Below are 115,343 nucleotides of genomic sequence, written 5' to 3'. Positions count from 1 at the left end.
CATCGACTCCGGTCTGACCCTCTCCTGGCTGGTGGGCAACCTGAAGTCGCGCGGCCCCAAGTCCGTGGAGATCTGCACCATGGTCCGCAAACCGCTCGCCTTCGACGTCGACCTCGACGTCAAGTACATCGGCTTCGACCTGCCCAACGAGTTCATCATCGGCTACGGGCTCGACTACGCCGAGAAGTACCGCAACCTGCCGTTCATCGGCACCCTCGCCCCGCACGTCTACGAGAAGTAGCGTTCCAGCCGCCCTGCCGGGCCCGTGAGGTCCGGCACGGCGGCGTCGGCGGTGACCGCGGCGGGAACAACGGAACGGGTCGCCGTCGTTGCCTTCATGACGGCCCCGTTGCCCGGCCCGAGCGGTGTGCCCGCTCCGCGCGGCGAGGTGTACCGTCGAATATCCCGGCGTCATCGCAGGGAGCACGTGTCCGATAGGTCCTGCTTCGGAAAGTCCTCTGGGGCGGGCGGCCTGGTCAGGAGGGACGGACCCGACAGGGTTCCGCTCACATGAATCTGAAGCGTTTTTTCCGCGGCCCGTGGATCTGGATCCTGGCTGTCGCCCTCATGCTCGTCATCGGCTTCCGCGTGTTCGACGTGGGCGGTGGTCCGCAGCCCGAGGAAACCGATATCTCGACGGTCTACCAGCTCATCGAGCAGGACCAGGTGGACAATGCCGAGATCATCGACCGCGACCAGCGCATCCTGCTGACCGACACCAGCGATGACATCCACGAGGCCTACTGGGTCGAGGGCCAGGGCCTCCAGCTTGCCAACATGCTCCAGGAGTCCAGCGAGAACCCCGACGGGAACCTGGATTCCTACGAGGTCTCGGTCGCGACCACACCGATCTGGACCACGGCCCTGTTCAGCCTGCTGCCGCTGATCATCATCATCCTCATCTTCTGGTTCATCTTCAGCCAGATGCAGGGCGGCGGCTCGCGGGTGATGCAGTTCGGCAAGTCCAAGGCCAAGCTCATCACCAAGGACACCCCGAAGAACACCTTCGAGGACGTGGCCGGTGCGGACGAGGCCATCGAGGAGCTCCACGAGATCAAGGAGTTCCTGCAGAGCCCGGAGAAGTTCCAGGCCATGGGGGCCAAGATCCCCAAGGGTGTCCTGCTGATGGGGCCGCCCGGAACCGGTAAGACCCTGCTGGCCCGCGCCGTCGCCGGTGAGGCCGGGGTCCCGTTCTACTCCATCTCAGGTTCGGACTTCGTCGAGATGTTCGTCGGTGTGGGCGCCTCGCGGGTGCGCGACCTCTTCGAGCAGGCCAAGACCAACGCCCCCGCGATCATCTTCATCGACGAGATCGACGCCGTCGGCCGCCACCGCGGCGCCGGCATGGGCGGCGGGCACGACGAGCGCGAGCAGACCCTCAACCAGATGCTGGTCGAGATGGACGGCTTCGACGTCAAGGGCGGCGTGATCCTGATCGCTGCCACCAACCGCCCCGACATCCTCGACCCGGCCCTGCTGCGCCCGGGCCGCTTCGACCGTCAGATCGTCGTGGACCGCCCGGACATGGACGGCCGCAAGGAGATCCTCGCCGTCCACGCCAAGGGCAAGCCGATGGCCGACGACGTCGACTTCACCGTCATCGCCCGCCAGACCGCCGGGATGACCGGTGCGGACCTGTCCAACGTCATCAACGAGGGCGCGCTGCTGTCGGCCCGCGCGGACAGCAAGGTCATCACCCACGCGGTGCTGGAGGAGGCCATCGAGCGCGTGATGGCCGGTCCCGAGCGCAAGACCCGCGTGATGTCGGACCGCGAGAAGAAGGTCATCGCCTACCACGAGGGCGGTCACGCCCTGGTCGGCCACGCGCTGCCCAACTCCGACCCGGTTCACAAGATCACGATCCTGCCGCGCGGCCGCGCACTCGGTTACACGATGTCGGTGCCGACCGAGGACAAGTTCCTCACCTCGCGCTCGCAGATGATGGACCAGCTGGCCATGATGCTCGGCGGTCGCGCCGCCGAGGAACTCGTCTTCCACGAGCCCACCACGGGCGCGGGCAACGACATTGACAAGGCCACCAACCTGGCCCGCAACATGGTCACCGAGTACGGCATGAGCGAGCGCCTGGGCGCCCGCAAGTTCGGCTCCGGCAACACCGAGCCGTTCCTGGGTCGGGAGATGTCCCACGCCCGCGAGTACTCCGAGGAGATCGCCTCCATCATCGACGAGGAGGTGCGCCGCCTCATCGAGTCCGCGCACGACGAGGCCTACGAGGTCCTGGTTGAGTACCGCGACGTGCTCGACGAGCTGGTCGTGCAGCTGCTGGAGAAGGAGACGCTCACCAAGAGCCAGGTGCTGGAGATCTTCGCGCCGGTGCGCAAGCGCCCCTCGCGTGGCTCCTACACCGGCTACGGCAAGCGCATGCCCTCCAACCGGCCCCCGGTCCACTCCAAGAAGGAGCTGGCCGCGCTGAACGGCGTCGAGATCCAGGGCTCTTCCACCAACGGCCAGCTTCCGACGGGGCCGTCCACCAGCACAGAAGGAGACCAGGCGTGAGCGAGGACCTGCCCGCCAGACGCGTGGACCGGGAGCGCATCGCCCGCGCGGTTCGGGAGATCCTCATCGCGATCGGGGAGGACCCGGACCGCGACGGCCTGACCAAGACCCCCGAGCGGGTCGCCCGGGCCTATGAGGAGCAGTTCGCCGGGCTCGGCCAGAAGCCCGGTGACGTTCTCACCACGGTCTTCGAGGCCGACCACGAGGAAATGGTCCTGGTCAAGGACATCGAGCTGTACTCGACCTGCGAGCACCACCTCGTGCCGTTCTACGGGGTTGCGCACGTGGGCTACATCCCGGGCGCGCACGGTCGCATCACCGGGCTGAGCAAGCTCGCCCGGCTGGTGGACGTCTACGCTCGGCGCCCGCAGGTCCAGGAACGCCTCACCGGCCAGGTCTCGGACGCGATCATGGAGCACCTCGACCCGCGCGGCGTGATCGTGGTGGTCGAGGCCGAGCACCTGTGCATGACCATGCGCGGGGTGCGCAAGCCGGGGGCCAAGACGGTCACCTCCGCGGTGCGGGGCATCTTCCGCAGCAGCGACCGCACTCGGTCGGAGGCCATGAGCCTGATTTTGGACAAGCGCTGACTGGACCGGCGCTGCTCCGGAGGCACTGATCCGACAAGCGCTGATCCGGTGCCGCGACGGCGTCCGGACACACTCTGACAACACCCGCCGAGGGGCCGGGGGCCGTGTGCCCCCGGCCCCTCGGCGTACGCGTAGGGTGATGCGCATGGCGTCGAAACACACACTTCCGGGGCTGCCCGACCGCGGGCGGTGCCTGGTCATGGGGGTCGTGAACGTCACCCCCGACTCCTTCTCCGACGGCGGGTCCTGGTTCGACCCCGAGCGTGCGATCGAGCACGGCCTGCACCTCGTCGAGGAGGGCGCGGACCTCGTCGACGTGGGTGGTGAGTCCACCCGTCCCGGCGCCCAACGGGTCTCGGCCGCCGAGGAACTGCGCCGGGTCGAGCCGGTGGTGCGTGAGCTCGCCGCGCGCGGGATCGCGGTCAGCGTCGATACCATGCGGGCCGAGGTGGCCGCGAGCGCGGTCGAGGCCGGTGCGGTTCTGGTCAACGACGTCAGCGGCGGCCTGGCCGACCCGGAAATGGCCCGACTCGTCGCTTCTTCCGGTGTCGCCTACGTGTTGATGCACTGGCGTGGGCATAGTCATGACATGCAGAGCCGTGCCGTGTACACGGATGTTGTCCAGGAGGTCCTCGATGAGCTCCGCGACCGTATGGAGGCCATGATCAGCGCAGGTGTCGACCCCGGCCAGATCGTTCTGGACCCGGGGCTGGGATTCTCCAAGCGTCCGGAACAGGCGCACAACTGGGCGCTGCTCCAGCATCTCGACCGGTTCCACGAACTGGGCAGACCCGTCCTGGTGGCGGGTTCGCGCAAGCGCTTCCTGAGCCGGCTGCTCGGCGATGCCAAGGGCGAGGACCGGCCCTTCGTCGAGTGCGACGCGGCCACCGCTGCGGTGACCACGCTCTCCGCCGACCGGGGCGCCTGGGCGGTGCGGGTGCACGACGTCCGGCCCAACGCCGACGCGGTGCGGGTGGCCGCGGCCTGGGCCGACGGCGGTGCCGCGCTCGACGAGGGCCGGGACCGCACCGTGGACCGGAGCGGCCTGTGAAGTCCCGTCAGGAGGTCATGGAGCGCGTCGCCGAGGCCAACGCGCAGTTCTACAGCGCGATCGAGAACGGTGACATCGACCTGATGCGCACCGTGTGGGCGGAGGAGCACGAGGCCCCCGACCTGGTGTGCGTCAACCCCGGCTGGCCGCTGCTGCGCGGCCGCACCGAGATCATGCGCGCCTGGTCCCTGATCATGGCCAACGTGACCTACATCCAGTACGTACTCACCGAGACGCACATCGGGGTCGGCGGCGACATCGCCATGGTGACTTGCGAGGAGAACGTGCTGACGGCCGAGGACGGCAGCCCCGGGTTCGTGGCGGGCGGGCAGGTGGTCACCACCAACCTGTTTGTCGACACCGAGCAGGGGTGGCGGTTGTGGTCGCACCACGCCTCGCCGGTGCTCATGGAGGACGACGACGAGACGGAGGCCGAGGACTGATGCGGGACCGCATCGAGCTCCGCGGCCTGACCGCCCGGGGCTACCACGGGGTGTTCGACTTCGAGCGCCGCGAGGGCCAGGACTTCGTGATCGACGCCGTGCTCCACCTGGACACGGCGACCGCCGCGGCCAGCGACGACGTCGGCGACACCGTGCACTACGGCCTGCTCGCCGACAAACTGGTCGCGGTGGTCACGGGTGAGCCGGTGAACCTGATCGAGAAACTCGCCGAGCGGCTGGCCGGGGTGTGCCTGGCCGAACCGCTGGTGGAGGGCGTGGAGCTGACGGTGCACAAGCCGTCGGCCCCCATCGAGCACGAGTTCGCGGACGTGGCGGTCACCGTCACGCGGGGAAAGAGGGGCCAGTAGTGAGGTCGGAGGCCACCTGTGCGGTGCTCTCCCTGGGGTCCAACCTCGGGGACCGGATGGCGACCCTCCAGGGCGCCGTGGACCTGCTGGCGGCCGGTGCGGGCGTCACGCCCGTGGCGGTGTCGCCGGTCTACGAGACCGCCCCGGTGGGTGGGCCCGAACAGGGCGCCTTCCTCAACGCCGTCCTGGTCGTGGACGCCGAGGGCGAGCCGAAGGAGCTGCTGGAGCTGGCGCAGTCGGCGGAGCGCGCCTTCGAACGGGTCCGCGAGGTCCGGTGGGGGCCGCGCACCCTGGACGTGGACGTGATCGCCTTCGGTGGCCTGACCGACGACGACCCCGAGCTGACCCTGCCGCACCCGCGCGCCCACCTGCGCGCGTTCGTGCTGCGCCCCTGGCTGGACACGGACCCCGCCGCGGTCCTGCCCGGCCGGGCCCCGGTCGCCGTCCTGCTGGCCGGGGTGGAGGAAGCGGACACCGGCGGCGAACAGCGGCTGACACGCCGGGAGGACCTGCGGCTGCGGCTGCCGGGGGAGGCGGACCGTGTCGGGTGAGGGCGGGGGCACGCTCACCCCGACCGGGTGGCGTGTCCCGGTTCTGCTGGTACTCATCGGCGCCATGGCCGGGCTGCTGGTCACCAATGCGGTGAGCGGTCTGCCGATGATGCCGTGGTCGGCGATCCCGACCCTGCTGCTGCTCGCCTTCGCCGAGGCCTTCACGGCCGGGCGCACCGCGCGCCGTATCCGCCGGGCGCCGGGGACCGAACCGATCGAGCCGCTCAGCGCGGCCCGGCTGGTGGCCCTGGCCAAGGCGAGCGCGCTGTTCGCCTCGCTGGCCCTCGGGTACTTCGCGGGGACGGCGCTCGCGGTCACCGAACGGCTGGAGCTGCCCAGCCACCGCGAGGTCTTCCTCACCGCGCTGGGCACCGCCCTGGCCGCCGGACTGCTGCTGGCTGCCGCCCTCTACCTGGAGTACGCCTGCCGGGTGCCGGAGAACGACGAAGAGGACCGCGACGACACGCCGGGCCCCGCCTGAGCCGTGATCTTGCTACCAGTAGCGAGTTCGGCGTCTTGGGTTTTCGGTGGTACAGCGCTTCTGGTGGCAAGTCACCGGAGGGGGAGGGCGGCGGGAGCGGCCGAGCCGATTCGGGCTGGGCTTGCCCGCTGATGGTTGACTGAGGCAGTGGACACCAGTGAACCGACACCACCGCGAGTGGAAGAGATCCGGGAGCGGCCGGCCGAGGGCGAGCCGGAGCGGCCGGCGGACGGGCTCCAGGTGCAGCCCGGCCCCGTGGACGCTGCGGACGAGGCCTACATCGGCTCCATGGACGACGCCTTCGCCGCGCCCGCTGACGCGCCCTGGCAGCGGCTTCCGACCGCGTTGGCCTGGTACCGCCGACTAGTGACCGGTGCGGCCTGCCTGGCGGTGGGCGGCGGGGGCGTGCTGCTTCTGCTCCTGTGGGGCCAGCCACTGCTCGCCGGGGTCTGGGCGGGGCTGCTGCTGGTGGCCGTGGTCGTCCTGTGGTTCCTGGCCGGGCGCTTCCAGCGGTCCTGGGGGTACGCCGAGGCCTCCGCCGAGCTGTACCTCACCTATGGGGTGCTGGTCCGTCAGCTGGTGGTGGTCCCCTACGGCCGGATGCAGGTCGTGGACGTCACCGCCGACCTGCTCGAACAGGCTCTGGGGATCGCGACCGTGCGGGTGCGGACCGCCGCGAGCACTGCGGACACGCGCGTGGTGGGGCTTCCACTCGCCGATGCCGTCCAGCTGCGCGACCGGCTCGCGGCGCGCAGCGAGAGCTTCTCAACGGGGTTGTAAGTGCACGGACCGCCGCAGAATCCCGGGTCCCCGCCGTACGGGGCCCCGCAGCAGGGACCTCAACCGTCCGGACCTCCTCGGCCTCCCGGCCCGCCGCCTGGACCTCCCGGCCCGCCGCCGCCCGGCCAGCCGCCCGTTTGGGGGCCCGCGATGCTGCCACCGCCCCACGTCCGGGGCGGGCCGCCGCCGATGCCGCCGCCGATGCCGCCGCCGCGGCCCCAGCAGGACGCCGACGTCACCACCGGGGTCTTCCGCGCGCACTGGCTGATCATCCCGTTCCAGGTCATCGCGGTCACCCTGGTGTTCGTGGCGCTGGTCGGGCCGATCCTGACCCAGTTCGGCTTCGCCTGGGTGCTCGTACTGGCCGTCGCGGTGGTGTTCGGCTCCCTCGCCTACGCCCTGCCCGCCTGGTGGTACGGATCCTTCGGGCTGCGCGAGGATCACTTGGTCGTGCACAGCGGGCTGCTCATGCGCAGTTCCCGGGAGATCCCGCTGAGCCGTCTCCAGGCGGTGGACGTAGTGCAGCCCCTGCTGATGCAGGTGTTCGGGCTGGCGGAGCTGCGGATCGAGCTGGCCGGCGGTGACGGGAGTGCCATCCGGTTGCGCTGCCTGCGCCGGAAGGTGGCCGAACGGCTGCGGGTGGCGGTGCTGGCGCACGCCGCCGGACTGCCGGGCCGCTCACCCGAGGCGCCTGAGTGGCCCTTCTACCGACTCCCCTTCCTGCTGCTCCTGGGCGCGCTCACCTTCCGGGTGCCGGTGCTGCTGTCCTTCATCCTGCTGCTCCTGCTGGTCACGGCGTTCCTGGTGTTCCTCGAACCCGGGGTGCTGGGCGGGGCTGTCCCGCTCATCCTTGGGCTGCTGCGCTACTACTGGGGCCCGCTGGCCCGCTACACGGACTTCTATGCGTCGCTTTCCTCGGACGGGCTACGGCTGCGTTACGGGATGTTCCAGCGCCGCATGCAGACGGTCCCGCCCGGCCGGGTCCAGGCCGTGCGTGTGGTCGAGCCGCTGCTGTGGCGGGCCCTCGGCGTGACCAGGGTCGAGGCGACGGTGGCCGGGTACGCGGGGGCGCGCCAGGGCGACTCCACGTACTTGCTCCCGGTCGCACCGCTCGGGCGGGCGTACTCGCTGGTGAACGAGCTGTTCCCGGAGAGCGAGGCCGCGATGGTGCCGCTGGTGGTCAACCGCGGTCTGCTGTCGACCGCGGCGGGGACGGACGAGCGGCTGTTCGTGAGCGTGCGCGGACTGTTCTGCCGGGTGACGGAGATCGTCCCGGTCGAGCGGATGCAGACGCTGCGGCTGTCGGCGGGGCCGATCGCGCAGATCAGGGGGAGGGCAACCGTCGACGTGGACACACCCCCGGGGCCGGTCGCGGCCCGTGCCCCGGGCCGGGAGGCGGTGCAGGCACGCCGGCTCCTGGCCGCTCTAGTGGAGTACGGAAGGCGGGCCAGGGTGCCGTCGGCGGGCACGGAACGGTGGGCAACCCGGGCAACCATGCACGGAGAGTCGGTGACCAAGCGGTACGAGGGTGAGGAATCGGAGGGCCTGAAGGGTGACACCCCCGAGAGGTGAGTGTGGCGTGTGTCACATAATGATGCCCAGGGGGTTCCAGTTATGGGTTTCATGTCCGACATGTCTGCTCACTCATGGTGATACTTCCAGGTCAGGGCCGCAAAATTCTTCCGTGTTCTGGTCACGTGCAGCGACCGAGTGTGGCTAAATAGTGGTGAACACGTTGAGTGTTCACTGTCATACACATCGTCAACGTTATCGACCGGTTGGCACCCCTGCCCTCCGGTCCGACGGGAGAAACACATGCTGAAGAAGGCTCTCGCCGCCACGGCCATCGCCGCTGCCGCTGGCAGCGTCCTGTTCGCCGGCGCCCCGGCCATGGCCAACAGCAACGTCTTCACCTCCGGCAACGGCAGCATCCTCGGCGGCAACCAGATCGTCGCCGACCTGGACGTGCCGATCAACGTCTGCGGCAACGCCATCGCCGTCCTGGGTGTCGCTGGCGCTTCCTGCACCAACTCCGACGCCAAGGTGCTGAACTAGCGGCACTCTGACTTCCCGGCCCTGTCGGGCGGGGTGTCCAGTCGGAGACGTCCCGACTGATCCGACCCGGCCTGGGTCAGCGAGCTTTTCGCGCAAGGGGCGCCACTCTGTGACGACGGAGTGGCGCCCTTTTCTGTGTTTCGGGGGCGCAGCCTGTGTTTCGGGGGCGCAGCCTGTGTTTTGGGGCGCAGTCCGTGTTTCGGGGCGCAGTCCGTGCTCGGAGATCGGGTGCACGCCCGGAAACGGCATTGGTGCCTGACTACAACCCGGATGGGCGGTGACGCTGCGCGCACGCCGGGAGTGCCAAACTCCCCGCCTTTGTACGGAACACGCCCGTGGTGTTCTGACACCCAGTGTGAGCATGGTTGGATTTTCTGTGATCAATACAGTTCAGGGCATGTTCATGAGGCTTCTGCGTCGGTAATTTCTTTCTCGGCGCCCCCCGGCGCCACCGAAGAGTCACTGCGAATCCGGACGGTCCCCCCGCCCGGATATTGAAGGAGACAAAGTAGTGCTGAAGAAGACGCTCGCCGCCGGTGCCGTGGTCCTCGCCTCCGCCGGGGTCCTCCTCTCCGCCGCCCCGGCCGCGGCGCACGCTGGTGCCTGGACCTCCGGCAACGGCTCCAACGCCAGCGGGAACATCTCCTACATCAACGGCGTGCACAACACCAACGAAGGCTGCGGCAACTCCAACGCCGTCCTCGGCCAGTCCCTGGGCTCCTGCGTCAACTCCGGAGTGATCATCCAGAACTAGTTGCCGGGTCCCCTCTGACGAGAGGGGTGCGGTGGACACCCGCGGGGGTGGGCGACGGTGCCCACCCCCGTTCGCGTGTCCGACCTGTGCCCGAACCCTCCGCCGGGGGCGGGGCGGCTGGTCACCGGTCCGGGAGGGCTATCGTGTGCTCAGACGGTGCGGGGAGAAGCGGACGCACCGGACTATGAGGGGACACGGAACATGGAGACGACAGAGGCGCGTCCCGCGCGCCTGCGCGTCGGCGTCGTCGGGGCCGGCCGGGTCGGCTCAGCCCTCGGCAACGCCTTGGCGCGGGCCGGACACAAGGTCGTGGCCGCCTCGGCGGTCTCCGAAGCCTCGGTCGCCAGGGTCGAGGGACGCCTGCCCGGCGCGCGGATCCTCGAACCCGCCCAGGTGGCCGAAGCCAGTGACCTCGTTCTGCTGACGGTCCCCGACGACGCCCTCCCCGACCTGGTTGAGGGCCTGGCCGCCACCGGCACCGACCTGCGCGGCAAGATCATCATGCACGCCAGCGGCGCCCACGGCTATGGGATCCTCGCCCCCGCCACCATCGCCGGGGCCCTCCCTCTGGCCTTGCATCCGGCGATGACCTTCACCGGCCGGGACGAGGACATCGACAGGCTCGCCAACTGTGCCTTCGGTGTGACCGCGCCCGAACAGCTCCGCCCCATCGCCGAGGCCCTGGTGGTCGAGATGGGCGCCGAGCCGGTGTGGATCGCCGAGGACAAGCGCACCCTCTACCACGCGGCCCTCGCGGGCGGGGCCAACCACCTGGTCACCCTGGTCGCCGACAGCGCCTCCCTGCTCAGCGCGGCCGGGGTTCCCGAACCGGGTCGGATGCTCGCGCCCATGCTCAGCGCCGCCCTGGACAACGCCCTGCGCCTGGGCATCCACGGCCTCAGCGGGCCCGTTCTGCGCGGTGACGCCGGAACCGTGGCCGGACACGTGGAGCAGCTGCGCGAGACCGCGCCCGAGAGCGTGGCCAGCTACGTCGAGCTCGCCCGGCTCACCGCCGACCGCGCCATCAACGCGGGGATGCTCAAACCCGAGGACGCCGCACGCCTGCTGGACGTCCTGCGGCGCTGACCGCTCACCGCGACCAGCACGATTCTCACTGTCTTCACTGTCCCGCGGCACCGGCGGACGCACGGGTACCGGGCACCGGCCCGGACACGATGCGGCCCAGGCAGACCAGCAAGGAGAGAACCATGACCAAAACCGCTCCGCCCGGATCCTCGGGCAGGCCCGCCGGCGGTCCCGTCGTCGTCCGCACACCCGCGGAACTGCGCCGGGCCCTGGCCGACGCGGGCCGGGTGGGCCTGGTCCCCACCATGGGCGCCCTGCACGGCGGCCACCGCACCCTCATGCGGCTGGCCCGTGAACAGGCCGACACCGTGGTGGTCAGCATCTTCGTCAACCCGCTCCAGTTCGGTCCGAACGAGGACCTGGACCGCTACCCGCGCGACCTGCCCGGCGACACTGCGCTGTGCGGTGAGGAGGACGTGGACGTGGTCTTCGCCCCTGAGGTCGCCACCATGTACCCGCTCCCGCAGATGGTCACCGTCGACGCGGGCGCCATGGGCGAACGCCTGGAGGGCGCCTCCCGCCCCGGCCACTTCACCGGCGTGCTCACCGTGGTCTCCAAGCTGTTCAACCTGGTCCGCCCGGATTTCGCCGTCTTCGGTGCCAAGGACGCCCAGCAGATCGCCCTGGTCCGCCGCCTGGTCGCCGACCTGAACCTGCCCGTGGAGATCGTCGGCGCCCCCACCCTGCGCGACCCCGACGGCTTGGCCTCCTCCAGCCGCAACGTCTTCCTTGACACCGCCCAGCGCACCAGTGCCCTGGCTCTGTCCCGGGCCCTGCGCACGGGCGCCGAAGCCGCGCCCGCGGGCGCCGAGGCCGTCCGCGAAGCGGCTCGCGCCGTCCTGGACGAGGCCGCCGAGGCCACCCCGCCGGTCGAGCTCGACTACCTGGCGCTGGTCGACCCGGCCACCTTCGCCGACGCCCCCGCCGACCACCGGGGCGAGGCCGTCCTGGCCGTCGCCGCCCGGGTGGGCACCACCCGACTCATCGACAACGTGTCGGTCACCCTCGCGGAAAGAGACCCCAGATGAGCTCTGCCGGACAGACCCGGATCGAGGCCCCCGAACCCAGTTGGGCCGTGCGCGCCGACGTCGCGGTGGTCGGTTCGGGGATCGCGGGTTTGAGCACCGCCCTGCGCTACGTGCGGCGCACCGGGTCGGGCCGGGTCGTCCTGGTCACCAAGGACCGGCTCTCCACCGGCTCCACCGCCTACGCCCAGGGCGGTATCGCCGCGGCCATGGCGCCCGAGGACGGGCCGGTCGCCCACATGGTCGACACTCTCCTGGCCGGGGCCGGACTGTGCGACCCCCACGCGGTCAACGTCCTGGCCACGGAGGGCCCCGACGCCCTGCGCTGGCTGATCGGCCTGGGCGCGGAGTTCGACCGTGACGACGACGGCGAGCTCTCCCTGACTCGCGAGGGCGGCCACCGCGCCGATCGGGTGGCCCACGCGGGCGGTGACGCCACCGGCGCCGAGATCCAGCGCGCCCTGGTCCAGGCCGTCCTGGCCGAGGAACGCATCGAGGTCGTCGAGCACGCCATCGCCCTGGACGCTCTGCGCGACTCGGGTAGCGGCGCGGTGCACGGCGCCACCCTGCACGTCATGGGTGAGGGGAAGCGCGATGGCGTCGGCGCCGTCCTGGCCCCCGCGGTCGTGCTGGCCACCGGCGGCATGGGGCAGGTCTTCGCCGCCACCACCAACCCGCCCGTGTCCACCGGGGACGGGCTCGCCCTGGCCGCCCGGGCCGGGGCCCGCCTGCGCGACCTGGAGTTCATCCAGTTCCACCCCACGGTCCTGTGGCTGGGCCCGAACGCGCGCGGCCGCCAGCCGCTCATCTCCGAGGCCCTGCGCGGCGAGGGCGCCTACCTCGTGGACGCCGAGGGTCATCGGATCATGGAAGGGGTGCACGAGCTCAGCGACCTCGCCCCGCGCGACGTCGTGGCCCGCACCATCGCCCGAACCATGGCCGAGCAGGGCACCGATCACGTCTACCTGGAGACCCGCCACTTCGGCCGGGCCACCTGGGAGAAGCGGTTCCCGACTATCCTGGCCTCCTGCCGCGCCCACGGCATCGACCCGCTCGCCCGGACCATCCCGGTCGCCCCGGCCGCGCACTACGCCTCCGGCGGCGTGGAGGTCGACATCGACGGCCGCACCGGGGTCCCCGGCCTGTGGGCCGTCGGCGAGGTCGCCCGCACCGGCGTGCACGGGGCCAACCGCCTGGCCTCGAACTCCCTGCTGGAGGGGCTGGTCTACGCCGATCGGATCGCCACCCGGCTGGCCGATGCCCCGGCACGGGATTCGGGTGAGGCGCAGCCCCTGGGTATGACCACACCGTTGGTCGACCCGGCCACCTCCGGCACGGTCCGTACCCTGATGTCCCGCGACGCTGGGGTCCTGCGCACCGGCGAGGGCCTGGCCGAACTTGTGGCCCGGCTCGACGACCTGGCAGCCCCCGCCGAGCACGTCGCCCCCGACGTCGCCGCTTGGGAGGCCACCAACCTGCTCACCGTGGCCCGCCTCGTGGCCGCCGCCGCCCGGCACCGCACCGAGAGCCGGGGCTCCCACCAGCGCGCCGACGCACCCGAACCCCGACCCGAGCTGCGCGTGCGGCCCGTGGTCGTCCGACTGGAAGGGGACTCGATCGTGACCACCGACGAGACCTGGCAGCCCTCCCTCCCGCCCGCCCTCGTGGCCGAGCTCGACACCATCGCCTTCCCCCTCGCCCGGCCGGAGGCGCCAAGCGAAGGGCACGTCGAGGCGCGCGCCGAGTTCACCCTCCCGTGGACCGCCCCGCACCAGTCCCACGTGGACACCGTCCGCCGCGCCCTGGCCGAGGACCTCACCGCGGGCCCGCGCATCGACGTCACCACCGTGGCGACCATCCCCGCCGACCAGGTCCGTACCGCCCACGTGGTGGCCCGCGCAGACGGCACCGTCAGCGGCCTCCCGCTCGCCGAGCTCGTCTTCTGGCTGGTCGCCGAGGGCGCCCTGGAGGTCTCCCGGCAGGCGGCGGACGGTGACTCCGTCAAGCGCGGCGACGTCCTCATGACTGTCACCGCCCGAACCCGCGACCTGCTCACCGCAGAGCGCACCGCGCTGAACCTGCTCACCCACATGTCCGGCATCGCCACCGCCACCCGTACCTGGACGGACGTGGTGGTTGGGACCGGAGCGCGCATTCGGGACAGCCGAAAGACCACCCCGGGGCTGCGCGCCCTCGACAAGTACGCGGTGCGCTGCGGCGGCGGGGTCAACCACCGCTATAGCCTCAGCGACGCCGGACTGATCAAGGACAACCACGTGGTCGCCGCCGGGGGTGTGGGCGCGGCGGTCCGCGCCATCCGCGAGCGTTTCCCCGACCTTCCGCTGGAGGTCGAGGTGGACCGGATCGACCAGATCGAGGACGCGCTGGCCGCCGGGGCCGAGGAGATCCTGCTCGACAACTTCACCGTGGAGCAGCTGACCGAGGCGGTGGCCCTGGTCAACGGCCGGGCCCGGCTGGAGTCCAGCGGCGGACTCACCCTCGACGTCGCCGCCGACGTCGCCCGCACGGGTGTGGACTACCTGGCTGTCGGCGCGCTCACGCACTCCAGCCCGGCACTGGATATCGCGCTCGACCTGTTGTGATCGGCCCACTTGGTGGAAGATTCCTTTGGTACACACCAATTCGACCAGTGAGGCCCCCAGAATGCTGCTCGCGATCGACGTCGGTAACTCCGAGACGGTTCTTGGTCTGTTCGAGGCCGACGACCTTCTCGAACACTGGCGGGTGGGAACCGACACCAGGCGCACGGCGGACGAGTGGGCCGTGGTCCTGCGCGGGCTCATCGACGGTAGCTCCCTGAGCAATCTGACCGAGGTCGAAGGCATTGCGATGTGCTGCTCGGTTCCCTCCGTCCAGCACGAGATGCGGGACATGTTCCGCCGTCACTTCGGTGACTTGCCCGCGGTGATCGTCGAACCCGGTGTGAAGACGGGCGTGCCGATCCGGATGGACAACCCCAAGGAAGTGGGCAGCGACCGGATCATCAACGCGCTGGCCGCCAGCCACCTCTACGGGGGGCCGAGCGTGGTGGTGGACTTCGGCACCGCGACCACTTTCGACGCGGTCAGCGTCAAGGGCGAGTACGTGGGCGGGGCCATCGCCCCGGGCATCGACATCTCGGTGGATGCCCTCTCCCGGCGCGGGGCTCAGCTGCACATGGTGGAGATCGTCAAGCCGCGCGCGGCCATCGCCAAGAACACCACGGAGGCGCTGCGTTCGGGAATCGTCTTCGGTTTCGCCGGTCAGGTGGATGGAATCGTCGACCGCATGGTCGGCGAGCTCACTGACAACCCGGACGACGTCACCGTGGTGGCCACCGGCGGCCTGGCCTCGACGGTGGTGGGCGAGTGCGAGACGGTCGACGTCCACGAGCCCTGGCTCACCCTGATCGGCCTGCGCCTGGTCTTCGAACGCAACGCGGGCTGAGGCGGGGCGGTTCGAGGCGGCGAGGTCCGGGGCCCGGAGGTTCAGGGCCGAGTGCGGACCGGATCGCAACCGTGGGCGGCTGACATGAGTCTGACCTTCCCGAACCCCCTCCCGCACTCCCGAAGACCCCGGGTAAGGCCGAGGCACACGCATGCCCTACCCCCGTTGTGCACGGCTGATCCGGTCCGACAGCCGAGGGGCGGGCGAGGAGACTCGCCCGCCCCTCAACTCTTGTTGTGGCGCTGGACGCGCAACCGCGGGTAGACCTCGGCGAGGTGGTCGAAGTCGCGATCGCAGTGCACCAGCACGGCGTCGGTCCGCATGGCAACAGCCGCGATGAGGCAGTCGTAGAGCTTCCGGATGGTCTTCCCCTTGGACCGAGCCTCCCGGTAGATGCTGGCGGAGTGGTGGAAATCCAGCCGGTTGTCGAGGGACAGCTGGATGAGCCCGTTGGTCAACCGTTCCAGACGGAGTACTTCGCTGGTGTTGCGCGCGCCGCTCAACACTTCGGCGGCGACGGGTTCCGTTGTGGCCAGGTGGGCCCCGTCCTCGATGAGCTCCCGGACGAAGTCGTTGGTCTCGGAGCCGGTGCTGCGGAAGTACTCGACCCAGGCGGAGCTGTCGAGGAGGTAGATGTTCTTCACTCTTCGGAACCCTCGAATCCGGAGCGTCGCATCTCGTCCAGATCGCCCTCCCAACCGATGCCCTCCAGGTTGAGGAGGAACTCCTTGGTGAGGGGAGCGCCAACGGCACGGCGTAGGGCGATGTCCACGGCCTCCCGCTTGGTGCGTACCTGGAAGTGCTCCATGGCCGAGTTGACCAGTTCATCGTCAATGTCAATATTTGTGCGACTCATACACCAACGATACACAAGTGTTTCGCCGATCAAGGAGGCTTTTCCTCAATCCGTTTCCGCTCCTCAACGCAGCGGAGATGACAGGATCCGGTCGCCTTCAAGGGGTGATCCACCGGTTGGCCGGTTCCCCCGCCCCGGCGGCCGGAAGGCCGTGTAACGCGTGCCGTCGGGGGCGCGGGCGCCGGTAGGATCGTGGCCGTGAATGACACGCACGACGACTACGACGACCTGCCCGAACAGATGCGGGTCCGGCGGCAGAAGCTGGACCGTCTCCGGGAGGAGGGCATCGACCCCTTCCCCGTGAACTACCCGCGGACGACGTCGATCGGCCCCGTGCGTGAGAAACACCAGGGCCTGGAGCCCGACACCCACACCGGGGCGAAGGTCGCCATCGCCGGTCGCGTCATGCTCTACCGCTCCGGCGGCAAGCTGTGCTTCGCGACCCTGCGCGACGAGACCGGGGACGTGCAGATCATGCTGTCCCTGGACCAGGTCGGCAAGGAGAGCCTTGACGCCTGGAAGGCCGACGTCGACCTCGGCGACCACGTGGGTGTGGAGGGTGAGGTCATCACCTCCCGCCGCGGTGAGCTGTCCATCCTGGTGAGTGGCTGGACGCTGACGGCCAAGTGTCTGCGCCCGCTCCCGGACAAGCACAAGGGGCTGAGCGACCCCGAGGCCCGGGTGCGCCAGCGCTACGTGGACCTCATCGTCAACCCCGAGTCGCAGCAAATGGTGCGCAGCCGTTCGGCCGCCATCCGGGCGATCCGGGAAGGGCTGAACAACCGCGACTACATCGAGGTCGAGACCCCGATGCTGATGCGCGTGCACGGCGGCGCCACGGCGCGTCCGTTCGTCACGCACATCAACGCCTACGACATGGACCTGTACCTGCGCATCGCCCCCGAGCTGTCGCTCAAGCGGCTGGTCGTGGGTGGCCTGGAGAAGGTCTTCGAGGTCAACCGGAACTTCCGGAACGAGGGTGCGGACTCCACGCACAACCCCGAGTTCACGATGCTGGAGTTCTACCAGGCCTACGCCGACTACAACGACATGGCGGAGGTGACCCGCGAGCTCATCCAGGAGGCGGCCCGCGCGGTCTTCGGCTCCACCATGATCGAGCGCGACGGCCAGACCTTCGACCTGGGCGGGGAGTGGCCGCGGATCACGCTGTACGGCTCGGTCTCCGAGGCCCTGGGCGCCGAGGTCACCCCGCGCACCCCGATCGAGGACGTCCGCCGTCTGGCCGAGGCCAAGGGCGTCGAGTACAGCCACGAGTGGGGCCCGGGCAAGCTGGTCGAGCACATCTTCGAGGAGCTGGTGGAGCACACGCTCGTCCAGCCCACGTTCGTGTGCGACTTCCCGCTGGAGACGAGCCCGCTCACCCGCCAGCACCGAGAGGACCCGCTGCTCACAGAGAAGTGGGACCTGATCGGTTTCGGCATGGAGCTCGGCACGGGCTTCTCCGAGCTGGTGGACCCGGTCGAGCAGCGCCGCCGCCTGACCGAGCAGTCGCTGATGGCCGCGGAGGGCGACCCCGAGGCGATGCAGCTGGACGAGGACTTCCTACGCGCCCTGGAGTACGGCATGCCGCCCTCCGGTGGTGTGGGCGTCGGGATCGACCGCCTGCTGATGGCTTTCACCGGTAAGAACATTCGGGAAACTGTGCTTTTCCCGATCGTGAAGCCCTCCGGGGACTAGCCGCTCTCCCTTGGCTCCCACTTGACGGAAAAGGGGAGAGGGCGAATCTCGATAGAGGGATGACCGAAAGGCCACATTCGGGGCCGTCGCACCTGGCGTGCGGCGGCCCCGAGTCGTACCCGCCCGCCTGCGGGAATGTGGCGAAGGGCACGAGACCTGGCTCACTTACCGGTCATACGGAACAAAATCCCAGCCAGGAGTGGATGCACTCGGGGATAGAGAGCAGTTTTTCCCCTGGGAGCTCGGTTGCCGCGATCTCGCTTTTGTTGAAGATTGTTTACGCAGGTCAGCGCGGGCGGGGTATTTCCATGCTCGTGACTCTGTGACCCAGTGGCCTCACCTAATTACGCATGGTGATTTATGGGGCCTTGACGGTATCATCCACGGCGCCTAGCGTGCTGAGGGCGGGCCTTGGTCCGCGAGTTTGCCGAATTGATCGAGAACAACGGTGAGCAAGGGTTCGGGGCCAGACGAGGTCCCGGAATCCGCCGCGCACGCACCCACGGTGTGGTCTGTCCGTCCCAGGCCTCAGCGTCCGGGGTTCGTGTGTCCTTGTGCTCCCCTTCGACTCCCACCCCTGTGCCAGAGGGGTTTCGGGAGAGGGCAGGGGTGGCCGGGACTCACCCGCACCGACAGCCAGTCGGACGCGCTTGACCGTTCGGTGACGAGTTGATGTTCCGCACTCACATAGATGAGGGAGGACGGAGTGGAACAGGCCACACTCGTACGACGTACCGTTGAGGACCAGAACACCCTCTCGCCGCGAGAGCACCGAGAGAACGTGGTTCCCCTTCAGGCTCGGTCGCGTGAGAACACGCTCAACGGCGCCTACACGCCGGTTGAGCTGAGTCATGAGGAGCTGGAGCTGCTCGCCGAGATCGCCACCGGTGTCACCACCGAAGTGGCCGCTCGGCACCTCGAGCTCAGCGCCCGAACCCTGCGCCGACGCATTCGCAACATCTGCGACGTGCTCGGCGTGAACACACCCATCGAGGCGGTCGTGTGGGCCGCGAGGCGCCAGCTGATCTGATGCTCCGATGACCGAGCACCAGTAGGAGGCGCTTCCCGGTGATCGCCGGGAGACACCGCGGGCATGCCGGCCCAGGAAGCCGAGCGTCGCCGAGCACCGGATGAAGAGCGTTCCGGGGTGAGGCCGCATAGGCGTAGTCTGGTCCGGCTATGCCCGTTCGTCATGTCCGGGTCCGTCGCGCCAGGACGCGCGACGTCACCCACATCCGCCGCCTCGTCGACACCTACTCCGTCGACCGGAGAGTGCTCTCCAAGAGCACCGTCAACCTCTACGAGGACATCCAGGAGTTCTGGGTGGCCGAAGCGGAGACGCTGCCCGACGACACACCGGGCGAGCTCCCGCCGGAGGAGGGCAAGCTGAGCGTGGTCGGCTGCGGAGCCCTCCACGTCCTCTGGGAGGACCTCGCGGAGGTGCGCACCGTCGCAGTCGACCCCTCCCTACGCGGTTTCGGCGTCGGTCACCGAATCGTGACCGAGCTTTTGGACACCGCGCGCGAGTTGGGTGTGCGGCGTGTGTTCTGTCTGACATTCGAGACCGGTTTCTTCGCCAAACACGGCTTTGCCCCGATCCAGGGCACCCCGGTCTCCTTCCGCGTCTACGAGGAACTCCTGCGTTCCTATGACGAGGGAGTGGCCGAATTCCTCGACCTGGAGCGGGTCAAACCCAACACCCTGGGGAACACTCGCATGCTTGTACACCTCGACGAGAGTCAGTCGGGCGCGGCCGGCTAAAGGATTTGGACCCCGGATAGGACATCCTTCCCCTTCTGAACGGTTCGCGGCCTCCTCCGGCCGCTGTGGGCGCTTAAGTGCACCGGGTGGTATACGTGTGGAACAAGGCAGGTAATGTGTACCTGCGTCCGCTCGGATCTCCGGTTACCCGGTGAAGTGAGGGTGAGACGTTCAGCATCTCGGATTTGCCGGATGCCGCCAGTGCTCGACCGTCGCACTGCGGGGAGTCTTGCCGCGCGAGGGTGTAACAGCCGACCGGACATTGGTCGCCATCAGGCTTTGCCGGGACGTCTTGGGTACGTCCGGTGTCAAACCGGGGGCAAACGATGTCTATGATGTCTGGTATGCGTTTGCCCGGTCGTGCCGGAGCGCCATCCCCCGGGAGTGTCCCGAACCCTGAGTCGGGTATTTGCTGCAATAAGTAACAACCAGGAAGGGTAGGCCGCTTCGATGGGCGACTTTTTGTCATCGGTGCTTCCCCCCGGACTGATCGACGTATTGTCCGCGCTCATCCCGCCGGTGGTTGTCGGGTCCGTGTTCTGTGCCTTCGTCATCCAGCTGCTGCGCAAGGAGATGGCACCGCGCAGGATGGACGGAAGCCTGGTCAGCGACGATGAGACCGGTGAGTCCGCTGCGAGTGACAAGCGCTCGGCCGAGGTCCAGGAGGCCGGAGCGGCGAATGAGACGCCGATTGCCCGGGACGGGGAACGTAGCGAATCCGACGGTCGTTAGATACGGTGCCGGGCTGAAACCGGCACCGAGTGCCCCCGCCCGCGAGGGATACCCGTGTGTGCGGGCCAACTTGCCGCTTCGCGCTGCTCCGGTGACCCCGAATCCTCTCGATCCGGTCTCGGAGGATTTCTGACGCGCCGGGAATTGTCTTTCGCGTTCTCGCGAGATAGCTTTATATTCAGGTGTGGAGACACCGCTCTTCTGAAAGGTTTGATTCCATGGCACAGAAGGTCCAGGTTTTCCTGGTCGACGACCTCGACGGCGGCGAGGCCGAGGAGACGGTGACGTTCGGTCTCGATGGATCGACGTACGAAATCGACCTCAGCGCGGGTAATGCCGCCAAGCTCCGCGAGGCCCTTAGCCCGTTCGTCGAGGCCTCCCGTAAGGCCCCGGCGAAGCAGGTTCGCGGTGCCGCTCGGCGCGGAAGCCGGAATGCTCCCAGCCGTGAGCGCAGCGCGGAGATTCGCGCGTGGGCGAAGGCCGCTGGGAAGCCCGTCAATGAGCGTGGCCGTATCCCCGCCGCCATCGTCGCCGAATATGAGGCCATCAAGGGTTAGGTTTGCCACTGACCCGGGCGGCCGAAATGTTGTCAGGTCTTGATCGAAATTTCGCCCCAGGCCCTGCTGTTCGCTGTCCCTGACCCCCGCACCCCGAGGCCCGATTCGGCCCGGACGTCCTATGAGCGAGGGAGTCCGAGTCGCCGGAGAAACCGGATCACCGGTACCCGTCGGCGACGGACCCCGTCCCGTCGGGACCCGCGCCGCCGAGAGCCCGTGACACCGGGGTGCGGGGGAGTGCGAAGGGACGCGAACCCCGGCAGGGACGGATCTCGGCCCGGACCCTGGGAAGTGTGCGGCCCGACCCCGGCCCCTCCGCCGGTCGCCGGTGACGGCGACTGCCGCATGCGCCGCACGGTGACCTCCGCGACATCGTCGAGGAGGAGTCCGCAGGGTCGGTAATTTCCGCTTGAAGAACAACACGCCTTCGGCTTGTTCGCTTAGAGCCGATAATCCGGCATACGCACGTGCGGCCCGGGCACTCTCGTGATGGATGGGAGTGTCTGGGCCGTTCGCCTTCGGCGTACAGGGAAATCTGACGCGTCAATTGGTAGTTGGATGTTGGGTGAACGCCCTATCGTCGGGGAAAGTCTCTGGCACGGACGGCTGCGGTCGCCCGTACGGAGACGTCCACCCTGTCGGCAGCCGTCGGCAAGGTGGACGGGTGCGGCAGCGCTCCCCGGGGCGGTTAATCCCTGTGGGGCCTATATGCGGAAGAGTTGGGTCGGTAATGACCGTCCCCGCCTGACCGCTCTGTAGAGGAGCGACGAACATGTTCGAGAGGTTTACCGACCGCGCGCGGCGAGTGGTGGTTCTGGCTCAGGAAGAAGCCAGGATGCTCAACCACAACTACATCGGTACGGAGCACATCCTGCTCGGCCTCATCCACGAGGGTGAGGGTGTCGCCGCCAAGGCTCTGGAGAGTCTTGGTATCAGCCTCGAAGCGGTTCGGCAGCAGGTTGAGGAGATCATCGGTCAGGGCCAGCAGGCGCCGTCGGGGCACATTCCCTTCACCCCGCGCGCCAAGAAGGTCCTTGAGCTGTCGCTGCGCGAGGCGCTTCAGCTCGGCCACAACTACATCGGTACCGAGCACATACTGCTGGGCCTGATCCGCGAGGGCGAGGGCGTCGCCGCCCAGGTCCTCGTGAAGCTCGGCGCGGACCTCAACCGGGTCCGCCAGCAGGTCATCCAGCTGCTGCACGGGTACCAGGGCAAGGAGCCGCAGGCCACTGGCGCCTCCTCCGAGTCCACCCCCTCCACCTCGCTGGTGCTGGACCAGTTCGGCCGCAACCTGACGCAGGCCGCGCGTGAGTCCAAGCTCGACCCGGTCATCGGCCGGGACAAGGAAATCGAGCGCGTCATGCAGGTGCTCTCGCGGCGCACCAAGAACAACCCGGTGCTGATCGGTGAGCCCGGTGTCGGTAAGACCGCGGTCGTCGAGGGCCTGGCCCAGAAGATCGTCAAGGGTGAGATCCCGGAAACGCTCAAGGACAAGCAGCTCTACACGCTCGACCTGGGCGCCCTGGTCGCGGGCAGCCGCTACCGCGGTGACTTCGAGGAGCGCCTCAAGAAGGTGCTCAAGGAGATCCGCACCCGCGGTGACATCATTCTCTTCATCGACGAGCTGCACACGCTGGTCGGAGCGGGCGCGGCGGAAGGTGCCATAGACGCCGCCTCCATCCTGAAGCCCATGCTGGCCCGGGGTGAGCTCCAGACCATCGGTGCGACCACGCTCGACGAGTACCGCAAGTACCTGGAGAAGGACGCGGCACTCGAGCGCCGCTTCCAGCCGATCCAGGTGGACGAGCCGACGATCACGCACGCCATCGAGATCCTCAAGGGCCTGCGCGACCGTTACGAGGCCCACCACCGGGTCTCGATCACCGACAGCGCCCTCGTGGCCGCCGCGCAGCTGGCCGACCGCTACATCAGCGACCGGTTCCTGCCGGACAAGGCGATCGACCTCATCGACGAGGCCGGTTCCCGGATGCGCATCCGCCGGATGACCGCTCCGCCGGACCTGCGCGAGTTCGACGAGAAGATCGCCGGTGTGCGCCGCGACAAGGAATCGGCCATCGACGAGCAGGACTTCGAGAAGGCCGCGTCCCTGCGTGACGACGAGAAGCAGCTGCTCAACAAGAAGGCGCAGCGGGAGAAGGAGTGGAAGGCCGGCGACATGGACGTCGTGGCCGAGGTCGATGAGGAGCTCATCGCCGAGGTTCTGGCCGCCTCCACTGGTATCCCGGTCTTCAAGCTGACCGAGGAGGAGAGCTCGCGCCTGCTGCGCATGGAGGACGAGCTGCACCGCCGGGTCATCGGCCAGGAGGACGCCATCAAGGCGCTCTCCCAGGCGATCCGCCGTACCCGCGCCGGTCTGAAGGACCCCAAGCGCCCCGGTGGTTCGTTCATCTTCGCCGGTCCGTCCGGTGTGGGTAAGACCGAGCTGTCCAAGACCCTGGCCGAGTTCCTGTTCGGGGACGAGGACGCGCTGATCCAGCTCGACATGTCCGAGTTCATGGAGAAGCACACGGTCTCGCGGCTGTTCGGTTCGCCTCCCGGCTACGTCGGCTACGAAGAGGGCGGCCAGCTCACCGAGAAGGTGCGCCGCAAGCCGTTCTCCGTGGTCCTGTTCGACGAGATCGAGAAGGCCCACAACGACATCTTCAACTCTCTGCTCCAGGTGCTGGAGGAGGGTCGTCTCACCGACGCTCAGGGTCGCATCGTCGACTTCAAGAACACGGTCATCATCATGACGACCAACCTGGGTACGCGGGACATCTCCAAGGGCCAGGCCATGGGCTTCGCCAAGGAGGACGACGCCAACACCAACTACGAGCGGATGAAGGCGAAGGTCAGCGAGGAGCTCAAGACCAACTTCCGGCCGGAGTTCCTCAACCGTGTAGACGACATCATCGTCTTCCACCAGCTGACCGAGAAGGAGATCTTCCAGATCGTGGATCTGATGATCACGAGCCTGGACAGTCGCCTCAAGGAGCGGGACATGGGCATCGAGCTCCGTCCCAAGGCGAAGAAGATCCTGTCCGAGCGCGGGTTCGACCCGGTCCTGGGCGCGCGGCCGCTGCGTCGCACGATCCAGCGGGAGATCGAGGACCAGCTGTCCGAGAAGATCCTGTTCGGCGACCTCAAGGCGGGTCAGATCGTCGTGATCGACGCCGAGGGCGAGGGCACGGACGCCAAGTTCACCTTCAAGGGTGTGCCGAAGCCCGCCGCGGTTCCGGACACCCCCGAGGTGGAGTCCGCCACCAAGAGTGAGTAAGCGGTAGCACCGCCGGTCGGTTCCGCGCCGGCAGCTGTCTGAGGACGGGGGCATCCCTGGCGAGGGGTGCCCCCGTCGGCGTTCCCGGGGGGAGCACGGGCAGGGGGGAGACGCTAGGGTGCGGTCCGTGGCCTATCCAAACGATCCCCGCCAGGGCGGCGCTCAGCCGCCGCAGGGGCCTCCGCACGGACCTCCGCCCCCTCACGGCCCCCCGGGGGCGCACCAAGCGCCTCAGGGGCCTGCGCACGGCCAAGGGCCCGCGCCCGGCCCCGGCTACCTAGCGCCCGGTTACCCGCCGCAGGGCCCGCCGCCCGGTTACCCGCCGCAAGGGCCCCCTCCCGGATACCCGCCACAGGGGTACCCCGGCGGTTCTCCTCCGCCCAAACGCGGCGCCTCGCCGTGGCTGATCGTCGGCGGGATCGCGCTCGCACTGGTTTTGGCGGGCGGTGCGGTCTTCGGCGGAATGTGGCTGTACAACGGGGCGGGCGGCTCCGGCTCCGGCTCCGCCTCCGGAGGCGACGTGGCAGGGGGAGCGGAGAAGGGCATCGAGGGCGTGGAGACCTTCGAGGTCCTGGACTACTCACACGTGGAGATCGGGGAGAAAGTCGACTACGACCAGTTCCCGCCGGTGGGTGGTCAGCACTACCCCACATGGCAGAACTGCGGGGTCTACGACGCCCCCGTCACGCCTGAGCTGGCTGTTCACTCCCAGGAGCACGGCGCGGTCTGGATCACCTACGACCCGGACCTGCCCGGCTCCGACGTCCAGACGCTGACCGACCTCCACACGCCCGGTTCCTACGTGATCGTCAGCCCGATGGAGGGCCTGCCCTCGGCCGTGGTGGCCTCGGGTTGGGGCGTCCAGCTCCAGCTGGACGAGGCCGACGACCCGCGGTTGGGCGAGTTCCTGCGCGAGTACGAGCAGAGCCCGAACGTGCCCGAACCCGGTGCCGCGTGCAGCGGTGCGGTCGACCAGACCCAGGAAGAGGTCGAGGCCGCGCTCTCCGACGAGACCGACGCCCGGAGGAACTGAGCGCCGGCCCTACCCCGGCAGGGCATAGCGGCCGTCGTCCAGGGGGTCGACCAGGCCGTCGGAGACCAGGGCGTCCAGAGCCCGTTCGCGCTGGACGTGGTCGTCCCAGACCGCGTCCAGCGCGTCCTTGACCACCGGGCCGGGCGAGTCGCGCAGAACGGCGAGGAGCTTGCCGCGCACCTGCCGATCGGTGCCCGCGTAGGTCTGCCCGCGCCGGGGCGGCCCGTCGTAGGCGGGTTTGCCCGCGAGCTTCCAGGCGCACTGTCCGGCGATGGGGCAGTCCGCGCAGCGCGGGGAGCGTGCGGTGCAGACCAGGGCTCCCAGCTCCATCACGGCCACGGCCCAGCGGGCCGCCACCGAGGCCGTCGGTGGCAGTAGCGACTTGGCCAGGGCAGTTTCCGCCTTGGTCTGGGTTTTCGGCGGGTACTCGATCCCGGTTTCGGCTCGAGCCAGGACGCGGCGCACGTTGGTGTCCAGAACTGCGTGCCGCTGGCCGTAGGCGAAGCTCGCCACGGCGGCCGCGGTGTAAGCGCCGATCCCGGGGAGCGAGAGCAGGGTCGCATGGTCGTCCGGGACCTGGCCGTCGTGTTCCTCGGTGATGGCCACGGCGCAGGCGTGCAGACGCAGGGCCCGGCGCGGGTAGCCGAGCCGGTTCCACATGCGGACCGCCTCACCCGAGGGCTCCTTGGCCAGGTGCGCGGGGGTGGGCCAGCGCTCCATCCAGGCCTCCCAGGCGGGGAGTACCCGCACTACGGGGGTCTGCTGGAGCATGATCTCGCTGACCAGGACGGACCAGGGGGAGGCGTCCGGGGTACGCCAGGGAAGGTCTCGGGCGTTGGACTCGTACCACGCCAGAACCGCGGTGCTGTAAGGGTTATCGCTCATCTTTAACGGTAAATCGGCGGGTTGAGTAGGTGAGTGGCGTGCAAAACCGCAATACTACGGCCCATGGCGTCAAGTACCGGACAACCAGCACCTGTCAGCCGCGAGACCTACTGGAAACGACGGGCCTTCGTGCTGGCTGGCGTAATGCTGGTGTTCGCGCTGGTCGCGCTCGCTTTCCGGAACACCGGGGACGAAGCGGAACCGGCGGGCTCCTCCGAGGCGAGTGTCGATACCCCCGAAGCCTCCCCCAGTGTGCCAGCCGACGAGCCCTCCGACCCCGAAACCGGGGAAGACGACGAGGAACCGTCCGCCTCGCCCTCCCCGTCCCCTTCGGCGGACGAGGACAGCGAGGACGGCGAGGACGGCGAGGGCGGAGGGAGCGGCTCCGGCGGCGGCTCGGCCGAGGCCCCCGAACCCGAGCGCCCCGAGGACCCGTGCCGTCCCCAGGACGTGGTCGTCACCTTCGACTTCGCGGAGAGCGACCGCGAGGTGTACGGCGGTGGTACCAGCCCCGAGTTCAAGGTGACCGTGGTCAATACCGCCGACCAGACCTGCACCGTGGACGTGGGCCCCGAAGCGTTCGAGCTGCGGATCGAGTCCGGCAGCGACCGCGTCTACTCCACCGCGGACTGCGTGGAGGGCAACGCCCAGGAGGAACGCCAGCTCAAACGGGGCACCCCGCACGACTTCACGATCACCTGGGACCTGGACCGCTCCTTCACCGACTGCCGGGACAGCAGCGCCAGGGCCCAGCCCGGCTGGTACAAGGCCAACCTGCACGGCGACCACGTGGGCAGCGTCGACCAGCTCGTCTTCCAGCTCAAGGCCTGAGCCCGAGGCGTCAGCGCCAGTAAACCCCGCCCGGCCCCGGGCGGGGTTCGTCTGTTCACGGAACGGATGACCGAAGTCCCATGACATTTAGTCATTGAATGCTTACTATTCGTGGTGCATCTGATTCCGTCACCCTGGGAGTTTTCAGTGATACGCACCGCCACCGTTGTCGCGTGCACCGCCGTCGCGCTCGCACTGGCCACACCCGCGCACGCCGAGCCCGCCGGGTCGGACGTGTACGTCTTGCAGGTCTTCGGCGCCGTCGAGCGGCACGAGGACACCGCCATCAGCTGGCACCGCGCAACGACCTTGACGTGCGACCCGGCCGGGGGCGGCCACGCCAAGGCCGAGGAGGCCTGCGACCTCATCGCCCGGCATGGTGACATCGCCAGCGTGACCTCGGTCGGGGACGGCTTCTGCACGATGGAGTACCGGCCGGTCACCGTCCGGGTCTCCGGGGCCGAGGAGTACGAGGAGACCTTCGGCAACCAGTGCGTCATGAACAGCGCCAAGGGTGCGATCTTCGACTTCTAGGAACCTGTTTCGGAGTCCGCGGCCTTGCCGTCCCTGGCCTATTCTCCGGCGGCCGCGGACTCGTTCTTGCGGCTCCGGCGCGGACGGCGCCGCTCGACCCAGGTGAGGGCCTCGCTCAGCTCCTCCACCTCGTGGACGCGGATGCCCTTGACCGGGTCGCCGAAGTGCTTGGGAACGACCGCCTCGGTGAAGCCCAGGCGCTGCGCCTCGGCGACCCGGCGCCGCACACCGTTCACGCTGCGCACGTCACCGGCCAGGCCGACCTCGCCGATCGCGATGAACCCCGCGGGCAGCGGAACGTCGTTGTTGGAGCTGGCGGCGGCCATGGCCAGGGCCAGGTCCACGGAGGGCTCTCCCAGCTTCACCCCGCCCACGGTCGAGGCGTACACGTCCATGTTGGCCAGCTTCATGCCGGTGCGCTTCTCTAGCACTGCCAGGATCATGTTCACCCGTGAGGTGTCCAGACCCGAGGTGGCGCGGCGGGGCGCGGGCAGCGGGGTGGGCGCGACCAGGGCCTGCACCTCGGTGATCAGGGGGCGACGACCCTCCAGGGTGACGGTCACGCAGGTGCCCGGCACCGGGTCGGTGCGTTCGGTGAGGAAGAGGCCGCTGGGGTCGGGCAGGCCGAAGATGCCCTTCTCGGTGAGCTCGAAGACGCCGATCTCGTCGGTGGGTCCGTAGCGGTTCTTGACGGCGCGCAACAGGCGCAGCTGGGAGTGGCGTTCGCCCTCGAAGTGCAGGACGACGTCCACCAGGTGCTCCAGCAGGCGGGGTCCGGCGATCGAGCCGTCCTTGGTGACGTGGCCGACCAGCACGGTCGCGATGCCGCGCTCCTTGGCGATCTGGATGAGCGCCCCGGTGACCTGCCGGATCTGGGTGACACCGCCGGGGACGCCGGTGGTCTCGGGGGAGACCATGGTCTGCACCGAGTCCACGATCAGCAGCTGGGGCGCGACCGCGTCCACATGGCTGGCGAGGGTGGCCACCGAGGTCTCGGCGGCCAGGTAGAGCTGCTCGGAGAGGGCGTTGAGGCGTTCGGCGCGCAGGCGCACCTGCCCGGCCGACTCCTCGCCGGTCACGTAGAGGACGTTGGCCTTGGCGGCGCGCATCGCGGCGACCTCCAGGAGGAGGGTCGACTTGCCCACGCCGGGCTCACCGGCGAGCAGGACTACGCCTCCGGGGACGGCTCCGCCGCCCAGGACCCGGTCGAGTTCGTCCACGCCGGTGGGCACGGCCTCGGCGCTCTCCACGCTGATCTCGGTGATGGGGCGGGCCCGGGAGGTCACCGGGGCGGCCGCGACGACCGAGGGGGCGGGGGCTCCGGCCTCCTCGACGGTGCCCCAGGCCTGGCACTCGCCGCAGCGCCCCACCCATTTGAGGGTGGTCCATCCGCACTCGGCGCACCGGAACGTGGTCTTCGCTGCTTTGGCCATGGTCGACACGCTAACGGCTCCCGGTGACAGGTTCCGCTGTCACTGGAGGGGGCGCTGGGGACACGTGAAAGTTACCTACGGGTTAGGTGCTTCTTTTCGTAGGTCATGTTAGAGAGTGTGTGGGGAGAGTCACCCTCTTCCCAGGGTCCGAACACTCCGAAGCCCCCGCTCCTTGGAGAGAGGAAAACCCTCGTGTTCCGTACACACCGATCCCCCGCCGTCCCCCACGCCCCGGGAAGGGCCGACCGCGCCAGCGGCCTGCGCCGACTCGCCCGGATCACCGCCCCGCTGGCCCTCGCGGTCCTGGGCCTCTCGCTGGCCACCGCCCCCGCCGCCGCGGACGAGGCCGAGGCGGCCGCGTTCGAGCACTACGTCGCCATCGGTGACTCGTTTGTCGCCGGTCCCATGGTCAGCGCCCAGATGCCGCTGCTCGGCTGCATGCAGTCCTCGGTCAACTACCCCAAGCGCCTCGCCGAGCAGCTGGGGATCACCGAGATCACCGACGTCAGCTGTTCGGGCGCGCGGATGGCCCACCTCTACGAGGCCCAGTTCAGTGACGCCCCGCCGCAACTGGACGCGCTCCGGCCGGAGACCGACCTGGTCACGGTGGGCATCGCGGGCAACGACTTCGGCTTCTCTGAGGTTCTCATCGAGTGCGCCAAGCGGAGCTTGCGCAACCCGCTGGGCAGCCCGTGCGCCGACCACTACGGGGATGAGCTGGACCAGCGGATCGACGGGCTGCGGGACGAGGTCTCCGGGGTCTACACGGACATCGCCGAGCGCAGCCCGAACGCCACGGTCCTCAGCGTCGGCTATCTCCAGATCCTGCCGGAGAGCGGCGGCTGCTGGCCGAGCACGCCGATCGCCCGTGGCGACGTCCCGTTCCTTGACCAGGCGCAGACCGCGCTCAACGCGATGATCAAGGAGGAGTCGGAGGCCCAGGGCGCGGCCTTCGTGGACACCTTCGAGCGCGGCCACGACGTCTGCCAGGGGTCGGGCACCCGCTGGGTCGAGGGGCTGATCCCGGAGGACGGGGCGCCCGTGCACCCGAACAACCTCGGCATGGCGGCGACGACCGACTTCGTCCGCACTGCCCTGGGGGTCCCGCAGCCCTAGGGGTGTTCCGCGGATCATTCCGGGCTCGCGACCACCAGGCTGCCTCTCGCTGCGCCGATTTCACTCGGACAGCCAAACCCAGGCGGGCCCCCGCTGTGCGACACCGCGGAGCTTGCGTAGCAGGGCACAGTAGGGGCGAGGCCGCTCGCGTCGATCGGCGCAAGCGCCGAGCCTGCCGAAAGCATCCACGGAACAAGCCCTAGTCGAAGTGACCGCGCGGCTTGTAGCCGACGGTCACGGGTCTCGGCGGCGGACGGTGGGTTGATGGTTCACTGGCCGTTTTGTCCGCCGAGGTCAAGCAGGCTTTACCAACTTTCGGTATCGATAAGACTACGGAGAGTGACAATTCGTGGTGTCTGTGTGACCAATGGTGGTGTGTTGGCGGTCAGGAGATCCGCGTCACAGCGGCGCGGGCGGCCCCGACGGACCATGCAGGGAGAACCACGTCATGCGACTACCGCGACACCACGAGCAAACGCGGGCCTGCCGTTCCACCACGGATCCGGCGCGGCAGGCCGCACCCGCTCAGTCGCGCCGCCGTACGCCACGCGCACTCGCCGTCGCCGCACTCGCGGCCGCGGCGCTGGCCGCAGGGGGAGCCCCGGCCCTGGCCCAGCCGGCACCGAGTTTCCAGGCGGCACAGAGCGCCCCAAGCGCCGAGCGCGTCCACCAGGCCCTCTCCTCCAGCACCATCGAGAAGGCCATCGGCGCCGCGGAGGCCCAGAAGGGTAAGCCCTACGCCTGGGGCGGCACCGGCCCGAACTCCTTCGACTGCTCCGGGCTGGTGCAGCACTCCTTCAAGCAGGCCGGGGTGAGCCTGCCCCGCATCGCCCACGACCAGGTGAACTCCGGGACCCGGGTCAGCTACGCCAACGCCAAGAGGGGCGACATCCTCTACTGGGCCGACAGCGGCGGCTACGCCTACCACGTGGCCATCTACCTCGGCGGCGGCCGCATGATCGACGCCCCGCGCTCCGGAGGCAGCATCGCCGAGCGGGACGTGACCCGCTACAACCTCGCGGGCGCCGTCCGGCTCTGAGTCCGCCGACCACGTGACCGTGCACCGTCACGCGCCACATTCCTTTCGACGGCCGCTTCTCCCGGAGCACCCGGGGGAGCGGCCGTCCCCCTGTCGCAAGGGGCCCGCGGAGCTGTCCGGAGGGGGCATCCGCCACGCCGCGTTCACCCGGGCGGGCGCCCCGAAACGCCGCGGAGCGCATAGTCTGGGTCACGTGAGCCCTATCCAGGTCCCAGACGCGCCCGTGGTCCTCTCCTCGGCGTCGGTCTACCCGGAGAAGACCCCGGCCGCCTTCGAGATCGCCGCGAAGCTGGGGTACGACGGCGTTGAGGTCCTCGTCTCCTCCGACCCGGCCAGCCAGGACATCGAACTCCTCCGGCGCCTCTCGGACTACCACCAGATGCCCGTCACCGCCGTCCACTCGCCCTGCCTCGTGCTGACCCAGCGCGTGTGGGGCCGTGAGCCCTGGGGCAAGCTCGTCCGCTCCAAGGAGATGGCCGAGGCCCTGGGCGCCAAGACGGTCGTGGTGCACCCGGCCTTCCGCTGGCAGCGCGAGTACGCCCGCGACTTCGAGAACGGCGTCGCCCGCATGCAGGAGGAGACCGACGTGGTCTTCGCCGTCGAGAACATGTATCCGGTGCGGGTCCGCGACCGCGAGGTCGTCCCCTACGCGCCGAGCTGGAACCCGCTCGACCGCGACTACCCGGACGTCACCCTCGACCTCTCGCACACCGCCATGTCCGGCTCCGACGCGATGGACATGGCCAAGCGGCTGGGCAGCCGCCTCTCCCACGTGCACGTCACCGACGGTTTCGGCGGCCAGAACCTCGACGAACACCTCATCCCCGGCCGCGGCAGCCAGCCCGTCGCCGAGCTGCTCGAACACCTCGCGGGCAGTGGCTACGAGGGGCAACTGGTCCTGGAGGTGAGCACCCGCAAGGCCGCCGACCGCCAGGCGCGCATGCGCGAACTCGCCGAGGCGCTGGCATTCACCCGGCTGCACTTCGCGCAGGGACCGCCCACCTCCGAACCCCGGCTGGGCCGCCGTGAGCGCATCGCCCTGCTGCGCAGGCGCCCCCAGGCCCCGCCCCGGCGTTTCTCGGTGGACCCCAAAGGATCGGTCGACGACGAGGGTTCGGCCGACAAGGGCTGATGGTCCGGGCGCGGGCCCGGCTCCGCCGCCGACTGTCCGCCGAGTGAGACAACCGGTCCGTTCGGGAGCTCACGGGCGACTAGCGTGGAGGGGACTCGCAGAGAGGACCCCTTTTCATGATCGCGATCATCGGCGCAGGAAAGATGGGCGAGGCACTGCTCGCCGGACTACTGGCCAAGGGCCACGCTCCGGAGGACGTGCTCGTCACCGAGCCGCGTGCGGAACACGCGGCGGAGCTGCGCGGCCGCTACGGGGTCGAGACGGTCCCGGCGGCGGACGCCGCCAAGCGCGCGGACACTCTGCTGCTGGCTCTCAAGCCGCAGGACATGCTCGCCCTGCTGGACGACATCGCCCCGCACCTGACCCGGGGCCACCTGGTCATCTCGGTGGCCGCCGGACTGACCACGGTCGTCCTGGAGAGCCACCTGCCCTCCGGAGTGCCGGTCGTGCGCGCGATGCCCAACACCCCGGCGCTCATGGGCAAGGGGATGACCGCCGTCTCCGGCGGCGCGCACACCGAGGCCGCGCACCTGGACCGCGCAGAGGAACTCCTGGGCACGGTCGGCGAGGTGCTGCGGGTCGGCGAACAGCACATGGACACGGTCACCGCCATCTCCGGCAGCGGACCGGCCTACGTCTACTTCATCGCCGAGACCATGATCGAGGCCGGTGTCGCGATGGGTATGCCTCGTGTCACAGCGCAGCGGCTCGTCGGGCAGACGATCACCGGCGCCGCGGCCATGCTCGACGGTTCGGGGGAACACCCGGTGGTGCTGCGCGAAGCCGTCACCTCGCCGGGCGGGACCACTGCCGCTGCCCTGCGTGAGCTGGAGCGACACGGAGTGCGGACCGCCTTCACGGATGCCATCGAGGCGGCTCGGGACCGGAGCCGGGCGCTCTCCGAGAGCTGACCTGCGGGGCGTGTGACACATATCACGCATTCAATTCCCGTTCCGGTTAGTCAGGGGTCCCGGACGGAGCGTCGTACCTGGTGAATAAAGTCGGGATAAGAGGGTTGTGCCCCTCTTTCCCCCTCCCGCTGTGTACGTGTTCCCCTCTTTACTGATTCCGGGGCCCCATGACTAATCCTCAACCCCCTTCGGACCCGTCCAACTTCCCCGGCCAGCCCGGATCCGCGACGCCTCCTCCTGCTCCGAGCGGCCCGCAGAATCCCGTTGGGGGTTCTCCCGCGGGAGGCAACCCGGTCGCGCAGAACCCCTCCGGCGGCCAGCCGCCATTCGGTCCGCCCTCCGGTGGCCAGCGGCCACTCGGCCCACCCCCGGGAGGCCCGCCTCCTGGTGGTCCCGCTGGCGGCCCGCCTCCTGGTGGCCCTGCTGGTCCGCCCCCTGGTGGTCCAGGTGGCCCGCCTCCCGGCGGCCCGGGCGGCCCCGGCCAGTTCGGCCCGCCCCCTCCCGGCGGCACCCCGTCGGGCGGCAACCCGCCCTTCGGCCCGCCGCCCCCCGGCGGCATGCCGCCCGGTGGAATGCCCCCTGGTGGGATGCCTCCCGGCGGTCCCGGCGGCCCCGGCCAGTTCAGCGGCCCGCCGCCCCTGCCCCCGCTCGGCCTCTTCAAGTCCAAGGTGGGGCGGCGCGTCGCGCTGCTGAACCTGTCCGGTGTCGGCGCGGGCTTCTTCCACCTGCGCAGCTGGGTGTTCTTCGGGATCAACCTGGCCGTCACCATCGGCCTGCTGGTCACCGCCGCCATCATGGGCGCCGCCGACAACCTGCTCACCTGGGCCCCGGCCCTGCTGGCCTGGGTCCTGCTCACCGTCGTGATCGGCCTCTTCGCGGGCCGCCAGCACGAACGCCGCCTCCTGGTCCGGGGCGAACAGCCCGCGGTCAAGGGGAAGCCGGTCGTCCTGGCGGCCTGTCTCGTCGTGGTCATGATCCTCTCGCTCGTCGGCGTGTGGCAGACCGGCGAGTGGCGCCTGCGGGTCGCCGACGCCGCGCACGCCCGGGGCGACTGCGACACCGCGATCGACGTCTACGGCCAGGTCGAGAGCGGCTTCCAGCTCTCCATGTCGCCGTCGCTGATGAACAAGGCCCGTGCTGGCAGCGAGGCCTGCCAGATGCTGGCCCGTGCCCAGCGCGACGTGAAGAGCGAGAACTACGACCACGCGATCGAGTCCTACAGCAAGTACTTCGCGCACGACGCCTCCCGCTGGGAGGACACTGACGGCAGCGTCGCCCAGGTGAACTTCGACTACGCCGCCCAGCTCGCCGCCGAGGCGGAGGAGCTCTTCGCCGAGGCGGAGGACCTCTTCGAGGAGTTGGGGGGAAGCTTCGACGAATACATGTTCGAGTGGGTTCCCGCAGACCCGGACGAGCAGGAGCAACAGCAGGTCAACCAGGATGAGGCGAAGGCGGCCTTCGACGAGGCGATGGTGGCCTATGAGGGGGCGCTGGCGGCCTACGAATTCGTCGCGGAGGAGTTCTCCGACGCCCCCCTGGACGCGGACATGCCCACCGCCCTGGTCGATTTCTACAACGAGGCCACCGCTGACTACGCCGACGAGAACTGGTGCGTCGCCTCCTTCAAGATCGGGTTCTTCGCTGACGAGGACTTCAGCTGGGACGCCGCTCCCGAGCTCGGTGAGCGCATCGAAGAGGAACACCCGGACTCGATCCTCAACTGCGGCTGGGCTCATCTCGACGCCGGTGACGTCGAGGACGCCGAACAGACCGTCGAGTACCTCGAGGCCAGTTACCCCGACCACGAGGCCGATGACGTCGAGGACCTGACCAAGCACATCGGCGCCGGGTACATCGAGCAGGAGATGGACCGGCAGACCCTCTTCGGAGAAACCGAACTCGACCTGTCCCCCTTCAGCACGGGCAACGGAGACAAGGTCACCCTCAAGTTCACCAACAACTCGCCGGGGGAGATGCACTTCATGTATGTGGGCCCCGACGCGGTCCACGGTGAGGAGTTCGTCGACGCCTGCGAGGACTGCGAGGTCTACAGTTCGCCGCCCACGGGCAACTCCTGTTTCGACGATGGCGACGTCATGGAGATCAAGCTGGACCCGGGCAAGTACCGGCTGATGGTCACCTTCACCGATAGCCTCTTCGGTCAGCCCATCACCGGCAACGTGGACCTGAAGGCTGGCGAAACCTACGAGAACTGCTACTTCCGAGTGGAGAACTAGGGCGCCTGCTGCCGCGGCAGTGCTGTCCGTCTCCCACCCCGGCCTCGGAGGAACCACCCTCCGGGGCCGGGGCCTTTTCCGTTCACTGCGGACCCGGAGTTCTGTCCGGGGGCCGGCCTTGCGTACTGTGTGCTTCGGAGCACGCACACCTGAAACGGGGGTCACCACATGGGAGGGCGCACGTCCTGCTCGCTTCGGGTGGCATGGGACGACGGACTCACCGCCTACGACTTCGGGCCGCAGCACCCGATGGCGCCGATCCGAGTCGAGCTGACCATGGCGCTCAGCCGTGAACTCGGCGTCTTCGACAGGCCGGGGGTCGATCTCCTGGAGGTCGAGCCCGCCTCCGACGAACTCCTCTCCCTGGTGCACGACCCCGCCTACATCAAGGCGGTCAAACGGGCCGGCCGGACCCTGGAGCCCGACGACACCCACATGCTCGGGACCCTGGACAACCCCGTGTTCCGCGACATGCACGAGGCCTCCGCGCTGATCTCCGGCGCCTCGGTGGCCGCCGCGAAGGCCGTGTGGACCGGGCAGAGCGCGCACGCCGCCAACATCGCGGGCGGCCTCCACCACGCCATGCACGGCAACGCGTGGGGCTTTTGCGTCTACAACGACCCGGCGCTGGCCATCGCCTGGCTCCTGGAGCAGGGCGCCAAGCGCGTCGCCTACGTCGACATCGACGTCCACCACGGCGACGGCGTCCAGAACGCCTTCTACGACGACCCCCGGGTACTGACCATCAGCCTCCACGAGTCACCGGTGACCCTGTTCCCCGGTACCGGGCACGCCTCGGAGGTCGGCGGCCCGAAGGCGGAGGGGTACGCGGTCAACGTCGCCCTGCCCGCCGGGACCGGCGACACCGGCTGGCACCGCGCCTTCGACGCGGTCGTCCCACCGCTGCTGCACGAGTTCCAACCCGAGATCCTGGTGACCCAGCAGGGCTGTGACACCCACGCCCTCGACCCTCTGGCCAACCTCACACTCAGCGTGGACGGCCAGCGCCGGGCCTACGAGGAGCTGCACAAGCTGGCGCGCAAGACCGCGGGCGGCCGCTGGCTGCTGTTCGGAGGCGGTGGCTACGGCCTCGTCCACGTGGTGCCTCGGGCCTGGACCCACCTGCTGGCCGAGGCTGCGGGCGCGCCCATCGACCCGGACCGCGAGACCCCGCAGGGATGGCGCGACTTCGTGCGCCGGCGCACCGGCGAGCTGGCCCCGCTCTACATGACTGACGGCCGCGAGGTCTCTTTCACCCCGTTCGAGCAGGGCTACGACCCCGGCGACCCGGTCGACCGGGCCATTCACGCCACCCGAACCGCTGTCTTCCCGAGCCACGGGATCGACCCCACCCTCTGACCCCGACTCTTTCCTCTTCGCAGCACCCCGCTCTGATCACACCCCGGTGAAATCTCCTCGATTACCGAGTGGCGCGCGTTCAGCGGGTAGGAAGAGGATGAATACCGGGCGAACAGGAGCCGACGTCGTGGTGGTCGCGCGGCGTTTCGCATGCTCGCCGCGCAGAGGAGGAAGGGGAACGCAGGTGACGCCGCCGACACGCGCTGAACTCATCACCTATCTGGTTCGCACGGGAATCGCGGGGCACGTCGACACCCCACGGCAGAACAACCTGCGTCACTACCGGAGGCTCGTACAGAAGGACCCGTACCACCAGTTCGGGCTGACCTTCTCGCACGACTGGACCTTCTCCGAGGTCCTCTCCCTGATGAGCAAGCGCTGCGGTGTGGTGGGCGACGAGGAGTACGTCTGGGGGATCGACACGATCGACCCCGACCTGACCATCGACGCGCTGGAGGCCCTCGCCGACCGGCTGGCGCTGGCGGCCGAGCGCCGGGAGAGCGTCATGTTCGCCACCGGCCACCCCCGCAACCTCCTGGAGACCTACCAGGCCTGGAAGGACGCCCTGGTCCGCTGCGGCTGCACGGTGGTCACCGCGGCGGGCGGATATTCCTACGAGGTGACCACGGAACGGCCACCCAACCGCCGGATCGTGGTGTGGAAGGGCGACGTCGCCCTGGTGACGGACGGGCACCTGCCCCGGCACAGCCACCACCCCTTCGCCATGCGGGCCATCCTCGGCGAGCTCTCCGGGCGGGGCGAGCCATGGCCGCAGTTGGTCATCGCCGACCACGGGTACGCGGGTGCGGCGGGGGAGGCAGGGGTTCCCACGGTGGGCTTCGCCGACTGCAACGACCCCGCTCTGTTCCTCGCCGAACACGAGGGGAAACTACTGGTCACGGTGCCTTTGGACGACGGTTATCTGCCGGAGGACTACGCCCCGCTGCGCGACTACGTTCTGGCCAGAGCGGGCCTTCTTTGAGCAGGGTCGACCATTTATACCCACCGTTAAACCTCATCTGACCCTTAGTCAACGCATAGCCCGGAAGACAGCACAAACGACCTTCCGTAGAAGGGAACTCGGCTCTACTCTGAAAACGGACGTGTCAGCAGTGACAGCATGACACGCTGGCGTGTCGGTGGGACGAGTGCAGGTTTTCCGGGGTCGCTCGACCACCGCCCGGCACGCCAGGGCTGAAGGGTAGACAAATGCTCACGTCCGGGAATGAGGGCGTCGGAAGATGAACGGGAGCAAGCCGCCTCTCGAAGAGGTCAGGTTCCTGACCGTGGCGGAGGTCGCCACGATCATGCGTGTGTCCAAGATGACCGTTTACCGAATGGTGCACTCGGGAGTTCTCCCCGCGATTCGTGTGGGGCGTTCCTACCGGGTCCCCGAACGTGCCGTGCACGACTACCTCCGCGAGGCTTTCGTCGAGGCTGGTTGACGGCCAGGCCGGACCCGGGTGCGGGGGCGACACGCCCAGCGCCCGGTCCGCCGACAACCCGGGGGCGATGATTCCCCAGCATCGCCCCCACCGGGAAACTCTCACCTCGCCGAGCATCACTCCCTGACTTGCGTCGGGGCGCCGGAGGGTGCTCCAGGGTATCTACTACACTTTGTCGTTGTTGTAGTCCGCCCTGTTCACACCCGGTTCGCGAGGTCCCCTCGATGCCCAGTACCAGCACAGGTACGCGACGCCGCCGTGCCGTGCCGCGCCTGTCGGCCGCGCTGGCCGCCGTCCTCGCCCTGTCGGCATGCGCCGGGGGCACCGAGATCCAGACCGGCGGCGAGGAGGATCGGTTCATCTCCGGCGACGGCAGCGCCACCGTCTTTGAGACGGGGGAGCGCGATGCGGCCCCGGAGGTCACCGGGACCACCTTCGACGGTGACGCGCTCTCCCTGAGCGACTACGAGGGCGAGATCCTCGTACTCAACGTGTGGGCTAGCTGGTGCGGCCCCTGCCGCGCCGAGCAGCCCGTCCTTGACGAGGTGCACGCCGAGTACGGCGACCTCGGCGTGGACTTCCTCGGTGTGAACATCAAGGACAACGAGACCGCCGCGATCGCCTACACGAACAGCAAGGGCGTGCTCTACCCGAGCCTGTACGACCAGCCCGGCGAGATCCCGCAGGCGTTCCGTGACACGGTCCCGCCGCGCGCGATCCCCAGCACCCTGGTCATCGACCCCGACGGCAACATCGCCGCCCGCGTCATCGGCCCCACCACTTACGGGCAGCTCACCGGCCTCCTCGACCCGCTGGTGGTGGAGTTCGACTTCGGTGACCCCGAGGACCGTCCCCGCGTCTCCGAGGAAGAGGGCTACGGCGAGGGCGCTGAGGACCCGGAGGACGCCGAAGCGGACGCTGAGGCCGACGACCCCGACAGCGACGACGCCGACGCGGACGGGGACGACGGCTGATGGATCCGATCGGCACCACCGTCCTGACCGGTTCCCTCCTGCTCGCCGCACCCCTGGCCCTGGCCGCTGGCCTGGTCTCCTTCCTCTCCCCGTGCGTGCTCCCCCTGGTGCCCGGCTACCTGTCCTACGTGTCCGGCATGAGCGGCTCCCACGTGCGTGAGCGCCAGGCCGCCGCGGCTAAGGGCGAAGGCGGCGAGGGCGGCACCGCGACCAGCACGGTCGCCGACATCGACGCCGAGCTTGCCCAGCGCCGCTGGACCATGGTCACCGGCAGCATCCTGTTCATCGCCGGGTTCAGCCTCGTGTTCATCGCCGTGGGCGGGTTCATCGGCTGGCTCGGCGACATCCTCATGGACTACACCGACCCCATCACCCGGGTGCTCGGTGCGCTCACGATCGTCCTCGGCCTGGCCTTCATGGGTTTCATGCCGGGGTTCGGCCGCGAGTTCCGTTTCCACCGCCTGCCCCGCGCCGGACTGGCCGGGGCGCCCCTGCTCGGCGTTCTGTTCGGCCTGGGCTGGACCCCGTGCATCGGACCGACCCTGGCCGCCGTTCAGACCCTCGCCTTCATCGAGGGCGGTGCGGGCCGGGGGATGCTCCTGTCCCTCATCTACTGCATCGGACTGGGCCTGCCGTTCATCGTCGCCTCGCTGCTCTACCGGCGGGCGCTGAACGCGTTCGGGTGGCTCAAGCGCCACACCCGGACCGTCACGATGATCGGCGGCGTCATGCTCGTCCTCGTCGGCCTGGCCATGGTCACCGGCCTCTGGACGCAGATGACCATCGCCATGCAGGGCTGGGCCGCCAACTTCACGACGGTGATCTGACTTGACCACGAGCACGTCCGGGAACCCGGACCACACGACCGGGGGCCGGACCTCCGACGCCGAACCCGCAGCGGCGGACCCCAAGGGGCCGAGCTCCAAGGGGCCGAGCTCCAGGGGATTGGGCCCCGCGGGCTGGGGGCGCTGGATCTGGCGCACCCTCACCTCGATGCGCACCGCACTGATCCTGCTGTTCCTGCTGGCGGTCGGCGCCATCCCCGGCTCGATCCTGCCGCAGAACGTGGTCAGTGTCGACGAGGTGGCCACCTACTTCCGGGAGAACCCGGAACTGGCGCCCTGGCTGGACCGCTTCTACCTCTTCGACGTCTTCTCCTCGCCCTGGTACGCCGCGATCTACCTGCTGCTCTTCGTGTCCCTGGCCGGGTGCGTGATCCCGCGTGCCCTGGTGCACGCCAAGGCGGTGCGGGCGCGCCCCGTGGCCACCCCGCGCAACCTGGGCCGGATGCCCTACGTGGCCCGGTTCAGCACCGACGCCGCCCCCGAGACCGCGCTGGAGCAGGCCCGCAAGGTCCTCAAGGGGTACCGGGTCGAGAAGTACGGCGATTCGGTCTCCGCCGAGACCGGCTACCTGCGCGAGGTCGGGAACGTGCTGTTCCATCTCGCGCTCCTGGCCCTGCTGCTCGCCCTGGCCGCGGGCGCTTTCTTCGGCTACCGCGGCAACATGCTCATCGTCGAGGGCGACGGCTTCGCCAACACCCTGCCGTCCTACGACGCCATCTACCCCGGGCACTGGACCGACACCGACCAGTTCGCGCCCTTCACGATGCACCTGGACAGCTTCCAGGCCAACTTCATCAGCGAGGGCAACCTGCGCGGGCAGGCCGAGTCCTACGTCGCCGAGGTCACCTACAAGGAATCTCCCGAGGCCGAGGAACAGCAGCACACACTGGAGGTCAACCACCCGCTGAGCGTGGACGGCGTCCAGGTCTACCTGCTGGGCCACGGCTACGCCCCGGAGTTCCAGGTCCGCAACGCCGACGGAGACCTCGTCTTCGACCAGGCGGTACCGTTCCTGCACCGGGACACCATGAGCTACACCTCCGACGGCGTCCTCAAGGTCCCGGACACCGGCGGCGAGGAGCTCGGTTTCGTCGGGGTCTTCCTGCCCACCGCGATGGAGGACAACGAGGGCGAGCTGGTCTCGTCCTTCCCCGGCCCGGAGAACCCCATGGTGACCCTGGAGGCCTACCAGGGCGACCTGGGCATGGTCGACCCGCAGTCGGTCTACCAGCTGCGGACCGCCAACATGGAGCACCTCGGCGAGTCCCCCGTGATGGCCGTCGGCGACACCTGGGAACTGCCGGACGAGGCAGGTTCGGTCACCTTCACCGGCTACAAGCAGTACGCCACCCTCCAGTCCAATCGGGACGGCGCCCGCCTCCCGGCCCTGGGCGCGGCCACCGCGGCCGTCGCCGGTCTGCTCCTCACCCTGTTCGTGCGCCCCCGCCGGGTGTGGGTGCGCGCCACGAAGGGCGAGGACGGACGCACCCGCGTCGAACTGGCCGGACTCGGCAAGACCGAGGTGGCCGGGGACAACGCCGAGTTCCACGAGATCACCAAGCAGCTAGCCGGACGGCTCCGGAACGAGTCGGACGACGACCCCCACACACCATCCGACCCGTCAGAGTCGACGACAAAAGGGAGTGACCGGTGACGTACACACTCGCCGGACCGGTGGACGAGACGATGGCGTCGGCCAGTGACACGCTGATCATCGCGATGATCGTGACGTACGCGGCCGCACTGTTCCTCTTCGCCATCGAGGCCGCCTACGGACAACGCACCAAGCTCCGGGCCGGGAGGCTCATGCCCGTGGGCGCCGGGGCCGCTGAGAGCGCGGACGACGCCGGCATCGAGGTCAACGTCCGCACCACCGAGGGCGAGGCCCAGGCCTCACAGAGCGTGCTCGGCACGATCGCCCTGGCCGTGACCACGCTCGGCTTCCTGCTCGGTCTGGCCCAGATCATCACCCGAGGGCTGGCCGCCGGCCGTTGGCCCTGGGGCAACATGTTCGAGTTCATCGTGGCGATGTGCCTGGTGGCCGTCGGCGGTCTGCTCTACGCCGCCTGGCGTTACCAGGCCCGCTTCCTCGGCGCCTTCGTCCTGGTTCCGGTGCTGATCCTGCTGGGCATCGGCGTGCGCTGGCTGTACGTCGACCCGGGGCCGCTGATCCCGGCCCTGCACTCCTACTGGGTGCCCATCCACGTCACCGCCGTGATCATCGCGGGTGGCGCGTTCATGGTCTCCGGCGTCGCGGGCATCACCTACCTGGTGGCGCACCGGGCCGAGGCGAAGAGGGCCCTGGGCGAGAAGGTCGCCGGTATCGCCGGCCGCCTGCCCAGCTCCGAGCTGCTCGACCGCATCTCGCACCGCTTCATCCTCTTCGCCTTCCCCCTGTGGACCTTCGGCGTCATCGCTGGCGCCGTCTGGGCGGACGAGGCCTGGGGCCGGTTCTGGGGTTGGGACCCTAAGGAAGTCTGGTCCTTCATCTCCTGGGTTATCTACGCGGCCTACCTGCACGCCCGGGCCACCGGCGGCTGGCGCGGTCCCAAGGCGACGTGGATCAACGTGATCGGCTTCCTGACCGTCATGTTCAACTTCTTCGCGGTGAACTACATGTTCAGCGGGCTCCACAGCTACGCGTAGTCCCGTTTCCTCGTTCGACTTACTCGGCCGCGCTTCCCGTTTTGGGGGGCGCGGCCGAGTCACGCACGACCAGGGACGTCTCCAGGGACACCGTGCCCGCGGAACCGCCGGAGGCCACCGCCCGGAGCAGCAGGTCGACCGCCCCGCGCCCGGCCTCGGCCACCGGCATGCGCACCGTGGTCAGGGCCGGGGAGGCGTAGCGGGCCAGGTGGCTGTCGTCCACGCCGACCACGCTGAGGTCGCCCGGAACGCTTAGCCCGAGCTCGGCCAACCGGCGGATCAGTCCGAAGGCCACGAGGTCGTTGTGGGCCAGGACGGCGGTGGCCCCGCAGGCCGCGACCTCCTCGGCGGCGGCGCGCCCGCCCTCCTCGGTGGGCGGGTTGGGGCCGATCCGCTGGATCAGCACCCCGTGGTCGTCGGCGACGCGTGCGGCGGCGCGCTCGATCTCCCCGCTGGTCCAGGCACGGCCGGGACCGCTCACCAGCGCGACCTCGCGGTGCCCGAGGCCGAGCAGGTGCTCTAAGGCCCGGCGGGCGCCCGACCCGACGTCCATCAGCACCCCGGGCACGCCCGGCAGCCGCCGGTTGACCACGACCAGCGGAATCTCCTCGGCGAGCGCGGTGATGGCGGTGTTGGTCAGCCGGGGCGCGACCAGGACGGCGCCGTCCACCTGCTTGGCCATCGAGCGGACCAGTTCCTCCTCCACCCGGGACTGTTCGTCGGTGTCGGCGATGAACACGTGGTAGTCGCGGGCGCGGGCCTGGGCCTGGGCGGCCTTGAGCAGCGGGGGGAAGAAGGGGTTGGCGATGTCGGCGACGATCAGGCCGAGGTTGCCGGTCCGCCGGGTGGACAGGGCCCGGGCGGCCCGGTTGGGCCGGTAGCCGAGCTCCTCCGCGGCGGCCAGGATCCGGGCGCGGGTCTCGGGGTTGACCAGGTGAGCCGCGGTGAAGGCCCGCGAGACCGTGGAGACGTGGACCCCGCTCACCCGTGCCACGTCCCTGATGGTGACGGCCACCCGTGTTCTCCGTTCCGCTGGTGCATTGCTGTTGCAGCAACCGTTTGCTGTACAGAATCAGTTTCGCGTCTGCCGCTTTTGTCATCCTGTCCTATCGAAGGCCCGCTTTTCCAGGGTTTTCCGGCAGGAACTTCGCCGAGGAGGGTTGACGCTCTCGGGTGGATCAGAGAGATTCTTGCAAACGTTTGTCGTCGGATCCCCATGTCCCCCCGATCCCCGAGGAGCAACCCCCATGCGTAGGTCCATCCCGCGCCCGGCCCCTGTCCTGGCATTGGCCTTGGCCGCGTCGGTCCTGCTGGCCGCCACCTCCTTCACCCCCGCCGCGGCCGAACCCGATCCCGACCCCCGCGGCATCGGCCGCCAGACCCTGCCCGAGGGCGACGGCTGGGGCTCGGCCGGATACGGAACCACGGGCGGTTCCGAGGCCGCCCCGGAGGACGTCCACGTGGTCTCCACCTTCGAGGACTTCCGCGCGGCGGTCGGCGGCAAGGACGAGGACACGCCCAGGATCGTCTACGTCAAAGGCACCATCGACGCCAACACCACCGCGGACGGAACCCCGCTGACCTGCGCGGACTACGCTGTGGACGGGTACACGCTGGAGGAGTACCTCCAGACCTACGACCCCGAGGTCTGGGGCTGGGAGGACGTGGAGGGCCCGTTGGAGGACGCCCGGCTGGCCTCGGCCGCCGTGCAGGCCGAACAGATCAGGGTGGAGGTCGGCTCCAACACCACGGTCCTGGGCCTGGGCGACGACGCCGTCCTGACCGGCGTGAACCTGCGGGTGCGCGACGTCGACAACGTCATCCTGCGCAACCTCACCTTCTCCGACACCCACGACTGCTTCCCGGGCTGGGACCCCGGCGACGGCGACAGCGGCAACTGGAACTCCGAGTACGACCAGGTGGAGGTCTCCGGAGCGACCAACGTGTGGGTGGACCACAACACCTTCGACGACGGGGACAACCCTGGCACGGAGCTGCCCGAGTACTTCGGCCGCAAGTACGAGGTGCACGACGGTCTGCTGGACATCGTGCGGGAGGCCGACCTGGTCACGGTCTCCCGGAACCACTTCGAGGGGCGGGACAAGGCGCTGCTGCTCGGCAACAGCGACGGCCGGACCACCGACCGGGGCTACCTGCGGGTGACCTGGCGGCACAATCACTTCGACGGGCTGGGGGAGCGCATGCCCCGGGTGCGCTACGGCCAGGTGCACGTGCACAACAACTACTACACGGTCCGCGACCCGGAGCACTTCGGCTACAGCCTGGGCGTGGGAAGGGAGTCGCACCTGTACGCGGAGAACAACATCTTCGACCTGCACGACGGGATCGGCGCCGGTGAGTTGCTCTACAACTGGGGCGGCACGGACATCGTGGAGCAGGGCAACGTGCTGATGAGCGAGGGCAAGGGCCGACTGGCCCCGGTCGACCTAGTCGCCGAGCACAACGCGCTGTTCCCGGACCGGACGCTGGGCACCGAACTCACTTGGGTGCCGCAGTTCACCGCCGAGGTGGAGCCGGTGCACGCGGTGCGCGGGCTGCCGCGTGAGGTGGGCAGCGGGCGCCTGTAGGCGGCCGCCGGTACGGGATTCCGGCGGAGCGGCCGGAAACAGCGGTGGGGCCGTACCCCTGTGTCCCCGGGTACGGCCCCACCGTCATGTCTGTCTGCTGCCGACCACCGCGAACCGCAGTGCGGCCCCGGCCCGCGGGTCAGTCCTCCGGGTCAATCCGCCGGTTGATGTTCCGGAGGAAGTCGGGATCGTCGTCCGGGCCCAGCGGGTGCGGGCTGTCGGAAGGCTTGGCGAAGTCTGACGGGTCAAGGTCGTCGATGGACGCCGCGGCCTCAGCCGGAGAGGACGCGTTGCCCAGGACGGAGGCGGGCTTGCGAGGGCGGCCGAGGAAGAGCCACAGGATCGATCCCACTGGCATGAACAGCGCGATGACGACCAGCCACAGCACTTTCGGGAGGTTGCGGGCCTCCTGGGCAGGGGTGGTGAGCGCGTCGAAGAACGCGTACACCCATAGAACGACCGATACCAGTCCGATCAGGCCACTGAGCCACACCATGGTTCCAGCCTACTCTTGCTGTCGACTCCTCACGGCCGGGGACACCGGCCCAGGGGTGCGGGAGACCCCGCGGATCTTCGGGCCCGGGGCCGTAGAGGGCGTGCTGAACGTGTGTCAGGTAGTGCTCTCGCTCGGTTCCCCGAGCAGCAGGGCGCGTACCTCGGACTCCCGGAAACGGCGGTGTCCGCCGGGGGTCCGAATGCTGCTGATCCGCCCGGAGGCGGCCCAGCGCGTGACGGTCTTGGGATCAACCCGGAAGAGTGAGGCCACTTCCCCGGGGGTCAACAGGCGTTCGCTTGCTCGTTCCACCTTCACATTCCCCCTAATCGTGCCCGCCTGGACTGAGGGGGCGGCGGGCGTTTGATCCCCTAGTGTGCACGAGTTGGTCCGTTTCCTCCCTAGTTTTCGGAGAAATTGCGGTGTTCGGGGGATGAGTGGGAGATATGTGATCGGAACGTGATGTTCAGGCCCTGCTGTCGGGATTGGAAACATCCCATGACTATCTGAATCCGATGCCGATCGTGCCCTGCCTGGCCTGCGGAGGGACACACCCCGCCCTGGTGCGCACCCGCGCGGACACGCCCTTAACCTGGAGGTAAGGCTGCCTGATGCGGGACGCCACCCCTTCGATCGCTGTCACACGACTCGGCCGCCCACGTGCGTGAACGTGCGTGGATGGGTGCGCTGCCCAATCTAGTGCAGGTAAACGTCTGTTGTGAGGCTTTTTGATGCGTAGCTGGCTGACCTATACCGCCGCCCGACTGGCGCTCTTCGCGGGCGCCTTCGGAGTGGTCTACCTGTTCGGCGCGCGGTCGTGGATCGCGTTGATTCTCGCGTGGGTGATCAGCGGTCTCGCCTCCTACGTTCTCCTTTCCAAGTGGCGCGACCAGATGTCGGCCTCGGTGGTCGACTGGTCGAACAAGCGCGAGAAACAGGACAAGGCGGTGGGTAGCCGCCTGGTCGGCGGCGCCGCCCGGGAGGACGAGATCCAGGACGAGCTCCTGCGCGCGCAGGAGGCCGAGGCCGCGGCCGCCGCCGAGGCGGAGAAGAACGGCGAGAAGCCCGCCCGGGAGGCCGAGAAGGACGACAAAGAAGCCCCCGAGGCCGAGGGCACCAGGAAGTAGGAATGACGAACGGGGTGGCCCCGCCGGCGGCGGACACCACCCCGTCATGGCCCCGTCAAGATTGTGCTGCGCGGGCCTCAGGAGGTTGGGAACATGCCCAGCCGCGCGTGGTAGGCGTCGGCCAGGCGGTCGGTGTCGCTGCCGACGTAGAGGCCGTCGGAGGTCGCGTGCAGGGCCTCCACCCCGTGGCCGCGCGAACGGCCCGGGTTCCAGGGCAGGGCCCGGCCGGTCCGCGGGTCCACCGCGGCGATGCCCTCACGGGCGACCGAACCCGGACCCGGGTGGTGGGCGCCCTGCTCGTTGTCCATCCAGCGCTGGTGGCCGCCGACGTAGACGGCGGACGAGGTGACCTCGACCGAGTACAGCGAGTCCCCACCGGTCAGGTTGGTCCAGGTGGGCGCGGAGTCCGCGGCGTCGTTGTTCTCGAAGCGAGCCGTGGACTTGCACAGGCCGGGTTTCATCTGCGGACCGCCCGCGGTCACCACGGCGAAGTAGGAGCCGTCCGGGGAGAAGTCCATCTGCCGCATGTACGTCTGCATCGCCGAGTAGTCACAGGGCGCCTCGTAGGCCGAGGTCGACCAGGGCGTGAGCGCTCCGGCCGCGGTGTCGATCATGGCGATCTGGTAGCGGTCCTGGCCGTCGACCTTGGTGAAGGTGCCGTTGATGACCAACCGGCTCCCGTCCGGGCTCAGCGCGAGCTCCTGCACCTTCAGGCTGCCCCGGCGCTGCTCGGAGACGGTCGGGGTGAAGTCCGGGTCCAGCTGCCCGGTGGTGGCGTCGATCCGGGCCAGTCCCGCACGGCTCTGGCCGTTCACCCCGGGGAAGTTCCCGCCGAGGTAGACGGCGCTGCCGTCGCTGGCGAGCCGGTACACGTTCCCGTTGTCTACGGACGCGTCGAAGCCGGGCACGTTCTGCCCGGTGGCGGCGTCGATCCGGGCCAGGCCCCGGCTGATCTTCCCGTTGATCTGGCGGAAGTGGCCGCCGAGGATCAGCGAACCGTCCGGCCCCTCCGCCAACGAGGTGACGGTGCCGTCCACCCGGGGGGTGAAGTTCGACAGCAGCTCCCCGCTGCCGTGCCGGAAGGCGAACAGGTTACGCCGGTTGTGGGTGCGGTTCCCGTTGGCGTCGGACACGCGGTTGAACTCCCCGGCCACCACGACGGTGTCGCCGATGCGGAGGATGTCCTTGATCGCCCCGTCCAGGACATGGGGGGTCCACTGCACGGGCTGCTCGCTGACCACACCGTCGTGCGGGGCCGCGAAGGCCGGTGCTGCGGTCGCGACTCCCAGCGGAAGCAGGAGCAGAGAGCTCATCGTCAGGGCGACGAACGATCGGGCCGGTTTCACGGGTCTCTCCTCGGGCACGCGGCGGGGTGGTTTCGGAAGCTCCATTATTGCATGCAGTTGTCGTTTGATTACTTGAAGTAACTGAACGTCCCGCTGGTCGAGCCGGGTCCGCACCGATGCCCGACCCCCCTTAGGCTGTTGCCATGACCCGCGCGAAGCTCGACAAGAAGCCCCAGGACGTCGCCGCGATGTTCGATGGCATCGCAGAGAACTACGACCTCGTCAACGACGTCATCTCGCTCGGCCAGGACCGCGTCTGGCGACGTGCCGTGGTCGACGCGGTCGACGCGTACAGCGGTGAACTGGTGCTGGACCTCGCCGCGGGCACCGGCACATCCTCGGAGTCCTTCATCAAGAAGGGCGCGCGGGTGATCGCTTGCGACTTCTCGCTGGGCATGCTCCAGAACGGCGCGCGCCGCCGGGGCGGCGCCTCGCGCGGCGGGGTGACCTTCGTGGCCGGGGACGCGCTCTCGCTGCCCTTCGCGGACGAGACCTTCGACGCCGTCACCATCTCCTTCGGTCTGCGCAACGTCGCCGACGTGGACCAGGCGCTGCGGGAGCTGCTGCGGGTGACCAAGGTCGGCGGACGGCTGGTGATCTGCGAGTTCAGCCACATCCCGGTGGAGTTCGTGGACAAGCTCTACTCGACGTACCTGATGGCGGCGCTGCCGAAGATCGCCGGTGCGTTCTCCGGGCGCAGCGAGGCCTACGACTACCTGTCGGAGTCGATCATGGCCTGGCCGGACCAGGCCGAGCTGTCCAAGTATCTCCAGGGCGCCGGGTGGTCGCGGGTCGCGTGGCGCAACCTGACGCTGGGCACGGTGGCCCTGCACCGCGGCTTCCGCGAGAAGTAAAATCAGACATAGCGCCCATAAGTCGAAAGTCTTCACTTTTAACTAAAAAGCACTCAAACCCCGAGGAACGATCTGTTCCTCGGGGTTCTTCTTGTTACTCGTGAGTCACTTGTTGCTCATGAGTGTTGCCAGCTGGGCTTTTGGTGCCAAGTGACTGCTTTGGAGGGCGTCTGGAGGCTTATGGGTTCAATATCCGATTCACCGAAGAGGGCACCCCGGGGGTCGCCTCACGGTCCCGGAGGGTCTAGACTGCGGAAAAGAGGCTTGTGAAGTGCTTCACAAGCACGCGAGGCATATGCCACAAGACCCATGTCGGATATGTCGGAAGTCCCAAACCGCCCCATAACACCCCCCGTGAGCGGGTCGACCCCGCACTGACCCGCCACGGCGTACCGCGCGAGTAGTCGAGGACACATCCGTGAGCGAGACAGCCACCTCCTCTCCCAGAGGCCGGGAACGGATCGAGTACGACGCCGACGTCATCGTCGTCGGCGCTGGCCCTTCTGGCTCCACCACCGCCTACTACCTTGCCCAGGCCGGACTCGACGTCCTGCTCCTGGAGAAGACCTCCTTCCCGAGGGAGAAGGTCTGCGGCGACGGACTCACCCCGAGGGCGGTGAAACAGCTCACCGCCATGGGGATCACCTTCGAGGACGAGGGGTGGATCAAGAACCACGGCCTGCGCATCGTCGGCGCGGGCGTGCGCCTCGAACTCCCCTGGCCCGACCTCGCGGCCTATCCCGGTTTCGGGCTCGTCCGCACCCGCTTCGACTTCGACCAGATCCTGGTCAACCGGGCCGTGTCCGCCGGGGCCAAGCTCCTGGAGCGGACCAACGTCACCGGCCCCCTCATGGACGAGCGCAGCAACCGCATCGTCGGCGTCCAGGCCAAGAACGCCGACCGCGAACCCGTGACCTACCGGGCGCCGCTGGTCGTGGCCGCCGATGGCAACTCCTCCCGGCTCTCCGTGGCCATGGGCATCCGCAAGCGCGACGACCGCCCCATGGGCGTGGCCGTGCGCACCTACTTCGAGAGCCCCCGCCACGAGGACGACTACCTGGAGTCCTGGCTGGAGCTGTGGGACAAGAGCGGCGACAAGGACGTCCTCCTGCCCGGTTACGGCTGGGTCTTCGGTGTCGGCGACGGCACCAGCAACGTCGGCCTGGGCATCCTCAACTCCACCGCCTCCTTCCAGGACACGGACTACCGCAAGCTGCTGCGCCGGTGGACCGAGTCCATGCCCGAGGAGTGGGGCTTCACCGAGGCGAACCAGAAGGGCAAGATCCTCGGCGCGGCGCTGCCGATGGGCTTCAACCGGGTCCCGCACTACGCGCGCGGCCTGCTGCTGGTCGGCGACGCGGGCGGCATGGTCAACCCCTTCAACGGCGAGGGCATCGCCTACGCCATGGAGGCCGGGCAGATCGCCGCCGACGTGATCGTGCAGGCGCACGGACGCACCACCCAGCAGACCCGTGAGCGGGCGCTGCTGCGCTACCCGGACGTTCTCGCGGACACCTACGGCGGCTACTACACGCTCGGCCGCTACTTCGTGAAGGTCATCGGCCAGCCCGAGTTCATGAAGTACGCGACCAAGTACGGACTGCGCCAGCGCACGCTCATGAAGTTCGTGCTGAAGATGCTCGCCAACCTCACCGAGCCGAGCAACGGCGACGCCATGGACCGGGTCATCAACGGCCTCTCCAAGATGGCGCCCGCCGCGTAGCGGACAACTCATGCGGCCGGACTGGCGGCGTCCTCCGGTATTCACCCCGGGGTATTTCGCCGACGGCGGTCCGGCCGCACCACAAGGAATTTCGGGAAGAGCCGAGAGAAGCCACGTGAAAACGTTCACAAGACTGCCGGTCGCGCGCCCCGACCAGCCATTCAGCGGAGGAGGGTGAGCCGTGGAGCTGTACACACCGATATTCGTGCTCGGTGGGATCGGCGCCGCGTTCGTCGTGTTGTCGATGGTCGCCGGCGCGGTCATGGGCCCCAAGCGGTACAACCGGGCCAAGATGCAGGCCTACGAGTGCGGTATCGAACCCACCCCGCAGCCCGCGGGCGGCGGACGCTTCACCGTCAAGTACTACATGACGGCGATGATGTTCATCATCTTCGACATCGAGATCATCTTCCTCATCCCGTGGGCGGTGCACTTCGACGCCCTGGGCTGGTTCGGCGTCATCGCGATCATCCTCTTCCTGGTGAACGTCTCCATCGCCTACGCCTACGAGTGGCGCCGCGGAGGCCTCGAATGGGACTGACCGCCACCCCCCGAGCACAGACACACCAGACCCAGCCGCCCAGCCCGGAGGAGGTCCGCAGCTGATGGGAATCGAAGAGAAACTGCCAGCCGGAGTCGCGCTCACCACGGTCGAACAGGTTGTCGGGCTCGCCCGTAAGAGCTCGATGTGGCCCGCCACGTTCGGCCTGGCCTGCTGCGCCATCGAGATGATGTCCGTCGGCGGCCCCCACTACGACCTCGCCCGGTTCGGCATGGAGAAGTTCGGCGCCACCCCGCGCCAGGCCGACCTGATGGTGGTCGCCGGACGCGTGAGCCAGAAGATGGCCCCCGTCCTGCGCCAGATCTATGACCAGATGCCCGAGCCCAAGTGGGTCATCGCGATGGGCGTGTGCGCCTCCAGCGGCGGCATGTTCAACAACTACGCGATCGTCCAGGGCGTCGACCACATCGTGCCGGTCGACATCTACCTGCCCGGCTGTCCGCCGCGGCCGGAGATGTTCCTGGACGCCGTGCTCAAGCTCCACGACAAGGTGCAGAACACCAAGCTCGGCGCCCACCGGGAGCAGGAGATCACCGAGACCGAGGAGCGCATGCTCCGCCGTTCGCTGCCCCTGGTGACCAAGGACTGACATGAGCAACGAGAACGAGCGCGACGAGGCGGCGGAGAACCTTCCCGACCAGCTCGGCCGCGAGCGCTTGGCCGCACCGGTCAAGCGCACCGGCATGTTCGGCGCCGGCACATCGGGCGACACCTCCGGGTTCGGCGGCCTCAAGGTACGGGGGAGCGCTCCCGTGCACAGCCAGCGGCCCTTCACCGACCCCGACGACCCGCGCACCGCGGACTTCGACCGGGTCGCCGACGACCTGGAGACGGCCCTCACGGCGATCGGGAAGGAGGGCGAGGTCGAACGGGTGGAGATCGCCCACGGCGAGATCACCTTCCACGTGCGTCGCGAGGCCCTGCTGGAGCTGGCCCGCGTCCTGCGCGACGACCCGGCCCTGCGCTACGAGCTGTGCACGGGCGTGGTCGGGGTGCACTACCTCGAAGACGTCGGGCGCGAGCTGCACGCGGTCTACCACTTCCGGTCGATCACCCACAACAGCGAGATCCGCGTCTCCACGACCTGCCCCGACGCCGACCCGCACGTCCCCTCGATCGTGTCGGTCTACCCGACCAACGACTGGCACGAGCGCGAGGCCTGGGACTTCTTCGGGCTGATCTTCGACGGCCACCCTTCGCTGACCCGCATCCAGATGCCCGACGACTGGCACGGCCACCCCCAGCGCAAGGACTACCCGCTGGGCGGCATCCCGGTCGAGTACCGGGGCGCCACGGTGCCCCCGCCGGACGAGCGGCGGTCCTACCAGTGACCCGCCCAGTGATCCGCACGGCCACCACACCGGCCACACGAAGGCCACTCCAGAAGGGAGGCACGGCATGACCGTCACCGAGGACTACATCGACGCCTCCGGTGGGGACTGGGACGACGTTATCGAGAAGGCCCAGGGCACCAGCGCCGAGCGCCTCGTCGTCAACATGGGACCGCAGCACCCGTCCACGCACGGGGTGCTCCGGCTGATCCTCACGCTGGACGGCGAGACCTGTACCGAGGCCCGCGTGGGCATCGGCTACCTGCACACCGGTATCGAGAAGAACATGGAGTACCGGACGTGGACGCAGGGCACCACGTTCGTGACCCGCATGGACTACCTCACGCCGCTCTTCAACGAGACGGCGTACTGCCTGGCGGTCGAGAAGCTGCTCGACATCACCGACCGGGTGCCCGAGCGCGCCAGCGTCATCCGGGTGCTGCTCATGGAGCTCAACCGGATGGCCTCGCACTTCGTGGCCATGGCGACGTTCGGCATGGAGCTGGGCGCGACCACGGTGATGACCAACGGCTTCCGTGAGCGCGAGATGATCCTGGACATCTTCGAGCTTGTCACGGGCCTGAGGATGAACCACGCCTACGTCCGGCCCGGCGGGGTGGCGCAGGACCTGCCGCCCGGAGCCGTGGGCAAGATCCGGGAGCTGCTCAAGGAGATGCCCAAGCGCATCCAGATCATGCGCAAGCTCCTGGACGAGAACCCGCTCTACCTGGCCCGGACCAAAGACGTCGCCTACCTCAACCTGCCCGGCTGCATGGCGCTCGGCGTCACCGGGCCGCTGGTACGCGCCTCGGGCCTGGCCTGGGACCTGCGCAAGGCCAAGCCGTACTGCGGTTACGAGAACTACGAGTTCGACGTGCCGGTCTCCGACGGCGGTGACGTGTACGCCCGTTACCGGGTGCGCATCGCCGAGATGGACGAGAGCCTCAAGATCATCGAGCAGTGCCTGGACAAGCTCGAGCCCGGCCCCGTGATGATCCAGGACGCCAAGATCGGCTGGCCCGCCAAGCTGGCGCTGGGCCCGGACGGCCTGGGCAACTCCCCGGATCACATCGCGCACATCATGACCGGCTCGATGGAGGCGCTCATCCACCACTTCAAGCTGGTCACCGAGGGCTTCCGGGTCCCCGCGGGCCAGGCCTACGCGGCGGTGGAGAGCGCCAAGGGCGAGCTCGGCTGCTACGCCGTCAGCGACGGGGGCACCCGCCCCTACCGCGTGCACTTCCGCGACCCCTCGTTCACGCACCTGCAGGCCGTCGCCGCGATGTGCGAGGGCGGCACGGTGGCGGACGTCATCGCGGCCGTGGCCAGTATCGACCCGGTGATGGGAGGCGTGGACCGGTGAGCGAACACAACGAGAACAGCCGAGTCGAAGGCCCCGTAGAGAGCACAGCGCGGACCCCTGAGGTCTTCACCGACGAGGTCGTCGCGCGTCTGGCACAGGACGCCAAGGAGATCATCAGCCGCTACCCGAAGCCGCGCTCGTCGCTGCTCCCCCTGCTGCACCTGGTGCAGTCAGAGGAGGGGCACGTCAGCGCGGAGGGCATGCAGTTCTGCGCTGACCAGCTGGACATTACCCTCGCCGAGGTCAAGGCGGTGGCCACGTTCTACACGATGTACCGCCGCGAACCGGGCGGTGACTACCAGGTGGGCGTGTGCACCAACACCCTGTGCGCGGTGATGGGCGGGGACGAGATCTTCTCCGCCCTCAAGGAGCACCTGGACCTGGCCAACGCGGAGACCACCGAGGACGGCAAGGTCACGCTGGAGCACGTCGAGTGCAACGCGGCCTGCGACTTCGCACCGGTCGTGATGGTCAACTGGGAGTTCTTCGACAACCAGACCCCGGCCACCGCCAAGCAGCTGGTGGACGACCTGCGGCTGGGCAAGGACGTCGCGCCCACGCGCGGTCCCGCCAGCCTGTGCACCTGGAAGCAGGCCTCGCGCGTGCTGGCCGGGTTCGACGACGGCCGCGCGGGCGAGGGCGTCCAGGCCGCCGGTCCCTCGCTGGCCGGGCTCCGGATCGCCGAGCGCAACGGCTGGAAGGCGCCGGACCCGGCGAACCTCCCTTCCCTTTCCGAAAAGGGTGAGGAGGGCACCAAATGACCACCCTGACCCCGATCCTGTCCCAGAACTGGGACCGCCCCGACTCCTTCACCATCGACGGCTACCGGGCCACCGGCGGCTACGAGGCGCTGCGCAAGTCGCTGGCCATGGACCCCGACTCCATCGTGGACCTGGTCAAGCAGTCCGGCCTGCGCGGCCGCGGCGGCGCGGGCTTCCCCACCGGGATGAAGTGGGGGTTCCTGCCCAAGGACAACCCCAACCCGCGCTACCTCGTCGTCAACGCCGACGAGTCCGAGCCGGGCACCTGCAAGGACATCCCGCTCATGCTCGCCAACCCGCACGTGTTGGTGGAGGGGGTGGCGATCGCCTCCTACGCGATCAAGTCCAACCAGGCCTTCATCTACGTGCGCGGCGAGGTCGTCCACGTCATCCGCCGCCTGCGCCAGGCGGTCGCCGACGCCTACGCGGCCGGGCTGCTCGGCAAGGACATCCTCGGCAGCGGCTTCGACCTCGACGTGGTCGTGCACGCCGGTGCGGGAGCCTACATCTGCGGTGAGGAGACCGCCCTCCTGGACTCCCTGGAGGGCTACCGCGGCCAGCCCCGCCTCAAGCCGCCGTTCCCCGCCGTGGCCGGGCTCTACGCCTCGCCCACCGTGGTGAACAACGTTGAGTCCATCGCCAGCGTCCCCGGGATCGTCGCCAACGGCGCCGAGTGGTTCACGTCCATGGGCACCGAGAAGTCCGCCGGTTTCGGCTTCTTCTCGCTGTCCGGGCACGTCACCAACCCCGGCCAGTACGAGGCGCCGCTCGGGATCACCCTGCGCGAGCTCCTGGACATGGCGGGCGGGATCCGCGAGGGGCACCAGCTCAAGTTCTGGACCCCGGGCGGCTCGTCCACGCCGATCTTCACCGACGAGCACCTGGACACCCCGCTCGACTTCGAGTCGGTGGGCGCCGCCGGGTCCATGCTCGGCACCCGCGCGCTCCAGATCTTCGACGAGACCACCTGCGTGGTCCGCGCCGTCGGCCGCTGGATCGCCTTCTACGCGCACGAGTCCTGCGGCAAGTGCACGCCCTGCCGCGAGGGCAACTTCTGGATGGTCCAGGTCCTGGACCGGCTGGAGCGCGGCGAGGGCACCGAGGCCGACATCGACAAGCTCCTCCAGATCTGCGACAACCTGCTCGGCCGCTCGTTCTGCGCGCTGGGCGACGGTGCCACCAGCCCCGTCATGTCGTCGATCAAGCACTTCCGCCAGGAGTACGTCGACCACTTCGAGAAGGGCGGCTGCCCCTTCGACCACTCCAGGTCCACCGTCTGGGCGGACCGGCCGACCACGGAAGAGGGAGGGAACCAGTGACCGTCACCTCCAACACCTCGGGCGGGTCCTCACCCGCCCCGCCCCCCGAGGACCTGATCACCGTCACCATCGACGGCTTCCAGATCCGAGTCCCCAAGGGCACCCTGCTGATCCGGGCTGCCGAACTGCTCGGCATCCAGATCCCCCGGTTCTGCGACCACCCGCTGCTCGACCCGGTCGGGGCCTGCCGCCAGTGCTTGGTGGAGATCCCCGACATGGGCAACGGGCGCGGGATGCCCAAGCCGCAGGCCTCCTGCACCATCACCGTCATGGAGGGGATGGTGGTCAACACCCACCTCACCTCCGAGGTGGCGGAGAAGGCCCAGCGCGGGATCATGGAGTTCCTCCTGATCAACCACCCGCTGGACTGCCCGGTCTGCGACAAGGGCGGCGAGTGCCCCCTGCAGAACCAGGCCATGTCCACCGGGCAGGGGGAGTCCGAGTTCATCGACGTCAAGCGGACCTTCCCCAAGCCGATCGCGCTCTCCACCGGGGTGCTGCTGGACCGCGAACGCTGCATCCAGTGCGCCCGCTGCACCCGCTTCGCGGCGCAGATCGCCGGTGACCCGCTGATCGAGCTGATGGAGCGCGGCGCCAAGGAACAGGTCGGTATCGCGGAGGGGGAGGCGTTCAACTCCTACTTCTCCGGCAACACCGTGCAGATCTGCCCGGTCGGCGCGCTCACCGGATCGGCCTACCGCTTCCGGTCGCGCCCCTTCGACCTGGTCTCCACGCCCAGCGTGTGTGAGCACTGCGCGGGCGGCTGCGCCCAGCGCACCGACCACCGCCGGGGCAAGGTCACCCGCCGCCTGGCCGGCGACGACCCGCAGGTGAACGAGGAGTGGAACTGCGACAAGGGCCGGTGGGCGTTCACCTACGCCACCCAGTCCGACCGCCTCTCCCGTCCGCTGGTCCGCGACGAGGACTCCCGCGCCCTGGAGTTCGCCTCCTGGCCCGAGGCGATCAGCATCGCCGCCCAGGGGCTGGCCGCCGCCCGCGGCAACGTGGGCGTGCTGGTCGGCGGGCGCCTCACCTACGAGGACGCCTACGCCTACGCCAAGTTCGCGCGCGTGGCCCTGGCCACCAACGACGTGGACGCCCGCGCCCGCGAGCACTCGAAGGAGGAGGCCGACTTCCTGGCCGCCCGCGTGGCCGGGACCCCGGTGGACGTGGACTACACCTCCCTGGAGAAGGCGCCCGCGGTCCTGCTGGCCGGGTTCGAGCCCGAGGACGAGTCGCCGCTGGTGTTCCTGCGCCTGCGCAAGGGTTCGCGCAAGCGGAACCTGAAGGTCTACTCCGTCGCCTCGCACGCCAGCCTGGGCCTCACCAAGACCGAGGGCACCCTGGTCCGCACGGTCCCCGGCGACGAGGGCCGCGTCCTCAACGCCCTGGACACCGAGCACCCCGAGGTGGTCGAGGCCATCGGCCAGGAGGGCGCCGTCATCCTGGTGGGCGAGCGGCTCGCCGCCGTCCCCGGAGCGCTCACCGCCGCCGTGTCCCTGGCCGAACGCACCGGGGCCCGGCTGGCCTGGGTGCCGCGCCGCGCCGGTGAGCGGGGAGCGGTCGACGCCGGAGCGCTGCCAGGCCTGCTGCCCGGAGGCCGTCCGGTCGCCGACGCCTCGGCCCGCGCCGAGGTGGCCCGCGCCTGGAACGTCGGCTCACTGCCGGACACCCCCGGCCGCGACACCGACGCGATCATCGCCGCGGCCGCCGCCGGTGAACTCGACGCCCTGGTCATCGCCGGGGTCGAGCTGGACGACCTGCCCGACCCCGAGGCCGCCCGCGCGGCCCTGGCGAAGGTGCCGTTCATCGTCAGCCTCGAACTGCGCGCCAGTGACGTCACCGACCGCGCCGACGTGGTGTTCCCGGTGGCCGCCGTGGCCGAGAAGTCCGGCACGTTCGTCAACTGGGAGGGCCGCCACCGGCCCTTCGGCGACGCGCTCAAGGTGCCCGGGTCCCTCTCGGACCTGCGGGTGCTGGCCGCGATCGCCGACGAGATGGACGTCCACCTGGGCCTGCCCGACTCCGCCAGCGCCTACGGGGAGCTGCTGGAGCTGGGCATGTGGCTGGGGGATCGGCCCGCCGGACCCTCGGTCCGGCCGGCCCCGCTGCCCGAACCCGCCCCGGGGCAGGCACTCCTGTCCACCTGGCGGCAGCTGCTCGGCACCGGCCGGATGGAGGACGGCGAGCCCTACCTCGCCGGTACCGCCCGCCAGCCGCGCGCCTACCTGTCCAAGGCCACGGCCGACGAGGTCGGGGTCCCCGACGGCGGTTCGCTCCGCGTCACGGGGGAGCGGGGCTCGGTGACCGTCCCCGTGGTCGTCACCGACATCGCCGACCGGGTCGTCTGGCTCCCGGCCAACGCCCACGGCTGCGACATCCGCCGTGACCTGGGCGGCACCGCCGGGCAGACGGTCACCCTGGCCGCGCCCACCACCAACGGGAGGCAGCAGTGACCCCCGACGCTCTCGATCCGCGTGTGGCCCATCTGGCCTCGGAGAGCACCCTGAGCATGTTCGGGAACGACCCGTGGTGGATCACCACCATCAAGGCCCTGGGGATCTTCGCCTTCCTCATGGTCTGCGTGCTCATGATGATCATGGCCGACCGCAAGGTCATGGGCCGGATGCAGCAGCGCCACGGACCCAACCGGATGGGGCCCTTCGGCCTCCTCCAGTCCCTGTTCGACGGCATCAAGCTCTCCCTCAAGGAGGACCTGATCCCGCGCGGGGTGGACCGGTTCGTCTACATCGCCGCCCCGATCATCGCGGCCGTACCGGCGTTCATCGCCTTCTCGGTCATCCCAATCGGGCCCGAGGTGAACATGTTCGGGGTCATCACCCCGCTGCAGCTCACCGACCTGCCGATCGCCGCCCTGCTGGTCCTGGCCACCGCCGCGCTCGGCGTCTACGGCTTCGTGCTCGGCGGCTGGGCCTCCCAGTCCCCGTACGCCCTGCTCGGCGGCCTGCGCGCCTCCGCCCAGGTGATCAGCTACGAGATCGCGATGGGCCTCTCGTTCGTCGCGGTCTTCATCATGGCGGGCACGCTCACCACCTCCGGCATCGTCGCGGCCCAGGAGAACCTGTGGTTCGCGGTGCTGCTCCTGCCCTCCTTCCTCATCTACCTCGTCACGATGGTCGGCGAGACCAACCGGCTCCCGTTCGACCTCGCCGAGGGTGAGGGCGAGATCGTCGGCGGCTTCATGACTGAGTACGGGTCCATGAAGTTCACGATGTTCTTCCTCGCGGAGTACGTGAACATGTGCACCGTCGCCGCGGTGTCCGTGACGCTCTTCCTCGGCGGCTGGTACGCCCCGCCCGGGATGACCGCGATCTTCCCCGGCGCCAACGAGGGCTGGTGGCCCGCCCTGTGGTGGCTGCTCAAGTTCGTGGCCGTCATGTTCCTGTTCATCTGGGCCCGCGGCAGCCTCCCGCGCGTCCGGTACGACCAGCTCATGAAGCTCGGCTGGAAGGTCCTTATCCCGATCCAGCTCGTGTGGATCACCGGTGTGGCCGTCGTCCGCATGCTCGTCATCGACGAGGCACACCCGGCGATCATCGCCGCCGTGGTCGCGGGCTTCTCCGTCGCCACGATCGCGGCCATCGCCGCCTGGGTCCGCTTCGTGCGCCGAGAGCGCGCGGAGGAGGCCCGACAGCGCGCCGAGAACGCGCGCCGCGCCCACAAGGAACCCTCCTTCGGCGGGTTCCCGGTGCCGCCGAGCACCGCCGCCCACTACGGCAGCAGCGTGCTCGCCGAACCGTCGCGGACGGCCTCGGCCGCCACCGCCGAACGCAATCAGAAGAAGGGGGAGGTTACCGGTGCTTGAGTGGCTCAACCCCGTCAAGGGTTTCGGTGTCACCTTCCACACGATGTTCAAGAAGGTGCCCACCGTCGAGTACCCGGAGGTCAAGCGCCCCACGGCGCCGCGCTTCCACGGACGGCACCAGCTGAACCGGTGGGCCGACGGCCTGGAGAAGTGCATCGGGTGCGAACTGTGCGCCTGGGCCTGCCCGGCCGACGCCATCTACGTGGAGGCGGGAGACAACACCGAGGACGACCGGTACTCGCCCGGCGAACGCTACGGGCGCGTCTATCAGATCAACTACCTGCGGTGCATCCTGTGCGGTCTGTGCGTCGAGGCCTGCCCGACTCGGGCCCTGACCATGACCAACGAGTACGAGCTGGCCGACGACAGCAGGCAGAGCCTGATCTGGACCAAGGAGCAGCTGCTCGCCCCGCTGCGCGAGGGCATGGAGCAGCCGCCGCACCCGATGCGGCTCGGCGATAGCGACCTGGACTACTACGCCACCGGGCGCGGTGAGCACGGGACGCAGGACCGTCCGGAGAACACGGAGGCGGCCCGTTGAACCCGCTCGCCTCCCCCATTCCAGTGACACAGTCCCCCACGCTGAGCCTGGCCGCCGGGGCCCCGATCGGCTCGGGTGAGGCCACCGTCTTCTGGATCCTGGGCACGATCGTCGTGCTCGGGGCCCTGGGCGTGGTCTTCTCCCGCAAGGCCGTGCACTCGGCGATGTCGATGGCCCTGTCCATGGTGGGCCTGGCCATCTTCTACGGCATTAACGAAGCGCCGTTCCTGATGGTCGTGCAGATCGTCGTCTACACCGGCGCCGTGCTCATGCTGTTCCTGTTCGTGCTGATGCTCGTGGGCGTCAGCTCCGCGGACTCCCTGGTGGAGACTCTGCGCGGACAGCGGCTCATGACCGCGATCGTCGCGATCTGCTTCGTCGGCGCCCTGACCACCGGGATCACCCGCATCGTCGTGGGCGACCCGGCCGGGATCGCCGCCGCGGCCGCCCCGGTCGGCGGCACCATCCCGTGGATCGCCAGCGAGCTCATCCTGCGCTACGTGGTGGCCTTCGAGGCCACCGCCGCGCTACTGATCACCTCAGTACTCGGCGCCATGGTGCTCGCGCACACCGCCCGCACCGGCAAGCGCCGCACCCAGCGGGAGATGTCCGAGGACCGCATCCGCGGCGACCACGCGACCCCGCTGCCCGGACCCGGCACCTACGCCCGGCACAACGCGATCGACATGCCCGCGCTGCTGCCGGACGGCACGGTCTCCCAGCTCTCCGTCAACCCGGTCCTGGCTGCCCGCGACCCCGAACTCCAGTCGGGCGTCCCGAGCGAGGCCCGGACCGGACGCGCCGCCCTTCCCGGCGGTGCTTCGGACTCGGCCGGCTCCAAGGAGAGCGAGCCGGTCGCCGACGAGGAAGCCCGGCCCGGTGAACGGGAAGGGGCCGCCTCCGAATCGGACGGCGAAGAGAACGGCAACGGGCAGGAGGTCGAGTCCACGTGGACCCGATGAACTACATCGTCCTCGCTGCGCTCCTGTTCACCATCGGCGCGGTCGGCGTCCTCGTCCGACGCAACGCGATCATCGTCTTCATGTGCGTGGAGCTCATGCTCAACGCCTGCAACCTGGCGTTCGTCGCGTTCGCCCGGATGCACGGGGACATCGAAGGGCAGGTCGTCGCCTTCTTCGTGATGGTCGTGGCCGCCGCCGAGGTGGTCGTGGGCCTCGCGATCATCATGCAGATCTTCCGAACCCGCAGGTCGGCGTCGCTCGATGACGCGAACCTGCTCAAGCACTAGAAGGCGACGGGAAAGTGACACAACATCACGCGTACCTCGCCGCCGACCCCGCGGTGGCGACCGCGGCCGACAGCGCGGTGCTGTCGAACGCCTGGCTGCTGATCGCCCTGCCCCTGGTGGGCGCGGCGGTCCTGCTGCTGGGCGGGCGGCGCACCAACGGATGGGGGCCGCTGCTGGCCACCCTCCTGCCGATCGGCTCCTTCGTCTGGGCCCTGCTGGCCCTGTTCGACCTCCTGGGCCGGGGCGCCGCCGAGCGCACCGTCTCGGTCCCCGTCTACGAGTGGTTCGCGGCGGGTGACTTCTCCGCCCAGATCAACCTCCTGGTGGACCCGCTCTCGATCAGCTTCGTCCTGCTGATCACCTTCGTGGGCTCACTCATCCACATCTACTCCCTCGGCTACATGGCCGAGGACCCGGGTAAGCGGCGCTTCTTCGCCTACCTGAACCTGTTCGTCGCCGCCATGCTCGTACTGGTGCTCGCGGACAACTTCGTCCTGCTGTTCCTCGGCTGGGAGGGTGTGGGGCTGGCGTCCTACCTGCTCATCGGGTTCTGGCAGTACAAGCCCTCCGCCGCCACCGCGGCCAAGAAGGCGTTCCTGATCAACCGGGTCGGCGACATCGGCCTGCTCGTGGCGATCATGATCATGTTCACGGCGCTCGGCGCGGTGAGCTTCAGTGAGGTCTTCGCCGCGGTGCCCGGGGCCAGTGACGGCATCCTCCTCGCCATCGGCCTGCTGCTTCTGCTGGGAGCCTGCGGCAAGTCCGCGCAGCTTCCGCTGCAGGCGTGGTTGCTGGACGCGATGGAGGGCCCGACCCCGGTGTCGGCGCTCATCCACGCCGCCACCATGGTCACCGCCGGTGTGTACCTCATCGTGCGCGCCGGGCCGATCTTCGAGGGCGCTCCGGTCGCCCAGATCGCGGTGATGTCGGTCGGCGCCGCCACCATGCTGGCGGGCGGTCTCATCGCCGCGGCCAAGGACGACATCAAGAAGTCCCTGGCCGGTTCCACGATGAGCCAGATCGGCATGATGGTGCTGGCCGCCGGGCTCGGCCCGGTCGGCTACGTCGCCGCCATCGCCCACCTGGTCACGCACGGCTTCTTCAAGGCCGGGCTGTTCCTGGGGGCCGGTTCGGTCATGCATGGCATGAACGACGACGTCGACATGCGCAAGTACGGCGGTCTGGCATCGAAGATGCCGATCACCTTCGCCACCTTCGGCCTGGGCTACCTCGCCATCATCGGGGTTCCGCTCCTGTCCGGCTGGTGGACCAAGGAGAGCATCATCTCCGCGGCCTTCGGCATCGGCGGCACCGCCGGGATGGTCTTCGGCAGCGCCATCATCCTGGGCGCCGCGCTCACCGCCTTCTACATGTCGCGGATGGTCTTCATGACCTTCTTCGGCAAGAAGCGCTGGGACGAGGGCGTGCACCCGCACGAGTCGCCGGTGAGCATGACCGCCCCCATGGTGGTGCTCTCGATCGGATCGGTCGCCCTCGGCGCCTTCCTGGTGGCCGGGGACCGCTTCGCGGCGTTCCTCCAGCCCGTCACCGGCGCTGAACTGCCCCACTTCACGGTGGGCCACGCCTTCACCGCCCCCTACGGCATCGCGGCCCTGGTCGTGCTCGTCCTCGGGGTGGCGCTGGCCTGGTTCATGTACCTGCGCAAGCCCGTCGAGCGCACCGCGCCCAAGGGCAACCTCGTCACCAACACGGCCCGCAACGAGCTGTACGGCAACGAGATCAACGAGGGCCTGTTCATGCGTCCCGGCCAGGTGCTCACCAAGGCGCTGGTGGTGATCGAGGACAAGGTCATCGACGGCGCGGTCAACGGGATCGGTGCCGGTGTCAGCGACTCCTCCACCGGACTCGGTAAGACGCAGACCGGGTTCGCCCGCACCTACGCGCTCACCATGCTCCTCGGCGCCGTGATCGTCGCCGCGACGCTGGTTGTGAGGTTCTAAATGATCCCCTGGCTCACTCTCGCGATCGCGCTCCCCGCGATCGGCGCGGCCGTCATCTGGGCGCTGCCGCGCATCAAGACCCCGGCGGGTGGTGCTGCCGCGGCCGGTGTGTCTGCCTCGGCCGCCGTCTCCGGGCAGGCCGGTGCGGGCACCGCCACGGCCACCAAGGCCCGCCCGGCCACCGGCTCGGCTTCCGGCGATCCGGCGCTGACCGCCAAGCGCCTGGCCCTGGGCTTCTCGCTCGCGACCCTGGTCCTGGTCGCGGTCATGGCCCTGAACTTCGACACTTCCCGGGCGGGGGGCCTGCAGTTCGAGGAGGTCCACCCGTGGATCCCGCACTTCGGGATCCACTACGCGGTCGGGGTCGACGGCATCGCGCTCGTCCTCATCCTGATGTCGGCGATCCTGGTGCCGCTGGTCATCCTGGCCGCCTGGAACGAGCACGCGGACCGCGAGGACGGCGGGCGCGGCTACTTCGCGCTCATCCTGGCCCTCGAAGCGATGATGATCGGTGTCTTCGCCGCCACCGACGTCTTCCTGTTCTACGTGTTCTTCGAGGTCATGCTGATCCCGGTCTACTTCATGATCGGGCGCTACGGGCGCGGCGCCGACCGCGCCAAGGCCGCGATGAAGTTCCTGCTGTACAGCCTCGCCGGCGGCCTCATCATGCTGGTCGCGGTGATCGGCGTGTACGTCATCGGCGGCACCTTCCTGTGGACCGAGCTCACCGACCCGGGCGGCGCCCTCGCGGCGATCGACCCGGCCACCGCGCGCTGGCTCTTCCTCGGGTTCTTCATCGCCTTCGCGATCAAGGCCCCGATGTGGCCGGTGCACACCTGGCTGCCCACCGCGGCGGGCTCCTCGAGCCCCGGCACCGCGGTCCTGCTGGTGGGTGTGCTGGACAAGGTCGGTACCTACGGCATGCTCCGGTACTGCCTGGAGATGTTCCCGGCCGCCGTGTCCTGGTTCGTGTGGCCGGTGGTGGCGCTGAGCCTGGTGAGCATCGTCTACGGCGCGATCCTCGCGATCGGTCAGAGCGACATGATGCGCCTGATCGCCTACACCTCGGTGTCCCACTTCGGTTTCATCACCCTGGGCATCTTCGCCCTGACCCACCAGGCCCAGGCCGGGGCCGCGCTCTACATGGTCAACCACGGGTTCGCCACCGGCGCGCTCTTCCTGGTCGTCGGCTTCCTCATCGCCCGCCAGGGCAGCGCCCGGATCGAGGACTACGGGGGCGTCCAGAAGGTCGCGCCCAAGCTGGCCGGGGTCTTCCTGATCGCCGGTCTGGCGGGTCTGGCACTGCCGGGCCTGGCACCCTTCGTCAGCGAGTTCCTGGTGTTCGTCGGGGTGTACGCCTTCAACCCGGTCCCGGCGGTCATCGCCGCGGTCGGCGTGGTCCTCGCGGCGCTCTACATCCTGTGGATGTACCAGCGCACGATGACCGGTCCCACCCCCGAGAAGCTGTCCAAGCTGCCGGACCTGTCCGCCCGTGAGACCTGGGCGGTCGCCCCGCTGATCGCCCTGATCATCGCGTTCGGCGTCTACCCGCAGCCCCTGCTCAACGTGATCAACCCCGCCGTCGAACGCACGGTGGAGGCCGAGGCCGACACCGAGGTGGCGGTCGCGGACAGCGACGCGGAAGGAGTCGAGGAGTGATCCCCCTCAACCTCGCGGACGGGGCGCCTCCGGCGCTCCACGGCGTCACCGAGGTGACGCCTGTCCTGGACTGGTGGCTGCTGTCGCCGCTCCTGGTGCTGTTCGGCGCCGGTGTGCTGGCGGTGCTCTTCGAGGCCTTCTGGCCCAAGGGCTCCCGCCGCACCGTGCAGATCGCCCTCACGGCGATCTCCCTGCTGGTCACGTTCCTGCTGATCGTCCTCCAGGTGGAGGCGGTCGGCGAGGGCACTACCGTCGGCAACGGCGTGCTGGCGCTGGACCGCACGGTGCTCTTCTTCCAGGGCACCATCACCGTTCTGGCCCTGATCAGCCTGATGCTGATCGCCGAGCGGCGGGACGGCCGGGACGCGTTCTCGGCCCAGGCCGCCACGGTCCCGGGCAGCGAGGAGGAGCGCACGCACATCCTCGCCGGCTCCCAGCACACCGAGATCTACCCGCTGGTGCTGTTCGCGGTGCTGGGCATGCTGATGTTCCCGGCCTCGAACGACTTCCTGGTCATGTTCATCGCTCTGGAAGTCATGAGCCTGCCGCTGTACCTGCTGTGCGGTCTGGCCCGTCGACGCCGCCTGTTCTCGCAGGAGGCCGCGGTCAAGTACTTCCTGCTGGGCGCGTTCTCCTCGGCGTTCTTCCTGTTCGGCATCGCCATGGTCTACGGCTACGCGGGTTCGGTGAACTTCGCCGTGATCCGTCAGGCCGTGGAGTCCGGCGGCGCCGAGATCTTCCAGGGCGGCAACGGCGAACCGCTGCTGCTGATGGGTGTGGGCCTGGTCGCGATCGGCCTGCTGTTCAAGGTCGGCGCCGTGCCCTTCCACAACTGGAAGCCGGACGTCTACCAGGGCGCACCGACCCCGATCACCGCGCTGATGGCCTCCTGCACACTGGTCGCCGCCTTCGGCGCCCTGCTGCGGGTGTTCTTCGTGCCCTTCGGCACCTCGGCGCAGATCTGGGAGCCGATGCTGTGGACGGTGGCCATCCTGACGATGGTCGTCGCCGCGATCGTGGCCGTCACCCAGCGAGACATCAAGCGGCTGCTGGCCTACTCCTCGGTGGTGCACGCCGGGTTCATCCTCACCGCCGTGGTCGCGGGCAGCGTCGAGGGCCTCGCGGGAGCCATGTTCTACCTGGCCGCCTACGGGTTCACCACGCTGGGCGCGTTCGCCGTCGTCACCCTGATTCGCACCAGGGACGGCGGTCAGGAGCTCGGTGACATCGACAAGTGGGCCGGGCTGGGGCGCCGCTCCCCGGGGCTGGCCCTGGCGCTGTCGCTGTTCCTGCTGGCCTTCGCGGGTATCCCGCTGACCAGTGGGTTCATCGGTAAGTTCGCGGTGTTCGAGGCGGCCGTGGCGGCCGGGGCGACTCCGCTGGTCGTGGTCGGTGTCCTCAGCAGTGCCGTTACCGCGTTCTTCTACGTCCGGATCATCGTTGTGATGTTCTTCCGGGATTCGGAGGGCGAGGGCCCCACGGTGGCCCGCGCCGGTTTCCTCACCGGCGGTGTGATCACCGTGGGTGTCGCGGCCACGCTGGCGCTCGGGATCTTCCCGGGAGCCTTCCTGGACACCCTTCTGCCGTCCGGGGAACCGGGTCAGGAGCCCGCCGCGGTGATGGTCGACCAGGTCACGGAGGCTCCGACCGGGGAATGACCGCAGACCCGGGTGTGGCTTTGGACGATCATTCCGGGTCGGATACCGTGGCAAGTCGGATCATGTTCATGTGCTGAGCGTGCGGCGGCCCCCTTACAGGGGGTCGCCGACACGCCCGTTCAACAGGTGGAGCTTTACGGTGAGCGGTGCTGTCCCGAGCGGTTTTCTCGCTCTGCCGAGAGTCGACCCGACCCTGGCCAGCCAGATCCAGGACGACCTGGAGAAGGTCGAGGAACTGCTGAGGGAGTCGGTTCGGTCGAGCGACCCTCTGCTGACCGAGGCCGCCTCCCACCTGCTGGCAGCCGGAGGCAAGCGCTTCCGCGCCATGCTGGTGCTGCTCGCGGCCCACTTCGGCGACCCCCGGGTCCCCGACCTCATCCCGGCGGCCGCCGTGGTCGAGCTGACCCACGTGGCCACGCTCTACCACGACGACGTCATGGACGAGGCGGAGCTGCGCCGCGGCAAGCCCAGCGCCAACCAGCGCTGGGGCAACACCATCGCCATCCTCACCGGTGACTTCGTGTTCGCCAAGGCCTCGACGATGCTGGCCGACCTCGGTACGGAGGCGGTGCGTTTGCAGGCCGAGACCTTCGCGCGCCTGGTCCAGGGCCAGATCCTGGAGACCTCCGGCCCGCGCGATGGCGTCGACCCGCTCGACCACTACCTCAACGTCATCGACGACAAGACCGCGTCGTTGATCGCCTCCTCCGCGGAGTTCGGCGGCATGTTCGGCAAGGTCGACCCGGAGACGGTGAGCACCCTGACGCGGGCCTGTGACGCGCTGGGCATGGCCTTCCAACTGGCCGACGACATTCTCGATGTCGCGAGTGAGAGCGACGAGTCCGGCAAGGTGCCCGGCACGGACCTGCGTGAGGGCGTGCTGACCCTGCCGATGTTCTACGCGATGCGCTCCCAGGAGGTGGCGGACGAGCGGCTGAAGTCGCTGCTGGGCCGCCCGCTGGGGGACGAGGAGGCCGAAGAGGCCCTGGCGCTGCTGCGCCCGCACCCGGCCATGGCCGAGGCCGACGCCACCCTGCGCGGCTGGGCCGACAAGGCCCGCCAGGAGCTGTCCACCCTGCCGGACATCCCGGCGCGGGACGCGTTCCTGGCGCTGTGCGACTACGTGGTGGAACGCAACGGCTGACCTGCTGGTCCACCGCCCCCGATTCTTGTTGAGGCCCCCGGCACCCGTCACGGGTGCCGGGGGCCTTCGGCACCCCTGACCCCGCTCGCCGCATCCTGCCTCCGCGCCCCGACCCCTCACAGCGGAAAGTCGAGCCGTGACGCCCACCCCCCGAAACCCAGCCACACCCCTGAACCCGAAATCCCACCGACTCCCCGGGCTCTCCCCGCTCACCCTCGACGATCCCGAACACATCGGCCGGTACCTGCTGGTCGGGCGGCTCGGTGCGGGAGGGATGGGCGCGGTGTACGGCGCGATCGACGCCGCCGGGAGCCCCCTGGCGGTCAAGTCCGTGCACGCGCGGCTGGCCGCCGAACCCGACTTCCGGGCCCGGTTCGCTCGGGAGGTGGCCCTGGTCAGCCGGGTCGACAGCCTGTGCACCCCGCGCTTTCTCGACGCCGACGTCACCGGTGAGCGCCCCTGGATGGCGACCGAGTACGTCCCGGGCCGCACCCTGCGCCAGCACGTACGCGAGCACGGCCCGCTCACCAGGGGCATGCTGACCGCCTTCGCGGCCGGAGTGGCCGACGCGCTGCGTGCCGTGCACGCTCAGGGTGTGGTGCACCGGGACCTCAAACCGGGCAACGTCATCCTCTCCCCGGCCGGGCCCAAGGTGCTGGACTTCGGGATCGCCCGAGCCCTGGACGGCACGGCCCTTACCCGGACCGGCGGCCTGTTCGGCACCCCCGGTTGGCTCGCCCCCGAGCAGTACGCGGGTGCCGGGCCCGCGCCCTCGGCCGACATGTTCGCCTGGGGTGCGCTGGTCGCCTTCGCAGCCACCGGCCGGGACCCCTTCGGTAGCGGGGAGGCCGATGTGCTCGCCTTCCGCACTCTGGAGGGCGAAGCCGATACGGAGGGGGTGCCCGACGAGATCCGGCCCCTGGTCGCCGCGGCGTTGGACAAGGATCCCGGACGCCGTCCCGACGCGGCCGGTGTGCTCCGGGCCCTGGTCGGACTGGGGCGGGGCGGGGAGGGGCAGGCCGAGGCGGACGCCGCCACCCGGCTGCTGCCCGCGATGCTCGGCACCACGTGGGTGGTCGGTCAGCACACCGACACCACGGCCTGGACCAGTGGCCCGGTGCGGCAGCGGCCCAGGCGCCGGAGGGGGAGGGCACTGATGATGTCGTTGGCCGCGGTCACCGCCCTGGTACTGGTGGCGGCGGGCGGGTGGTTCTTCGGTTCCCAACAGGCCGTGGAGGAAGCGGGCGGTGGGGCCGGGTCCGGCGACACGGAAGCGGGGCAGGCGGAGGAGGCCGGGGCAGCGCAGGAACCATCCGAGCCGGTGGTGGAGTTCCCGGACACCGACCTGGGCGGCGTCAATCTCCTGGAGGAGAACCGCGACAACGTGGCCGGTACCGTCGGGCTGGTCGAGGGCGGACCCAACAGCATCCAGCTGTACGGGGTCCCGGACCCGGGCAGCAACCCCCAAGGCCTGCCCGATCTGATCGGTGAGGGCGAGGTGTACGCCGCCCTCACCTTCACCTCGGCGGTGGTCGAGGACGGGAAGGTGGTCCTCGAAGGCGAAGGGATCTATGCCCGGGACAGCGGCGACCTCGTCGTCCACGGCCAGGACTTCCTGGCCTACGTCTTCGCGCCTGGCTCCTTCTCCGGCCGCAGCACGGAGGAGCCCGACCTGTACACACCGGAGGAGGACGAGGTAGTGCTCGTCCTCAGCCCCGAACAGCCTTCGGGCGTGTTCCGGCTCACCTTCGAGGGGTTGCCGCCACGCAGCCTTCTGGAGTACGTGATTGAGGAGGAGAACCTGAACGGCGGACAGTCCGTGGAGTTCGGGCCTCCCACCGCGCTGAAGTGCGTGGACGCCGAAGAGGCCGGCGGGCCCGGGGTCAACCCCGCCCACCAGGGCGGCGACTGCGACCCGGACTGGGTGTGATCCGGTGCGTCAGCCAAGAGACACTTTCGCGCCGCTCACCACTGCCGACCCCGCCCGGATCGGCCCCTACACGCTGCTCGGCCGCCTCGGTGCGGGCGGGATGGGGACCGTCTACGCGGCACGCGGACGCGGCCGAGCGGTCATCGCGGTCAAGACCGTCCACCCCGAGCTGGCCGCCGACCGCGAGTTCCGGGCCCGGTTCCACCGGGAGATCGGGCTGGTCGAGCGAGTCTCCACCCCGTTCGCCCCGCGTTTCGTGGCCGCCGACGCGCGGGCACGCCTGCCGTGGCTGGCCACCGAGTACGTTCCGGGGCTGGCCCTGGACCGCTGGGCCCGGGAGAGGGGCCCACTGGCCGGGGGAGCACTGCTGTCCCTCGCGGCAGGAGTCCTGGAGGCCCTCCGTGCGCTGCACGCCCAGGGAGTGGTGCACCGGGACCTCAAACCCGCCAACGTCATCCTCTCCCCGGCCGGACCCCGGGTACTGGACTTCGGGATCGCCCGCGCCATGGACGGAACCGTGCTGACCCGGACCGGTGGGCTGGCCGGGTCCTCGGGCTGGATCTCTCCGGAGCGCTACCGGGACGGGGTCTCCACCTCGGGGGCGGACGTGTTCGCTTGGGGCGCGCTGGTGGCCTACGCCGCCACCGGGCGTGCACCGTTCGGGGCGGGTGAGCCACAGGTGGTCGCACGCCGGGTGCTCCGGGAGGAACCGGATCTGGTCGGGCTCCAGGGCCCGCTGCTGCCCCTGGTTCAGGCGGCGTTGACCAAGGACCCGGCGCGCCGCCCGGGCGCCGCTGACCTGCTGCACCGACTGACCCGGGGCGGGGAGGAAGCGGCCACCCTGGTCGACCGGGAGTGGCGGGGCTTCGGCGGTTCCGCGGCCGCCCCGGCCCCGGCCCGCCGACGCGCCCCGTTCTTGGTCGTTGCCGCGGTGGCCGCCGCACTGGTGATCGGTGCGGGTACCGCGCTGCTGCTTCAGGACGCAGGGACAGCGGACACGGAGACCGGTACCGAGCAGGAAGCTTCGGAAACGGGTGCCGGGGTGCCCGGGACCGGGCTCGACGGGCAAGCATGGCCGCCGGAGGGCGCACGTGCCACGGCCACCAACGTCGGGCACACCACGGTGGCCAGAGTCAGCCAGGTCGACAGGATCTGGACCGAGGAGGACTATCCGGATGTGGAGCGGGCGCCCTACGGGGTGATCACCGTGAACCCCGGACCGGCCAGCAGGTCGGTACTGTTCTCCGGAATCTCTCGGGGGAGCGCGGATGAGCTCGTCATCGATCTCGGGGCAGAGGTTTCCGGTCTCAGCTGGATCACTCGGGGCAATCTCATCGTCGTCACCCAGGAGGGTGTCTTTCCAGCCCGGTCACCGGATGAGGAGATCGACCCGTCGACGGACGACGAGAGCGTGTTCTTCCCGGGAGCGCCGGACCGGGGGCTGATCGTCTACACCGACCCCGACTACGAGGAGAACGTGCGCGGCGAACCCCCGGTCGGGCTCTGTTATGACGCGGTGCGACAGCTGTACTCGACGGTCTACGAGGACTGCGTCTGAGCCGCTCAGACGGTGGGTAGGGGAATGCCCAGCCTGGTCCGGACGCGGGCGTACCGGGCCGCGGGGTTCGTGTCCAGGTAGCTCCACAGGGCGCCGTACTCCGGAACCACGGTTCCGGCCCGGGCGAGGACGGCCGCGGCCCGCTGTTCGTCGCCGCCGACGTACAGCGCGGAACCCAGGCAGTGCGCGTCCGCCGCTGCGGTGGGGTACGAGGGGTCGCCGGAGAGCCAGCGGTCGGCGGCCGCGGCGACCTCCGCGGTCACCGCGGGGTCGCCGTAGTAGTCCCGCAGCATCTTCCCCACCGCGCCGTAGGTGTCCAGACCCCGATCGTCCAGGGCCATGGCGGCGTACTCGAAGTGGGCCTGGACGATCAGTGGGTGGGACCGGTCACCGGGAGGGGCCTTGCGGGGCGCCTCTCGGGCGAAGGTGAACATCTCCTCGTGGGAACCCTGCCACTTGTGGCACAGCACCTGGAGCCTGCCCTCCATCGCGCAGTGATGGTGCGGGTCGAGTGCGACGATCCGCTCCCACAGCTGGTCCATCTCCTCCCGGGGGATCTCCATACCCAGTCCGAACCACTGGAGTTGGTCCAGGGCGGTGGGGGTCAGAGTCGTCTGCGCCGCGTACAGGAGGGGTTCGCGGGCGGAGGCCAGCATCTCGTGGAAGCGCTTGAAGCGCTCAGGCCCGACGTCCCTGGCGCGCTGGGAGGTACGGACTTCCCAGGCGGCCTTCACCCGGGTGGCGCCCGCCCACATGAGCAGGTCTGGTTCGGGGTCGGGCTGGTCCATCCCGGACTCCAGCTTGGCGAGCAGGGGGATCGTCCGGTCGGAGAGCACGTGCAGGCGCAGTGACCGGAGCTGGGGGTCGTCGGTGCCCAGGAGCGCCAGGCCCATGGCGATGTCACCGCTGGTGACGGCAGGGAGGGCGGCGGCGAGGTCGGGGTCACGCCAGGCCTCGCCGTAGGTGAGGCCGTGTTTGCGGGCGATACGGTTGTCGTCCCACTCGATGATCTTGCTGAGAACCATGTCCTGATTCTTGCGGGCGCAGAAATGGACAAGTTGGACTTAAGGGATCGGATTGGCCACGATTTCGGTGGCGTGCGGCCGGTGCTGGCAGTGGTCGCGCGTGTTCTGTTGGCGGCGCCGGTCGGTATCGGGATTGCACGAGAACCACTTGACGAGGATTTGAACGTACGTACAATCAAAAGTGAGGCACGCGAACTCCTGGAGGCCGACATGTCCGAAACGCGAGTCCTGATCTCCGGCGGCGGGGTCGCCGGTCCCGCCCTGGCCCACTGGCTGCACCGGTACGGGTTCCGCCCGACCATCGTCGAACGGTCGCCGATGGTGCGCGCTGTCGGCCACCGCCTCCAGATCGAGGGCGTCGGGGTCGAGGCCCTGCGCCGTATGGGAGTTCTGGGGCAGGCGCGTGAGCGGGGATCCTTGGCGCCGGGCGAGGTTCGATTCGGGTTCGGTGGTCGCCGGGAGGTGAAGATCCCCGGGACCGCGCTGGTCAGCGAGGAGAACGGGCTGGTGATCCGGCGCGGGGAGCTCTGCGAGGTGTTGTACGAGCACGTCAGTGATGAGGTCGAGTACCTCTTCGACGACTCGGTGACCGGACTCCAGGAGACCGCCGACGCTGTCACCGTGAGCTTCCAGAACCGGGAGCCGCGTGAGTTCGACCTGGTGGTGGGCGCGGACGGCATCCACTCCAACATTCGGTCGCTGGTCTTCGGGCCGAAGGAGCGCTTCCGTAGGTACCTGGGGACCAATCTTGCTCTCTTCGAGCTCGACAACTACCTCGGTCTGACCGATCGCATGGTCGGGAGAATCAAGCCCGGGCGCGGCGTTCTCCTCGCCCCCTTCCCGGAACCCGACCGTCTCGAGTGCACCATCCTCACCCGCGACAAGAAACCCCTGGAGGACCTCGACCGGCACCGGCGCACCCTGAAGGAGCGCTTCGCGGGGGACGGGCAGGAGGCAGACCACCTGCTGTCGGAGATGGAGACCTCTCTGATGACGCACATGTCGCCCACCGTGCAGATCCACATGGATTCCTGGACCAGCGGCAGGGTGGCGCTGCTGGGGGACGCGGGCTACTGCCCCGACCCGATGACCGGCCAGGGGAGCACCATGGCGCTCGTAGGCGCGTGCGTGCTCGGTGGTGCGCTGGCCAGGGCGGGCGGCGACCACCGTGCTGCTTTTCCCGCCTACGAACGGGCGATGCGCGAGTTCGTCGACGCCAACCACGCCATGGGCGGTACGCACACCTCACTGGCCGCCCCGGACACCGGCGAGCTGGGGCTCCGGGTGATGTCGTTGTTCATGGGGGTGCTGGTCGGGATCACCACCCGGACCGGGGTGACGGCGGGGGTGAAGCGGGCCTACAACTTCCCGCTGGCCGACCACGTTCCGGCCTGACGGCTTCCCTGGAGCGAACACGACGGCGGCGCCGCCCCGGAGCAGGGCGGCGCCGCCGTGACGCTGTGCGGGTGCGGGGAAGGATCAGCGCACGAGGGGGAGGGCCTCGGAGCCGGGCAGTTCGGTGAAGGTGGGGTGCTCGACCATGCCCGCGGGGGTCTCGGGCTCGGGGCTGCCGCCCTCGATGGACACCAGGTCGCTGGTGTCCAGCTGGTCCAGCAGGCCGCCCTCGCTGAGACCGGCCACCAGGTCCTCGACCGTGGTGGTGTCCAGGCCCTCGGCCACCTGGGGCAGCCCGGCGTCGGCCAGCGGGCCGTTGAGGGCGATCGGCTCGGCCTTGCCCGCGTCGCCCATACCGGTCAGCAGGGCGTCGGTCAGGTCACCGAAGCCGGGCGCTTCGAAGCCGGGAGCCTCCACACCGGGGGTCTGGGCGGCGACCGTCTGGGGTGAGCTCTGCGGGACGGTCTGGACGGCGGTCAGCTTCTCGTCGTCCCAGGCGCGGTTGCCGACCATGCCCAGAACCTCCTCCTCTCCGAGGCTCACGTAGTTGTCGGCGGTCAGCTCGGTGGCCTCGACCACGTCCTGGAGCCCACCGGGCGTCTCCAGGCCGAAGGCCGCGGCCAGGTCCCACATGTTGGGCGCGGTGAGGTCGGTGGACTCGGCGGGGGCGGCGGCGCTCATGGGCACCGTCGCGGGGGCCGCCTGGGACAGCGCGTCGACCGGGCCGAGCTCGTTCAGCGACAGCGTGTTCTGCCCGGTCAGGCCGGTGACATCGCTGAGCGAGGGCGCCTCGCTCAGCTCGGGCAGACGGCGGTCCCGCAGGTCGGGCAGCTCGGTGGCGTCCAGCTCGGGCAGGGCGAGCATCTCGTCGCGCATGTCGGCCACGGACTGGACCGTGTGCGGCAGCACCTCGTTGGCGGTCTCCTCCACGCTCCCCCCGGCCTCACGGGCGGTGTCCTCCAGCGCGATGCTGGTGTCCTGGGCGCTGGCCTCCAGAGCCCGGCCCGCGGCCTGGCCGACGGTGTCGTGCGGGTCGCCGTCCAGACCGGTGGCCTCCTGCGCCTCGGTCACCGCGTCGGCCAGCGGGGAGGGGGGCAGCACGGTGCCCAGGTCCGGGGCGGCCTTCTCGTTGTTCGCGGCGGCCTGGAGCTCGCTCAGTGCGTTGTCGGCGACCGGAGTGACCCCCTCGGGGGCCAGCTTGTGCATGGTCGGAGCCACACCCTCGACGAGCGCCCGCTCCACGATGGGAGCGATGTCGTGCGTGACGGTCTCCATGGTCTCGGCACCGGTGCCGGTGACCCCGGCGCCGGCGACTCCGGCGCCGAGGGCCACGAAGCCCGCGGTACCCGTGGCCAGGAGAACGGCTCGGGCGGAGAAACGCTTGGTCTGCGTCATGGGTTTCCTTCTCTGATGAAACTCTGGACGTCGGAACGGCCGCGACGCCGTGGACGGCGGCCATGGGAAGCCGGTGCGGACCACCGGCTGACGTGAATCACGTGAACGACGGCACGGGACTCAGGTCAGCTCCCAGGAGAAGTACCGGAGAAGTACGGGCTGGGAACGGTCCGGGGCGCGCGGGGAAGGGCGCGCCTGGGGTGGGACCGTTCGCTAGTCCGGCGAGACCGTGGGGTCGTCGGCCGGGTCGGCGGGCACGGTGTGCAGCCGGTGCGCGGCCAGGCGCACGGTGTCGGCGGCAGGCGCGGGCAGCGGCGCCGCCGTGAGGTATCCGGCCACGCCGCCCGCGGGGGCCGGTGCGCTGGCGGCGGGTGCGGCCGAGCCGGTCGCGGTCTGGAAGCGCTGGGGCTCGGGGGCGCGGTCGGCGGCGCCGGTCCCGGCGGTGGTCGCCCGGGTGGTCTCGGCGGCCGACTCGGAGTGGTGCTGCTGCGCCGTAACGGCAGGACGCACGGGCGCGTCAGGTGTGCTCGGTGACGTGGCCTCGGTGGATCCGTCGGTCGACTCGGAGCTCGAATCCCGCTCCTCGTCCCCGGTCCCCGCGGTGCCCTCGTCCTCCGGCGGGCCGGTGGTGCGGGAGGCGCGGGGTTCGGTGGTCGGGAGCGTGTGGGCCAGCCCCCGCTCGACGGTCTCGCCGCGGGCGCGGTCGATCTCCGTGACCACCCCGCGCACCTCGTCGCGGACCTCGGCGGCGGGCTCGTGCAGGGTGGCGGCGACGGCCGCGGTGTCCGCGGTGCCCTTCTCCAGGCGCTGGTGCACGGTGCCCAGGGTTGCGGTCACCGGTTCGGTGATCTCCTCGGGCACGACCCGCTCCAGGGTCTGCTTCTCCAGGGTCGGAGTCTCACCCAGACCGAGGGCTCCGCCCGCGGCGGAGGCGGTCTCGGCGACCGGGCCCCCGAGCGTGCCGGAACCGGCGTCGGCCTGGGCTGGAGCGGCGAGCAGCCACAACACGGCGAGGAAAGCGCCGACCAGGAGCGGGAGGGCCAGGAGGGAGGGTGCCGCCGCGCACGCGGCCGAGGCGGCGCGGAGCGCGCCGGTTCGGCTGGTGCGAGGAATCAAGGGGACCCTCCGGGACGTGTGGCCAGGTCGGGGCGGGGCAGAGCCCGGCGCCCACGACCTGACGTTAGCACATTGTCACTGAGGGTAGTTTTGATTGGCCGAAACCGGGGACCCGGTCAGGGGTCACACTCTGGGTTCGGGCCGCGGTGTCGGCGCCTGCGCGGCCCCGACCCGTGCCGCCTCGGCCCTGGCCACCGCCGAGCGGGCGCGTGAGCTCCGGATCTGGTCGTAGGCGAACACGCACACGGCCAGCCATACGAACAGGAACCCGATCCAGCGGCTCAACGGCATCTCCTCGCCCTGGATCAGCCAGCCGATCAGGAACATCATGGTCGGCGCGATGAACTGCAGCATGCCGATCACGCTCAGCGGCACCCTGCGCGCCGCCAGTCCGAAGAGCAGCAGCGGTAGCGCGGTCACGAATCCGCCGCCGACCAGCAGGGCGGTGTGCCCGGGGGAGATGGAGAAGGCCGTGCCCGCCCCGGTCGCCTCCAGGTAGAGCACGAACCCCAGCGCGGGCAGGAACATCATCAGGGTCTCGACGGTCAGGCTCTGCATCCCGTCCAGGCTCACGTACTTCTTCACCGCCCCGTAGGCGGCGAAGGAGGAGGCCATCAGCAGGGAGAGCCAGGGGGTGGAGCCGTAGGCGACGGTCATCACGCCGACCGCCACCACGCCCAGCCCGACCGCGACCCACTGGGCGGCGCGCAGGCGTTCGGCGAAGAAGACCACGCCCAGGCAGACCGTCATCAGGGGGTTGATGAAGTACGCCAGTGAGGCCTGGAGGGTCTGGGTGATGGAGACCGAGTAGATGAACCCCCACCAGTTCACCGAGATGAGCACCGCGGCGACGGCGACCAGGAGCAACTGCCGGGGGCTGCGCAGGACCTGGGGTAGCCAGGACCAGCCGCGCCGGGCCAGGAGGAGGAAGACGCACATCGCGAGGAGGGCCCAGACCATGCGGTGGGCGAGGACCTCGGAGGGTTCGGAAGCGGAGAGGAAGGGCCAGTAGAGGGCCGCGAAGCCCCACATGAGGAAGGCGGTCGCCCCGAGGGCGACGCCGCGGTTGGTTTCCGGCACATCCGCAATGGTAGGACGAATCCTCGGTCCTGTCTCCCGTATATCCCAGTCTGTGGACAACGCCCCGGGCGGTCTCTCCCCAGGCTGTGGGCAGCCCTGGGAACCCGTGGACGGGGCGGATAGCCTGGAACCATGTTCGGCACAAAGACGAAGATGGTCGACCCCGCACGCGCCCTGCCCGGCCGGGACACCCCGATGGACGTGCCCTTCGGGCACACCGTGCTGGGGACCCAGCTCACCCCGCCCTACCCGGAGGGCAGCGAGATCGCCGACGTGGCGATGGGCTGCTTCTGGGGCGCCGAGCGCACTTTCTGGAGACTGGGCGCGGAACGCGGCATCATCACCACCGCCGTCGGTTACGCGGGCGGCTACACGCCCAACCCCACCTACGAGGAGGTGTGCTCCGGCCTGACCGGGCACACCGAGATGGTCCGAGTGGTCTTCGACCCGGCGAAGATCTCCTTCACCGAGATCCTCAAGGTGTTCTGGGAGGGCCACGACCCCACCCAGGGCATGCGCCAGGGCAACGACGTCGGCACCCAGTACCGGTCGGCGATCTACTACCACTCCGAGGCCCAGCGCGAGGCGGCCGAGGCCACCCGCGACGCCTTCCAGCCGATCCTGATCCGCTCGGGCTACGGCACGATCACCACCGAGATCGCCCCGCTCAAGGCCTTCTACTTCGCCGAGGACTACCACCAGCAGTACTTGCAGAAGAATCCTAACGGCTACTGCGGGATCGGCGGAACCGGTGCCAGCTGCCCGATCGGGGTCGTGACCTCGAACGACGCGGACTCTGCGCGCTCGGCCGAGTAGTACGGCCGAACACGTGCGAGTACCCCCGCGAACGCTCGAATGATGGTTCAACGATGGCTCAACCATCATTGAATGATGGTTGGGCCATCTAGCGCAGGCACTCAGCCCTCGAAACCGGGCTGTGGAGCAGGGGCCGACGAAGCTGTCAGAGGTGGTCGCAGCTGCTTGTTGGGTGGTGGGGTTCCCTGGGTGCTGTGGGGCGGGTTGTGCCTCCCGGCCAGGCAGCTTTCCTTGGTTCGGTGCTCGGTGGACCTGTGTCTCTCGGACGCTCCCCAGCGGGCCGCCCTCATCCCACCTGGCACGCGGGGCCCTCTTCGTCCACCTGAGCTGGCACACGCTTGCAAGGCAGGTACTTTGGCTGTCGCCGAGGACAAGCCGGATGAGCACCCCCCTTTCTCGAGGGTCACTCGCCTTAGGTGCGTGTAGGCCGGTTTCTGCGATGCCCTGTGTGCACAGATTTTTCATGGCCAGCTATCGCAAGCTTCCTGCTTTCGTCCTTCTTCTGGTGAGGATGGAAGGATGTGAGGCGTCTGGCAGACGAAGATGGGCGCAAGGAAGAGCAGAAGGCTGACCGGTTTATCCGTGGGACCACCCAGGGCATCGGCGGTGACCACTACGCCGGTCAAGTCCACGACCTCCAGCAGAATGGCCAGAGCGTCGATCTCGCTGGTGCCCGGGGACCCGCATCTGTGCGATCAGGTACAGGTCTGGAGTCAGGGCGGTTGGAAGTCAGAGATGTGATCTTGCTTCGGTTCGGTGGACAGGTGTCCGCTTTCGGATGCTTTGTCATTGAACGAGGAGATTGAAGTGCCCAAGACCCGCCCTGCGTACCCGCCGGAGTACCGCGATCAGATCATCGCGCTGGCCCGCTCCGGCCGTAGCCCCGAGGACCTGGCAGCTGAGTTCGAACCCTCGGCCCAGACGATCCGTACCTGGATCAATCAGGCCAAGATCGACTCCGGCCAGGCAGAGGGCACCACCAGCGATGACAAGGCCGAAGTGGCCCGCCTTCGCCGAGAGAACGCCCAGCTGCGCGAAGAGCGCGAGATCCTGCGCAAGGCCACGGCTTTCTTCGCCTGAGGAGACCAGTCGGTGATGTTCCGGCTGATCGACGAAGAAAAGACACGCCACTGAAGTCTCCCTGATGTCCCGGCTGCTCGGCCTATCGCGGCAGGGCTACTACAAACACCACCACCGAATCCAGGACGGCCCCACGGCCAAGGAACGCTCCGACGCTGACCTGTCCGAGCGCATCCAGGGCCACCACGAGCGCTCCCGCGGCACCTACGGCTCCCCCAGGCTCCAGGCCGACCTGGCCGAGCTCGACGGCATCCGCGCTGGACGCAACCGCATCACCCGCCTGATGCGCCGCCAGGGCCTGGTCGGGGTCCACCGCCGCACCGGCCGCAAGAGCCTGACCTCACAGGACCGGATGGCCACAGCCCCGCCGGACCTGATCGGTCGCGACTTCACCGCCCATGCCCCCAACACCAAGTGGAGCGCGGACATCACCTACGTGCCCACCGACCAGGGGTGGGTGTACCTGGCGGTGGTGATGGACCTGTTCTCGCGCCGCATCGTGGGCTGGGCGATGGCCCCTCACATGCGCGCCGATCTGGTCTGCGACGCGCTGGCCATGGCGGTGACCGCCCGCCGTCCCGGCCCGGGGCTGATCCATCATTCGGACAAGGGATCGCAATACACCAGTCTGGCCTTTGGTCGCCGCTGCGAGGAGGCAGGGATCGCTCCCTCCACGGGGCGGACGGGGTCGTGTTACGACAACGCCGTCACCGAGAGCTTCTTCGCGTCGTTGGAGACCGAGTTGATCGACCGCACCCGTTTCGCCACCAGGGCGGATGCGGAGCGGGAGATGTTCTCCCATATCGAGGGGTTCTACAACCCCTGGCGGCGGCATTCGGCCAATGGTCAGCTCAGCCCGGCTGAGTATGAACGTCGTCACACCGAAGTTGCTCAAGGCAGGCTTGCGGCGCTGTCTCAGGCCGCGTAAAACCCCAGCTCACAGGTGTCTACCGAACTAAAGCAACATCAATGTGAGAGTCCCTGATCTTTTAGCGGGCTCCGTTGCTTGTTGGTACAGGTTTTGATCGAATTGCTACAGGGCCGTGACCAGCGCTGATACCTTACGATCCCGAATTTGGAACAGCCCTGGCACCGGGTGCCGTCCCTCTTGTCAATGCGGGCACGGCAGATGATTTGTCGAATAGGTCTTGCCCTGTAGCTGAGCGCGTCGTAGCATGGCGCAGCGAAAGGAGGTATGACATGGACAACACCGAGCAGCAGGACGAAAAGGTCACGTTCGAGCAGGAGTTGCCTGAGGTCAAGGTAATGAAGCTTGAGGACGAGGCAGTGCTTCTGCAGTGCAAGACGTACTGACCTCTTAAGCGTGTGGCCTCGTTCGGCAGAGGCCACACGCTTCACAGTGGAAAGAGGATGAACGCGATGGAGCGGAACTGGCCCTCACATGTCGGCGGACCCATCAAAGAATTTGAGATGACCATCCTGCGCGAGTACGAGCGCGAAGGTTTCGATCATGCCAGTCTTCCGAGAATCGCACGTCAAACGATGGAAGACGCTCCGTCCATCTTCGACATCGATCCTGCTGAGGTACTCGAAGTTGCGGTGACTTCAGGGCTGCCGCGCCAAGACTGGTCCAATGACTTCGGGGAACCCGTACTCACCGTGGCCAACAACAGACATTTCCGGGTCGACCTTCTTTTCTGGGCACACAACGCAAGCCCCACACACTCACACGTCTCTTGCGGTGCGTTCGCTCCGGTCTACGGAAGACGCGTGCATCAGACCTATTCCTTCCACCAGCACGAGGAGGAGGAAAAAGGGTTCCGCCTAGGGACGTTGTCCGCACTGAAAAGAGACACACTTGCCACTGGCGAAGCCGTGGAGATCACACCGGAACTGATCCACGACCTCTATTGGCTCAAGCAGCCGAGTGTGACCCTCAGCCTGAGGTGCCATAATCACCCGGATTTGGGTTCGGAACAGCGGTTGCGTCCGTGGGAGTTCTGGGAGACAGGCGTCGCCGTCGTCGACATGGTGCACCAGGATTCGGCAAACGTCAACAGGCAGATGTCAAGCCTTCGTCTTCTCCAACAAGTTGCACCGAAAAGGTTTCGCAGAACACTCAAGGAAGTCGCGGCTGGAGGAGAAGCACTACTCGTCTACCATCTTGCGGCAGACATCGCCGGAACTAACTGGGGTGTGGATTACTACGATGATTTTCTGAACGCCCTCGACCTGCGCAGCGATTCCTCCGGCCAAGCGATATCTGCTTTGCTACCGGTCCTGCACCGCAAGAGCTTGTACAACCAGATCCGTTCCCACAACGAAGCCACGCAGTTCGCAGTGGGGCTTCTTTGGAACGGGACACCGGTTGAACGGATCGATGACTTCTTGGCCACGAGTTACCCCCAAACCGAAGTGCAGAAGGCTTTGCAAGCCCTGGATGAAATCACCGGCCCCGCCGATGACTGACTGATGCCATGAGTGAACGATCTCTTCGTACGGACACGGTGGCTCTGGCACCTTGGGTTCAGCATGTATTGGACGATGATGGCAATACCATCATGCTCGGCCCACGCAGCACAGTGAGCATAGGTGCATCCTTCGACACCCTGACGTCAAAGCAGATTTCAGCGATCAGTGAGATAGCATCACCCGAAGAATTCACTGTATCTCCGCGCCGTCCCGTGATCGATTACATCGAAGCATACTTCGCGATGTCCAGGAATTCTTGCGTAACCCCGGCAGCCCCTGATGTCCTTCTCACTGCGCCGCCGGAGGAAAGACACCTTGCTTTCGCACTGTCGGCAGCGCTGACAAAGGTGGGGATGACCGCAGAGATCCAGGATCCCGACGGTGACACGAGCGACACGCCCGGTTCGTACGGGAATATCCCTTTGGTACACCTCTCGTACAAGGAACCGGTACATGAGCCTGACTGGCTGAACCGCGCCATTGAACAGAGGCCAGTTGTCTGGATCGGTTCCACGAGCGACGGAGGTCTTCACGTCGGCCCGATCATCGACTCCGCTCAGGCCTGGGTGGACTATCACGACGCCAGTTGGTCATGGGCAGAAGAAATCCATAAGACAGAGCTGGGGTTCACTCACCGTCCGATATCCCACAGGACCGACCCAGAAAATATGCAGCGGTTGGGGAAAGCTCTGAAGCTGCTCCTCGAGGACGGGGCCAGGAACGTGGTCTACGAAGTGAGGAGTCACGAGCGGAGGATCCTCTGGACCGAACTGCGCCACCGACAGGTCCTGGAAGGTGAAATTGCTTCCTTGTCCTGGGAGAGAGGGTTGATCAGACGCTTTCGGGTCAAAAATACGTCGGGAAGCGTGGTCATTGCGTCGTGCCTGACCCCCTGCGGTGGCGTAGCCGGGCTTGAAGGAAACAGCGGGAAGAATACCAGCGAAAAACAGGCGATCGAGGGTGCGGTTGGAGAATCCATCGAACGGTACGCCGCGTGGCAGACCCCCGCGTATTCAGAATATGGATCGGACTCGGAAATCATATCGATCCATTCTCTTCATCCGCACGGTCCGATCTACAATGCAAAAAAACAAGAACCGATCGAATTAATATCCGGTCAGTCCCTTGTCGATGAAGCACCGTTGAGAGTCCCGGCGAGTCTTGTGCTCTTTCCGTACACTCCCGGGGCACCGTACCGCAAGCCGACCTACGGTCACACCACGGGCCTTGCATCGCACAGATCCCTCGAAGCTGCGCTGGTGCGCGCCGCCTGCGAAATAGTTGAGCGCGACAGTTTTTATGACGGCTTCCTCAACATGCGCGTTGGGGAACTGGTGGCCCGGGTCGGGGGAAACGATGGCTTCGAACTGCTCTCGGTCGTCTACGGCGGCGAACCGATCCCTGTCGTACACACCTTCGCTCTTTCACATGGAAGCGGGATCGCGGCTCGGGGATCGGGCAGTGGCTGTTCGATGGGTGAGGCGGTCGAGCGGTCCCAGGACGAGGCCTGCCAGGTCTTCACCCAGGTCTCACACGGAGCACCTCGGAACGAAGCAGACCAGGCCTACGAGGAATGGCACAGCCGAACGGTCGTCACCGCTCTAATCGATTATTTGTCAGATTTTCGCAGCAGCCGTCGACCGATCCTTCCTGGCCGAACCATGGAGGAGACCGATCTGCTAGATCGCATCATCTGCCGTGCCCGTAGCGAGGGCCGGAAGTTCGGATTCACCGAGCTAAGGAGCCCGATCCGGGACCGACGAGCCGTACGTGCGTTCATGACAGAGGCGATCTGCCATCAGTGGGCCTCGGACAGCGCAGCAGGAAAGCGGATCATGAACGCGAAATGGAGCTTCGGAATACCCATGTGATTCGCAGCCACGGAGGAAGGAGGGACATGCTTGAAGTGGTCCTCATGATACAGGTCGGAATTAGGGATGAACATCCGACCGAAGTGGAGCATTCCCACCTTTTCGAACATGCGATGTGCTTCGATCCAGACGGAACTGAATTCCAGAGGATCTGGCACGGACAAACGTCCGATGTAACGATCGTCTTCTGGACTCCAGTACAGGATGAGGATGAAGTACTGGTTGCACTGAAAACAATTTCTCAACGATGGAACAAGGCCTGCCATGAACTGCAGTTGGCACAGCACATCGATCGGATAATACTGGAGAACAAAGGATGTCGAGCGGACACGTTCAACGATACTTCCCAATTGATCGATAGTTTTTGTGGCTTTAGGAGCAGGATCACTCGGTCGGTCCGCCCGAGAGTGTACTTGCGGGATCCTTCGGCAGGAGCTTTGAGACGGGCCTACACGTATGAGACACTCTTCAGCAGGCACGACAGGTGTCGGCCTTCGCGAAGGGTGGATGCCTCCGATACCGGAAACAGCTCGGTCGATCCCGGACATAGCTACGGAACCAGGCAGACCTCCTCCCTCAGTTATCACGCGAGAAGCATCAGTGACGTGGCCGGCTGGAACATGCTTCGTATTCTGGTCGTACCGGCTCTGGGTTCTTTGGTTGCACGTGAGCAACCTGTCACCATGTCCCCGTTCCAAGTACTAATCGAGGCACGGGTCGATCTCATCCTGGCCACCGAAGACACCGTTGCTCCGTTCGACCTCATAGAACGTGCCATCAATGGTTCTGACGAAAATTTTCTATGCAATGTCCTACGGAAAAGGTATGTGGCATCGTCCATCACTTGCTCGAACATGAAAACAGCACTGGATGAGATTCTCGCCCTTGAGTACTTGGGAGAAACCAATGCCCACGAGCAGTACATGAGGGCACTTGAAAACTGCCGTACAACCAACCTGAAAAGGATTCTCGCGGCTGCAGAGAAAAATTTTCTGGAAACGGTTGGACAATGAGTTCGGTACATTGCACAAGCCCCGAGTCGACTACGGAATGGGGCTCTGTTGATAGTGACGGACTCATGGTGGTCCGCCACCATCGCCGCGAAGTGCCTACCATCTATGCCGCGTACGGGGACGCGAGGATCCGCTCAGGAGACGACAGCCATTTCGTCACGGACGTCTGTCTTCCCACTGACGTCTGGGCCCGCATCAGCCCCAAAAAAGGCGTACAGTACGGAAGTACCCTTGCATGGGTATGGGAAGAGTTTGTTTCTCTCCGTGAATCTGACAATCCAGACAGACACGCACTGGCACGTCGTTTGCGCGCTGCAAGAGCAGGCTGTCACGACCATCAGAATCACCGTGGCAGCGGTGCTGTTTTGCTGCTCCCGCCACAAGAATGGGACCGGTACCCCGTTCCGAGCAGCTCCGTTGCCCGGGAGCAGGTAACAGGGACACCAGCCACCACGAGGTTGGCACCCGCCGATGTAACCGAGGTCGCGGGCACCAGTTCCTTCCTCATCTCTTGTACTGGGATGGACCCAGCGGACATGGCCATCGCGGCAGCCGCGCTCGCGTTCCCGGGTGGTGGCGGTGTCCTGGGAAGTCGCTACCGTCTTTCATCGTATGTCATCGATGCCCTGCCGGTCTGGCACAAGCACTACATCCTGTTCGTCCTGGACCAGGCGCCCCATGATCTTGTTTCTGCGACAGATGCCCGATCGTCCAGTGAGGAACTAGTCAGAGCAGAACATGTTCGGCGGAGGGCGATCGAGCGTATGTACCTCGACACAGCGGGCCCCCTGCGGAGCGGAATGCTCCGCAGTTCATTGTTCTGGTCCATGTCGATCCATGCCTGGTCAGATTTCGGATTTTTGCTTCCAGCTATCGACCAGAAACCTGAAGAGCGAATTCGTGAAATACTCGATTGGGCTCGCACAGCGTCCATAAAAATCTACAGAAAGAATGCCTGATGATCATTGATGAGCCCCGAATCAAGCCAGGAGTCTTCCTCAGCTGTGAGAATAGTACCGTCAGCTTCAAGAACGGTCCGTTCGAAGTTTCGTTCGAAGCTCGCGACAAGGTTCCTGGGGAACTACCGAACCCTGGAACGAGTTCGGTGAACCTGAGGAGCTGGCTCTATTCCGTTCTCGGAACGGACAGTCCCGAGGCCATCGCAGGTTTCATCCAGAAACTTGTGGCGCAGGGTGTCATCATCGAGTCAGCACCACTCGATGCCTTTGATGGCGAGTACGTCGGCTATCGATTGGTCGATTATTATCGGATCCTCATCAATCGGCTCCTAGTGAAGAACCCTCTGATGCACACCTTGCAAAATGGGGCTCACAAGAACGTGCAGATCGGCGTTCTGCTGGAAACCTACTACATGATCCGCAATGCGGATTGGACAGCACCGGCGGTACTCGGCCACTGGCTCCCGGAACAGCAAAGGAAACTCCTGCAAGAGTTTTTCGAAGAAGAAAGCGGACACGGGGAGTTGCTGGCGGACGGTTTCGCCTCAGTCGGGCTCGACCCCGATGCAGTGCGAAAAGGTGTGCCCCAACCTGAAACACTTTCCTATAATCTCTGCTTCTACACCGCTGCGAATCTCTCTCCAGCCCACTTCGCGGCCAGCATTATTGTCCCCGAAGTCCCGCAAAGCCCACGCGCTTCAGTGCATGACAACTCGGAGAGTGACATACTCTCGCTTTTGACTGACATCCCGGACGACCTTATCAGGTGTGCACGATCGCACGAAGAGATCGACGACGACGAGGATCACGGCAACCTTCCGGTGGAGCTGCTTGCTGTGGAAGGTGCTCTTTCTCGGGACCGGATCGCTTCTCTCTTCGAGATTGTTCATCAAACCACTGTGTCGCTTGATTGGCTGTTCCGCGGTGTTGAGCGACACTACAGTGACTGGGATCAGGAAGTAGGTGTCGGGTGGGCGAACGAGGCGATGGGGTGGCCGACATGAATGGAACCTCTTGGATCGATGGTTCTTCGAACCGCTGCGGCCATGAAGGGGATCTCTACGGGGGACTGGTTGCTGAGATATTTCCCGTTTTGGCACCACCGGAACTATGGTTGGATGACGAGGAGGTACAGCGTTCGTTCATCCATGAATCTGGAAGCCGAAGCATACTCGAGCTGGGTGCAGGATATGGGAGAGTTCTGTTTCGACTTGCCCAGGATAAGCTTGAGGTTCATGGTATCGAAGCCTCCCGGGACATGGTCCTCCAGGCAAAACCCTATGCCGAGGAAAGAAATATTGACCCATCCTTCATCACGGTGGGCGACTTCCGCGATTCCGGGACTTGGCCGGAGTACACAGTGGATGCTGTGATCTGTACGGATGCAACGATCTGCCTCCTTCCCGACAGTTTTGCACTGGAGAAGGTTGTGGCAGCTGCGGTGGCACACCTTTCGGGAGAGGGGCAGATGATGTGGACACTGCCCAGTGGCCAGAGCCAGAACCACCAAGCCCCTGCGCGGCCGACGGTGACGGTCGAACACGGGGGCTTCCGCTACGTGATACGAGAGGAAAGCATTCTCAGCAACAAGGACGACGAACTCCTCACACTGAAGGAGATCATAAAATTCTGTCCTCATGGAAGTCTCGTACAGCGACATTCAGCCTTGCACAGGCGCGCACTTTTCCAGCCCTCCGAAGTTGTTCGGTTGTTCCGTCAGTATGGACTCGAAAAAATCAGCACCCATGGCCTCCAGGACAGGGTGGTGATCCGTGGCCGATTCAAGTGACGGCACTCTTCTCAAGTTCGCTTCCGGAGTTTTTTGGTCCTGGGACGAAGGCAAATTGTGCCTGGGCAAGGCAGATCGCCTCACCGACATTTGGCGAATAGATTCTCCAGAAATTTTGCCGGTACTTGCCCGGTTCTATTCGGGAGCGACCGCTCAGGAAGTCGCCGGCTCGATCCATGCGGACAGCCAAGGTGCGCTCTTGGGCCTCATTGAGGAGTGGAAGGAGAAAGAGCTTCTTGTACTGTCCGATACCGATGATCCGCGCCCCTCCGTTCGCAGCCCCATATTCGAGCTGCTGCGTACCTTGAACAGTTACCACGACATCGAGCACAGGGATCCCGAATTTGTCGAAGAGTACCTTGGTGTAGCGACTCGCACGTATTCGAGCCCAGCTCTCGGATATGCCCTGGTCAATGCCATCGAGTATGTGCACCATTCGCAAATAGAAGGTGACATAGTGGAGTGCGGTGTGTGGCGCGGCGGCAGCATGGAACTTGCGGCGAAGAAGCTCCTTTCACTGCAGGATATTAGAGATCTTTGGCTCTACGACACTTACGACCTGAGCTGGCGTGACCAGGGCTCCGAGGACGGTCTCGAATTCCTTGATGTCGAGGGTAGCGGCTTTGCTGGGCCGAATGGTCCTGGTAGTGACAGCCCTGACAGAGTCGGTGTTTCCGTCGGTGAGGTTCAGCAGACTCTCCTGGCCACCGGATATCCGAAATCTTCCATGAAATTCATTCCGGGATACGTTCAGAATGTGCTACCAAAGTATAAGCCGAAGCAGATAGCACTGCTTCGGCTCGATACGGACGACTACGACTCCACCATGTGTGAGCTGGTCCACCTGTACCCTAAGCTACAGAAATCAGGCGTACTTCTGGTGGACGACTACGGAAAGCAGTCAGGAGCTACGAGAGCTGTCGATGAATACTTCTCCAGAAAGGGGAACGTACGCCCCTTGTTCTCGCGGCTCGACATTCAAGGAGCGATTGCAGTCAAACCTGCTTTGGATATTCAGGACCGGCGGGGGTAGTACGTTCCGCTGTGTGGATCGCGTTTCATGTACCCCCCGTCGACAAGATAACGCCGCAGGGCTGCATGGTCGTGGTGGACCGTCCTCAACAGGACCTTCAGTTCGCTCTCCTGATAAGAGGGGTCGACCAGAAGGGAGTCGACCAGCCACTCCAGCAGCATATCCCGCTGCGCCGGGTTGCTCGGGATATGAACGAGGTGCCCATGCCTGAAGTCGAGTTTCCGCAAGTGCTTGGCGCCCGGCGGGGCGTGCTCCTCCTTAATCAACTCACGGACCTCGTCGAGGCACTCTTTCAAGAGAGCGGATAGGCTTTCCGTAGTCACCTGCCCGTTGTCGAGGACACCGCCAGCCTCTAGTTGCTCGACCATCTTTTCGGGTGAGTTCTTCCCCGCGCCCGGAGGCGGTTCGTTGCCGACCATCAAGCTGGCGACCACGGCGAGTCGATCGGGCTCGCCCAGAAGGGCGAGCACTTTTGGCGACAGTCGCCGCAGCCTTGCGTCATCCATGGCAATACCATTCTAAGAAAAGTAAATGAATTCGAACTTCAGTCGCTCATTTTACCTCTACTGGTTTTCAGACGCAAGTCTCATCACATCAGTCGCTTTCGTCGGGGTCATTATCCAGCTGATCGCCGTCGAGACCCTCGTATTGGATCCTTCTGCGGTCTCCGCGATCGTCGCAGCTCAAGAGATGGCGTGGCTCGTCATAGGCCTTCCTCTGGGCGTGTACATCGACCGGCTCCGCCGAAAGAAGAAGTTGCTCTCACTCGTGGGTCTGGCGCAGGTGGCCATCGGGTTCACCATCGCATTCCTAGTGATGAACGAACTGGTCAACTTTGTTTGGCTCATAGCTCTTTCTTTCGTGATTGCCTGCCTGGGGGTTGTTTTCGAGATCGGCAGTCAAACGATGATTCCGCGCCTTGTGGAAAAACCCTTGCTGGTCAAGGCGAACTCGCGGGTCGGCAGTACACAAACTGCAGCACAGATCTTGGGCCCTCCTCTCGGGAGTGCGGCGTTCGGTTGGCTGGGACCCGGCATCAGTTCGCTTCTGCATTCCGGAGTATCGGCTGTGAGCGCTGCGATGATGGGTGCGACACGTGAGCCCGCGGCCGACGAACGCACGAAGGCGAAAGTCTGGTGGCGGGAGCTCGTCGATGGGCTCCGGTACGTCTTCATTACCTACGAACTACGTAATCTCACACTTGCCAGTGCAGCGGTCAATTTCGGAGGAGGCCTGCTGCAGGCAGTCCTGGTCATGTTCCTGATCCGCGACCTGGATGTTCCAACGGCCTCTGTCGGACTCTTCGTTTCCGTCGGTGCTCTCGGCGGACTTGTTGGTGTGATTTTCTGTGGCAGGCTGGCGGAGAGGTTCGGAGCGAAGACCGTCCTGAACAGCTCGTTCATCAGCATAGCGGCCGCCGGAGTCGGAATTGGAATAAGCTCCCTCCTCCTGAGTGAGTGGGTATTCGGCCTTTCGTACATGGTGTTCAACTTCGGCATCGGCCTGTTCAGTATCGTTTCGATGGCCTACCGGCAGGCCGTGTGTCCCGAAGAATTGATGGGAAGGATGGTCAGTGCGACTAGGCTGGTCAGCTGGGGGGTCATCCCTATCGGGGCGCTGACAAGCGGAATGCTGGCGGAGGCGGCATCGGTACCTATGGCTGTCCTTTCTGGGGCGGTCCTCCTGGTCGTTGCGGGTGCTCTCGGAGTCCTCTTCTCCAGGGCGTTCGGGCGACTGGAGTGAGGCGGAAGACCCTCGGCGCCGGGGTTCCGGGTGTGGACGTGCTGCAGGGCAGGAGCCGCAGCCCCTGCCACCTCGCGGCTGAGGCTGTGAGAGGGCCAGTCGCTTGGGTTCGCCGCTGCCTTCCGGGGCGGCATCGGCTCGTAGGCGCGCTGGTACCACGCCGAACACGGCCCGTCGCCACCCCGTTCGTCCTGGCCCGGCCTCCGGCCGCCGAATTCCCCGAAAGGCGGGGAGCGGGCCGGGCCGTCCGCGTGACAGTGCAGGATCTGTGCCCGTCGGCACGGCAGGATCGACTCGGATCCAAACATGCTTTCGAACCGAGGGGCGACGAGCCGATCACGTCCGAGGCCCCCGAAACCCCAACGACGCAGTCGGCGGACAGTCGCTACCTCCCATGGCTGGACGGCATGTCCAGGACCTCCGCGTGGAAGGTGTCGCTGCGGCCCATCGACTCGGCTGCGGCCGGTTCGGTGCCGACCGTTCTGCGCCCCCGTCGGAGCTGCTGGTGTCGGCCGTGCTGCCGACCGGATGGGCGGCGAGGCGCTCGAGGCCGCGCTACAGCGGTTGCCGAGCAGCACCTGGGGTCCCGTCCCGTGTCGACGGAGACTGCTGAGGCGCCCCTCGCGCGGGTCCGGGCTGGTGGTGTCGGTCCACACCCTCCTCGCCCCGGTGCGGCCCACCCGGGACGGGCCCTGGCTCTGGGACGGGTCCGCCATGGCCGGGACCCGCTGGGTGCGGTGCATCAGCCGACCTCCTTAATGGAGTCGAGCGCCTGCCGGAAGTAGTCCTTGAACACCCAGGGCTGTTTCAAAGTCGGGTGAGGTCGGGATCAGCGCTGGTCACGCGAGTCCGAGAAGGCCGAGCGGGCGGCTCAAAGCCTCGTAGGACACCCAACGCACCGCCTCGGGGATGCTCGTGTGCCCCAGCTCTGCCAGCAGCGGGATCACCAGGTTGCGCAGCATCGCCATGTTCTGCGGACCGTGCCCGGTCCGCACCCGCGAGGCATCCTCACCAAAGTTCACGTCCCGTACATGATGTAGCGCCTCGATCCGGCAATGACCCCGCACCAGGCCCGCCAACCGGGCAGCGTCGGCCCGCTCGGCGGGCAAGCTCGTGATGACGTAGGCGTAGGTACGCCGCACCCGCCCGGTGGCCAACTCCTTGACCCACCGGTGGACCCGCAGCACCTGCGCCGCGTGAGGGAACGCGATCCGGGGTGCGGTGAGCACCTTGACCGTGCGCCTCTCGACCCGCCCGTGCCCGCGCCCTATCTCGGTGAACAGGGCGGGTGCCTTCGCCCATGGAAGCGCTTTGACCTGGTCGAACAAGTTCGGCTGGTTGCGTTTGACGGTGAGCACGTAGTGGGCCTTGCGCTCGCTGACCAGGTGATCGGCGGTTTCGGTCTGGGTGTGCAAAGCGTCGGCGGAGATCACGCTGCCTTCGATGTCCAAGTCGTCAAGGACGTCGGCGAGCGCGGGGATCTCGCTGGTCTTGTCCGCTACACGGATCTGAGCGGCGACGTGTCCGGTGGGGGTCATCGCGGCCAGCAGGTGCATGGCCTGGTGGTCGCGGGTGCGTGAGCCCCGCACGCTCTTGCCGTCGATGATGAGCACGGCCAGGTCGGCGGCGGTGGTCATGCGGGTCAGGGCGGTGGGGTCCAGGCTGGTCAGCACCCGTCGGATAGTGGCCGCTGAGGGGGCGGTGGTGCGGGCTCCCAGCCGGGCCAGGGTGTGCTGGGGTGCGTTGGTCGCCCATGGGCCGATCGCGGTCAGGGAGCGGGCTCCGGCCAGCACCGCGCACAGACAGACCAGGACGATGCAGCCCAGGCGGTGGCGGTGGCCCCTCCGGTCGCGAGGATCGGCTTCTTCCTCTGCGGGCGCGGGCAGGGCGGAGGCGGGCATGGCAGACTTGGGGTGCAACGGAGTCCTTGTGAGGCCAGGGGTGTGAGAGTTCCTGACCTTCTACCAGGGCTCCGTTGTTGTGTTCAAGGCGCTTGGCTCACGCTGAAACGCTCCTGTGACCAGGGGCGATGTCGCCCGTCACCGACTTTGCAACACCCCTGTAGTGAGAGGGGATAACCGAAAAGCGGAGACGTATCTGTTGGTATGGAGGAGCCCGGGGCGCCCCAGTTCTTGGTTGCCGACCCGAGTTGCTGAAGGTCTCCGATCGGATACGGCGACGGACGCTGCCTGTCCCCAAAGGCCAGGAGCGCTTGTCCTTGGCCTCTAGCCCCAGGGCTCCGGCAAAGTCAGGTCTGTAGGAGTCTGAGCGGGCGAGCCTCGTCGCGGATCATGTGACGGTTGGCCTCGGCGATGTTGTCGAACCCGGCCGCTCTCAGCAACCCGATCGCGGTGTTACGCAGGGTCGCCATGACCTGAGGAGCGCTGCCCGCGCGCACCTGGGAGCGATCCTCGTCGTAGGTCACATCCCGCACGTGGTGGAGCTTGTTGTGCGAGTCGGCCAGGGGTGCGGCTCCAACATTTCGGCTGGTCGTTTCCCCTGGCCGCTCGCCCGAACCCGGCGTGCCAGTTTCCCGGCACCGGGCTCTCCACGAGTCCCTCAGACGGAAGGGACTACCCCTGGCCGGATAGTCCACGGGGTCGGGATCGCTTTACCCCGATACCGGTACCGGATGATGGATACCTTGGCGGGGTTGAACAACTCCACACCCTCGGCAGCAAAGCCCCACTGGTTGTGGGGCGTGCCGTAGGTGCGGGCGATCCACCTCCAGTTCTTGCGACGATGTCGACGTCGCAGCCACTTCCAGACACGGTGCCACACGTAGTGCTCCAGATCGCTGAAGGCGATCTTGGAGGCCCCGTGCCGGAAGTATGTGGTCCAGCCCCGCAAGAGCAGCCCCAACCGGATGAAGATCTTGCGAGGCTCCATGTTCATGGTCTGCCGTCCTGTCAACGCCTTGACCTTGGACCTCACCGACTTGACGGCCTTGTCCGAGGGGTAGGAGTAGATCCGGCGACGGTCTGTTCCCCACTGGGTATGCCGTTGGATACGGAACCCGAGGAAGTCGAACCCGTCGTCGATATGGACGGTATGGGTCTTGTCTTCCGCCAGGCGTAGCCCGATCTTCGCGGCCACGTCTGCCACTTCCACGCGCAGTGCTTGGGCATGCTCGCGAGTACCGAACACCACCACGACCAGGTCGTCGGCGTACCTCACCAGCCGGTAGGTCGCCCCTCCCTGTTTGCGGTGACGGCGCCGGGCATACTCGTTCACGTGCGTGTTCCACTCCGCGTCGAAGTGCTCGTCGATCACGCTCAGAGCGATGTTGGCGAGCAGTGGTGACAAGATCCCGCCTTGTGGCGTGCCCGCCGGTGTCTCACGCAAGAGCCCCTCACCGGTGAGGATCCCTGCGTGCAGGAACGCCTTGACCAGTGCCAGGACCCGCTTGTCGGAGATCCGCCTGCGCACCCTGTCCATCAGAGCGGTGTGCGAGATCTCGTCGAAGCAGTTCGCGATGTCGGTCTCCAGAACCCACTCGTATCCCATACGGGTGTGGTGCCTGATGTCCTCGATCGCGTCCTGCGCGCGTCGTTTGGGCCGAAACCCATAGCTCGACGAGCTGAACCCGGTCTCGAAGATCGGTTCCAGCACGAGCTTGAGCGCGGCCTGCACGACCCGGTCACGGGCCGTGGGGATGCCCAGGCGTCGCAGCTTTCCCCCGGACTTGGGGATCAGCCGCTCAGCCACGGGCAGCGGGGTGAATGTGCGGGCCTTCAGATCTTCGCGGATCCGGGACAAGAACCCGGCGATGCCGCCGACGGAGTTCTCGATCTCCGGACCGGTCCACCCGTCGATCCCAGCAGTGCGTGCCCCCACGTTGTCCCGTACCCGGCGCCATGCTTGGAGCAGAAACGCCGGTTCGGCCACAAGGTTGAACAGATCATCGAACACACGGCCTGGGTCGGCCGCCGCCCGTTCGTGCAGCTTGGACTGAATCCCCAGTACCCGCGAAGCCGCCGTAGCGGCATCGAACGGAACGCCGGTGTTCACCGGCGTGGCTCCTGACATTTCCTCTCCTTGCTGCGATGACTCGCTGCGGCCCTTCCCCATGCGGACGGTGTTACCGTCCTCGGAGTACTACGGCCGCTCCGCCCCGCGCAGGGCCCGACAACGGACAGCGTGTCTGCCCACCTGGCCGCTGGTTGCGGCGATAGGTGCGGGCAGGCCCCACACGGTTCCCATGTTCACTTCGCTCCGGTCGCCACGGGAGGGACCCGGCTATACCCCGGCGGTCGTCGCCCCACCCGCAGACTCGCGGGGCGACCTGTCCGGTGCGGTTGGAGACCACATCGGACGGGAGCCTGCTTATCGAAACAGCCCGGCCCGCACCGCAGTCCCGCCCCATATCCACCAGGTTTGGTTCTGGCGCAGTTTCTGTGGAGCGGTCACACACCGTGACCACCTTCAGGCCAGGAGGACGCGCTTGCGCAGCAGGGCGAACCCCGCACGCCCGTACATCTGCCGCTTGAGCATCTTGATCCGGTTCACGTTCCCCTCGACCGGACCAGAACTCCATGGCAAGGTCAGTCCGGCCCGCACCGCGTCCAGATCACGCCCCAGCCCGTCGATGAACGAGCGCAGCGCAGGAAGGTCCACAACACGCGCCTCGGCGCGCCACTGGTCCAAACGTTCACCCTTGTGTTGGGTGAGGATCTGCGCGAAGGACCGCACGTGGCCTACCAGGGAGCCCAGATCGGGGCACTGCTCGGCCACGTGCTTCAGGCGCAGGCGCTCCTCCTCGTCCAGGACTTCGGGTGGGCACATGATCCACCCCGCCACCTCGCGCGCCCGTGGCGGCTTCGGCCCGGCTGGTTGGGCTCGGGACCGTTGGGGTTTGAGGTAGGCGCGCACCATCCCGTACCCGCCGGGGTAGCCGCGTTCGCGGACCTCCTCGAACAGCTTCCAGGCGTTGGTGCACCCCTCGTCCCACCGCTGGTCGAGGTAGGGCTTGTAGGGGTCCACCTTGCTTGAGCGGCTCTGCCACTGGCCTCGGAACAGCTCCTGTGGATCCGTCGCTCGGGCGTAGCGGACCACGGTGGTGGAGCCCATGCCCAGGTGGCGTTGGATCGACCGGTGGTTGTGCCCCTTGGCGAGCAGGTCGTGGACGGCGGCGTGGGTCTCTCGGACGCGGTCGGCGAACCGGTGCCCGGTCGGCCAGGGCGAGGCCGATACTTCCCCGGCCTGTGCTTCTTCTTCTGCGGTGTCGTTCTCGTCCTCGGACTCTGCCGGGGCGGCGTGCAGGCAGGTCCGGTGGGCGGAGACGCAGCGCTCGACGGCCTGGTCCAGGTTCGCCCACAGGTGCCACCGGTCGGCGACCTGTACCGCTTGGGGCGCCCCCTGGTCGGCGGCCTCGGCGTGGAAAGTGGCCCGGTCGCGGTACACAACCTCGATCTCGGGGTGCTGGCGCAGCCACGCGGTGACCGTCTGCGTCTCTCGGTCGGGCAGCAGGTCGATCGGGCGGTGGGTCTCGACGTCGACCAGCACCGTGCCATAGACCCGCCCCTTGCGCAGCGCGAACTCGTCCAACCCGACCACACGCACCCGCCCCGGGAAGGGGACGGGCCGCTCGGTGACCTGTCGCAGGACCGTGCTCCGGCTGACAGGGATCGCCAGATGGGCTCCGAGGAGGCGGGCGGCGGCACGTCCGGCCAGGGCCAGCCCCGTCGAGGACAGCACGGCCCGCAGTCGCTCGGTCCACCGGCTGTGGGGGCGGGTCAGACCGTGTACCTGCTCGGTGAAGGTCCGCCGATCGCACTCTTGGGCGGGGCACAGGAACCGGCGCACGAGCAGCCGCAGCCGTACCGCCAGCCCAGCGGCGGGCAGGTCTGCTGGGTTGCGCCAGTAGGAGCCGTGAACGCGCTGAGACCACCGGGAGCAGTCCGGACTGAGGGCGCCGTCACCGGACGCTCTGGCCTCGATCGACAACGCTTTCTCCGTGGTTTCCACGTTGGTGACGGTGATGTCGATGTTCTCGGGGAACAGTGCCTGGGTGAGCCATGAGCAGACTTCGTCCATGGCGTTCGAGGTTGTCGGCGGGGCACTGAAGACGGGGCGGATTCCGCTAAATCACCCCGAAGTCTCACGGTGTGTGACCGCTCCACAGAAACTGCGCCAGAACCCACACTCACGAACAGAACCAGCCGTCGAGGCGAAGAAGTGCCGCAGGCTCTTCGTGTTGACCTCGGGTCGGACTTGGGAGATGCGCCGCGCCGTGCTGAAGGCGTTGGCCCAGCTGGAGTGTGAGAGGGGGACATTCCTCAGGTGCTCGGCGCCCTGCGGGAAACGGAGCCTGAGACACTCCCGACGCATTCCCCGGAGGTAGTAGCCGCCCGGAGTAACGCCGTACCGCTTCTTGTGCTCTTCCATACGAGAGACCAGCTCATCGCTGATCGGCGTGTCACGGTACTCGCCCTGAAGCCGGTGCTTGAGCGGGCCGAACTCACCGTGCTTGGTCCACTGCTGCTTGAGACGGTAGATGTTGCCCTCCCGGAGGCAGGAGGCGTTGGCGGCCAGGATCTCGCCCAGGCGGAGCCCGCACCCTGCTCCGAGGTAGATCCCCAGGCCCAAGTGGGGCGGCATCGCCTCGGCGAGAGCATGGATCTCCTGCGCGGTGGGCAGGCAGAACTCGCCGAGGGGCTCAGGTGGCAGGGGGATACGTGTCACCGGGTTCTCGGAGATCATCTTCTCCAGGCGGGCTTCCTCGAAGACCATGTGCAGCAGATCCCGTGTCACCTTGAGGCGCTGGTAGGTGAACCCCGTGTCGATGAGGCGCTTGAACTGGCCCAGCACGTGCGGAGAGCGAGCGATGCGGTTCACCGGAAGCCGGCCCAGTTCGGGGTAGACGTGGTTCTCCAGGATGCTGCGGTAGTTGAGCTGGGTATTCTTGCCCAGGTCGATACGGCCCTGCAGGTAGTCATTGGTGAACCGTTCGAAAGTCGGCCCCGAGCGGCGGCCGGCGCGTGAGCCAAGTGCTTCGATGAACGTTGGCCCTGTTGATCTCCTGTAGGCGACCTTCCGCCAGGCGGCGGGTCCACGCCTGGCCGGAACCTTCCTCTCGGGGCCTGCCGTTGAAGCGGTACCGGATGTGCCACCCGTGCTTGCAGCGCGTCTGGTCAGCGCACTCACAGCGCTTGAAGAGGCTGCCCTTGCCGTGGCCGAGGCTGATCGGCTTCTGGGGCACTTTTCTGCTCCCTCGTCAGTGAGACAGGAGCTGGTGGTCGTTGAACGACTCCGCTGCGGTTTTCCGTCAGGGCCCGCGGTTCCCTTCGACCACCAGACTCGGCAGAAGCCCCCGGCAAGCCTCAGCGCCTGGTTCGACGAGCCGGAGTTGCGACGTGCCCTGTAGCTTTCTTGTCCCAAGTTCTAGGAGAGGTCTGGGGTGCGAGCTCTGAGTGATCATCGCCGCAAGGCGGCGTTCGTCGAGGGCATCAGATTCGAACTCTGACTGGCAGGCCTAGTGGCTGTGAGTAAAGGCCTAATCACATGCTTAGAATATGCTTTGTCTGCCAATCAGGCATTATGTCCTTTTTGGATTCCAATTGCCGTGCAATTCCACCAGCAGTACCTGTCCGACGCCAAGAACCCCAACGGTTACTGCGGCATCGGTGGTACCGGCAACAGCTGCCCGATCGGAGTGGCCTCTGCCGACGACTGACCCCGCCTCCCGCGCCGCTGTGCCGGGGAAGCGCTGCTGACGACCGCCGCGGCTCCGCCCGCGGTGTGCGTTAGCGTTCGCCCATGGACTGGATCGATCGGATTGCCTCGGTCAGGCGCTGGGGGAGAAACGGCTACCGTGCCCCGCACAAGCCGCTCCTGCTGCTGTACGCGCTCGGTGACCACCAGCGGCATGGTGCGCGGCAGATTCCCTACAGCGAGGCTGAGCAACGGCTTTCGGTCCTGCTCGAGGAGTTCGGCCCGCCCCGGCGGACCTCACCGGCCTACCCGTTCCACCATCTGACCAGTGACGGGTTCTGGTGTGTCGACACCGTCGCCGGTGAGGGTTCTCCGGGGGCGAGTCCCGGGCTGCTGCGCCGCAGTCAGGCCCGGGGGAGTCTGGTCCCGGAACTGGCGGAGGCACTGGACCGTGAGCCCGGGCTGCTGGAGCGTCTGGCGCACTTCCTGCTGGAGAGCAATTTCGAGCCCTCCCTGCATACAGAGATCTCCACCCTGGCGGGCCTCACGCTGGCCGGTACCCCGCTGAGTACTCGGGACGAGCGGCTGGGCGCGCGCCGTGACCCGGGGTTCCGTGACGAGATCCTCGTCGCCTACGAGTACCAGTGCGCGTTCTGCGGATACGACGGCTGGATCGACGGCTTCTCCGTGGGACTGGAGGCGGCGCATGTGCGCTGGTGGGCACTGGGCGGGCCGGACGAGGTGGACAACGGGCTGTGCCTCTGCTCGATCCACCACCGTCTTTTCGACAGGGGGGTCCTGGGCCTGTCCGAGGACCTGGGAATCGTCGTCTCCACACGTTTCGTGGGGCGCTCTCCCGCAGCCGAGGGGATGGTTTTGGACCTCTCGGGGAGACCCGCGGGAAAGCCGCAGGCGGGGCTGTCCACCATCGGTCGTGAGTACGTTGCCTGGCACACGCGTGAGGTCTTCCGAGGGCGGGCTCGAACAGGGGTGGAAGCCGGTACCTCTACCTGACCCGGTTCGGGCGGCCCCGCAGCGGAAGCCGGGTTGCCCAACAAGGTAACGGAATGATATCGGTGGGGGGTGCGAGTAGAAAGTGTGCCCAGCGGTGCCCCGGCCCCCGCCCCACCCGCCCCGACCACTTCGTGGATGGAGTTCGCCCGCGTCGCCGCCATGGCCGCGGTCGTCGTCGTGCACGCCTACTCACCCCTGGTGAGTACCATCCACGCCGACCTCGGCGGCCCCACCTGGTGGACCGCCAACGTCGTGGACGCCGCACTGCGCTGGTGTGTGGCGGTCTTCGTGATGATCAGCGGCGCGCTCCTGCTGCGCCCGCGCGACGAGGAGCCGGGCGACTTCTACCGCAAGCGCTGGGCCAGGATCGGCGTGCCCCTGGTCGTGTGGACCGTCGCCTACCTGGCCTGGCACCAGTGGCGTGAGGGGACCGACCTCTCCCACGCCCTCTCCCAGGCCGCCTCGGGTTCGCCCTCGATCCACCTCTACTTCCTGTACGTCATCGCGGGCCTCTACCTCTTCACCCCGTTCCTGCGGACGGTGGTGGCGCACACCTCGCGTACGGGTCTGTGGTGGTTTGCCGGGGCGGCTCTCGCGGTGGGCTTCGCCGATCAGGCGCTCGCGCTGGCCGACGGGGCGGGCGGCGTCACGGCCGTCACCCGGTTCGTGCCCTTCCTCGGCTACTACCTGCTGGGGTGGCTGCTGCTGAACACCGACAGCGGGCCCCGGGCCGTACGTACGGGGGTCGTGGTCTTCATCCTGGGCGTGGCCGGTACCGCGGCGGGGGCCGGGGCGGCCGCACTCTCCGAGGGGGAGTGGGGCACTGGAGGTGAGTACTTCTACGACTTCCTCTCCCCGCCGATGATCCTCGCCGGTGTGGGCGCCTACCTGACCCTGCGTGCCGCGGGCACCCGCCTGGCACAGGCGCGGAGCCCGATGGCGGAGACCGCCCGCCGGGTCGTGAGCGCCGTGGCCGGGTTGAGCTTCGGCGTCTACCTGGTGCACGTCATGGTGCTGTACACCCTGCGGGACCTGTGGGGGATGCCCGAGGGGTTCCTCACGCTGTTCGCCGCCGCTGGCTACGCCGTCGCGACCGCCGTGATCAGCCTCGTGCTGGTGGCCCTCGCCCAGCGGGTCCCGCTGGTGCGCGCCACCGTCTGAGCCGGAGCCGGTCGCTTCGGGGTGGTCCGGGTCAACCGTGCCCTGTCTCACGGAGCGCATCCAGGCGCTCGCGGTACTCCTTCGTGTCGATCTCTCCGCGCGCGAAGCGCTCGGACAGTACCGTCGCGGGCGTTCGGGCCTCCGTCGGCGCGGTGGACCGGCTCTCCCTGAGCAGGTGCCTGGTGAGCGCCACTATCGCGAGAATGATCAGGATCCACAGCAGGACCATCCCGACGGTCATGAATCCGAACGTCCAGCCGCCCATTCCTTCGTATCCCCAGCCGTGCATGACCGCAGTCCCCTCCTCGGGTTCCCTCCTATCAGAGTGCGTACCCGCAGTTCACGGCGTCCAGTGCCGGAGGCCCCCGGGGCCGGGACGAAGGTCCCGCCGTCCGGCGCCCGCCCGGGGGACTTCCGCGAGTGAGTCCGGGCGCTGAACCTTTGTACGCGTGACCCGTGTAAGGGCCGGACAAGTACGGCGGGAACCAGAGATACTGGGGGGAGAGGACGCGGCACGGTGGGGCGGACGCTCGACGCCGCTGGAAGGGGACGCAGTGACAGGCGAGCACGGCCCGGGAGAGCCCGGTCCATTATCAGGAGTCGCCTCGGAGCAGGCCCTGCACCACGCCGCACAGCAGATCCAGGACCTGGTGCGCACGCAGGGGAGGATGAACTCCCTGCTGGAGGCGGTGCTGGCGCTCAGCCAGGACCTGGAGCTCTCCGCCGTGCTGCACCGGGTGGTCACCACCGCGATGGACCTGGTCGGAGCCCGGTACGGTGCCCTCGGCGTTCTCCATGAGCAGGGCAGCGGCCTGTCCCAGTTCATCCCGGTCGGGTTGAGCCAGGAGGAGATCGAGCACCTGGCGGGGGTCGAACACCCCACCGGGCAGGGGCTGCTCGGCCGCATGATCCACCAGCGCGAACCGCTGCGGATCCAGGACATCGGCGCACACCCCGACTCCGCCGGTTTCCCGCCCGGCCACCCACCCATGCGCACCCTGCTCGGAGTGGCGATCAGCGTGCGCGGGCGCGTCTACGGCAACCTGTACCTGTCCACCCGGCACGACGGCCTGCCCTTCGACGTGCAGGACGAAGAGGTGGTCACGGCCCTGGCCGGTGCCGCTGGTGTCGCCATCGAGAACGCCCGCCTGTTCGAGGAGGTCCGCTCGGGAGCCGAACGCTTCCAGCGCCTGCTGCTGCCGCGCCTGACCGATCTCGGGCCCTTCGACGTGGCCGCCGTCTACCGCCCCGCCAGTGAGGGCCGCCACCACCTCGGCGGAGACTGGTACGACGCCCTGATGCTTCCCGACGGCGCCTGCGCTGCGGTGATCGGCGACGTGGTCGGCCACGACCTGGTCGCCGCCGCGGCCATGTCCCAGACCCGCAGTATGCTGCGCGCCCTGCTGTACGACCGGGGCACCCCCGCCAGCAAGGTGCTGGCCCAGCTGGACCACACTCTGCACGCCATCACGGAGAACCCGGTGACCACGGCCTGCCTGGCCAGGATCGAACCCGCGGACCGTGGTTGGGATCTGTGCTGGAGTACAGCCGGCCACCCGCCGCCCCTCCTGCTCGCCCCCGGCAGTGAACCCCGCTATCTGGAGGCGGAGCCCGGACTGCCGCTCGGCGTGGACGTGGCGTTCGACCGCCCGGACCACCGGTGCGCGCTGTCGGTGTCGACGACGGTGGTGCTCTACACGGACGGTCTGGTCGAGCACCCCCGCCACTCCCTCGACAGGGGAATGGACGCCCTGGCCGAGGTCGCCGCCAAACACGCGGAGGGATCCTTGGCGGAGTTGTGCGAGGCCCTGGTGGCGAACGCACCCGGGGACGGACACGACGACGTTGCGGTCCTGGCGCTGCGTACGCCCGCCGTCCTGCCCGTCGTGTAGGCCCCGAAAGGCCCTTGTTATCCTTCCGGGGCCAGTCGTACCACGTAGGTGGTCAGGGAATCCGGTGCGAATCCGGAACTGACGCGCAGCGGTGTGGGGGACGGGCGGGGTACTGACGCCACTGGGGCGCGGGCACGCGGACGGCGACGTCCGCACGGCACCGACCTTGGGAAGGCACCTCGTCCGGAGGAACCCGAGTCCGAAGACCTGCTGGCCCCTCCGCGTCGAGTGCGCGGAGGCGCTCCCATGCCAGGCTCCGCGTTCGAGCCTCCGACACCCGAGGCATGCCCATGTTCCGCCACGGACCATCCCCCGTAGCCCTCCTCGTCCTGCCCGCCCTCCTGCTCACCGCCTGCGGTACCGGCCAGGCTGAATCCGACGGGGGGACGGGCGCCGCCGCGGCCGACGGCGGCTACCCCCGCACCATCGACAACTGCGGTTACGAGGTCACCCTCGACGCGCCCCCGGAACGGGTGGTCTCCCTCAACCAGGGCACCACCGAGATTCTCCTCTCCCTGGGACTGGAGGACCGTGTGGCGGGCACCGCCACCTGGACCGACCCGATCATGGAGGGGCTGGAGGAGGCCAACGCCGACATCCCCCGGCTGGCGGAGAACAACCCCTCGTTCGAGCGGGTCCTGGAGGCCGAACCCGACTTCGTCACGGCCTCCTTCGTTTCCACCCTGGGCACCGGAGGAGTCGCCAGCCGGGAGCAGTTCGAGGAGCTCGGTGTGTCCACCTACGTCTCCCCGACCGACTGCGACGCGGGCAAGGACAACAGCAGCGGGGGAGACGGCTCCCGCAGCGAACAGCTCACCCTCGACGCGGTCTACGGCGAGATCCGCGACCTCGCCCTCGTCTTCGATGTCGAGGAGCGCGGCGAGGAACTCGTCGGGGAGCTCCAGGAACGGGTGGAGGAGGCGACCCGGGACCTGGACGCCTCCGACGTCTCCCTCATGTACTGGTTCGCCAACTCCGAAGCGCCCTACCTGGCGGGCTGCTGCGGTGCACCCGGCGCCATCACCCGTGCGATCGGCGCCGAGAACGCCTTCGACGACACCCACGACGAGTGGCCCCAGATCAACTGGGAGACCGTCGCCGACCGCGACCCCGACGTGATCGTGCTCGGCGACCTGACCCGTGAGTCCCAGACCGCGGAGACCGCCGAGGCCAAGATCGCCTTCCTGGAGGGCAACCCGGCCACCAGCAACCTCACCGCGGTCCGTGAGGAGCGGTACGTCCTGCTCAGCGGTCAGGCCATGAACCCCGCCATCCGGACCGTGGAGGGGGTCGAACTGGTCGCCGAGGGCCTGCGCGAGCTCGGGCTCGCCCAGTGACCCGTGCGCGACTGGCGCTCCTCACCGGCGGCGGCCTGGTGGTACTGGCCGCCTCGGTCTCGGTGGCGGTGACCATCGGCCCCGCCGACATCACCCCCGCCGAGGTCTGGAGGTCGGTGGCCGCGCGGCTCGGCTTCGGGCAGAGCCCGCTGTCGCCGCTGCGCGAGGGCATCGTGTGGAACCTGCGCCTGCCTCGGACCCTGCTCGCCGCCGTGTGCGGGGCGGGTCTGGCCCTGTGCGGCGCGGTCATGCAGTCGCTGCTCCGCAACCCCCTGGCCGACCCCTTCGTGCTCGGAGTCTCCTCGGGTGCCTCGACCGGTGCGGTCGCCGTGATCGTGCTCGGCTGGGGTGTGGGGGTGGTCTCGATGTCGGCCGGAGCCTTCGTCGGTGCCCTGCTCTCCTTCGGGATGGTGATGCTGCTCAGCCACACCCTCGGCGGCAGCATGGACCGCGTCGTACTGTCCGGGGTCGCGGCGATGCAGCTGTTCTCCGCTCTGACCTCGTTCATCGTGCTGACCTCGGCTGACGCCGAGACCACCAGGGGCGTGCTGTTCTGGCTGCTGGGCTCCCTCAGCGGTGCGGGCTGGTCCGACGTGTTCCTGTGCGGGTCGGTGCTGTTCGTGGTGCTGGCCGTCTGCTTCGCCAACACCACCACGCTCGACGCCTTCGCCTTCGGGGAGGAGGCCGCCGCGAACCTGGGGGTGCGTGTCACGCATGCCCGCATCGTCCTGTTGAGCGTCACCGCCCTGCTCACCGCCGTCCTGGTCAGCTCGGCCGGGGCGATCGGGTTCGTCGGGCTGGTCCTGCCGCACGCGGCCAGGGCGCTCACCGGTTCCGCGCACGCCCGGCTCCTGCCGGTGACCGCCCTGGCGGGCGCCATCTTCCTGGTGTGGGTGGACACGGTCGCCCGTACCGCGCTCGACCCGCAGGAGATCCCGGTGGGGGTGGTGACCTCGCTCATCGGGGTGCCCGCCTTCATCGCCGTGCTGTACCGAGCCAGGAGCAAGACGTGAACGACTCGGACCGTCTGGTCGCGACGGATGGGCTCAGGACGGAGGGCGGGCTCAGAGCGGAGCGGGTCAGCCGTGAGGTCGGCGGCAGGCTCGTACTCGACGACGTGACCATCGCGCCCCGCCCGGGCGAGACCATCGGCCTGCTGGGCCCCAACGGCTCGGGCAAGTCCACTCTGCTGAGGCTGCTCTCCGGGGTGCTCGCCCCGTCCGCTGGTGTGGTCACCCTGGACGACAGACCCCTGGCCAGGACCGGGCGCCGCGCCCTGGCACGGCGGATCGCTACCGTCCAGCAGAACGCGCACACCCAGACCGAGCTCACCGTCCGGGAGGTCGTCGCCCTGGGCCGCATCCCGCACCGCCGCGCCTGGGCACCGATGTCCGCGGTTGACCTGGAGGCCGTCCGGGGCGCGCTGGAGCGCGCCGGACTCACGGACCTCGCGGACCGCTCCTGGCACACCCTCTCCGGAGGCGAGCGCCAGCGGGCCCAGATCGCCCGCGCCCTCGCCCAGGAACCGGAGGAGCTCCTGCTCGACGAGCCGACCAACCACCTCGACATCCAGTACCAGATCGACCTGCTGGAACTGGTCGCGGGACTGCCGGTGACCTCGGTGATCGCCCTGCACGACCTCAACCTCGCCGCGATGTACTGCGACCGCCTGCTCGTGCTGAGGCAGGGCCGCGTCGTCGCCGAGGGCACACCCTCCGAGGTCCTGACCGTCTCCCTCATCGGTGAGGTCTACGGGGTGCGGGTCGAGGTCCTGGCGGGATCGGACGGCCCGGTGGTCCGTTTCCTGCGCAGATGAGACCGAGGGCGGGCCCGGCCCGTGGCCTCCGGGCTTCCCCGCCCGGGCGCGGCCGCCGGCCTCCCGTTAAAGTGTGAGTCCTTTGCTCGTGGTACAGGAACCCGGTGCGATTCCGGGGCGGTTCCGCCACTGTGATGCCCCGTCTCCTCACGGGGTGCAGCCAGACACTGGCCGCGGGCAGTCCGACCGCCGATGGGGCGAGAACCCCGAGGGAGGAATCCGACCATGACGGTACGGATCGCTCTGCTGTCCACCTCCGACACCGACCTGCTCTCCGCCCGTTCCAGCGGGGCCGAGTACGTCTGGGCCAACCCGTCCCGGGCCTCCGACACCGAACTCACCGGCGCCGTCGAGCGGGCCGACCTCGTGGTGGTGCGCCTGCTGGGCTCCTCACACGACCTGTGGCCCGGTCTGTCCGCCGTCCGCGAGCGGGGCACACCCCTGGTGGTCCTCAGCGGAGAACAGCAGCCCAGCGCCGAGCTGATGGAGCACTCCACCGTCCCGATCGGACTGGCCACCGAGGCCCACCGCTACCTCGCCGAGGGCGGCCCGGCCAACCTCGCCCGCCTGCACGCCTTCCTCTCCGACACCGTGCTGCTCACCGGTGAGGGGTTCGAACCCCCGGCCGCCCTGCCGCTGTGGGGCTTCCCCGAGCGAGACCGCCCGGCCGCCCCGGACCTGCCCCGGGTCGGGATCCTCTACTACCGGGCCCATGAGGCGGGCGGCAACACCGCCTTCGCGCACACCCTGGCCGACGCCGTCGACGCGACCGGGCAGGCCGTGGGCGTCCCGGTCTTCGCCGGGTCGCTGCGGTCGGCCCCCGACGACCTCTACGAGGCGCTCGGCGACCTCGACACCCTGATCGTCACCGTCCTGGCCGCGGGCGGCAGCGTGCCCGCCTCGGCGAGCGCGGGCGGCGACGACGAGGCGTGGGACGTGGAGCGCATGGCCGCCCTGGACATCCCTGTCATCCAGGGCCTGTGCCTGACCAGCTCGCGCGCGGACTGGGAGGCCTCCGAGGACGGGGTCACCCCGCTGGACTCGGCCACCCAGATCGCCATCCCCGAGTTCGACGGCCGCATCATCACGGTGCCGTTCTCCTTCAAGGAGATCGACGGCGACGGCCTGCCCCGCTATGTCGCCGACCCCGAACGCTGCACCCGGCTCGCGGGCACCGCGGTCGCTCACGCGCGCCTGCGGCACATCCCCGCCGCCGAGAAGCGGATCGCCCTCGTGCTGTCGGCCTACCCGACCAAGCACTCCCGCATCGGCAACGCGGTCGGCCTCGACACCCCGCGCTCCCTCGTGCGCCTGCTGCGCCGCCTGCGCCAGGAGGGCTACGACCTGGGCTCACCCGAGGACCTGCCGGGCCTGGACCTCACCGACGAGACCGAGGCGGGCGACGCCCTGATCCACGCCCTGATCGAGGCGGGCGGCCAGGACGAGGACTGGCTGACGTCGGTCCAGCTCACCGACGCCCACGTGCGGATCACGGCCGAGCAGTACGCCGCCTGGACCGAGGGTCTGCCCGCCGCCCTGAAGGAGGCGATGCGGGAGAAGTGGGGCCCCGGGCCCGGGAGCCTCTACGTCAACGACGCGGGCGAGCTGGTGCTGGCCGCCCTGCGCGCGGGCAACGTGGTCGTCATGGTCCAGCCGCCGCGCGGGTTCGGGGAGAACCCGATCGCGATCTACCACGACCCCGACCTGCCGCCCAGCCACCACTACCTGGCGGCCTACCGCTGGCTGGAACACGGGTTCGGCGCGCACGCCGTCGTCCACCTGGGCAAGCACGGTTCCCTGGAGTGGCTGCCCGGCAAGAACGCCGCCCTGTCGGCGGAGTGCGCCACCGACGCCGTCCTGGGCGACCTGCCCCTGATCTACCCGTTCCTGGTCAACGACCCAGGAGAGGGGGCCCAGGCCAAGCGCCGCGCGCACGCCACGGTCGTCGACCACCTCATCCCGCCGATGGCCCGCGCCGAGACCTACGGCGACATCGCACGCCTGGAGCAGCTCCTCGACGAGTACGCCAACATCGCCGCGATGGACCCGGCCAAGCTACCCGCGGTCCGGGGCGAGATCTGGGCGCTGATGCGCGCCGCCGAGATGCACCGCGACCTGGGCCTTGAGGAACGGCCCGACGACGAGGAGTTCGACGACTTCCTGCTGCACGTCGACGGCTGGCTGTGCGAGATCAAGGACACCCAGATCCGCGACGGACTGCACGTACTCGGTGAGGCGCCGGACGGGGAGACCAGGGTCAACCTGGTCATGGCCGTGCTGCGCGCCGCCCAGGTCTGGGGCGGCGTCGGTCAGGCGGTGCCGGGCTTGCGCGCCGCCCTCGGGCTCAAGGAGGACGCCCCCACCTCCGAGGTCGACGAGGTGGAGTCCCTGGCGCGCGGACTCGTGGAGCGGATGGAAGCGGCGGGCTGGGACCCGGCCGCCGTGGAGGGCCTGCACGACGACCCAGGGGTGCGCTCGGTCCTCGCCTTCGCCGCCGCCCAGGTGACACCGCGCCTGGCCCGGACCACCGACGAACTCGACCACGTCCTGCACGCGCTCGAAGGCGGGTTCATCCCCGCGGGCCCGTCCGGCTCTCCGCTGCGCGGGCTGGTCAACGTGCTGCCGACCGGCCGTAACTTCTACACCGTCGACCCGCGTGCTGTCCCCTCCCGGCTGGCTTGGCAGACCGGCCAGGCGATGGCCGACTCCCTGCTCCGCCGCCACCTGGAGGAGACCGGCACCTACCCGGAGTCGGTCGGCCTGTCGGTGTGGGGCACCTCCGCGATGCGCACCTCCGGCGACGACATCGCCGAGGTCCTGGCACTGCTGGGTGTGCGCCCCGAATGGGACGAGGCCTCCCGGCGGGTGTCCCGGCTGGAGGTGGTGCCGCTGGAGGAGCTGGGCCGACCGCGCGTGGACGTCACGGTGCGCATCTCCGGTTTCTTCCGCGACGCCTTTCCGCACGTCGTGGCCATGCTCGACGACGCCGTTCAGCTGGTCGCCGACCTCGACGAGCCCGAAGACCAGAACCACGTCCGGGCCCACACCCGGGCCGACCTGGCCGGGCACGGCGACCACCGCCGGGCCACCACCCGGATCTTCGGTTCGGCTCCCGGCTCCTACGGAGCGGGAATCCTACAGGTCGTGGAGTCGGGCAACTGGCGCGACGACGCCGACCTGGCCGAGGTCTACACGGCCTGGGGCGGCTTCGCCTACGGCCGGGGCCTGGACGGGGTCCCGGCCGCCGACGACATGCGCGCCAACTACCGTCGGATCAAGGTCGCGGCCAAGAACATCGACAGCGCCGAACACGACATCGCCGACTCCGACGACTACTTCCAGTACCACGGCGGCATGATCGCCACCGTGCGGGCGCTGACCGGCGCGGACCCCAAGGCCTACGTCGGCGACTCCACCAACCCCGACGCGGTGCGCACCCGGCCCCTGGCCGATGAGACCGCCCGGGTGTTCCGCGCCCGCGTGGTCAACCCCCGCTGGATCGCGGCGATGCGCCGCCACGGCTACAAGGGCGCCTTTGAATTGGCGGCCACCGTCGACTACCTGTTCGGTTTCGACGCCACCGCCGGGGTCGTGCACGACTGGATGTACGAGAAGCTCGCCGCCGAGTACGTGCTGGACGCCGAGACGCAGGAGTTCCTGCGCCGCTCCAACCCGTGGGCGCTGCACGGCATCGTCGAGCGGCTGCACGAGGCCGCCCGGCGCGGACTGTGGGCCGAGCCGGACCCGGAGACGATGCGGGCGCTCCAGGAGGTCTACCTGGAGGTCGAGGGCGACCTTGAGGAGAGGGCCGAGTGAGGGTACGGATCCTGGGGATCGGGATGGGTCCCCAGCACGTCACCGGTGAGGTCGCCGAGGCCCTGCGCGGCTGCGACTACGCCGTCGCCGTCCGCAAACGGGACGACGACGGCCTGTTCGCCCTGCGCCAGGAGGTCTGTGCGGCCTTCGGGGTGCCGCTGGTGGCGGTGCCCGACCCCGAACGCGACCGCGACGACCCCGCCGACTACCCGGGGGCGGTCGCCGACTGGCACGAGGCCCGCGCGGCCGCCTTCGAACGGGTGCTGGGCGAGCGCGGCGGCACCGCGGCCTTTCTGGTCTGGGGCGACCCCTCCCTGTACGACTCCACCCTGCGGATCGTGGCGCGCATCGTCGAACGCGGCAACGTCGCGCTCGACTACGACGTGCTGCCCGGGATCAGCGCCCCCCAGATCCTGGCCGCCCGGCACCGGATCGTGCTGCACGGGGTCGGGCGCCCGGTGCACGTCACCCCGGCGCGGCGGCTGCGCGAGGCCGTCGATGCGGGCCAGGACAACATCGTCGTCATGCTCAGCGGGCGGCACGGCTTCGAGGGCCTGGAGGACTGGTCCCTCTGGTGGGGTGCCAACCTGGGCGCCCCCTCCGAGGAACTGGTCGCCGGGCGGGTCGGTGAGGTGCTGCCCGAGATCGAGGCGGCCCGTCGGCGGGCCAGGGAGAAGGACGGCTGGGTGATGGACACCGCGCTGCTGAGGAGACCCGAATGAGCGGGACGGGCGGTCTGCTGGTCGCCGGGACCACCTCCGACGCGGGCAAGAGCGTGGTCACCACCGCCCTGTGCCGGGCCTTCGCGCGCCGGGGCGCGCGGGTGGCGCCGTACAAGGCGCAGAACATGTCCAACAACTCCATGGTCTGCCACGGCCCGGACGGGCGCCCGGCCGAGATCGGCCGCGCCCAGTGGGTGCAGGCGCTCGCCGCCCGCGCCGTCCCCGAACCCGCGATGAACCCGGTGCTGCTCAAACCGGGCAGCGATCGGCGCAGCCACGCCGTGCTGATGGGCCACCCGGCCGGGGAGGTGTCCTCCTCCGACTGGGAGGCGGGCCGCCGCCACCTGGCCGAGGCCGCGCACGCCGCCTTCGACGACCTCTCCGACCGCTACGACGTCGTCGTCGCCGAGGGGGCGGGCAGCCCCGCCGAGATCAACCTGCGCGCGGGCGACTACGTGAACATGGGCCTGGCCCGGCACGCGGGGATGCCCGTGGTGGTGGTCGGCGACATCGACCGGGGCGGAGTCTTCGCCGCCATGTACGGCACGGTGGCGCTGCTGGAGCCCGCCGACCAGGAGCTGATCGCCGGTTTCGTGGTGAACAAGTTCCGTGGCGACCACGGGCTTCTCCGGCCGGGCCTTGACGACCTGGAACGGATGACCGGGCGACGGGTGTTCGGGACCCTGCCCTGGGACCCCGGGCTGTGGCTGGACTCCGAGGACGCCCTGGACCTGGAGGGGCGACGGGCCGACGGGGAGGCGGCGCTGCGCGTGGCGGTGGTGCGCCTGCCCCGGATCAGCAACTTCACCGACGTGGACGCGCTCGGCCTGGAACCCGGGCTCGACGTGGTCTTCGCCTCCGGGCCGCGCGACCTCGCCGACGCCGACCTCGTGGTGCTGCCCGGCACCCGCTCCACCCTCGCCGACCTGGCCTGGCTGCGCTCGCGCGGCCTTGACGACGCGATCACCGAACACGTGCGCCGAGGGCGTCCGCTGCTCGGGATCTGCGGCGGGTTCCAGATGCTCGGCCGCACCGTCACCGACCCCGAGGGCGTCGAGGCCGCACCGGGGTCCTCGGCCGAAGGTCTGGGCCTGCTGGACGTGCGCACCGACTTCACCGCCGAGAAGACCCTGCGGCTGCCCGAGGGCGAGGCGCTGGGTGCACCCGCGCACGGCTACGAGATCCACCACGGACGCCTCACCGTGGGCGGGGGAGTGGAGGAGTTCCTGGGCGGAGCGCGTTCGGGCAACGTCTTCGGCACCATGTGGCACGGCAGCCTGGAGGGCGACGCCTTCCGGGCCGCGTTCCTGGCCGAGGCGCTCGGGTACGGGCCGTCCGGGACGGACTTCCCAGCCGCGCGCGAGCGGCGCATGGACCTGCTCGCGGATCTCGCGGAGCGCTACCTGGACGTCGACGCGCTGCTGGAGCTGGCCCGCGAGGGTGCGCCCGCCGGACTTCCCCTGCTCGGACGGGAGTTCGCACGATGAGGATTCTGCTTCTGGGCGGCACCTCCGAGGCCCGTGAGCTGGCCGCGCTGCTGTTTGAGGCCGGTGTGGACGTGACGACGTCGCTCGCCGGACGGGTGGCCCGGCCGCGCCTGCCGGTGGGGAAGGTGCGGATCGGCGGGTTCGGGGGCGTGCCCGGACTGCGCGCAGCCCTGGCCGACTACGACGCGGTGGTGGACGCCACCCACCCCTTCGCGCTCGGGATGACCGCGAACGCGGCGGCGGCCTGCACGGACCTGCCGCTGCTGCGCCTGGAGCGGCCGGGCTGGGAGCCGGATCCGGCGTGGCACTACGCCGACACCCACGAGGAGGCTGCGGGACTCGCCGCCGGACTCGGGGAGCGGCCGTTCGTGACGGTCGGCCGCCAGGAGCTGGCCCGCTTCGTGCCCGACCTGGGCGAACGAGCGGTCCTGGCCCGGGTGGTGGACGTGCCCGAGCTCGAACTCCCGGACGCCTGGCGGCTGCTGACCAGCCGGGGGCCATATCGGCTCGAAGGCGAGTTGGAGCTGATGGTCGGGCACCGGGCGGACGTGCTCATCACTAAGGACTCCGGCGGTACCTACACCTGGCCGAAGATGGAGGCCGCGGGGAGGTTGGGCGTCCCGGTCGTGGTGGTGCGGCGCCCGCCCGGGCCGGAGGGCGTGCCCACGGTCCACAGGGTGGCGGAAGCGTTCGAATGGGTGTCCGGGCTGGAGTGAGCGAAGGCCGTCAGCCCGTCTCCCGTAGCTGTCAGCGGGCGAACCGCTTCTTCAGTCCGTCGGTGTCCAGCGTGATCCCGGTACCGGGGATCCCGACCTCGTCGCCGTAGACGTGCCTCGACCGGTCCTGGTACTCACCGCGTTCGGGCCGCGAGTGCACCACCACGGCGTTCACGTCGCGGTCCACCAGCAGGTAGACGGGGATTTCGGTGGCGGCGTAGGCGGCGGGTTTCTCGACCCGCTCGCGGGCATGGGTGTCGGCGTTCCAGGAGGTCACCTCGATGACCGCGAGGACCCCCTTGGGGTCGGCCCACCCGCCTTTGCCGTCGAAGTGGCCGACCGGGGCGAGAACGCCGTCGGGGCGGGCCCGACCATTGCGGTAGGTGTCGATCTTCAAGCCTTGGCCCTGGAGAAGGTCCAGGTCGGTCCGGTGCGCCATGAACTGGCGGAACAGCCACGTCAGGATGCTGTTGTGGTCTCCGTCGGCCCCGCCTTCGGCCCAGATCTTCCCGTTGATGAATTCGAGTTTGACGTCTTCCTGCTCGGCTGCCAGAGCGATCGGCTCGAACTGCTGAACGGTGACGGACGGGTGGGGCGGCGGGTGGTGGTCGGTGACGGTCATGGCGGGCTCCTAAGCGGCAGTCGCGGTGACCGACAGTTCGAAGCGGATGCGTTCGGCCGCGAGGGCGACGGCGAGACGGTCGGGGACCGAGGGGGGAAACTCTCCGGTGTTCTTCGCGCGCTGGACGGATGCCTCCCAGACGTGGTCTGCGATGGGCATGTTCGTCTGTTTCCGGACGGGAGAGCGCTCGGTCAGCGCGGTGTCGGGAATGCGTCCCTCGGCGTAGAAGCGGAGCAGGGTCTCCATCACACGGGCTGCGGACAGTCCGGCTTCGTCCGCGGTGTTCTGCACGGCCCGCCATGCGTCGGGGCCGACCTGTGGGCGCTTGACGGGGCGAGTGGCCTTCCGGCTGGTGCTTGGCATGGATGGATTCCTCGGGCGTCTACGCGGTCCTGGGCCCAAGACAGGGCCGACTCATGTGTTGAGCCAATACTCATCGTAAGATAAGGCTTGTCTTTAAGTGGCGTCAAGAACATCGCCCAGAGGGTCGGACCTGGTGGTGCGGCGCTTGTCGGGCCTTCAGGATGCGCCCACGGTCAACAAGGTGGCGGAAGCGTTCGACCAGGTGACGGGCCAGCAGCGACCCTTCGGGGGATCCCCGGGGACACTTGGTGCCTGTTTGTGGGCGGGTGCGGGTGGTTCCCCCTTCCCCGCCGCGTGAGTGTGGCCGTCTCCGCTTCGCGCGTCAAGGTCCTCGCTTCGCTCCGGGCGCTCCACCTTGACCCGCACGCCACGGGCGGCGGGTTGGCGGCTATCGGGGAAGGGGGGAGTGTGGTCGGGGTCCAAGACGGCCCCGGAAGGGGCCAACTGCCCCGGCCTTCGGCCGGACGACCCCCTCTTCCCCAGACCGCCGCTCAACGCCTGGCCGTGTCGCGGCCGGTCATTCGCTCCTGCGAAACAGCGGTAGCGGAGTAGCGGCAGAGGAAGGATGCAGGGGACAGGGGTAGGAGCAGCGGTCCACAGGGCGGGTAAGGGCTGTTCGGGACGGTGGAAGGCCGGGGCCGGTGGCCCGTGGGCCCGAAACCTGCATCCCTGCCTGTCCGCTGCTTCCAAAACCCCTGTATCCCAGGTGATCTTGCTACCAGAGGCGAGTTCGGCGCCGAACTCGCCTCTGGTAGCAAGATCACGGGAAGGGAGGGGTCCAAAACTGCTGGGGGACCGAAGATCCGGCTGTACCGCCCCCAGACCGGTCAGTCCGGTGGGACGCGCCCGGACCCTACCCGGCTGCTCGGGCCCTTCGTCGCCCACCCGTCACTGGATGGGGACGCGCCTGCCGAGAAAGCCAGAGGGACGGGCGGGAATCCGGCCGGCCACGGCCGGACCGGGGTCCGGGCCCGGGCGAAGCCCGGGCACCGTGCATCCCCGACCACACCTCCCCCGTTTCCCGACAGCCGCCAACCCGCCGCCCGTGGCGTGCGGGTCAAGGTGGAGCGCCCGGAGCGAAGCGAGGACGTACGACCTTGACGCGTGCGGTGCGGGCGGCCACACTCACGCGGCGGGAAAGGGGGGACCCCAGGAGCGCTCGGTTGACCTTGGGGGAGCAGCGATAGCCGGGCGTCCGCGCTTTCGGCTGGTCAGCGGTAGAGGGCGGCGGAGAGGAAGCTGCTCCACTCGGAACTGGGGAAGGGGAGGTGCCCGGCGGCGGGGTGTTTGGAGTCGCGGACAGCGGCGCCGCAGGGGAGGTCGGCGACCTCGACACACTCCTGCCCCTGGGCGCTGTAGCTGCTCTTCCGGAAGCGGGCGGGGATGTGCGCGACCTCGACACAGTTCACATCCTGTGCGCTGTAGCTGCTCTTACGGAACTCCAGAATCATTCTTGTTCACCCTCCATCGACGCCTTGACGCTCGCGATGCTCCGCATGGACGCGGTCGACGATAGCGCGATGCCCTGAACATTGCTGAAAGCCATGTTGTAGCGCTTGATGTCGCTTTCTTGTTCAAGGTACAGACCGTCTGCGGCTGTACTGACGTAGACGATCGTAGGGTCCCTGGGCTCAGGGAAGTCCAGGATGGTGAAGGCGCCTGCCATGCCAAGATGGGCTCCGCTGCTCAGGGGAAGCACTTGGATGTCGATGTTATGTCGGATCGCAAGGTGTTCCAGATGTTCCAACTGTTCGATCATGACCTGACGGTTGCCCACAAGACGGAGCAAAACGGCTTCGTCGATGACCGCTGTCATGTGAGGGGCGTTGACGCGGGAGAGGATCTGCTGGCGCGCGAGTCGAGCTTCGACCTGTCTGCTGATGCTCGGATCTTCGGTGGCTCGACCCCCCTTGAAGATCTCTTCCGCATAGTCAGGTGTTTGGAACAGACCAGGGATCACCTGGGCTTCGTAGGTGCGTATCGCCGATGCTTCTGCTTCGAAGTCAGGGAGCGTGTGCTCGCTGAAGACATCTTTGTATCGGGACCACCAACCTTTCTCCTTGGATTCGCGCGATAGCTGATGCAGTCCCGCACGGCTCTCCTCGTCCAGGTCGTAGAGGTCCGCGAGCGCGTCCAAGTCCCGAGCACGGGTTCGCCTGGATTCTGCGGTTTCGATCTTGCCGATGGTTGCCCGGGGTACATCAGACCTCTTGGCGGCCTCATCGAGGGTGTAGCCGTGCTCTTCACGTAGACGCCGTAGCTCGAAGCCCAGACGCCTGCGACGGATGGTGGGGCTGTAGGGGCGATGCATGGGACCAACCTAGCAAGAATCTTTTCCGAATCTCAGCAAAGCGATTGACAACTGAGATTCGCAGTTTCAGTATGGAGATGTAGTCAGTGACCGATGGATCACACAGGGTTCATGTCGGTCAGGCTACGCCTCGCCCGTTCCGCGCAGCACGTCAATCGCGAACCTCCCCCACGGGTACCCAGCACGACCCTCTGCTCATGTCCTGCCATGCCAAGGAGTGTGTTCGTCATGCCGTCAACCGCA

The 115,343-nt window shown here is 68.3% G+C and carries 101 protein-coding genes, 2 pseudogenes and 2 riboswitches (1 of these 105 running past the window's edge); of the genes and pseudogenes, 80 read left to right on the top strand and 23 right to left on the bottom strand.

Annotation, left to right across the window (positions count from 1 at the left end; all coding sequences use genetic code 11):
* The 16 genes from hpt to D457_RS0101060 form a co-directional block, all read left to right on the top strand.
* Positions 1-241 carry the 3' portion of a hypoxanthine phosphoribosyltransferase gene (gene hpt / locus D457_RS36600; RefSeq protein WP_017578797.1) on the top strand. It extends 314 nt beyond the left edge of the window, so the window shows 241 of its 555 coding nt (coding positions 315-555); its start codon lies off the left edge, out of view; the stop codon is at positions 239-241.
* Between the two features lie 269 nt (positions 242-510).
* Entirely contained in the window at positions 511-2,517 is a 2,007-nt protein-coding gene (ftsH, locus tag D457_RS0101130; protein WP_017578796.1) for an ATP-dependent zinc metalloprotease FtsH, read from the top strand.
* Entirely contained in the window at positions 2,514-3,107 is a 594-nt protein-coding gene (gene folE, locus D457_RS0101125) for a GTP cyclohydrolase I FolE (protein ID WP_017578795.1), read from the top strand. The genes ftsH and folE overlap by 4 nt, the downstream gene beginning before the upstream one ends.
* Before the next feature lie 145 nt (positions 3,108-3,252).
* Positions 3,253-4,158 carry a dihydropteroate synthase gene (gene folP / locus D457_RS0101120; RefSeq protein ID WP_026116210.1) on the top strand — a complete coding sequence of 302 codons (906 nt, stop codon included), beginning with the start codon at positions 3,253-3,255 and terminating at the stop codon, positions 4,156-4,158.
* A complete protein-coding gene (locus tag D457_RS0101115) occupies positions 4,155-4,601 on the top strand; it encodes a nuclear transport factor 2 family protein (RefSeq protein ID WP_017578793.1) in 447 nt (148 codons plus the stop codon). Before folP ends, D457_RS0101115 begins: the two co-directional genes overlap by 4 nt.
* Complete coding sequence (folB, locus tag D457_RS0101110; protein WP_017578792.1) at positions 4,601-4,969, top strand: dihydroneopterin aldolase; 369 nt, start codon at positions 4,601-4,603, stop codon at positions 4,967-4,969. The genes D457_RS0101115 and folB overlap by 1 nt, the downstream gene beginning before the upstream one ends.
* 56 nt (positions 4,970-5,025) lie before the next feature.
* Positions 5,026-5,520, top strand: a complete 495-nt coding sequence (gene folK / locus D457_RS0101105) for a 2-amino-4-hydroxy-6-hydroxymethyldihydropteridine diphosphokinase (protein WP_051072840.1) — start codon at positions 5,026-5,028, stop codon at positions 5,518-5,520.
* Complete coding sequence (locus D457_RS0101100; protein ID WP_017578790.1) at positions 5,510-6,001, top strand: DUF3180 domain-containing protein; 492 nt, start codon at positions 5,510-5,512, stop codon at positions 5,999-6,001. The genes folK and D457_RS0101100 overlap by 11 nt, the downstream gene beginning before the upstream one ends.
* 288 nt (positions 6,002-6,289) lie before the next feature.
* Entirely contained in the window at positions 6,290-6,781 is a 492-nt protein-coding gene (locus tag D457_RS0101095; RefSeq protein WP_051072839.1) for a PH domain-containing protein, read from the top strand.
* Positions 6,782-6,931: 150 nt separating this feature from the next.
* Positions 6,932-8,353, top strand: coding sequence for a PH domain-containing protein (locus tag D457_RS0101090; RefSeq protein WP_026116208.1), 1,422 nt, complete (start codon positions 6,932-6,934; stop codon positions 8,351-8,353).
* 243 nt (positions 8,354-8,596) lie between these two features.
* Positions 8,597-8,836: a chaplin family protein gene (locus D457_RS0101085; protein ID WP_017578787.1), complete on the top strand. Its 240-nt coding sequence runs from the start codon at positions 8,597-8,599 to the stop codon at positions 8,834-8,836.
* Between the two features lie 511 nt (positions 8,837-9,347).
* On the top strand, positions 9,348-9,590 hold the full coding sequence (locus D457_RS0101080; protein WP_017578786.1) for a hypothetical protein: 243 nt from the start codon (positions 9,348-9,350) through the stop codon (positions 9,588-9,590).
* Positions 9,591-9,791: 201 nt separating this feature from the next.
* Positions 9,792-10,676: a Rossmann-like and DUF2520 domain-containing protein gene (locus tag D457_RS0101075; RefSeq protein WP_017578785.1), complete on the top strand. Its 885-nt coding sequence runs from the start codon at positions 9,792-9,794 to the stop codon at positions 10,674-10,676.
* Between the two features lie 122 nt (positions 10,677-10,798).
* Entirely contained in the window at positions 10,799-11,704 is a 906-nt protein-coding gene (panC, locus tag D457_RS0101070; protein WP_017578784.1) for a pantoate--beta-alanine ligase, read from the top strand.
* Positions 11,701-14,304: an L-aspartate oxidase gene (locus D457_RS0101065; RefSeq protein WP_017578783.1), complete on the top strand. Its 2,604-nt coding sequence runs from the start codon at positions 11,701-11,703 to the stop codon at positions 14,302-14,304. The genes panC and D457_RS0101065 overlap by 4 nt, the downstream gene beginning before the upstream one ends.
* Before the next feature lie 61 nt (positions 14,305-14,365).
* Complete coding sequence (locus D457_RS0101060; RefSeq protein WP_017578782.1) at positions 14,366-15,148, top strand: type III pantothenate kinase; 783 nt, start codon at positions 14,366-14,368, stop codon at positions 15,146-15,148.
* Between the two features lie 224 nt (positions 15,149-15,372).
* Here the strand turns inward: D457_RS0101060 and vapC are convergent, their stop codons facing one another.
* Together vapC and D457_RS0101050 are read right to left on the bottom strand one after the other, a co-directional pair.
* On the bottom strand, positions 15,373-15,792 hold the full coding sequence (gene vapC / locus D457_RS0101055) for a type II toxin-antitoxin system VapC family toxin (RefSeq protein ID WP_017578781.1): 420 nt from the start codon (positions 15,790-15,792) through the stop codon (positions 15,373-15,375).
* Positions 15,789-16,004: a type II toxin-antitoxin system VapB family antitoxin gene (locus D457_RS0101050; protein ID WP_039830855.1), complete on the bottom strand. Its 216-nt coding sequence runs from the start codon at positions 16,002-16,004 to the stop codon at positions 15,789-15,791. The genes vapC and D457_RS0101050 overlap by 4 nt, the downstream gene beginning before the upstream one ends.
* Positions 16,005-16,202: 198 nt before the next feature.
* Between D457_RS0101050 and lysX the strand changes: the two genes are divergently transcribed.
* The 7 genes from lysX to D457_RS0101015 all read left to right on the top strand — a co-directional run bounded on the left by lysX (position 16,203) and on the right by D457_RS0101015 (position 25,062).
* The gene (gene lysX, locus D457_RS0101045; RefSeq protein ID WP_026116205.1) at positions 16,203-17,702 is read left to right on the top strand and encodes a bifunctional lysylphosphatidylglycerol synthetase/lysine--tRNA ligase LysX; all 1,500 of its coding nucleotides are present in this window, start codon (positions 16,203-16,205) and stop codon (positions 17,700-17,702) included.
* A gap of 706 nt (positions 17,703-18,408) precedes the next feature.
* Complete coding sequence (locus D457_RS0101040; protein ID WP_017578778.1) at positions 18,409-18,732, top strand: LuxR C-terminal-related transcriptional regulator; 324 nt, start codon at positions 18,409-18,411, stop codon at positions 18,730-18,732.
* Between the two features lie 149 nt (positions 18,733-18,881).
* A complete protein-coding gene (locus tag D457_RS0101035; RefSeq protein ID WP_017578777.1) occupies positions 18,882-19,463 on the top strand; it encodes an amino-acid N-acetyltransferase in 582 nt (193 codons plus the stop codon).
* A gap of 450 nt (positions 19,464-19,913) precedes the next feature.
* Positions 19,914-20,195, top strand: coding sequence for a hypothetical protein (locus D457_RS0101030; protein WP_026116204.1), 282 nt, complete (start codon positions 19,914-19,916; stop codon positions 20,193-20,195).
* Between the two features lie 218 nt (positions 20,196-20,413).
* A complete protein-coding gene (locus D457_RS0101025) occupies positions 20,414-20,752 on the top strand; it encodes a histone-like nucleoid-structuring protein Lsr2 (protein WP_017578775.1) in 339 nt (112 codons plus the stop codon).
* 772 nt (positions 20,753-21,524) lie between these two features.
* Positions 21,525-24,029, top strand: a complete 2,505-nt coding sequence (locus D457_RS0101020; protein WP_026116203.1) for an ATP-dependent Clp protease ATP-binding subunit — start codon at positions 21,525-21,527, stop codon at positions 24,027-24,029.
* A 463-nt stretch (positions 24,030-24,492) separates the two neighbouring features.
* Positions 24,493-25,062 (top strand): DUF3105 domain-containing protein, encoded by a 570-nt coding sequence (locus D457_RS0101015; RefSeq protein ID WP_017578773.1) that lies wholly within the window; start codon positions 24,493-24,495, stop codon positions 25,060-25,062.
* Between the two features lie 9 nt (positions 25,063-25,071).
* Here D457_RS0101015 and D457_RS0101010 read toward each other — a convergent pair whose 3' ends face one another.
* The gene (locus D457_RS0101010; protein WP_017578772.1) at positions 25,072-25,947 is read right to left on the bottom strand and encodes an HhH-GPD family protein; all 876 of its coding nucleotides are present in this window, start codon (positions 25,945-25,947) and stop codon (positions 25,072-25,074) included.
* A gap of 144 nt (positions 25,948-26,091) precedes the next feature.
* Here D457_RS0101010 and D457_RS0101005 point away from each other — a divergent pair, with 144 nt between their 5' ends.
* Complete coding sequence (locus tag D457_RS0101005) at positions 26,092-26,778, top strand: hypothetical protein (RefSeq protein WP_017578771.1); 687 nt, start codon at positions 26,092-26,094, stop codon at positions 26,776-26,778.
* A gap of 147 nt (positions 26,779-26,925) precedes the next feature.
* Entirely contained in the window at positions 26,926-27,312 is a 387-nt protein-coding gene (locus D457_RS0101000; protein ID WP_017578770.1) for an SSI family serine proteinase inhibitor, read from the top strand.
* A 38-nt stretch (positions 27,313-27,350) separates the two neighbouring features.
* Here D457_RS0101000 and radA read toward each other — a convergent pair whose 3' ends face one another.
* Positions 27,351-28,745, bottom strand: coding sequence for a DNA repair protein RadA (gene radA / locus D457_RS0100995; protein WP_083926627.1), 1,395 nt, complete (start codon positions 28,743-28,745; stop codon positions 27,351-27,353).
* Between the two features lie 192 nt (positions 28,746-28,937).
* Between radA and D457_RS0100990 the strand changes: the two genes are divergently transcribed.
* From D457_RS0100990 to ccsB, 12 genes are all read left to right on the top strand, one after another.
* Positions 28,938-29,861: an SGNH/GDSL hydrolase family protein gene (locus tag D457_RS0100990; protein ID WP_017578768.1), complete on the top strand. Its 924-nt coding sequence runs from the start codon at positions 28,938-28,940 to the stop codon at positions 29,859-29,861.
* A gap of 448 nt (positions 29,862-30,309) precedes the next feature.
* Entirely contained in the window at positions 30,310-30,900 is a 591-nt protein-coding gene (locus D457_RS0100985) for a C40 family peptidase (protein WP_017578767.1), read from the top strand.
* A 193-nt stretch (positions 30,901-31,093) separates the two neighbouring features.
* Positions 31,094-32,032, top strand: coding sequence for a sugar phosphate isomerase/epimerase family protein (locus D457_RS0100980; protein WP_026116200.1), 939 nt, complete (start codon positions 31,094-31,096; stop codon positions 32,030-32,032).
* A gap of 116 nt (positions 32,033-32,148) precedes the next feature.
* Positions 32,149-32,943: a pyrroline-5-carboxylate reductase gene (gene proC, locus D457_RS0100975; RefSeq protein ID WP_017578765.1), complete on the top strand. Its 795-nt coding sequence runs from the start codon at positions 32,149-32,151 to the stop codon at positions 32,941-32,943.
* Between the two features lie 587 nt (positions 32,944-33,530).
* Entirely contained in the window at positions 33,531-35,180 is a 1,650-nt protein-coding gene (locus D457_RS0100970; protein ID WP_017578764.1) for a DUF1109 domain-containing protein, read from the top strand.
* A 198-nt stretch (positions 35,181-35,378) separates the two neighbouring features.
* On the top strand, positions 35,379-36,539 hold the full coding sequence (locus tag D457_RS0100965) for an acetoin utilization protein AcuC (protein WP_017578763.1): 1,161 nt from the start codon (positions 35,379-35,381) through the stop codon (positions 36,537-36,539).
* Positions 36,540-36,723: 184 nt separating this feature from the next.
* Entirely contained in the window at positions 36,724-37,521 is a 798-nt protein-coding gene (locus D457_RS0100960; protein WP_017578762.1) for a phosphatase, read from the top strand.
* Positions 37,522-37,780: 259 nt separating this feature from the next.
* Positions 37,781-37,984 (top strand): helix-turn-helix domain-containing protein, encoded by a 204-nt coding sequence (locus tag D457_RS0100955; protein ID WP_013155995.1) that lies wholly within the window; start codon positions 37,781-37,783, stop codon positions 37,982-37,984.
* Positions 37,985-38,208: 224 nt separating this feature from the next.
* On the top strand, positions 38,209-38,958 hold the full coding sequence (locus D457_RS0100950; protein ID WP_239645975.1) for a TlpA family protein disulfide reductase: 750 nt from the start codon (positions 38,209-38,211) through the stop codon (positions 38,956-38,958).
* A complete protein-coding gene (locus D457_RS0100945; protein ID WP_017578760.1) occupies positions 38,958-39,785 on the top strand; it encodes a cytochrome c biogenesis CcdA family protein in 828 nt (275 codons plus the stop codon). The genes D457_RS0100950 and D457_RS0100945 overlap by 1 nt, the downstream gene beginning before the upstream one ends.
* Positions 39,786-39,951: 166 nt before the next feature.
* Complete coding sequence (gene resB / locus D457_RS0100940) at positions 39,952-41,457, top strand: cytochrome c biogenesis protein ResB (RefSeq protein WP_239645986.1); 1,506 nt, start codon at positions 39,952-39,954, stop codon at positions 41,455-41,457.
* On the top strand, positions 41,454-42,449 hold the full coding sequence (gene ccsB, locus D457_RS0100935) for a c-type cytochrome biogenesis protein CcsB (RefSeq protein ID WP_017578758.1): 996 nt from the start codon (positions 41,454-41,456) through the stop codon (positions 42,447-42,449). Before resB ends, ccsB begins: the two co-directional genes overlap by 4 nt.
* Before the next feature lie 19 nt (positions 42,450-42,468).
* Here ccsB and D457_RS0100930 read toward each other — a convergent pair whose 3' ends face one another.
* Entirely contained in the window at positions 42,469-43,464 is a 996-nt protein-coding gene (locus tag D457_RS0100930) for a LacI family DNA-binding transcriptional regulator (RefSeq protein ID WP_017578757.1), read from the bottom strand.
* A 232-nt stretch (positions 43,465-43,696) separates the two neighbouring features.
* Here D457_RS0100930 and D457_RS0100925 point away from each other — a divergent pair, with 232 nt between their 5' ends.
* Complete coding sequence (locus tag D457_RS0100925) at positions 43,697-45,037, top strand: pectate lyase family protein (RefSeq protein ID WP_039830853.1); 1,341 nt, start codon at positions 43,697-43,699, stop codon at positions 45,035-45,037.
* A 139-nt stretch (positions 45,038-45,176) separates the two neighbouring features.
* Here the strand turns inward: D457_RS0100925 and D457_RS0100920 are convergent, their stop codons facing one another.
* Complete coding sequence (locus tag D457_RS0100920) at positions 45,177-45,533, bottom strand: PLD nuclease N-terminal domain-containing protein (protein ID WP_017578755.1); 357 nt, start codon at positions 45,531-45,533, stop codon at positions 45,177-45,179.
* Between the two features lie 114 nt (positions 45,534-45,647).
* On the bottom strand, positions 45,648-45,848 hold the full coding sequence (locus D457_RS0100915) for a BldC family transcriptional regulator (protein WP_026116196.1): 201 nt from the start codon (positions 45,846-45,848) through the stop codon (positions 45,648-45,650).
* 413 nt (positions 45,849-46,261) lie between these two features.
* Between D457_RS0100915 and D457_RS0100910 the strand changes: the two genes are divergently transcribed.
* Positions 46,262-46,657, top strand: coding sequence for a DUF4229 domain-containing protein (locus D457_RS0100910; protein ID WP_017578753.1), 396 nt, complete (start codon positions 46,262-46,264; stop codon positions 46,655-46,657).
* A gap of 77 nt (positions 46,658-46,734) precedes the next feature.
* Here the strand turns inward: D457_RS0100910 and D457_RS0100905 are convergent, their stop codons facing one another.
* Entirely contained in the window at positions 46,735-48,003 is a 1,269-nt protein-coding gene (locus tag D457_RS0100905; RefSeq protein ID WP_017578752.1) for a hypothetical protein, read from the bottom strand.
* A gap of 143 nt (positions 48,004-48,146) precedes the next feature.
* Between D457_RS0100905 and D457_RS0100900 the strand changes: the two genes are divergently transcribed.
* The 19 genes from D457_RS0100900 to D457_RS36715 all read left to right on the top strand — a co-directional run bounded on the left by D457_RS0100900 (position 48,147) and on the right by D457_RS36715 (position 71,442).
* Complete coding sequence (locus D457_RS0100900; RefSeq protein ID WP_017578751.1) at positions 48,147-48,857, top strand: demethylmenaquinone methyltransferase; 711 nt, start codon at positions 48,147-48,149, stop codon at positions 48,855-48,857.
* A 418-nt stretch (positions 48,858-49,275) separates the two neighbouring features.
* Positions 49,276-50,580, top strand: coding sequence for a geranylgeranyl reductase family protein (locus D457_RS0100895; protein ID WP_017578750.1), 1,305 nt, complete (start codon positions 49,276-49,278; stop codon positions 50,578-50,580).
* 181 nt (positions 50,581-50,761) lie between these two features.
* The gene (locus tag D457_RS0100890; RefSeq protein WP_017578749.1) at positions 50,762-51,121 is read left to right on the top strand and encodes an NADH-quinone oxidoreductase subunit A; all 360 of its coding nucleotides are present in this window, start codon (positions 50,762-50,764) and stop codon (positions 51,119-51,121) included.
* Between the two features lie 64 nt (positions 51,122-51,185).
* A complete protein-coding gene (locus D457_RS0100885) occupies positions 51,186-51,731 on the top strand; it encodes a NuoB/complex I 20 kDa subunit family protein (protein ID WP_017578748.1) in 546 nt (181 codons plus the stop codon).
* A gap of 1 nt (position 51,732) precedes the next feature.
* Entirely contained in the window at positions 51,733-52,473 is a 741-nt protein-coding gene (locus tag D457_RS0100880) for an NADH-quinone oxidoreductase subunit C (protein ID WP_017578747.1), read from the top strand.
* Positions 52,474-52,540: 67 nt separating this feature from the next.
* On the top strand, positions 52,541-53,836 hold the full coding sequence (locus D457_RS0100875) for an NADH-quinone oxidoreductase subunit D (RefSeq protein ID WP_017578746.1): 1,296 nt from the start codon (positions 52,541-52,543) through the stop codon (positions 53,834-53,836).
* Entirely contained in the window at positions 53,833-54,597 is a 765-nt protein-coding gene (nuoE, locus tag D457_RS0100870) for an NADH-quinone oxidoreductase subunit NuoE (protein WP_017578745.1), read from the top strand. Before D457_RS0100875 ends, nuoE begins: the two co-directional genes overlap by 4 nt.
* The gene (gene nuoF, locus D457_RS0100865; protein ID WP_017578744.1) at positions 54,594-55,916 is read left to right on the top strand and encodes an NADH-quinone oxidoreductase subunit NuoF; all 1,323 of its coding nucleotides are present in this window, start codon (positions 54,594-54,596) and stop codon (positions 55,914-55,916) included. The genes nuoE and nuoF overlap by 4 nt, the downstream gene beginning before the upstream one ends.
* Entirely contained in the window at positions 55,913-58,372 is a 2,460-nt protein-coding gene (locus D457_RS0100860; protein WP_017578743.1) for an NADH-quinone oxidoreductase subunit G, read from the top strand. The genes nuoF and D457_RS0100860 overlap by 4 nt, the downstream gene beginning before the upstream one ends.
* 56 nt (positions 58,373-58,428) lie before the next feature.
* Complete coding sequence (gene nuoH, locus D457_RS0100855) at positions 58,429-59,742, top strand: NADH-quinone oxidoreductase subunit NuoH (RefSeq protein WP_239645985.1); 1,314 nt, start codon at positions 58,429-58,431, stop codon at positions 59,740-59,742.
* Entirely contained in the window at positions 59,735-60,283 is a 549-nt protein-coding gene (nuoI, locus tag D457_RS0100850) for an NADH-quinone oxidoreductase subunit NuoI (RefSeq protein WP_017578741.1), read from the top strand. Before nuoH ends, nuoI begins: the two co-directional genes overlap by 8 nt.
* The gene (locus D457_RS0100845; RefSeq protein WP_394297026.1) at positions 60,280-61,245 is read left to right on the top strand and encodes an NADH-quinone oxidoreductase subunit J; all 966 of its coding nucleotides are present in this window, start codon (positions 60,280-60,282) and stop codon (positions 61,243-61,245) included. Before nuoI ends, D457_RS0100845 begins: the two co-directional genes overlap by 4 nt.
* A complete protein-coding gene (gene nuoK / locus D457_RS0100840; RefSeq protein ID WP_017543069.1) occupies positions 61,233-61,532 on the top strand; it encodes an NADH-quinone oxidoreductase subunit NuoK in 300 nt (99 codons plus the stop codon). Before D457_RS0100845 ends, nuoK begins: the two co-directional genes overlap by 13 nt.
* A 14-nt stretch (positions 61,533-61,546) precedes the next feature.
* Positions 61,547-63,493: an NADH-quinone oxidoreductase subunit L gene (gene nuoL / locus D457_RS0100835; protein ID WP_017578739.1), complete on the top strand. Its 1,947-nt coding sequence runs from the start codon at positions 61,547-61,549 to the stop codon at positions 63,491-63,493.
* A complete protein-coding gene (locus D457_RS0100830) occupies positions 63,494-65,152 on the top strand; it encodes an NADH-quinone oxidoreductase subunit M (RefSeq protein ID WP_017578738.1) in 1,659 nt (552 codons plus the stop codon). It abuts the gene before it with no gap.
* Positions 65,149-66,810, top strand: a complete 1,662-nt coding sequence (gene nuoN, locus D457_RS0100825; protein ID WP_017578737.1) for an NADH-quinone oxidoreductase subunit NuoN — start codon at positions 65,149-65,151, stop codon at positions 66,808-66,810. The genes D457_RS0100830 and nuoN overlap by 4 nt, the downstream gene beginning before the upstream one ends.
* 139 nt (positions 66,811-66,949) lie before the next feature.
* Positions 66,950-67,954 (top strand): polyprenyl synthetase family protein, encoded by a 1,005-nt coding sequence (locus D457_RS0100820; RefSeq protein WP_017578736.1) that lies wholly within the window; start codon positions 66,950-66,952, stop codon positions 67,952-67,954.
* Positions 67,955-68,090: 136 nt separating this feature from the next.
* Entirely contained in the window at positions 68,091-69,884 is a 1,794-nt protein-coding gene (locus D457_RS35285; RefSeq protein WP_017578735.1) for a serine/threonine-protein kinase, read from the top strand.
* A 4-nt stretch (positions 69,885-69,888) separates the two neighbouring features.
* Positions 69,889-71,442: a serine/threonine-protein kinase gene (locus D457_RS36715; RefSeq protein ID WP_026116195.1), complete on the top strand. Its 1,554-nt coding sequence runs from the start codon at positions 69,889-69,891 to the stop codon at positions 71,440-71,442.
* A gap of 5 nt (positions 71,443-71,447) precedes the next feature.
* Here D457_RS36715 and D457_RS0100805 read toward each other — a convergent pair whose 3' ends face one another.
* Positions 71,448-72,467 (bottom strand): hypothetical protein, encoded by a 1,020-nt coding sequence (locus D457_RS0100805; protein WP_017578734.1) that lies wholly within the window; start codon positions 72,465-72,467, stop codon positions 71,448-71,450.
* Between the two features lie 210 nt (positions 72,468-72,677).
* Between D457_RS0100805 and D457_RS0100800 the strand changes: the two genes are divergently transcribed.
* Positions 72,678-73,862 carry an FAD-dependent monooxygenase gene (locus D457_RS0100800; protein ID WP_026116194.1) on the top strand — a complete coding sequence of 395 codons (1,185 nt, stop codon included), beginning with the start codon at positions 72,678-72,680 and terminating at the stop codon, positions 73,860-73,862.
* 84 nt (positions 73,863-73,946) lie between these two features.
* Here D457_RS0100800 and D457_RS0100795 read toward each other — a convergent pair whose 3' ends face one another.
* The 3 genes from D457_RS0100795 to rarD form a co-directional block, all read right to left on the bottom strand.
* A complete protein-coding gene (locus tag D457_RS0100795; RefSeq protein ID WP_017578732.1) occupies positions 73,947-75,257 on the bottom strand; it encodes a hypothetical protein in 1,311 nt (436 codons plus the stop codon).
* A gap of 213 nt (positions 75,258-75,470) precedes the next feature.
* Entirely contained in the window at positions 75,471-76,373 is a 903-nt protein-coding gene (locus tag D457_RS0100790) for a hypothetical protein (RefSeq protein ID WP_026116193.1), read from the bottom strand.
* Positions 76,374-76,496: 123 nt separating this feature from the next.
* Positions 76,497-77,453 carry an EamA family transporter RarD gene (gene rarD, locus D457_RS0100785; protein ID WP_017578731.1) on the bottom strand — a complete coding sequence of 319 codons (957 nt, stop codon included), beginning with the start codon at positions 77,451-77,453 and terminating at the stop codon, positions 76,497-76,499.
* A gap of 132 nt (positions 77,454-77,585) precedes the next feature.
* Between rarD and msrA the strand changes: the two genes are divergently transcribed.
* The 9 genes and pseudogenes from msrA to D457_RS34380 all read left to right on the top strand — a co-directional run bounded on the left by msrA (position 77,586) and on the right by D457_RS34380 (position 88,447).
* A complete protein-coding gene (msrA, locus tag D457_RS0100780) occupies positions 77,586-78,269 on the top strand; it encodes a peptide-methionine (S)-S-oxide reductase MsrA (protein WP_017578730.1) in 684 nt (227 codons plus the stop codon).
* 807 nt (positions 78,270-79,076) lie between these two features.
* Positions 79,077-80,277, top strand: a pseudogene (locus D457_RS0100770) (IS3 family transposase).
* A gap of 443 nt (positions 80,278-80,720) precedes the next feature.
* A complete protein-coding gene (locus tag D457_RS35515) occupies positions 80,721-81,779 on the top strand; it encodes a hypothetical protein (RefSeq protein ID WP_152514100.1) in 1,059 nt (352 codons plus the stop codon).
* 8 nt (positions 81,780-81,787) lie between these two features.
* On the top strand, positions 81,788-83,653 hold the full coding sequence (locus D457_RS34390) for a YcaO-like family protein (RefSeq protein WP_083926625.1): 1,866 nt from the start codon (positions 81,788-81,790) through the stop codon (positions 83,651-83,653).
* 26 nt (positions 83,654-83,679) lie between these two features.
* On the top strand, positions 83,680-84,666 hold the full coding sequence (locus D457_RS35510) for a hypothetical protein (protein WP_152514099.1): 987 nt from the start codon (positions 83,680-83,682) through the stop codon (positions 84,664-84,666).
* Positions 84,667-85,202: 536 nt separating this feature from the next.
* Positions 85,203-85,625 (top strand): hypothetical protein, encoded by a 423-nt coding sequence (locus tag D457_RS35505; protein WP_152514098.1) that lies wholly within the window; start codon positions 85,203-85,205, stop codon positions 85,623-85,625.
* Positions 85,625-86,629: a heme oxygenase-like domain-containing protein gene (locus D457_RS0100750; RefSeq protein ID WP_152514097.1), complete on the top strand. Its 1,005-nt coding sequence runs from the start codon at positions 85,625-85,627 to the stop codon at positions 86,627-86,629. The genes D457_RS35505 and D457_RS0100750 overlap by 1 nt, the downstream gene beginning before the upstream one ends.
* Entirely contained in the window at positions 86,626-87,414 is a 789-nt protein-coding gene (locus tag D457_RS34385) for a class I SAM-dependent methyltransferase (RefSeq protein ID WP_239645984.1), read from the top strand. Before D457_RS0100750 ends, D457_RS34385 begins: the two co-directional genes overlap by 4 nt.
* On the top strand, positions 87,398-88,447 hold the full coding sequence (locus D457_RS34380) for a TylF/MycF/NovP-related O-methyltransferase (protein ID WP_083926623.1): 1,050 nt from the start codon (positions 87,398-87,400) through the stop codon (positions 88,445-88,447). Before D457_RS34385 ends, D457_RS34380 begins: the two co-directional genes overlap by 17 nt.
* Here the strand turns inward: D457_RS34380 and D457_RS31650 are convergent.
* Positions 88,429-88,953 (bottom strand): DUF2087 domain-containing protein, encoded by a 525-nt coding sequence (locus D457_RS31650; protein ID WP_239645974.1) that lies wholly within the window; start codon positions 88,951-88,953, stop codon positions 88,429-88,431. The genes D457_RS34380 and D457_RS31650 overlap by 19 nt on opposite strands.
* Before the next feature lie 25 nt (positions 88,954-88,978).
* On the opposite strand from D457_RS31650, the gene D457_RS0100740 reads away from it, so the two are divergent.
* Positions 88,979-90,190: an MFS transporter gene (locus D457_RS0100740; protein ID WP_017578722.1), complete on the top strand. Its 1,212-nt coding sequence runs from the start codon at positions 88,979-88,981 to the stop codon at positions 90,188-90,190.
* Positions 90,191-91,029: 839 nt separating this feature from the next.
* Here the strand turns inward: D457_RS0100740 and D457_RS0100735 are convergent.
* The 5 genes from D457_RS0100735 to D457_RS0100715 form a co-directional block, all read right to left on the bottom strand.
* Positions 91,030-92,109: an ISAs1 family transposase gene (locus D457_RS0100735; protein WP_239645973.1), complete on the bottom strand. Its 1,080-nt coding sequence runs from the start codon at positions 92,107-92,109 to the stop codon at positions 91,030-91,032.
* A gap of 329 nt (positions 92,110-92,438) precedes the next feature.
* Positions 92,439-92,624 (bottom strand): hypothetical protein, encoded by a 186-nt coding sequence (locus tag D457_RS0100730; RefSeq protein ID WP_204367435.1) that lies wholly within the window; start codon positions 92,622-92,624, stop codon positions 92,439-92,441.
* Positions 92,625-92,749: 125 nt separating this feature from the next.
* Entirely contained in the window at positions 92,750-94,219 is a 1,470-nt protein-coding gene (gene ltrA, locus D457_RS0100725) for a group II intron reverse transcriptase/maturase (RefSeq protein ID WP_017578719.1), read from the bottom strand.
* 396 nt (positions 94,220-94,615) lie between these two features.
* Entirely contained in the window at positions 94,616-96,226 is a 1,611-nt protein-coding gene (locus tag D457_RS0100720) for an ISL3 family transposase (RefSeq protein ID WP_017578718.1), read from the bottom strand.
* 51 nt (positions 96,227-96,277) lie between these two features.
* Entirely contained in the window at positions 96,278-97,027 is a 750-nt protein-coding gene (locus tag D457_RS0100715) for a site-specific integrase (RefSeq protein ID WP_020480257.1), read from the bottom strand.
* Between the two features lie 724 nt (positions 97,028-97,751).
* Here D457_RS0100715 and D457_RS35500 point away from each other — a divergent pair.
* The 3 genes and pseudogenes from D457_RS35500 to D457_RS35490 form a co-directional block, all read left to right on the top strand.
* Positions 97,752-97,865, top strand: a pseudogene (locus D457_RS35500) (peptide-methionine (S)-S-oxide reductase MsrA); the annotation flags it as partial.
* Between the two features lie 83 nt (positions 97,866-97,948).
* Positions 97,949-98,857: a phosphorothioated DNA-binding restriction endonuclease gene (locus tag D457_RS35495; protein WP_017578716.1), complete on the top strand. Its 909-nt coding sequence runs from the start codon at positions 97,949-97,951 to the stop codon at positions 98,855-98,857.
* A gap of 135 nt (positions 98,858-98,992) precedes the next feature.
* Entirely contained in the window at positions 98,993-100,018 is a 1,026-nt protein-coding gene (locus D457_RS35490; protein ID WP_017578715.1) for an acyltransferase, read from the top strand.
* 31 nt (positions 100,019-100,049) lie between these two features.
* On the opposite strand, the gene D457_RS0100695 is transcribed toward D457_RS35490, so the two are convergent.
* A complete protein-coding gene (locus tag D457_RS0100695) occupies positions 100,050-100,307 on the bottom strand; it encodes an SHOCT domain-containing protein (RefSeq protein WP_017578714.1) in 258 nt (85 codons plus the stop codon).
* Positions 100,308-100,572: 265 nt separating this feature from the next.
* Here D457_RS0100695 and D457_RS0100690 point away from each other — a divergent pair, with 265 nt between their 5' ends.
* From D457_RS0100690 to D457_RS0100655, 8 genes are all read left to right on the top strand, one after another.
* Positions 100,573-101,910, top strand: coding sequence for a PP2C family protein-serine/threonine phosphatase (locus D457_RS0100690; protein ID WP_026116188.1), 1,338 nt, complete (start codon positions 100,573-100,575; stop codon positions 101,908-101,910).
* A gap of 15 nt (positions 101,911-101,925) precedes the next feature.
* Positions 101,926-102,139: riboswitch (cobalamin riboswitch) on the top strand.
* A 61-nt stretch (positions 102,140-102,200) separates the two neighbouring features.
* Positions 102,201-103,247 carry an ABC transporter substrate-binding protein gene (locus D457_RS0100685; RefSeq protein WP_017578712.1) on the top strand — a complete coding sequence of 349 codons (1,047 nt, stop codon included), beginning with the start codon at positions 102,201-102,203 and terminating at the stop codon, positions 103,245-103,247.
* Positions 103,244-104,260 carry a FecCD family ABC transporter permease gene (locus D457_RS0100680; RefSeq protein ID WP_017578711.1) on the top strand — a complete coding sequence of 339 codons (1,017 nt, stop codon included), beginning with the start codon at positions 103,244-103,246 and terminating at the stop codon, positions 104,258-104,260. The genes D457_RS0100685 and D457_RS0100680 overlap by 4 nt, the downstream gene beginning before the upstream one ends.
* Positions 104,257-105,063 (top strand): ABC transporter ATP-binding protein, encoded by an 807-nt coding sequence (locus D457_RS0100675; RefSeq protein WP_017578710.1) that lies wholly within the window; start codon positions 104,257-104,259, stop codon positions 105,061-105,063. The genes D457_RS0100680 and D457_RS0100675 overlap by 4 nt, the downstream gene beginning before the upstream one ends.
* A gap of 72 nt (positions 105,064-105,135) precedes the next feature.
* Positions 105,136-105,253, top strand: a riboswitch (cobalamin riboswitch).
* Positions 105,254-105,288: 35 nt separating this feature from the next.
* Positions 105,289-108,879, top strand: coding sequence for a cobaltochelatase subunit CobN (gene cobN, locus D457_RS0100670; RefSeq protein WP_017578709.1), 3,591 nt, complete (start codon positions 105,289-105,291; stop codon positions 108,877-108,879).
* Entirely contained in the window at positions 108,876-109,601 is a 726-nt protein-coding gene (gene cobF / locus D457_RS0100665; protein ID WP_017578708.1) for a precorrin-6A synthase (deacetylating), read from the top strand. The genes cobN and cobF overlap by 4 nt, the downstream gene beginning before the upstream one ends.
* Entirely contained in the window at positions 109,598-111,088 is a 1,491-nt protein-coding gene (locus tag D457_RS0100660) for a cobyric acid synthase (protein WP_017578707.1), read from the top strand. Before cobF ends, D457_RS0100660 begins: the two co-directional genes overlap by 4 nt.
* Positions 111,085-111,804, top strand: coding sequence for a cobalt-precorrin-6A reductase (locus tag D457_RS0100655; protein WP_017578706.1), 720 nt, complete (start codon positions 111,085-111,087; stop codon positions 111,802-111,804). Before D457_RS0100660 ends, D457_RS0100655 begins: the two co-directional genes overlap by 4 nt.
* Positions 111,805-111,835: 31 nt before the next feature.
* On the opposite strand, the gene D457_RS0100650 is transcribed toward D457_RS0100655, so the two are convergent.
* The 4 genes from D457_RS0100650 to D457_RS0100635 all read right to left on the bottom strand — a co-directional run bounded on the left by D457_RS0100650 (position 111,836) and on the right by D457_RS0100635 (position 115,100).
* Positions 111,836-112,426: a Uma2 family endonuclease gene (locus D457_RS0100650; RefSeq protein WP_017578705.1), complete on the bottom strand. Its 591-nt coding sequence runs from the start codon at positions 112,424-112,426 to the stop codon at positions 111,836-111,838.
* Positions 112,427-112,435: 9 nt separating this feature from the next.
* Positions 112,436-112,789, bottom strand: coding sequence for a hypothetical protein (locus D457_RS0100645; RefSeq protein ID WP_017578704.1), 354 nt, complete (start codon positions 112,787-112,789; stop codon positions 112,436-112,438).
* A 1,211-nt stretch (positions 112,790-114,000) separates the two neighbouring features.
* Entirely contained in the window at positions 114,001-114,240 is a 240-nt protein-coding gene (locus D457_RS0100640) for a DUF397 domain-containing protein (RefSeq protein ID WP_017578703.1), read from the bottom strand.
* Entirely contained in the window at positions 114,237-115,100 is an 864-nt protein-coding gene (locus tag D457_RS0100635) for a helix-turn-helix domain-containing protein (RefSeq protein ID WP_026116186.1), read from the bottom strand. Before D457_RS0100635 ends, D457_RS0100640 begins: the two co-directional genes overlap by 4 nt.
* Between the last annotated feature and the right edge of the window lie 243 nt (positions 115,101-115,343).

It is taken from the genome of Nocardiopsis valliformis DSM 45023 (genome assembly GCF_000340985.1).
GTDB classification, from domain to species: Bacteria; Actinomycetota; Actinomycetes; order Streptosporangiales; family Streptosporangiaceae; genus Nocardiopsis; species Nocardiopsis exhalans.
The sequence above is the reverse complement of the archived record's forward strand: the minus strand, read 5'-3'. Positions and strand labels throughout refer to the sequence as shown.

Bases quoted from the DNA above. Each gene is read 5' to 3' on its own strand.
- ftsH (WP_017578796.1), top strand. From the start codon at position 511: ATGAATCTGAAGCGTTTTTTCCGCGGCCCGTGGATCTGGATCCTGGCT.
- folP (WP_026116210.1), top strand. From the start codon at position 3,253: ATGGCGTCGAAACACACACTTCCGGGGCTGCCCGACCGCGGGCGGTGC.
- folB (WP_017578792.1), top strand. From the start codon at position 4,601: ATGCGGGACCGCATCGAGCTCCGCGGCCTGACCGCCCGGGGCTACCAC.
- folK (WP_051072840.1), top strand. From the start codon at position 5,026: ATGGCGACCCTCCAGGGCGCCGTGGACCTGCTGGCGGCCGGTGCGGGC.
- D457_RS0101095 (WP_051072839.1), top strand. From the start codon at position 6,290: ATGGACGACGCCTTCGCCGCGCCCGCTGACGCGCCCTGGCAGCGGCTT.
- D457_RS0101090 (WP_026116208.1), top strand. From the start codon at position 6,932: ATGCTGCCACCGCCCCACGTCCGGGGCGGGCCGCCGCCGATGCCGCCG.
- D457_RS0101085 (WP_017578787.1), top strand. From the start codon at position 8,597: ATGCTGAAGAAGGCTCTCGCCGCCACGGCCATCGCCGCTGCCGCTGGC.
- D457_RS0101075 (WP_017578785.1), top strand. From the start codon at position 9,792: ATGGAGACGACAGAGGCGCGTCCCGCGCGCCTGCGCGTCGGCGTCGTC.
- panC (WP_017578784.1), top strand. From the start codon at position 10,799: ATGACCAAAACCGCTCCGCCCGGATCCTCGGGCAGGCCCGCCGGCGGT.
- D457_RS0101065 (WP_017578783.1), top strand. From the start codon at position 11,701: ATGAGCTCTGCCGGACAGACCCGGATCGAGGCCCCCGAACCCAGTTGG.
- D457_RS0101060 (WP_017578782.1), top strand. From the start codon at position 14,366: ATGCTGCTCGCGATCGACGTCGGTAACTCCGAGACGGTTCTTGGTCTG.
- D457_RS0101050 (WP_039830855.1), bottom strand. From the start codon at position 16,004: ATGAGTCGCACAAATATTGACATTGACGATGAACTGGTCAACTCGGCC.
- D457_RS0101035 (WP_017578777.1), top strand. From the start codon at position 18,882: ATGCCCGTTCGTCATGTCCGGGTCCGTCGCGCCAGGACGCGCGACGTC.
- D457_RS0101030 (WP_026116204.1), top strand. From the start codon at position 19,914: ATGGGCGACTTTTTGTCATCGGTGCTTCCCCCCGGACTGATCGACGTA.
- D457_RS0101025 (WP_017578775.1), top strand. From the start codon at position 20,414: ATGGCACAGAAGGTCCAGGTTTTCCTGGTCGACGACCTCGACGGCGGC.
- D457_RS0101020 (WP_026116203.1), top strand. From the start codon at position 21,525: ATGTTCGAGAGGTTTACCGACCGCGCGCGGCGAGTGGTGGTTCTGGCT.
- D457_RS0101015 (WP_017578773.1), top strand. From the start codon at position 24,493: ATGTGGCTGTACAACGGGGCGGGCGGCTCCGGCTCCGGCTCCGCCTCC.
- D457_RS0101010 (WP_017578772.1), bottom strand. From the start codon at position 25,947: ATGAGCGATAACCCTTACAGCACCGCGGTTCTGGCGTGGTACGAGTCC.
- D457_RS0101005 (WP_017578771.1), top strand. From the start codon at position 26,092: ATGCTGGTGTTCGCGCTGGTCGCGCTCGCTTTCCGGAACACCGGGGAC.
- radA (WP_083926627.1), bottom strand. From the start codon at position 28,745: ATGGCCAAAGCAGCGAAGACCACGTTCCGGTGCGCCGAGTGCGGATGG.
- D457_RS0100985 (WP_017578767.1), top strand. From the start codon at position 30,310: ATGCGACTACCGCGACACCACGAGCAAACGCGGGCCTGCCGTTCCACC.
- proC (WP_017578765.1), top strand. From the start codon at position 32,149: ATGATCGCGATCATCGGCGCAGGAAAGATGGGCGAGGCACTGCTCGCC.
- D457_RS0100970 (WP_017578764.1), top strand. From the start codon at position 33,531: ATGCCTCCCGGCGGTCCCGGCGGCCCCGGCCAGTTCAGCGGCCCGCCG.
- D457_RS0100955 (WP_013155995.1), top strand. From the start codon at position 37,781: ATGAACGGGAGCAAGCCGCCTCTCGAAGAGGTCAGGTTCCTGACCGTG.
- D457_RS0100950 (WP_239645975.1), top strand. From the start codon at position 38,209: ATGCCCAGTACCAGCACAGGTACGCGACGCCGCCGTGCCGTGCCGCGC.
- D457_RS0100945 (WP_017578760.1), top strand. From the start codon at position 38,958: ATGGATCCGATCGGCACCACCGTCCTGACCGGTTCCCTCCTGCTCGCC.
- resB (WP_239645986.1), top strand. From the start codon at position 39,952: ATGCGCACCGCACTGATCCTGCTGTTCCTGCTGGCGGTCGGCGCCATC.
- D457_RS0100925 (WP_039830853.1), top strand. From the start codon at position 43,697: ATGCGTAGGTCCATCCCGCGCCCGGCCCCTGTCCTGGCATTGGCCTTG.
- D457_RS0100920 (WP_017578755.1), bottom strand. From the start codon at position 45,533: ATGGTGTGGCTCAGTGGCCTGATCGGACTGGTATCGGTCGTTCTATGG.
- D457_RS0100910 (WP_017578753.1), top strand. From the start codon at position 46,262: ATGCGTAGCTGGCTGACCTATACCGCCGCCCGACTGGCGCTCTTCGCG.
- D457_RS0100900 (WP_017578751.1), top strand. From the start codon at position 48,147: ATGACCCGCGCGAAGCTCGACAAGAAGCCCCAGGACGTCGCCGCGATG.
- D457_RS0100885 (WP_017578748.1), top strand. From the start codon at position 51,186: ATGGGAATCGAAGAGAAACTGCCAGCCGGAGTCGCGCTCACCACGGTC.
- D457_RS0100880 (WP_017578747.1), top strand. From the start codon at position 51,733: ATGAGCAACGAGAACGAGCGCGACGAGGCGGCGGAGAACCTTCCCGAC.
- D457_RS0100875 (WP_017578746.1), top strand. From the start codon at position 52,541: ATGACCGTCACCGAGGACTACATCGACGCCTCCGGTGGGGACTGGGAC.
- nuoF (WP_017578744.1), top strand. From the start codon at position 54,594: ATGACCACCCTGACCCCGATCCTGTCCCAGAACTGGGACCGCCCCGAC.
- nuoH (WP_239645985.1), top strand. From the start codon at position 58,429: ATGTTCGGGAACGACCCGTGGTGGATCACCACCATCAAGGCCCTGGGG.
- D457_RS0100830 (WP_017578738.1), top strand. From the start codon at position 63,494: ATGATCCCCTGGCTCACTCTCGCGATCGCGCTCCCCGCGATCGGCGCG.
- D457_RS0100805 (WP_017578734.1), bottom strand. From the start codon at position 72,467: ATGGTTCTCAGCAAGATCATCGAGTGGGACGACAACCGTATCGCCCGC.
- D457_RS0100800 (WP_026116194.1), top strand. From the start codon at position 72,678: ATGTCCGAAACGCGAGTCCTGATCTCCGGCGGCGGGGTCGCCGGTCCC.
- D457_RS0100795 (WP_017578732.1), bottom strand. From the start codon at position 75,257: ATGACGCAGACCAAGCGTTTCTCCGCCCGAGCCGTTCTCCTGGCCACG.
- msrA (WP_017578730.1), top strand. From the start codon at position 77,586: ATGTTCGGCACAAAGACGAAGATGGTCGACCCCGCACGCGCCCTGCCC.
- D457_RS35515 (WP_152514100.1), top strand. From the start codon at position 80,721: ATGAACGCGATGGAGCGGAACTGGCCCTCACATGTCGGCGGACCCATC.
- D457_RS34390 (WP_083926625.1), top strand. From the start codon at position 81,788: ATGAGTGAACGATCTCTTCGTACGGACACGGTGGCTCTGGCACCTTGG.
- D457_RS35510 (WP_152514099.1), top strand. From the start codon at position 83,680: ATGCTTGAAGTGGTCCTCATGATACAGGTCGGAATTAGGGATGAACAT.
- D457_RS35505 (WP_152514098.1), top strand. From the start codon at position 85,203: ATGGCCATCGCGGCAGCCGCGCTCGCGTTCCCGGGTGGTGGCGGTGTC.
- D457_RS0100750 (WP_152514097.1), top strand. From the start codon at position 85,625: ATGATCATTGATGAGCCCCGAATCAAGCCAGGAGTCTTCCTCAGCTGT.
- D457_RS34385 (WP_239645984.1), top strand. From the start codon at position 86,626: ATGAATGGAACCTCTTGGATCGATGGTTCTTCGAACCGCTGCGGCCAT.
- D457_RS31650 (WP_239645974.1), bottom strand. From the start codon at position 88,953: ATGGATGACGCAAGGCTGCGGCGACTGTCGCCAAAAGTGCTCGCCCTT.
- D457_RS0100740 (WP_017578722.1), top strand. From the start codon at position 88,979: ATGAATTCGAACTTCAGTCGCTCATTTTACCTCTACTGGTTTTCAGAC.
- ltrA (WP_017578719.1), bottom strand. From the start codon at position 94,219: ATGTCAGGAGCCACGCCGGTGAACACCGGCGTTCCGTTCGATGCCGCT.
- D457_RS0100720 (WP_017578718.1), bottom strand. From the start codon at position 96,226: ATGGACGAAGTCTGCTCATGGCTCACCCAGGCACTGTTCCCCGAGAAC.
- D457_RS35495 (WP_017578716.1), top strand. From the start codon at position 97,949: ATGGACTGGATCGATCGGATTGCCTCGGTCAGGCGCTGGGGGAGAAAC.
- D457_RS35490 (WP_017578715.1), top strand. From the start codon at position 98,993: ATGGAGTTCGCCCGCGTCGCCGCCATGGCCGCGGTCGTCGTCGTGCAC.
- D457_RS0100695 (WP_017578714.1), bottom strand. From the start codon at position 100,307: ATGCACGGCTGGGGATACGAAGGAATGGGCGGCTGGACGTTCGGATTC.
- D457_RS0100685 (WP_017578712.1), top strand. From the start codon at position 102,201: ATGTTCCGCCACGGACCATCCCCCGTAGCCCTCCTCGTCCTGCCCGCC.
- cobN (WP_017578709.1), top strand. From the start codon at position 105,289: ATGACGGTACGGATCGCTCTGCTGTCCACCTCCGACACCGACCTGCTC.
- D457_RS0100660 (WP_017578707.1), top strand. From the start codon at position 109,598: ATGAGCGGGACGGGCGGTCTGCTGGTCGCCGGGACCACCTCCGACGCG.
- D457_RS0100655 (WP_017578706.1), top strand. From the start codon at position 111,085: ATGAGGATTCTGCTTCTGGGCGGCACCTCCGAGGCCCGTGAGCTGGCC.
- D457_RS0100650 (WP_017578705.1), bottom strand. From the start codon at position 112,426: ATGACCGTCACCGACCACCACCCGCCGCCCCACCCGTCCGTCACCGTT.
- D457_RS0100645 (WP_017578704.1), bottom strand. From the start codon at position 112,789: ATGCCAAGCACCAGCCGGAAGGCCACTCGCCCCGTCAAGCGCCCACAG.
- D457_RS0100640 (WP_017578703.1), bottom strand. From the start codon at position 114,240: ATGATTCTGGAGTTCCGTAAGAGCAGCTACAGCGCACAGGATGTGAAC.
- D457_RS0100635 (WP_026116186.1), bottom strand. From the start codon at position 115,100: ATGCATCGCCCCTACAGCCCCACCATCCGTCGCAGGCGTCTGGGCTTC.